Below are 88,811 nucleotides of genomic sequence, written 5' to 3'. Positions count from 1 at the left end.
CGCCCCATCAAAGGAAACATTCCATGACAGATATCCTGGTAATCTCATGTCAGCATGACAGAGCGAGATCATGACAGCCCAGGAGAGCATTAACAAGATAGGTTGCAGGACAAGGTGAGCTTAAGTAGCATAGTGTGGGTAGGTGCAAAGTTTTCATTTCTTTTCTCAGTAAGTATTGAATTCCTCCAGTTGTTCCTGAGACTTGGCACCTTCCAGTTATCAGATATCTTCTATAATACATTGGGAGGACTTTTTGGAGGTTTGATTTACTACATTGGATACAAAATGAAACACCGGAAAGGAAACTGAAAATAATAAAATCACACAGTAAAATAGCATATGAGTAAAAGAGGACAAAGAGATGAAAACTACGAAATCTACAACATTACTTATCATGGCCGCCGGTATCGGCAGCCGCTTTGGAACTGGCATCAAGCAACTGGAGCCCGTAGGGCTCCACAATGAAATCATCATGGATTATTCTATCCATGATGCAATCTCAGCCGGATTTAACAAAATTATTTTCGTAATCCGTAAGGACATAGAAGCAGATTTTAGGGAGCGCATTGGTAACCGTGTGGAAGCCATCTGTGCGTCTCTTAACGTGGAGATTGCCTATGCATTTCAGGATCTTTCTTCCATACCGACCGGTTACACTGTCCCAAATGGCCGTACCAAACCCTGGGGAACGGGACAAGCTGTACTCGCGGCGAAGAATCTGATTCATGAACCGTTTGCTGTGATCAATGCGTGTTTTTTGCAAGCACTTTTTCCTCAAAAATGCAGATTGACTTCCTCAAAGTTGCATGGGGAATTTCCCCAGTATTGCATTTCCCCCTCCGGCACTCTTTTAGGTGCCGGAGAGGAGCCGTTGCAGGCATACAAAGTTTATTAGTTACAGATATTGCTAACTTTGCATGCGAGTTACACTAAAGTTCTGTTTTGAATATAAAAAGTCACGCAAAGCCTTATTTTTCTGAACTTCCAAAAAAGTTGACACTCAATAAATTGGCACTCATTGGGGAAGCTGAAAAAAGCCCGTAAAATCAAGGAAAATCCCATTTTTCACTTGTATTTTTTGGAAAAATATGGCATAATACAAGAGAAGCAATTAACCCTCAAATATTAAACGGATGGAGTGCCATATGTACCTGGACTGTACGATAAAGATACCTGATTCAAACGGGAAAATCACGAAGAAGACAATCAAGGGAACGACGTATATCTATTATGAATACGCGCGGATTTATCTGAAAGATAAGAAGTATAACACACCGAGACGGATATGTATCGGCAAGCAGATTCCGGGCCAGCCTGCACTCATGTTGCCGAATGACAAGTTCTTAAAGATATTTCCACAGGAAATCCTGCCGGAAGAGAAACAGGGATACCGAAGTGGCTGCCTTCGTATTGGGGCTTATATTGTGATTCGGAAGGTCATATCTGACTACAGATTGGATCTGATGCTTGCAAGAATCGTTGGAAAGGATGCGGGGCTGTTTCTGGATCTGGCTGCCTATACAATCATTACCGAAGGAAATGCCGCCCAGTATTATCCGGATTATGCTTTCAACCATCCATTGATGACAGAGGATATGCGTATATACAGTGATTCGAAAGTGTCCGATTTTCTTAGCCGGACTACGACAGACCAACGGATTCTGTTTTTGAATGAATGGAACGAGAAGAGAGATCATAGGGAAAGGATCTATATTTCTTACGATTCCACAAACAAAAACAGCCAGGCCGGCGACATCGATCTGGTAGAGTTTGGCCATCCAAAAGATGACCAAGGGAAAGAAATCTTTAATTATTCCATTGCCTATGACCGGAATAATAGAGAGCCTTTGTTCTACGAGTCTTATCCCGGAAGCATTGTAGACATATCCCAGCTTCAGTATACGCTTGGCAAAGCGAAGGGATATGGGTACAGACGGGTTGGGTTTATTCTGGACCGGGGATATTTTAGCAAGGAAAATATCCGGTTCATGGATGATAATGGATATGATTTCGTTATCATGGCCAAGGGGATGAAAAAACTGGTCAGCGATATCATACTGGAGCGAAGAGGAAGTTTCGAGGATGATCGGAAAAACAGTATCCGCGCCTACAAAGTCAGTGGCACAACTGTTCGGCGGAAACTATATGCAGATGATGAAAAAGAGAGGTATTTCCATATTTATTATAGTGACAGCAAAAGGCAGTCTGAGCGGGAAAAATTTGAAGATAAAATTGACCAGATGGGAAAGAAACTAAAAGACTGTATGGGGCTGCCAGTTCGTCTGAGAGGAGATTTTATTAAATATTTCGATCTGGTGTACTGGCATGAAGGCCTGGAAGATGAGAAGTTCATGTCCGGAATCGAAAAGACAGAAATAATCAACCGGGAGATACAGCTTTGTGGTTATTTTGTGATTGTGACTTCGGATAAGATGACAGCAGAGGAAGCGCTGACGCTGTATAAGAGCAGGGATGGATCGGAGAAACTTTTCCTGGGAGATAAATCGTATCTCGGGGCGCGGAGTGAGCGGGTTTACTCTAATGAGTCAATGGATACAAAGATATTTATAGAGTTTGTAGCCACGATTATCCGAAGTAAGATATATACCTGTCTGAAAGACGAAATGGACCGACAGGAACACAGGAGAAATTTCATGACAGTGCCTGCAGCCATAAAGGAACTGGAAAAGATAGAGATGCTAAAAGGTGCTGATAATGAATACCGTTTGGATTATGCAGTTACTGCCAGACAAAAAGAGATCCTGAAAGCTTTCGGCCTTACAGCATCTAATGTACAGAAACAAGCGGCTGCAATCAGTTCAGATCTGGAAAGGATTGAGGTTGAGGAGTTTGAAAAAGCAGCAAACGAACAAATGAAAACACTGTGATATGGGAGGGCAGGAAGATGGCGAGACGGGTTGTGACATTAGAAGAAAAGATAGAGAAAGCTCAGATCAATGTGGCCGAAACAAAAGTGAAATACGATAAGGCAGTTGATGAATTGGAAAAGCTTCTGACGAAACGGAAGGAGCGGGATAACAAGCAGCTCCTGGAAGCATTCTCAAAAAGCGAGAAAACCCTTGCAGAAGTCATTGAATTCCTGCAAGGGAATAGGCCGTCAGAAGATTGAGTGTTACATAACAATTGGACAGGGGAAGAAAAAGCATGATGACACTAACGCAGTATAAAAAAGTAATTAAATCTTTAACCAGAGATGAATTAGAAGCGCATTTATTTGAAATGTTCAAATCTTCTAAAGTTTTCAAGGATATCGAAAGCAGTTGGTGGAGCGTGGAATCCAATGATGAATTGATAGCCAGTCTGCAGAAACGATTAGAAAAGGTTTTCTGGAAGGAACAGTTTTCTTTGAGTGAATGCAAAGGTGTGCTGAACGACTACCTAAGCAGAACTGTAGATGAAGGAACGAAGGCTCTGATGCACCTTGCTTTCGCTGCCGAAGCCGCAGAACTTAGTGCAGTATACGGTGACTATGGGGGAAGATTTTACAACAGCCTTGAATCCTCAGCTGAAAAATTTTTGAATTATGCGAAACTGCATCCGGATTTCTTCAGCCTCCACGAAACAGAATTCGAAAACCTCATATCTACTGCCGATCCTCTGGGGTATGGCGTATCAGATGATCTGGGATATATGATGGAAAACGTTCGCATAGAACTCGGGTATTATGATGATCCAGATGGGGACAAGTGATGACTGCAATTAGCGTTGAGGGTTAAAAAACTCAGGAAGTTAAGGTTGTAATGAACAGTGTGCAGTCTGGCTGATAAATAGGCGGAATTGAAATGATGAGTAGGTTTCGCCTAATTTTATCGCTCATAAAATAGATTGACATGGAAAATATAGGAATAAAATAGATAGATATGAAAAATAACAATTCTAACACGTCGCTAAAACGAGGACGACCTCCAAAGAAAGATTATGATCCGGAAGCCCTGATGCGGGAATTGATCGACACAGCGGCAGAGATTTATCAGGAGAAGAGAGAAATCAAAGCCACAGCCCTGGAGCTTGACCTTCCGCCGGGTAAGGTCAAAAAGCTCTTGATCACCGGCAACGTTTTGTCCTATCCAGAAACGAAGCAGATTCAGGACCTCTTGCGGCAGGGAAAAACCATGGTGGAGATCCAACATATTATGGGTCTCAGCTACTCTGCCCTTCACATATATCTGCCGTATAGTAAGGTGATCTATAAGATGTCTGAGATCAGCCAGAATGCAGAACGGGTTAAGGCATATAAGGCCCGGAAATCAGCTGTGGATACATTAATGGCAGCACCTACAGATGGACATCTATGGGACTGCATTGTTGCCTTTCAGAATTATCCGTTCCATACCGTTTCCGGCTTGCCTTTTTCTTATACACTGAAGAAGGGGAGGAATGGGGAATACACAAAGGAGCTGTTTATTGACCGCCGGGAAAACAGCAAATTTCTGGCATGGAGTTCTGTGCGGATGGCGTTTGAGAAAGCTATGGACCAGCAAGGCGCTATATTTACCCGCCCCAAAGAGTTGGCCGATGTACGGGGCGTGAGCTACACTTTTAGCCTGTTATGGCGTTTTGGGATGATCTCAGTGCCGGAGGAAGTAGAGAAAAAGTTGAAAGGGAACCGGAAGTAGGCGAAGTCATCTATCCGGAAGAATCATACAATCTCAAAAAGATTATCTGTGGCTATGTGCCAGATAGTGTGATAAGATGTTTCATGCATACAATTTTAGGAGGTATCAGCCGTTGGCGTTTTATATATTTCTTGGTTTTACAATTCTTTGGTTCCTGTTTATGACGTATCTGTCCCACCAGGACGGGGAACACACTGGAAGGACCAGCCGGGAACTGGCGGAGAAGCTGTCGGCTTTGGATTTCCTTGATTCCGACATTAATATCCTGAACGGCAGGCTACGCCGTATGGCCCATGTGGTGGTGTATGCAGTGTTGACTGTTCTGCTTGCTATTACATTGAAACTGGGCGGCTATTCCCCATGTCTGACAGCAGGTACCATCGTCTGGGCCTGGGCCGATGAAGCAACAAAGCCGCTGGTGCAAGGCCGCCATTTCTCCTGGCTTGATGTGGGTCTAAATGTGTTAGGAATTGTGATTGGAATACTTATTTTGCTGCTGATTCTTTGATCTTCAGTATCGCTGTTCCTCTTTCATTGTTATCCGTTGCGCCGTGTTATCCGCTGCTGCCAAAATGCGTATTCCACTTGCTATGTGCAAAATACAGAGGTACTATCGCCATAGCCTACAAGAGAAAGGTAATAAATATAGGAAGGACAGTGGTGACTATGGCACATATGGAACGTATCTGGGGAGCGAGAAGTGGACATTCAAGAGAAATTGTAGAGAACGTGGTTCAATATCTGAAGGAGTACCCAGCAAATTATCAGGGGCAGGTGGACACATTGCTGGAGCTGCTCTACCAGGCATTTACGGAATACAATTCGGACGAGACACCGGAATTCAGGAAACAGGTGGATCCTCTGGATGAGACGCTGCGAAGCCTGGTGGAAACAGATGAAGAAGCGGATGAGTATATGAACATTGTTTTCGGCCTGTGTACGACCTATGAGCGGCAGGGGTATATCGAAGGGATTAAGGTTGGCGCCAGGTTGATGATGGAGCTGATGGAGGAATAATCAGGAATTTTTACTGGATGACTGGGGCCTACGGATAACGAACGAAGTGCAAATAATTTGTGAACAGCTTTTCGGCTGCCTTGAAAATCCATGGCTTTAATGGTAAGATGAAATGGGGATATATTGCAGGAAATACTCTTTCTGACCGTAAGATGAAGAAGGTTCATTGAGGCCTGTCGGAATTGGCCCCTGAACAATACGAAAACAGGATGGAGGCGATGGCCGGCATGAATCAAGAGATAATGGATCATGAATTGGAAGCCCGCTATGAGAAATACAAGGGAATTTTAAAGAACCTGACCATAATGAGCGATGTGTTTATGCGGAACGTGTTTAAAGAGCGCAGATGCACGGAATACGTCCTGCAGGTGATTATGGGGAAGAAAGACTTGAAAGTTCTGGATCAGGTACTACAGAAAGACTATAAAAATCTGCAGGGCAGGATTTTGACGAATTGCCGGAAACCCATGTGATCTTTATCACCAGGGATGATGTGCTGGGATATGGTCTTCCCATTTATCACATAGGGAGAAAGATTGAGGAAGTCGGAACAGACTTTAAAGACGAAGCATACATCATTTATGTGAATTCCAGCCGTCAGGATGACACGGAACTGGGCCGGCTGATGAAGGATTTTCATTGTAAGAACGCGAAAGATATCCACAGTGAGGTTTTGGCGAGACGTGTGTACGAATTGAAAGAGACTCAGGAAGGAGTTGATCATATGTGCCGTGAAATGGATGAAATTTATAATGAAGGCGCGAAACTTGGTGAAGAGCGTGGCAGGATCCAGGGAATTGCAGAAGGACTTGCTGCGGGAGAGATGAAAGCTAAAAAAGAAACAGCCCTGACGCTTGCGGAAAAAGGTATGTCGGCATCCGATATTGCTGACATCGTAAAAGTCAGTGTGAAGCTGGTGCAGGAATGGCTGTCCGGAAACATGAGCCTGGTCAAATAAGATGAACGCCCTCTGCGGAAGCTGTGTAGTAGTTTCTGCAGAGGGTGTTTTATTTCTAATATACAAATGATTTATTCATCCTTCATATTTTAATCCCGGTTACAGCGGTAACCGCCAGTGGGACAAGTTTGTGTGTGATGGAGAGCCGGAGCTGGTTGACGTCCAGATCATAGATCCCGAACCTCACACGATCAAGGGCATCCGCGTCCTTTAGGATCTGATACAGAAGCCAGGTGCGTTTCCTGGCCCGGATTGTATCGGTTGATTTTAGATATTCCTCTGCCAATTTATCATCGAGACAATGATATTCAATGAGGAAGCAGACGGCAGGGGCTGCGGAGCTGTTTGCGTTATTTTCATAGACTTCCCGGCTGGCTTTCACATGGCTGTCGTCCACACCGTCATTCCTTCGCCCAATGTCATGGAAAACAATGGCGATTAAGAGCTGTGTTCGTTCCGTCAGATTCAGCTTTATCTTTCCAGCCTGGATGATCGCAAGGGCAAGAAATAAAACCCGCGCGCTGTGGAGTTGGCCGTGATCGGTTATGTCTTTTCGGTGGCGTTTATATAAACGCCGGATCTGCTCTATTCCTTTTACATACTCATCTAAATATCGGGGCGGCATGACCAAAGGAGAATCGGGACCGATCAGACGCTCGACAGTCACTTCAAAGGGGATACCCGGAACTGCGAGGATTTCTTTTTCCTTGCATTCAAGATTAAATGCAATGACATCCTTTTTAAGGATTCTGGCCCGGATAATCCTGGCGTGGTTCTGGTCTCCATGCCTGCAGGCAAAGAAGAAGGCTGTGTTGATATCCAGAGACCAGCTGAAAGCCTGCCGGTAATCCGTACTTCCTTCCGCTTCCCCACGGTAAATGGGGAGTTCTTCCGGATAGTCAGCCAGAGCGGAGTTCATTCTGTCAATCTGCTCATCGGATCTCCCGGAAGCCAGCTTTTGAAGCAGATCTGCACCATATACACCGGCGCTGTAATCGGTAATCGTGTACAGTCTCAGAAACAGGTCATAAAGATCCGGGCTTGGGGCGCTCCTCCGTATGTACTCAGCCAGAAGTTCTGAGCGTATGCCATCATCCTGATTAAACAAATATGAGAATATTTTATCCTTATCAGGGTTTTGCAGACTTGCAGCAAAGTCCAGAATGTATTTGCAGAATTGATTTGGATCTTTGATGATAGGAAGTCGTTTTGTGCCATAAATATTCAGTTAAAGGGCGATTGGGATGACCCTGTTGTCCGGGTCATAATAATATGTGGATGGGATCAGATGCCTGCTGTAGTAAATTTTGTCGGCAGGAAGCGGGTACGGCCATTCCGAAACCGTATAGCCGGGGTTATAACCCTGGGATAAAAGCTTCTTTTTGTCAGACGCAGTTTTCACTTTGGTAAGCGGGTAGAAGTCCCCCAGAAGGGCAGTCCCATTCTTTAAAAGGATGTCTGATACCGTTAATGGCGTTGATGGATTATGTGTTTATGATACACTAAATTTACCGAAAAAAGCGTCAGAATTCCCTGAAAAAGCAAGGGAAATTCCCTAAATAAAGCGGGACATATTGAATCCCCTTTACATTATATTTATCCTTTATCTAAGAACCACCAAAGATAGAGGAGGAAAGGAAGATGCTCACTATGTCCCAAATCAATCATATCAAAGACTTGAGTAATTGTGGATACCGGATCAGTGAAATTTCTAAAAAAACAGGTGCTGATCCCAAAACGATACGCAAGTATCTTGCACAGGATGACTTCTCACCGCAACCATCCGTTATCCAGGAGAAGCCATCCAGACTGAGAAAGCAAACCTGGAACTGATCTGGGATCCCGGACCTGTACAAGTTGATTTTGGGGAAGCTGACTTTTATGAGACCGGGAAGCTCTGCCGCAAGAAATATCTGACTGTGTCGTTCCCTTACAGCAATGCAGCTGGTGTTGGGCGGCGGATTGGCGATGCGATCCATGAATCCGAACTTTTCTTCTGTTTCCGAGCCCATTATCACTTCCGGGGGCGCTTCTGCAACCCCTATTCCGGCTAGGAAAAAGGGAATGTGGAGCGCAAGGTTGATTATAACCGTGCGAACCTGTTTGTTCCGGTCCCGCATTTCAATGAGATAGAGAAGTATAACCAGAAGCTGCTTGCCCGCCATGAAAAGAAAGCTTCCGAACTCCATTATAAGAAACAGATCCCTATCCGGGAATTGTTTGAAGAAGACAGGAAAGCCCTCCTGATGCTGCCGCCAAAACGGTTCGATGTCTGCCGGTATGAATGGCTGAAAGCGGATGGTTACGGAAAAGTCTGTATGAATGGAAAGCATTTCTATTCTACCAGGCCGGAAAACGCAAACAAACAGGTGCTGGTGGGAATTCGTGCCCATACCGTTGACATTCTTACGGAAGGCGAACAGATTGTCACGACTCACCGGCGCGCTTACGGAGATAACCGCACGGATATCAGCGATTACAGTATCACGCTGGCTGTCCTAATGAAAAACTCTGGAGAGCATTAGACAGCATTAACATCTGTGACGCTTCCGTGCTTGCCGCAAGGATCACCGGATATGGAATTTATACACCGCCGGAGACCGGTCCATCCCTTGCAGTATATGATGATATGTTCCTGAAGGAAGGAGGCACTGTTTCATGATGACACCAAAGATGAAAGAGGATTTCTGCACACAGATCCTTGAAGCAAGCCGGCAGCTCTTCCTTTCGGGCAGGATCTCAGAGATCTGCCAGGAAAAAGGGACGCAGAAACAGCTGGAGTTTCTTCTGGAACTGCTGCAGGTGGAACGGACTCTCCGGGATGAAAACCGCCGGAAGCGTCTGATCAAGCGGGCCGGATTCCCGACCTATAAGACCTTTGAGGGATACAGTTATCACTGCGTAAAGTTTCTCTCTCCCCCCCGCATGGCAATCGCGGCTGGTGTAAAAGCCTGCAATCTGGGTTACAAGACGAAGTTTTATACCGTAACAGAACTTGTGCTGAAGCTTGCAGAAACTCGGAAAAACGGGACACTGGAGCGCCTTCTGTGGGATCTTCGCAGCCTTGACCTGCTCATACTGGATGAATGGGGATATATACCTGTGGATAAGGATGGTTCCCAGCTGCTGTTCCGTGTCATATCTGACAGTTATGAGAGCAAGAGCCTGATCCTGACAACCAATGACGATCGCCGGATGTTGGGGCCATTGATATCTCCGGGTATTTCTCAGGGATGGAGAAGTCCCCATAGATAATAACGCATCCGAAAGGGACATCCGTGGTTTTTGTATCGGGAAGAAGAATTGGCAGATGATCGATACGATCAATGGAGCCAAGACTTCCGCGATCATATATAGCATTGTAGAAACCGCAAAAGCAAATCATCTGAAACCATTTGCTTATGTGCAGTATCTTCTGGAAGAAATCCCCAAACATATGGAGGATAAGGATCGTTCATTTTTGGAAGATCTTCTGCCATGGTCAGAAAAACTTCCGGCAGAGATCCGCAAAGGTTAAATGCAGGTGGCTGCGAATGGCGCGGGCTGAATTGTTACTTGCGTTTTCTTTAATCCAGCATTCCCCCTGTACATTCCCCTCCCCTTGTTCTATAATAAATATACAGGATTCCTCTTCTGGATAAAGTTTTCGTTAGAAAACTTTGGAATGCAGGAGGGATAAAAGAGTAATGAGCAAATCCTTTAAAGACCTGACGATCAAAGATGCATTTATGTTTGCCGCCGTGATGGTGGACCCGGATCAGTGCCGCCTATTCTTAGAAATGGTGTTGGGCATGGATATTGTGGATCTTCATGTGGTCACGGAAAAGACCATGGTCTACCATCCCCAGTATCATGGCATACGCCTGGATGTTCTTGCTGAGGAAGAAAGAAGGACAGCTATGAAGCGTCAGTAGAGCGTCAGGTTCAGAGGATTAAGCGTGACCGGGAAATGGAGGCGCAGTATATGATGTTGGAGGAAATGCTCAAAGACGAGCGGGAGGCCGGCAGGAATGAAGGGCTTAAAATCGGACGCCTGGAAGGCAAAAATCAGTCTCTGGAGTTAGCCAATGCGTTGGTAAGCCAGGGCAGATATGAGGATCTGAAGCGCTGCCTGGAGGATGAAGCGTTCATGGAAGGACTGCTGGAAGAATTTGGGATTAAATAGTGTATATGTTGTATAGCTTGTAAACAGAGGAATCCTGTTTACAAAAGATCAAAGGATATACAATGTACCAATGAACGGGAGCTGCGCCTGACCTGGCGCGGCTCCTGATGTTGATTTGACGGAAGTTTGACAGAATAACACAGGGAGTTTTATATGATCACTATACTTACTAAGATTTTTACGAATATTGTCACGACAATTTATCAGTATATATGGTTTGCCCTTTTGGCGGCGGTTCTGTTTATGTTTTTATATTTATTTGCAGGGGAACACGGATGGAAGGAATCCTTTAAGGTCTGGCTGGGAAGTTTTCGGAGACGGTCTGCCTTCAGAAGAGTCTTTCTGTTGGCGCTTTACATGATTTTAGTATTGTTCCGGACGCTGCTTAACCGTGAACTGTGGTTAAATCCGCTGTCGGATATTTTTGGCGGATGGGGGCTGTACACGGAGAATGGAGTATTTACTACGGAGGCGATTGAAAATTTTCTCCTCCTGCTTCCATTTATTTTGCTGCTTTTCTGGGCTAAGGGCTCATATGTCTATGGAAAGAGAGACAGATGCCTTTCTATGGTGTGGGCCGGGATAAAGATCGCATTCTGTTTTTCACTTGCCATTGAATGTATTCAATTGTTTTTCCGCCTTGGAACGTTTCAGTTTTCTGATCTGTGCTATAACACTCTCGGCGGAGGCGTTGGGGCGCTTATTTATAATTTAGGGCGCCGGGGGATCAGAGCGCTGAAAAGTAAAAACACCTGAATGTGAACCGTTAGACAAATTGATTGCTGTCCGGATCGTATGCATAGTCGATGCCGGACAGCTTTTTTGTCACGGCGGCTTTGTCCAGATTAAGGGCGGCGCACATTTCATCCAGTGAGGGATAGTAATCTCTAAGTTTTAGATTGACATAACTCAACAATAAAAAAGGGTCTTGTGGAATATTTTCGTTCATAGCCATTCTCCTTTACAAAAATTGGGTAGCATTATTGTGAAAAATCTGATATGTTTATCAATAGGGTCAAATTCGTAACTGTTTGTTCCGGCCGTCATACATATCCGGCCGCATGGCTGATTAGTTACGCACAAATTCTTTTTTGATGCCTAGTGTATTGACACGATCATAATTATAATACAATGAAGGTGAGGGAGCAATATGATTTTAGTCACCGGTGGGTGCCGCAGCGGGAAAAGTGCCTTTGCCGAAAAGCTGGTCACAGGAGATGGCCATGGCCCCTGGCTTTATGTGGCCACGTCCCGGATTACCGATGAGGAGATGGCCCTGCGGGTTGAAAAACACCGCCAGCGCCGGGGAAAAGATTGGGAAACCTTTGAGGGTTACAGCGGCCTGGCCCAAAGTCTTTCTGAAAAAGACGGGAGAAAATACAGAGGAATCCTTGTGGACAGTGTGACGGCCATGGTGACCAACCTTCTTTTTGATTTTATAGGGGATGTGGACTGGGAAAGTTTTTCCTTTGAAACGGTGGATTACAGGGCGGCTCAGGATAAGATCCTTGATGAATTTAGAGCGCTTTGCCGCCGGGGGGAAGGAGCGCCCCTAGTGTTTGTGACCGATGAGATCGGCCTTGGTGTTGTGCCTGAAACTTCTCTTGGGCGCAATTTCAGGGATATTCTCGGAACTGTGAATCAATATCTGGCCGGCGTGTGCGGCAGCGTATATTTTGTCATCAGCGGCATACCGGTTCAGATCAAAGGGGGAACCGGGGAGGATAAGAGATGAATACATTTATACTAGCTCTCCAGCTTATGACCCGGCTGCCGGTGAATAAAGAGATTGAGGTGACGGACCAGCGGTTGGTCAGAGGGGTTGTGTATTGGCCTTTAGTTGGAGTGATCACAGGGATTATTGACTGTGCTGTCTTTGTCATCCTGTCCTTTTTTCTTCCTAAAAGCGTGGCTGTGGCCGGCGGGATTTTGTGCCAGCTTTTAGTCACCGGCGGGTTCCACCTGGACGGACTGTGCGATACGGCGGATGCCCTGTTTTCTGCACGGAGCAGGGAGCGTATGCTGGAAATTATGAAAGACAGCCGGGTGGGTACCAACGGCGTTATCGCCGCCATTTTTGATATCGGATTGAAAGTGATGATTCTAAGCCGCCTTGCTCATCCGGTGATGGCTTTTTTGCTGACGCCGGTGGCAGGAAAGTGTGTTCAGGGAGTGCTGATGTATAAAGCGGTCTATCCGAGAAAAAGCGGCCTTGGCGCTTCCTATATCGGGAAGATCGGATGGCCGGTGATGGCAGGATGCCTTTTTTGCGGCGTAGTTATTATAGAGTTTGGCCTTTTTCTGGAAGGGCATAGCTGGCTCATGATGTGCCCTGTTGTGTTTACAGTTTTGGCTTTAGCCTACCGTTTTTATGTGGAAAAAAAGATTGGCGGTATGACCGGAGATACGATGGGCGCGGGAAATGAAATTACAGAGGTAGTTTTTCTTCTGTGTCTAATCATTGGCCAGCGCTTCGGAATTTAATAAAAAAGTCCAAAGAGGCGGATTTATATGGATATTTATTTAGTGCGCCACGGGGAGACTTCCCTGAACGCAGCCGGGGCTTACTACGGCGCTATGGATGTGGAACTGACGCCTAAAGGTGTGGTTCAGGCCGGGGAAGTTGGCCGGTATTTGAGACATATATCCTTTGATAAGATTTACATAAGTGATAAGAAAAGGACAAGACAGACGGCCTGGGAAATTTTAAAAAGTAATGATTTTCCGAAGGACAAGACTTTGTGTTCCCTTCCGGATCTTGGGGAGATGAATTTTGGCCATTGGGAGGGACTTAACTATGTTCAGGTGGAAAAGGCGTTTCTAAAAGATTACCAGGCGTGGTGCCGGGACTGGATCTATGTTCCGCCCACAGGCGGAGAGCGTTTTATAGATTTCTTTGTCCGGGTCAGGGAATGTTTTGACCGTCTGTTGGAGAAACTGGAGAAATGCTGTGCCCGCAATATTTTAATTTGCGGCCACAATGGGACGCTGCGGGTGATTTTGGCTCATATGTGCGGTCTCGGACCGGAGGGCACCTGGCATTTTAATTTTGCCCAGGACGCATATTCCCTTGTCCGGTATCAATGGGGAAATTTTACCCTGGAAAAGATAAACAGTAAAGAGGTGTGTTAAAAATGGAATATACACAAAATGCTTTGGCGGAAGTGATCCGCCAGATCCCTTCGCCGGACAAAGAGATTATGGATGAAATTTACCGGCAGTGGGATAAAAAGGCGAAGCCTCTGGGAAGCCTTGGACGGCTGGAAGACATAGTGGCAGCTCTGGGAGGAATATACGGGACTGTCCATCCCTCCACTGGGAAAAAGGGCGTGATTGTCATGGCTGCGGATAACGGTGTTGTGGCCGAGGGCGTGGCCCAGTCAGATTACCATGTGACGACCCAGGTCACATGTAATATGACATGCCAGGACGCCACGGTCAGTATTTTGGCTCATATGAACGGCGCTCAGGTTTTCCCTGTGGATATCGGTATGTATGAGGATGTAACCTGTCCGGGGATCATTGATCGAAAGATCCGCCACGGCACCGCCAATATGGCTAAAGAACCGGCCATGACACGGGAGGAGACCCTGGCTGCTATATGCACAGGGATCGAGATAGTGGCGGAGCTTAAAGAAAAAGGTTTTTGTTTTTTTGCTACCGGGGAAATGGGGATTGGAAATACGACCACCAGCAGCGCGGTGGCCTCGGTTTTGCTGGACTGTCCTCCTGAGACAGTCACCGGGCGGGGAGCAGGCCTTTCTTCTGAGGGATTGTCTAAAAAAATCCGCACTATAAAAAATGCCATACATGACCGAAAGCCGGATCCGAAAGACATTGTTGACGTTTTGGGAAAAGTGGGCGGTCTGGATATTGCCGGCCTTGCCGGCTGTTTTATCGGAGCGGCCCGGTGGCGTGTTCCTATAGTGATCGATGGTTTTATTTCTTCTGTGGCCGCTCTGGCTGCGGTTCGTCTGGCTCCGACGTGCCGGCCTTATATATTTCCCTCCCACTGTTCCGCTGAACCGGCGGGAAAAATGGTGCTGGAGGCTTTGGGGATGGAACCTTATATTTACGCCGGCATGTATCTGGGGGAGGGAACCGGAGCGGTTATGGCCTTTCACCTGTTTGATACGGCCCTGGAGGCTTATAATAAAATTCCGGAATTTGAGGACGTTCATATTGAAGCCTATGAACATTTAAAATAAGTACCTCTTAAACTTATTATACAAGGAGAACATATGATGATAAAAGCGTGTATTTTTGATCTTGACGGCACTTTGGCGGATACTCTGGAGTCTATGGCGGTCGCCTGCAATGAAGCTTTGATTCAGGCGGGCTTTAAGGCTCTGCCTGTGGATAATTATAAATACTATGCCGGGGACGGCGCGAAAACTCTTGTGGAGAGGGCCCTGAAAGACGCGGGAGACGTAAATCTTGAAAAATTTGCGCCGGTTTATCAGAGCTATTCGGACAAATTTAAAGTAGACTGCACCTATAAAGTGAAAGTCTATGACGGCATTTTTTTCATGCTGGAGGCCCTTAAAAAAAGAGGGATAAAGACAGCGGTTTTGTCCAATAAACCCCACGAGAGGGTGCTGGATGTGATTGGTAAGCTGTTTGGCCAGGAAATTTTTGACCATGTCCAGGGACAGCAGGATTCCATCCCTAAAAAGCCGGATCCGGCAGGGGCTTTAATGACGGCGAAAATTCTGGGAGTGACGCCCCAGGAGTGTATGTATTTTGGTGACACCAATGTGGATATGCAGACAGGAAACCGGGCGGGCATGTATACTGTAGGTGTGCTGTGGGGATTTCGGACCCAAAAGGAGCTGGAGGAGAACCGGGCTCATCATATATTATCAGCGCCGTCCCAGATTCCCGAACTTGTGGATATGAAAAATAACGGTATGCCGGCGGACCCTAAAGTCCGGCTGGTGGTCAGCGATGTGGACGGCACTCTCCTGAAGAATGGCATGCAGTATCTGGAGGATGGTTTTCTTGAGACTGTGGATGCCCTCATGGATAAGGGAATCGTTTTTGCTGTGGCCAGCGGCCGTCAGATCAACAGTGTTCAGGCTTTGTTTGGAGAGAGTAAAAAGCCTTTATATGTGATCTGCGAAAATGGTGGGAAAGTCTGGTATCGGGGAGAAGATCTGGCCTTTTACAGTTTTTCTGGGGAAGAATATAAAAAAATCGTGGAGGGCGTAAGAGAGCATCTTCCCGGTGCCCTTTTTGCCATGGCCGCGCCGGACGCCTACTATACCGAAGAGGGTCATGAGGAATTTATTGAGGCGCTAAAGAATCAATATTTTTTCCAGGTGGCCCAGATTGATGATATTGCCCTGCTGGACAAGCCGGTGTGCAAAATCGCCGTATATGTGTCCGAGGACGTTCAGGCCCAGTCCCTCTATTTTCAAAAACTCTGGGGGGATCATATGGAGATTACCGCCTCAGGTGATCACTGGATTGACATCACCCCAAAGGGCGTGGGAAAAGGTGCGGCGGTAAAGATGCTTCAGGAGCGCCTTGGCATTTCTCCTGAGGAGACGATGGTTTTTGGCGATAATGAAAATGATGTGTCCATGCTGAAAATGGCCCGGTATAGCTGCGCGGTGTCCAATGCCTTTCCGTCGGCGAAGCGGGCGGCTGCCTATGAGACAGACAGTGTGCTGAAGGAGTTAAAGAAACTTTTAAATGCTATAGATTAAAGGGATGAGAATAATGAAAATAGATCCTCAATTACTGAGACTTTATGCTGTCACTGACCGGGGGCATTTAAACGGACGGAGTCTTCCCGATGTGGTGGATGAGATCCTTGCCGGGGGCGTGACTATTGTTCAGCTTAGGGAGAAAGATATGCTTTTGGAAGATTTCATCCGGGAAGCGTTGGCGGTAAAAAAAGTGACGGACCGATGGGGAGTGCCGCTGATCATTAATGATAATATCCAGGTTTGCCAGGCGGTGAGTGCCGCCGGTGTTCATGTGGGCCAGTCGGATATGGAAGCCGGACAGGTCCGGCGCCTCCTTGGGCCGGAAAAAATTATCGGTGTCACGGCAAAGACGGTGGAACAGGCGCTGGCGGCCCAGGCGGCCGGCGCCGATTATCTCGGATGCGGCGCTGTCTTTGGCTCAGCCACAAAGCTGGATACAAAAAAGATGGAACTGGATACGCTGGATGATATCTGCCGTCATGTGTCTATACCGGTTGTGGCTATCGGCGGTATCAGCTTTGAAAATATCAGCCAACTTTCCGGCCGTCTCATGGACGGCGTGGCTGCAGTATCGGCTTTGTTTTCTGCCGGGAACCCGAAAAAGGCCGCGCAGGATTTGAGAGAAAAGATTGACTCTATGTACAGTTCAGCCGGGTCTGCGAAGTAAATGGTCAGGGTGTGAGAAAGTGATTCAGGGGGCAAAAATAAGTTGACTTTTGTGTCGGGCTGCGTTATATTCTTAATGAAACTTGGTTTCAATAAGAATATGACGCTTTTTTTGTTTCCGCGCCCAGCGCGGCATATGAGTATAGAAAGGAGTCCCATCTGTGAAAAAAAGAACAGGCAGTCTTGGAGGACGGCGCGGTATTTCCCTGATGTTTGCCATTGTGGGCCTGTGTTTTGTTATTTTTATAGCGGGATGCCATGGGACGGCGGGCAATGGCGCCGGAGATGGCATTGAGGCTGAGGATGATGGCGCGGCGGCAGATGACGGAAAGCTTTCAGTAATCTGTACTCTGTTTCCCCAGTATGATTTTGCCAGGTATATCGGCAAAGGTCAGGCGGACGTGACTCTGCTTTTATCCCCCGGACAGGAGGCCCATATGTATGATCCCACGCCGGCGGATATGGAGGCCATATCTGATTGTGATGTGTTTATTTATACAGGAGACGCTATGGAGGGCTGGGCTGCTCAGATCGTGGACAGTCTGGATGACAGCGTGTATGTCCTTGATTTGTCCCAATATGTTACATTGAGGGAAGAGGAAGAGGACGGTCATGACCATGAGGAGGAGCATCATCACCACGGTGCCTATGACCCTCATTACTGGCTGGATATGACCAACGCCGCCGCCATGGCCCAGGCTATTGGGGATGTGCTGTCGAATCTGGATGAAGGCCACAGCCGGGAATACGCAGAGCGGACCGGCGAGTATGTGGGACGGTTGCTGGATCTGGACCAGGCGTTTATGGATACGGTCCATAACAGTCCGAGAAAGGACATTGTCTTTGGCGGGCGTTTTGCCTACAGTTATTTTATCAACCGTTACGGTCTGGAATATGAGACGGTCTATCACACCTGTTCTGCGGAGTCAGATCCGGGGGTGACGGATATGATCCGTGTCATTGACTATATTGACCAGCATGATAATTCCTGTATTTTTTATGAGGAACTGTCCAGTGGAAATGTGGCCAAAACTATCGCACGGGATGCCAATATTGATACGGCTGTATTTACTACCGGCCATAATGTGACGAAAGATGAGTTTGACCGTGGCATTACTTTTATTGATTTGATGAACGATAATCTTGAACTATTGAAACATGTGCTGGCACAGTAATATTGCAATAGTTCAACCATCAGGGATGGAAAGGCTGAACTGATATGTAATATTGTGCGGAAACGGAGTGGAAAATGGAATTACTGACCATTGATCATGTATCAATCGCATATGAAAATGAGAGAAATTTTGCCGTGGAGAACGTAAGTTTTTCCGTATCCGGGGGAGAGTATATCTGTCTGATCGGAAGCAATGGCTCCGGGAAAAGTACGCTGCTCAAAGGCATTACCGGTCTTGTCCATGTGACACGGGGCAATATTGAACGCCATGTGAAGCCGGATGAGGTTGCCTATCTGTCCCAAAACCATGGCATCGGGCAAAATTTTCCGGCTACAGTCTATGAGGTGGTGCTGTCCGGAACCCAGCGCCGGGATAAATGGCGGCCCTTCTATACAAGGGAGGACAAAAAGACAGCCCGTCAGGCTATGGAACTGTTTGGCGTGACCGAATTTAAAAATCGCCGGATCGGAAATCTTTCCGGAGGACAGCAGCAGAGAGCTTTGCTTGCCCGGGCGTTTTGCCGCCGGCCAAAGCTTCTTTTGCTGGACGAGCCCTGCGCCGGACTGGATCCGGTGATTACAAAAGAATTTTATGAAATTTTATACCGGTTGAATAAAGATGAGAAGATTGCCATTTTAATGGCCAGCCATGATATGGAGCAGGTGGAAAATTACGCCGGACGGGTCATTGTCATGGATCAGACCGTGGAGTTTGACGGGACAATCCAGCAGTGGCGGGAAAAAATCAGTGAAGGGGGCGGCGTTCATGTCTGATCTGTTGAATATGTTTTCTTACAGTTTTATCCAGAGGGCTCTTATTGTAGGGCTGCTTATCTCCCTGTGCGCTGCCCTTCTCGGTGTGATCCTTGTGCAGAAGCGCTACTCACTCATCGGCCATGGGCTGGGGGATGTGGGCTTTGCGTCCACCGCTTTGGCTGTGGCTCTTGGACTGCCGGTGCTGGCCGTCTCGGCTCCCGTGGTGGTAGTGGCGGCCTGCGCTATTATGTTTTACAGTCAGAGGGTGAAGAGCAGTGGGGATGTGGCCATCGGCATGGTTGCCACAGGTTCTTTGGCTGCAGGCGTAGTCATTACGGCCGTGTCCGGCGGTTTTAATGTGGATGTCAGCGATTATATGTTCGGAAGCATTCTTGCCATAAGCGATGGGGATGTGATCTTGTCCCTGATTTTGTCAGCGGTGATCATTGTCCTGTTTGCGGTCTGCTATAATCGTCTCTTTCTTGTCACCTGCGATGAGACTTTTGCCCGGGCCAGCGGCGTCCGCGTGGGATTTTATCAGTTTGTCATTGCTCTTTTGACCGCCCTTACAGTGGTTCTCGGCATGCGGATGATGGGAAGCCTCCTCATCTCCAGTCTGATCATTTTCCCGGCGGTGACGGCGGGAAAACTGGTAAAAAGTTTTAAAGCGGTGGTGATCCTGTCCGTCATTTTATCTATGGCATGTTTCATTATGGGGATTTTACTGTCCTTTAAAATCAACCTTCCTACTGGGGCAAGCATTGTCATTGTCAACATTGTAATCCTTGTAGCTGTGTCTGTTATCCGGTGGGCCGCAAATCTTAAAAAACATTAAAGACAGTTCCTTTTTCCTTGTATTTCCCAAAGTTTTGGGATATGATAAGAAATAGAGAACTTTGAAAGGAAACAAAGACAATGAAAATCATTACTTTTGCTGTTCCGTGCTATAATTCGGAAAGCTATATGCGGAAATGTATTGATTCCCTTCTGGTGGCCGGGGACGACGCGGAAATCCTCATTGTGGATGACGGCTCTACCAAGGACAATACACCTCAGATCGCCGATGAATATGAACAGAAATATCCAGGAATCTGCCGGGCCATTCATCAGGAGAACGGCGGCCACGGCGAGGGGGTGAATACAGGACTTCGCAATGCCACAGGCATGTATTACAAAGTGGTGGATTCCGATGACTGGTTGGATAAGGACAGCCTGATCAAGGTCATTGACAAGCTGAAAAGCTTTCGCCGGGAGCGCCGCCGGGTGGATATGATGATCTGCAATTATGTCTATGAGCATGTGGAGGACGGGACATCCCACACTGTGAAGTATGGCAATGTGCTTCCGACAGATCAGGTGTTTGGCTGGAGCAGAGTGGGACGTTTTCGGGTGGATCAGAATCTTCTCATGCATTCAGTAATCTACCGGACAAAGGTACTGCGCAGGAGCGGTCTGGTGCTTCCTAAACATACCTTTTACGTGGACAATCTTTTTGTCTATGTTCCGCTGCCCTATGTGAAGACCATGTATTATATGGATGTGGATCTTTACCGCTATTATATCGGGCGGGCGGACCAGTCGGTTAACGAGCAGGTGATGATCAGCCGTATTGACCAGCAGATTTATGTAAATAATCTTATGATTAACGCCTACAGCCTTCCCAAGGATGTAAATAACCGCCGGCTGTCCAGATATATGCTCAAGTATCTGGCCATGAGCAGCCTTGTTACGTCGGTCATGCTGATTATTTCCGGCACAGAGGAAAACCGGAGAAAGTTAAAGAAGTTCTGGCGGGATTTTAAGGCAAGAGATCCGAAGATGTACTGGCGCATCCGCATTGGAGCCCGTGGTTTGGCCAGCAATCCTCCGGGACGGTGGGCGGAGCCTATTGTTATTAAAGGATATCATATTACTCAGAAAATGTTTAAATTTAACTAAGACATACCAGTGACCGTGTGCGAAAAACGGAAGTTTTTTGCGCCGGTCATGTTGTTTATCAGATGTGGGAAGACTCCCGCCTCTGCAGGCGGCGAGTATAACAAACTTGTATCAGCGGCGGGAGTCAATCCCCCATCTGATAAACGCTCCGCGGGGATGCGCAGGGATTCAGTAAGGAAGATGTCAGCTGAAGCTGACCCGAATCCCGCGCCAAGACCCGCGAGCGGGTCTTGAACAGATGGGAGATGCCATGAAAAATAAAAAAGTTTATCGGGTTCGCGCCAAATCTCTGGACAGCCAGGGACGGGGCGTTGTTAGTTTTAATCATTCCATGATACCTGTTCCCGGTTTGCTGCCCGGGGAACTGGCCCAGATCGTTTTGTACAGAAAAGGGGATGAAACCCTGGGGCGTATCCTGTCTATTGTTGAAAAGTCCGGGGAGCGGGCGGAGGCCGTCTGTTCCTGGTCTCAAAAGTGCGGAGGCTGTCAGCTTTGGTCTTTGAATTACGAGGCTCAGTTAAAGTTTAAGCAGGAGCAGGTGGCCCGCCTTTTTAATACGGTGAAAAATGTAGGGTCCGTTCTTGGAATGGATGATTTTGCGGGGTACCGCCATAAAGTCCACGCAAGCTTTGGGCGGGACGGAAAGGGGCGGATCATCGCGGGAATTTATGAGGAACATTCTCACCGCATTTTACCGGTCACTGATTGCAGGATACAAGATCCCAGGGCCAACGCTATTATTGAGGAAATTTGCCGGGAAATGGAAGAATACAAGATCCAGCCCTACGATGAAGATACCGGGCGGGGGATGCTGCGTCATGTGCTGATCCGCAGCGGCTATAAGACAGGACAGATCATGGTTGTTTTTGTGGTGGCCACTCTGAATTTTCCCAAAGGGGCGGTCCTTGGGAAAAATCTTCGGAAGAAATTTCCAGACATCAGAACTATTGTATACAATCAAAATAATAAAAAGACAAGTATGGTTCTGGGTAAAGATCAGGAGACTATTTTTGGTCCGGGGTATATCGAGGATGAACTGTGTGGCATGACTTTTCAGATCTCTCCCAAGTCTTTTTACCAGGTGAATCCAAAACAGGCGGAAGTTTTGTATACAAAAGCGATGGAAATGGCGAAGCTTACAAAACAGGACCGGGTTTTGGACACGTACTGCGGCACAGGGACTATCACCCTAATTGCTGCGAAATATGCCGGGGAAGTGACAGGCGTGGAGTTAAACCGCAGCGCGGTAGAGGATGCCAGGATTAATGCCGGGAAAAATCATATGGATCACGTCACTTTTGTCTGTGCCGATGCTGCCCGCTATATGGAGCAGGCACAGGCAGTCTCCAGCCGTTACTCCGTGGTTATTATGGACCCGCCCAGGAGTGGGAGCAACCCTGTATTTTTAAATGCTCTGGGGAAAATGAAGCCAGATCGTATAATCTATATTTCATGTAATCCGGCAACACAGAAAAGAGATGTGGATTTTTTAAAGAGATACGGTTACCGTATCGACGCTCTCCAGCCGGTAGACATGTTCCCAGTGACGGCGGAGATTGAAAATATTGCCCTTTTGCGGCGGGGAAGGGAGAAGCATAAATGAAAAAAATGTTATTCATTTCCAATTTGAGAGCCGGGAAAAATCAGATCCGCCCTCATTTCGCGGCGATTATTGACATGTTTGTGTCGGCCGGATATGAAGTGACCGTACATACGACCCAGGCAGCAAAAGATGCCAGCCAGGTGGCGGCCAGCCGTGGCGGTGATTATGACCTTGTGGTATGCAGCGGCGGCGATGGCACTCTGGATGAGGTTGTATCCGGGCTTCTCACCCTGGAATCAAGGCCTCCAGTGGGCTATATCCCTGCGGGGACGACCAATGATTTTGCTAAAAGTCTGGGAATTTCATCCAATATGACAGCGGCGGCGGCCAATGTTTTAAAGGGAGAACCTTTTGCCGTGGATGTAGGAGTATTTAATGAGCGGCATTTCGCCTATATCGCCGCCTTTGGCGCCTTTACCGATGTGTCCTGGCAGACACCCCAGCAGCTTAAAAACACTCTGGGCCATCTGGCCTATTTAATCGAGGGACTTAAAAGTCTTCCCACAACCATCATCCCTCACCGCATGACGGTGGCGTTTGACGATGAGGTGATTACCGACAGTTTTGCCTACGGCATGGTGACTAATTCAGTGTCTGTGGGTGGATTTAAAAGTATCGGTATTAAAGAGATGGAGCTGGATGACGGTCTTTTTGAGATGCTTCTTGTCCGTATGCCAAAAAATATTTTTGAACTTCAGTCTATTCTAAGCGCCCTTCTCATGCAGAAAGTGGATGAAAGATATATGTTTTTTGCCAGAGTCAGTCATGTCCGTTTTTACTGTGAGGAAAATCTTTCCTGGACTTTGGATGGAGAGTCGGGAGGCAATTTTAAAGAAGTGGAGATTTCCAATCTCCGCCAGGCTATACAGATCATCCGGCCTCAGGATAAGGCCGAGCGCCAGAAGGTGAAGGAGGAGTATGAGGCTTTAGACGGGGATATTCCCCAGGATGATTCCGTCCGGGAATGAAAATATACAACATTTTTTAGTAAAGCCTGCGAAACCGCGGGCTTTCATCTTTTGCAAACTATTTTTCAATTTTTGATGTGCCATTTTTCATCCGACCTTATTATACTATTAATTGTAAGGCGTTGCCTTTTTACTAAACCAGCTCAATGTTGGATAGTTATTATAATAATCAAAAAGGAGAGGATTTTATGCCAGAGTTTGGGACAAGTATTGTGTGTGACCAGGGCTTTAAAAATGTCTTTGAAAATGGCGAGCCTGTAGGTTTTCAGGTGCGTATCCGCATCAGCTATTACCGGGGAATACCGGTGAGTCTGCTGGAGGGATATGAGGTTGTTGTGGACGGAGAGGAGTTTACCAACAAAGATATTTCCTTCTCCCTGGACGGAGAAAAGTTTTACACCATGGAAGAACTGGGCTGCCAGACGAAGCTTCGGTGGGAATACGGGGATAAGGCATATCTCCATATTAAAAAGCCGGGAGGATTGAAGAGAGGTTTACATAATGTAAAAGTAACTCAGCACATTAACGTGCCTTACCTGCCTTTTGCCACAGGTTTTTATCAGGAACGGAAAATGACCATTGTTTAAATCGGGAGGTATGGACCATGAAGAGTAAAATTAAGTTTGGAGTTTCTTTATATAGTTATCAGGATGAGTTTTTCCGCCGGACAATGACCCTGGAAGAGTGTATCCAGGCGGTGGCGGATATGGGCGCCGACGGCATTGAGATCATTCCGGAGGAGATGATCCGGGATTTCCCAAATTTAAGCGATGAGTTTTTGGACAAATGGTTTGGGTGGATGGATAAATATGGCACAAAGCCGGTGGCTATTGACGCTTTTAACGATGAGCGGACCATCTATAAGCACATGGGAAAGGAGATGCCCTTTGATGAGGTGGTGGCTCTCCACAAAAGTTATATTGACGTATGCTACAAACTGGGCTGCAAATATATCCGCGGCATGGAGACAGATGAAAAGGTTTTGCGGGAGCTTGTGCCCTATGCTGAGGAGAAGGATGTGTATATCGGCCTGGAGGTTCACGCGCCCCATGGCATTATGACTGAGCGCACCCAGAATTTTCTCAATATTAAAGAAAAAATCGGTACAAAGCATATGGGCATCATCCCGGATTTCGGTATCTGGGAGAAACGGGGCGTGCCTGTGATCATTGAGCAGTGTATTCGTGACGGGGCGCCCAGGGAATCTGCCGAGTTTGCCGACGAGAAGCGCCGTGCCGGATGGACATGGGGGCAGATGCAGCAGTGGCTGGACGATAAAAACGCAACACCCATTGAGCGGGATGTAGTCCGCCGGGCCTTTTGCTTAACTCAGGACGATCCACAGCTTCTCCGCCAGGCCATGCCTCACATTCTCGGAATCCACGGAAAGTTCTGGGAGATGACCGATGAACTGGAGGAGGCCAGCGCGGATTATGAAAATCCTATGCGGATTCTCATTGAGGAAGGCTATGACGGCTATATTAATTCCGAGTATGAGGGCGGAAGACACATCCAGGATATTGAGGAAGTCCGGGGTGTGGAGCAGGTGCGCCGCCACCACGCCATGATGCGCAATATTGTAGACAAGATCGAACGGGAAGGATAACCATTTAACTGAGGCAGCTTTGTCCTGGCTATGCCTGATGCCTGAACTGCTGCGGTCAATTTTTCCTGGAGAGAATGTAAAGTTTGTGGGCCCGGACATCCAGAGAGGCAATCCTCTGTATGGCCGGGTCAGCCTCTTTTGGGACATGATCCCAGCTTTGGGGAGTGGTAAAAAACAGAGGCGTCCATGTGTGGCTGCGTATATAGTCGGCCAGATCATCCCCTCCCGGCCGGGCGCACAGTCCCCGGAAATAAAGGGAAAAGCCGTAGAGGCGGCAGATGGCGATATCTGATTTTCGCATATTTAAGATCATATTCAGCATATAGCGGCGGATATTGGCCTGGGATCGGGTTGGGGTTTTTAAGCGGGCGCAGAACGTGTCAAAGGAATCATAGCTTTCTCTGGCCTGAAGAATGCTTTGGGTCAGCATGGAAGTTCCACCGTAAATTTCATCCATGTTTTTGGGACCGTAAAAAAGTGCATATTTAAGCAGGGAGGAGAGATAAGCCGAAGGTTTGTGCCAGATATTTTCTCTGCTTTTTGGGGAGAGATCCGGGGCCTGGATCAGCCGCGGGACGATCTGGCTGTAAAGGCGTTTGAGGGCTCTGAGATATTCGGCGGCAAAAATGTTTACCGGATTTTGTAAAATTTCCCCGCCGCCTTGGATGGACATACCTACGGCCCTGGCTTGGGCGTCATAAAAAGACATGCCCGCTATTCTAAAGTTCCGGAGCCGGAGCTGATAGTCCCGATTTTCCATAAAAAGAAAACGGGCTGCGTCAAATAATAGATCTGTGTAGGATGTGTCGCAGGGTATGTAAACTTCATCCACGCACCGAAGGCTGTCCAGCATGGAGACTGCGGCGTAGGCGTAGGTGTCCGGGCTGGAGAGGACGCCAAAGACCGGAAGCTCAATGACCAAATCCACACCGGACAAAACCGCCCTTTTTGCCCGGTCATATTTATTTTCCAGGGCAGGGATGCCCTGCTGTATAAAATCTCCGCTCATAATGGCGATTACATAGTCGGCCTGGCTTATTTCACGGACCTGACGTATAAAATTCTGATGTTTTGTTCCAAAACCATTAAATTCTTCAATGATTGCTGCAATTTTCATAATTACAATCCTTTCCCTGAATTATAAGCGTAGAAATACTTTTTGAGCTGTTATTCCCGCGGGCATTGAGCCAAGCGGCTTCGTTGCTTCCAGCGGGGAAATTGACTAAATGATCTCCATTTAAGTTTAAAGGATTTTATAACAAAATTCCAGTGCCCTTTTATTTTATCGAAGGGGAGGATGGACAGCGGTATTTTCCCTGTGTTTCCCCGCTTCTTTAGGGTTGACAGGGGGAAGGGACCGGGGTATAGTTGAATTAACATCATTAAAAGAATCAGGAGGGACTCAAAATGAAAAGATTGTTAGCGCTGCTGTGCGCCTGCCTGTGTGTGATAGGCATTGTAAGCGGATGCTCGGCGTCTGCCAAGGAGTTTGACACCGGGGTGGGCATGACAATGACACTGCCCGGAAGTTTCAAAGAACAGGACGCATCTCAGGCCAACGGAGCTACAGCTTATTATCTGTCCAACACTGCCGGCGTTGTCGCATTAAAGGAAGATTTTTCAACACTTGAGAATGCGGGACTTTCCGCAGATATGACTTTGGATGAGTACGGACAGACCGTTATTGACGCCAACAGCCTGAGTGTCCAGCTTCAGGAGGCTGACGGGATCAAGTATTTTGTATATGAAAACAGTGTGGACAGTCAGGATTTTACCTATTACGCCACAGTTTTTGAGGGCAGCGACGCCTTCTGGCTGATTCAGTTTTTCTGTGAAACGAAAAACTATGACCAGCTTCAGAGCGACTTCTTGGAGTGGGCTAAAACAGTGAAGGTGTCTTAAAATATGTCCAGGGAAAAAGAGGTCAAGACCAATGCCATGCGTTTTCTGGATAAAAAGAAGATCCCCTATAAAGTTGTCCAGTATGAATGCGATGAGTTTACAGACGGCATGGCGGTGGCGGATAAAACAGGAATAGAGATAGAGCGGTCCTTTAAAACACTGGTCACCCATGGTCGGAAGGGCGAATACTATGTTTTTGTCATTCCGGTAGCTATGGAGCTGGATTTGAAAGCCGCCGCGAAGGCTGTGGGTGAGAAGTCCGTGGAGATGCTTCATGTCCGGGATCTTCTGGCGGTGACCGGTTATGTTAGGGGCGGCTGCAGCCCTTTAGGCATGAAGAAGCACTATAAAACAGTGATGGACAGCCGGATTTTAAATTTTAGAGAGGTGGCTGTCAGCGGAGGCCGCATCGGTTCCACTCTGCTTATGGCCCCGGAAGATCTTTTGGGGGCTGCCCAGGCTATGACAGGGGATATTGCCAGAAATGAAGATGAATAATTTAAGACCCGCTTGCGGGTCTTGGCGCAGGAAACGTCATAATAAAAATTATTATGACGTTTCCTATAATTTTTAAAGAATCCGGCTTTGCCGGTTTTTTTAATATATAAAATGGATCTTGCCGGCCTCGCACCAGATGTGGATATCCGTCTGAGGGCGGTAAGTCTCCCCGTCTGTATGTACAGGGTAGGGCCTTTCCAGGGATACATGTATATCTTTGCCCCTAAGTATTTTTACGCCGTGGAATATGGGATGTATTCCCAAAAAAGCTGTGGGGAGAAGTACAGGGATAATCCCTTTGAAGAAATTATAGATCACACATATATCCAGCTTTCCATCACAGGGGGAAGCTTTTGGGGTGAATTTAAAGCCGCCGCCTTCATAGGGAAGATTGTGGGAAGAAGCAAAGTAGAAACGCTTAAAATCCATGGTTTTCCCGTCCACGGTTATGGAAGCTTTTTGAAGACGGATGCGGAATAACTGCTTTAAAGAGATGACCGCATAGGTCAGTTTCCCAAGATGGAAAGCGTTGAGAACATTTTTTATGGGAGAGTGGAGAGCATCATCGGTAACGTAGGCGTCAAAACCGATACCGCTGCTGACAATGAAGCGCTGTTCCTTTGTTCCTGGCGCCTTGACAACGCCGTAATCCAGCCAAACCTCATGCTTTTTACGTAAAATATTGTGAAGGGTCTGTGCCGGATCGGCCCCTTTTTGTTCCATGCCCCTGGAAAAGTCGTTACTGGAACCCAGAGGAATATAGCCTAAAGACACCCGGCTAAAGTCCTTGATGCCATTGACCGCTTCATTGAGGGTGCCGTCGCCGCCCAGAATGACAATAGTCACGGGAGAGCCGCCCGGACGAGTAAGCTGCTCCACGATCTGAGTACAGTGTCCGGGGAAATGGGTGTAAAAGACTTTCCATGGGCGGCGGGAAGCACGAAGAGCGGGCAAAAGCTTATCTTTCCAGATCTTTTGGCCTTTGCCCGTCCGGGCATTGGGATTAAGGATAAAATAATATTTCATCATATCCCTTTTTCTCTTTAGCGGGAATAGTCAAAAAGCTCAATGCGCTCGCCGGCTGGCCCTCTGAAGAAAATGTTCTTTACGCCGTTGGGATAAAAGTCCGGCATCTTAGTGATCTCTTCGGTCTCAAAGGTGATTCCCTCGGATTTCAGCTTTTCAACAAGGGCTTCGATTCCCTGAACCTCAAGGGCGATGTGGTCTACGGTGCCGGTATGGCCGCAGCCTTCGTTCTCCACAAATTCGATAATACAGCGACCGCATTCCACAAATTCCAGGTGAAGACCATTGGCCTCATAGCTGTAGTAGGGGCGGAAGCCCAGATGTTTTTCATAAAACTGGGCGCACTTTTTGGCGTCTGTTGTGAATACGCCGATGTGGGCAAGACCGCTGATGAGATAATTTTCCATAATAGATTCTCCTTTTCGTTAATTGAATGCCGACCGTAGACGGCATACTCAGGTTACTGTTTATTCTGTGAAAAGTAAACTGTTTGCAGTAATTACAGTATATCAGATAAAAAGAGGGCTGGCAATAGACGGATAATGTTTGTATATTAAATGGTAGGATGGCCATGAACGATGAGAACAGAGGAATCCGCACCAGACACTGCGCTGCGTTTAAGTGATGAACTATTACAAAATTAACATAAATCTCTGGCTGTGGCGTTGACAAAAATCATAAAAGGCAGTATGATATGAGACAGACATTTGACAGCGGAGGACAGACATAATTCAAAATAAATGAAAAAAGTCAGCCGATATTTCCGGCTAAAGGAGGAATTTGAGGATGAAAAGAAAGTTTTTATGTGCCGGCCTTACTGCGGCGATGGTGTTGTCTTTAGCAGCATGCGGGGAAAGTGCGGGTTCAGACAGTCAGGCTGCGGCTTCCGGAAGTGAAAGCCAGGCTGGGGCAGCAGGCGCTACAGCAGAGTTTATTGTAGGTGGTATGGGGCCCCTGACCGGGTCTGCAGCGTCTTATGGTATTTCTGTGCGCCAGGGCATTGAAGTGGCAGTGAACGAGATCAACGCCGCAGGCGGTGTGACCGCCGGAGATACAACGTATTCTCTGAAAATGGTTTTTGCCGATGACGAAGCTACTGAGGACAAAGCGGTGAGTGCTTACAACAGCCTTATGGATCAGAATATTAACGCGTTGGTGGGTGCCACAACAACAGGGTGCTGCATGGCTATCGCCGATATTTCCAACCAGGATAACCTTCTCGTAGTCACACCATCCGGCTCCGGTGTAGACTGCGTAAAGAACCCCAATGCATTCCGTATCTGCTTTACAGATACACTTCAGGGCGAGACACTGGCAGATTTCGCTGTTAATGAGATGGGCGCTCAGAACATTGCCGTTTTATACAGCAATTCCAGCGATTATGGTACAGGTATCCGGGATGGTCTTGTGTCTAAAGCTGAAGAACTTGGGGCAACGATTGTAGCTAATGAGGCTTTTGCCGATGCTGATGTGGATTTTAATACACAGCTTACAAAGATTAAGGGCACAAACGCCGATGTGATCGTTGTGTGCGGTTACTATCAGGCTGCCACATATATTACAAAGCAGGCTGCGGATATGGGACTGGAGATTCCTTTTCTTGGAAGCGATGGCTGGGACGGCGTACTTGAAACAGTGACCGATCCGGCGACTGTGGAGGGCGCAGTATTTTTAAGCTCTTTCTTCTCAGCGGCCACCGATGAAATGACATCCGGTTTTGTCAGCACTTATGAAGAAAATTACGGCTCCACTCCGGATCAGTTTGCTGCGGACGCCTACGACGCTGTTTATGTGATTAAAGCTGCCATGGAGCAGGCCGGAAGTATTGACAGCGACGCTCTGATTTCGGCAATGCACCAGGTACAGATCGACGGACTGACAGGTGCAGGGCTTTCCTTCGATGAGAACGGTGAACCTAATAAAGATGCCAAGTTTATCCAGATTTCGGACGGCGCTTACACTATTTACGGTGAAAACGGCGGGGAAGAGACAACTGCGGAATAACTTTTGATATACACAAGTCCAGAGGGCGGCGCCGCTTGGCGCCGCCTTTTTGTTACAGAGAAAACAGGGCTTCTTAATGCTTAAATAACACTCCATGAATAGTAAAGACGGCCGAAGTAATATAACAAAAATAGTTGCTTTTTTATGGTATTTATCCGATAATATCAATATCAGACGTGAGATGTCTGCGATCGCGGTCCAAAATCCCGCGCCAAGACTTGCGAGAGAGTCTTGAAATGTCAGCAAAAGCTGAACAAAGGCCCGCGCCGGCGCGCGGGCGCTTCTAAAACTAACAGTCTGTAGAATACAAAGAAAGGCGGAGGGCGATGGATTTAGTTATTAACATTGTCGAACAATTGATCAACGGTCTTCGTACCGGAAGTATTTACGCGCTGATCGCCCTTGGCTATACGATGGTGTATGGTATTGCCAAGATGATCAATTTTGCCCACGGGGATATTATTATGGTCGGCGCGTATTCTTTGTATGTCTTTTACGGTATCCTTGGTCTGCCTGCGGCGGTAGCGGTTATTTTGTCCATTATCGTGTGTGCGGTACTTGGTGTGGTTATCGAAAAAGTGGCATACAAACCTTTGCGCAACGCGCAGCCTTTAGCTGTGCTGATCACAGCCATTGGCGTCAGCTTCCTTTTGCAAAACCTGGCGCTGCTGATCTTTAAGGCAACACCTATACCTTTTGGCTCTATTATTCGGGTGCCGTCGGTACAGATTGCCGGAATCCACATTTCGGGGATCACTATTGTTACTTTAGTGGTGACAACCATTTCCATGATCTTATTAACGTTATTTATTAATAAGACAAAGGCAGGCCGTGCCATGCGGGCCGTGTCTGAAGATAAAGGCGCTGCGGAGCTTATGGGCATCAGCGTCAACGGGACCATTTCCCTGACATTTGCCATCGGTTCTGCCCTGGCGGCAGTAGCCGGACTTCTGTTTATCTGCCAGTACGAGTCTCTTCAGCCCACCCTGGGGGCTCTTCCCGGTATTAAGGCGTTTGTGGCGGCGGTGCTTGGCGGTATCGGAAGCGTTCCGGGAGCGATGCTTGGCGGTATTGTCCTTGGCATCATTGAAAGTCTTTCCAAAGCGTACATTTCAACACAGCTCTCAGACGCTATTGTATTCGGCGTGCTGGTTGTTGTTCTTCTTGTAAAGCCGTCCGGTCTGCTGGGTAAGATCCGGATCGAGAAAGTGTAGGTGATCGCGGTGAAGAAATATCAGAAATTATTGATCAATATCGGGATCGCTGTTGTTATCTACGTTCTGGTGATGCTGGCCATCCAGTTTGGATGGGTAGGGCGTCAGCTATTGTCCATGATCGTTCCTGTATGCACCAATGTGATGATGGCGGTTTCCCTGTGCCTTATTGTCGGGTTTTTAGGTGAGCTGACCCTGGGCCATGCGGCATTTATGTCTGTGGGGGCCTACTCAGGGGCTCTGGTATCTATGAACCTTCCCCTGCCGGGGTGGCTTTCCCTGGCTGTCGGCCTTGTTGTGGGCGGCGTTGTGGCGGCTCTCGCCGGCGTGATCATTGGTGTGCCGGTATTGCGCCTTCGCGGTGACTATCTGGCCATTGTGACCCTTGGTTTCGGTGAGATCATCAAGTCTGTTTTTAATACTCTGGGGATCACGGGAGGAGCCAGCGGCCTTTCAGGTATTCCGCTGATGACTTCTTACCGGAATTTCACCCTTGTGTTTATCCTGACGCTTATTGTCGTTGTGGTGGTTTCCAATCTGGTGAAGTCCAGACAGGGCCGGGCAATCTGTGCTATCCGGGATAATTACATTGCTGCCGAGGCTGCGGGGATCAAGGTGAGCAAATATAAGGTTATGGCTTTTGTCATTTCAGCCTTTTTCGCCGGCGTGGCCGGTGTGGTCTACGCTCATAATATCAGTATTTTAAAGCCGGGCAATTTTGATTATAACACATCCATTGAGATCCTTGTTATGGTTGTCCTCGGCGGCATGGGAAGCATCCGCGGTTCCATTATCGCTGCGGTGATTCTGACACTTCTGCCGGAGTTGCTCAGAGGCGTGGCGGATTACCGTATGCTTGTATACTCTATTGTGCTGATCGTTATGATGCTGTTTAACAATTCAAAATTTAAAGAAAAACTGATGGCCCGGCGTCAGGCGGCCAAAGTTTCAAAGGAGGCTTAAATTATGGCATTGTTGGAAGTTCGTAATCTGGGCATTTCCTTTGGCGGCCTCAGGGCTGTGGACAGCCTGGATATGACTATTGACCAGGGCCAGCTTTATGGCCTCATCGGCCCAAATGGTGCCGGAAAAACTACGGTGTTCAATCTTCTCACCGGGGTGTACCGTCCAACAGAGGGGATTATTACCCTGGATGGCCAGAATCTTGTGGGAAAAAAGACGGTGGAGATCAATAAGGCGGGCATCGCCCGTACCTTTCAGAACATCCGTCTCTTTAAAAATATGTCTGTTATGGATAATGTAAAGATTGGCCTTCATAATCATTTTAAATATAATCTTTTTACCGGAATACTGCGCCTGCCCGGATACCGGAAGGTGGAAAAATCCATGGATGAGCGGGCTATGGAGCTTTTAAAGGTGTTTGACCTGGATAAAGAAGCCGGGAACATGGCTGCCAATCTGCCCTATGGAAAGCAGAGAAAACTGGAAATCGCCAGAGCCCTGGCCACAGAACCGAAACTTTTGCTTTTGGATGAGCCCGCAGCGGGCATGAATCCCAACGAGACGGAGGAACTGATGAAGACCATCCAGTTTGTTCGGGAAAAGTTTAAAATGACTATTCTTCTCATCGAACATGATATGAAGCTTGTGTCAGGGATCTGTGAGGAAGTGACGGTATTAAATTTCGGCACAGTACTTGCCCAGGGAAAGACCGGGGATGTTTTAAATGACCCTAGAGTGGTCAAAGCTTATCTTGGCGAATAGGAGGGAAAACGTATGGCAATGCTTGAAATCAAAGATCTGGAAGTGTTTTACGGGGTCATTCAGGCCATTAAAGGCGTTTCCTTTGAAGTAGGCGAGGGGGAGGTTATTGCCCTTATCGGAGCCAACGGCGCCGGAAAGACGACCATTCTCCACACCATCACCGGCCTGATCCAGGCCAAAAGCGGACATGTATTTTTTGAGGGACAGGAGATCACAAAACTTCCCGGACACAAGATCGTGTCCAAAGGGATCGCCCATGTACCGGAAGGCCGCCGGGTATTTGCTGATCTGACGGTGCTTGAGAACCTGAAACTTGGTGCCTACACCCGCAAAGATAAAAAGGAAATCGAGGAATCCCTGGAGATGATCTACAAGCGCTTTCCCAGACTGAAAGAGCGCAGAGGCCAGCTTGCCGGTACTTTAAGCGGCGGCGAGCAGCAGATGCTTGCCATGGGGCGGGCTCTTATGAGCCGTCCAAGGATTATTCTCATGGACGAGCCGTCTATGGGGCTCTCGCCGATTTTTGTCAATGAGATTTTTGATATTATCCAGGAGGTCAGCAAAGGAGGAACCACGGTGCTTTTAGTAGAGCAGAACGCGAAAAAAGCACTCTCCATTGCGGACCGTGCCTATGTCCTGGAAACAGGGAAGATCACTTTAAGTGGTGACGCCAAAGAACTTATGAACGATGAATCTGTGAAAAAAGCTTATCTTGGAGAGTAACAAGGGGGATCTGTCATGGAAAAACGTAATATAGTGATCACCATTGCCCGCCAGTACGGAAGCGGCGGAAAGACGGTGGGACGTATGCTGGCAAAGGATCTTGGCTTTAACTGTTATGGCTATGAACTGATCCGAATGGCCTCTGAGGACAGCGGAATTAACGAGAAGCTTTTCGGCCAGGTGGATGAGAGTGTGCGCCGGACTTTTTTGCAGAAGCTGGCCAACGTGAGAAATATTTATGATGGCGGCCTTCTGACGCCGGAGAGCGATGATTTTGTCTCAGACGATAATCTTTTTAATTACCAGGCTAAGATTATTAAAGAGCTGGCGGAGCAGGAAAACTGTGTCATCATCGGACGATGCGCGGATTTTGTGCTTAAAGACTACGACAATTGCCTGAGCATTTTTGTCCATGGTTCCAAAGAGTTTTGTCTGGCGAGAGCCATGGAGCGCAACAGCATGACCCTCAGGGAGATGGAGAAATTTATCGAAAAGACAGATAAATACCGAGGGGATTATTATAAATATCACACAGGTCATAACTGGTATGACGCGAGAAATTATGATCTGTGCTTAGACAGCAGCAAGCTGGGCTTTGACGGCTGTGTGGCCGCTATAAAAGCCCATATGGCAGTGCGTTTCAAAGATTACGGGCTGTCGCTGTGAGACGGATCGGGGCAGGCGGAAAGGACTAAAAGCAGTCTTTTCCGCCTCTGCTGTGAAACGGATTTTCATATATAAGCAAGCAGGAGAGAGAAAAAATGCAGAGCGCGTTTAAAGAGGGCTTAAAGGGCGGCCTGCCTATCGGTATCGGTTATTTTCCCGTGTCGTTTACTTTCGGATTTTTGGCAGTGGCCGGCGGGCTTGACGTGTGGGTGGGGATTTTTATATCCCTGACCAATCTCACTAGTGCCGGTCAGTTTGCGGGAATGAATCTGATGATTGCCGGGGCAGGTTATGGAGAGATTGCCTTGACCACTTTTGTCATTAATTTAAGATATATGCTTATGTCTCTGGCATTGTCTCAAAAGATCGAGAAGGCCATTCCATTGTGGAAGCGCCTTATTTTTGCTTTTGGTATTACCGATGAGACCTTTGTCATAGCTTCCATGAAAAAAGGCCCCATAAAAGCCGGCTATATGTTTGGATTGATCCTTCTCCCCATTGTGGGATGGAATCTGGGAACAATATGTGGATGCTGTATTTCAAACCTTTTGCCGGAGGCTTTGCAAAATGCCATGGGCATCGCCCTTTATGCCATGTTTATTGCCCTGATCGTGCCGGCGGCCAGGGATTCTTTTAAAATACTTCTGATCATTGTCATGGCGGTGACCATTACATGTATGTTTAAATATGTGCCGCTGCTTTCCTTTATTTCATCGGGATTTCGCATAATCATCGCCACTGTGACTGCTGCGGCGATAGGCGCGTGGCTGTTCCCAAAGGAGGAGGCGGACTATGAGTACTGAGAGGATCATGATTTGTATCGCCGTGATGGCGCTGGTTACTTATATTCCAAGAGTGCTTCCTGTTACAGTGTTCAGGAAAAAAATTAAGTCCCGCTTTTGGCGGTCATTCCTTGATTATACCCCCTACGCGGTGCTGGGAGCCTTGACTTTCCCCGATATTTTTTATTCCACTGGTCATACGGTATCGGCGGCAGTGGGAGCCATTGTGGCCATATGCCTGGGATATTTCAGGAAAAGTCTTGTGGTTGTAGCTGTGGCGGCCATTGCTGCTGTATACATTGTTGAAATGTTTCTGTAAATATTTATCAGATATTGGAAGACTCCCAGGAGTCTTAAACAGGAGGGATCATTATGAGTAAAATGCTTGTGGTCGTAGATATGCAGAACGATTTTATTGACGGGGCGCTGGGGACTAAGGAGGCTGCGGCTATTGTCCCTAAAGTGTTGGAAAAAATTAAAAAATTTAAAGGTCAGGTGTTTTACACAAGAGACACCCATCAGGAAAACTATCTGGAGACGCTGGAAGGGAAAAAACTCCCTGTAAAACACTGTATTGCAGGCACAAAAGGTTGGGAACTTCACAGAGATATCCAGGCTCTTGTCCAGGAAAATCACAGTATGATCTTTGATAAGCCCACATTTGGATCCATGGCACTGGCCGGATTTTTAAACGGTATACAGAAAGTGGCACCCATTGACGCTATTGAACTGGTGGGCCTGTGTACAGATATCTGTGTCATATCCAACGCCCTTTTACTCAAGTCTGTCCTTCCGGATACAAAGATTCTTGTTGACGGAAGCTGCTGCGCGGGGGTCACGCCCCAGAGCCATGAGACTGCCCTCAAAGCCATGGCCATGTGCCAGGTTGAGATCCTGTGATGGAAAAAGGAGGCGTATCCAGCCGCAGAGTATCGGATTTTGTTACAGATGACAAAGGGAGGATTGATTTTGATATTGTTCGTTCATCTCGGAAAACTCTTGGCATACATATCGGCGAAGGCGGACAGGTTCTGGTCAAAGCTCCGGCCTGGGTTTCAAGAAGTCAGATTCGGGAGGCTGTGCTGGGAAAATCCCCATGGATCCGGGAAAAGGCAGATCTGGCCCGCAGAGGAGACGCTTTAAAGATTACCCACCGATTTGCCCAGGGAGAACCATTTCTATATCTGGGACGGACTTACCCTTTGTATATCCGCTATGATCCTGCCATGAAAAATGTTTGTGTTGATCTTACAGAAGATGAGTTTGTCATTGAGACTCCTGCAATCCACGGGGCAGTCCTGGAAATGGCGGTGCTTAAATGGTACAGGGAGAACGCTCTAAAACTTATGGAACAGCGGGTACAGTATTACGGACAGATTTTTGGGGCGCTGCCATCAAAGGTTATAGTCCGGGAGCAGAAAAGCCGATGGGGGAGCTGCAACAGCAAGGGCGAGCTGAGGCTTAACTGGAAATTGATTATGGCTCCGCCGGGAATTTTGGATTATGTCGTTGTCCATGAGCTGTGCCATCTTAAAGAAATGAACCATTCACCAAGGTTTTGGAACCTGGTGGAAACTCTGTGCCCCCAGTACCGGCAGTGCCGGCAATGGTTGAAAGATTACGGGGCGGCCCTGTCGTGGAACTGCCTGGAGACCGGCGCAGAAGTATGAACCTGCGAAAAGGAGGAAAAATAATGGACATGTATAAAACCCTTAACAATGGAGTGAAAATGCCAATTTTGGGCCTTGGGGTCTATAAATCCGGCGAGGATACCAAACAGGCGGTTCTGGACGCCCTGGAAGCCGGGTACCGGCATATTGACACCGCAGCTTTGTATAAAAATGAAGCCCAGGTAGGAGAAGCTATCCGGGAAAGCGGTATTCCCAGAGAGGAGATTTTTATTACAACGAAATTGTGGAACGACGATATGAAAAACGGGACCCAGATGGAAGCCTTTGAGCGCAGCTTGAAAAATCTGGGGACAGATTATGTGGATTTATACCTCCTCCACTGGCCGGTGTCCCAGGCTCTGGAGCAGTCCTGGAAGATTCTTGAACAAATTTATAAAGAGGGGCGGGTTCGGGCTATCGGCGTGAGCAACTGCCATATGTCTCACCTTATGCGGGTCATGGCGGCGGCAACTGTGGTGCCGGCAGTCAATCAGGTAGAGTGCCATCCCTATTTAAGCCAGAAGCCGCTGCGGACTTTCTGTAATAATTTAAGTATTGCCATGGAGGCATGGTCTCCTTTGGGGCGCGGCCGGGTGCTGAATGATCCGGTCATCGGGCAGCTTGCTCAAAAATACAATAAGACGCCGGCTCAGATCATCCTTCGCTGGGAGCTTCAGGAAAACTGGATCGTGATTCCTAAATCTGTCCACAGGGAGCGGATCATAGAAAACAGCAGCATATTCGATTTTGAACTGGATTCTGCCGACATGGCTCAGATGGACGGACTGAATAAAGATATGCGTTTTGGCACAGACCCGGATCATTTTGAAAATAAACAGTGGTAAAAAAATATATATTATTCACGGTAGTCGGAAACACTTGCTGTTTCCGGCGTAAGAATGTGATTCAGGGGTGCGCTTAAACCATTCGCGCAGCGAATTTTGCATGGTTTAAGCGCATATTACTGTTCACGAAATAAACAGTAACACCGATAGGATTTTCTGATAACCCTATCGGTTATTTTTTATTTTAAAATAAATATGATTAATGATATACTATAAACAACAATTAAGTAAATTATGTGGGAGGTGAAAGTATGCCGCCGATTATTGATAAACAGAAATGCAATCAGTGTGGCTACTGCGCTCAGATCTGTCCCCTGGACGTGATCAAAGTGATCAAGAACGATGATAAAAAAGCTGTTATTGTAAAATATCCTGATGAATGCTGGCATTGCCGTGCCTGTGAAAAAGACTGCAGGCAGCATGCGATCCGGATGCGCTATCCGCTGTCACATTTAATGCTTCATATGGATGTACAAAAGGAGGGGTAAAAGATGCCGGTAAGAATCAGAGAGGGTATTGTAAAAACCGATTTTTTAATTGCAGGTGGAGGCATCAGCGGCCTGCAGGCAGCGTATACGGCTGCGCAAAAAGGAATAAAAGTAGTTGTGGCTGAAAAGGCGGATACCCGACGTTCTGGCTGCGGGGCCAACGGAAACGACCATTTTGCCTGCTACATTCCCGAATGTCACGGGGATGATTTTGAACTTGTTGTCCGCCAGATGAATCAGACCATTGACGGCGGTCCATGGCAGGATCCCACCATGCTGCGTCTGTGGCTGTCAAGGACTTATGAGGTTGTTCAGCTCTGGGAATCTTTAGGCATTAATATGCGTCCCACCGGTAAATGGAATTTTGAGGGACATTCCATGCCGGGCAATCAGAAATATCATTTGAAATTTGACGGGCATAATCAAAAGCCTGCCCTGACGGCGGCCGCAAAGAAGAACGGTGCTGTCATTATGAATAAAACTCTTCTCACAGATGTTCTTGTCAATAGTGAGGGGAGGGTGATTGGAGCCATCGGCGTAGATATTTCTGAGGATGAACCGGAAATGGTGATCTTCCAGGCAAAGGCTGTCCTTATCGCTGCCGGATCGGCCACCCGCCTTTATCCGGGAATTACACCTGCCTATATGTTTAATGATTCCGGATGTCCGGCCAATACCGGTGACGGACACGCCATGGCTTACCGGGCCGGCGCACGTCTGGCAAACCTTGAGATGGCAGGAGGCCACGCGGGGCCAAGATATTTTGCCAGAGGCGGCAAAGGCACATGGATTGGGCTGACCAGCGATATTAACGGCCAGTGCATCACTCCTTATCAGGATAAACCTTCCAGAGAAAACGGCGATATCGCGTCGGATATATGGCCGGGATCTTACCGTGACCGCATGCAGGCCGGTACAGGCCCTACATATATGAACTGTACACGGACAAGCGATGCGGATCTTGATTATATGCTTCACGATGGTTTTGTCAGCGAAGGTATTGACTCTATTACGGATAATTTGGAACAGAATAATATTGATCTGCGCAAATCTATGATCGAGTTTGGTTCCTATAATATTGGCCTTTCAACCCAGGGTATTGATATTGATGTCCACGCTATGTCCTCTGTCCCTGGGCTGTACGCCGCAGGAAATGTTGTTGGCAATGTGAAGGGCAATCTGGCCGGAGCAGCCGTTATGGGTATGGTTGCCGCCGAGAGCGCTGCGGAGTATGTAAAAACTGTGGCAGATGAAGACGTGAGCGATCATCCTCTGATCAGAGAACGGCAGGAATTGTATTCCGCTATTATGGACAGAAACGAGGGCGCTTACTGGAAAGAGGCGGCTTCCACACTTCAAAATATTATGAATGATTACTGCGGACTGAATATCCGTTCGGAGGCGATGCTTACCGCCGGTCTGACTTATCTGCGACAACTTAAAAAGTCTGCCTATGACCAGCTTTACGCTGAAAATTCCCATGAATTTATGCGTGTCCTTGAGGTTTTGGATCTCATGGATGTTGGAGAGCCGATGTTCCTCATGGCCCTGAACCGGAAAGAAACACGTCCTCCACATAAAAGGGCGGATTATACTTACACAAATATGCTTCTTAATGACAAGTTCCAGACCATTGAAAAGCACGGCGATCAGGTGACTTTAGACTTCAGAAAGAGATTTTAAAATATCCTCCTGTTTTACACAAAAGTGCCCTGGGAAAATTTTCCCAGGGTGCTTTCGTCTTTTAATTTCCTTTACTGCTCAGAGGGTTGGCGCCGTCTTCCCAGAAAGGGTTGTTGTTGGGAGCGCATTTACCGCCGGAAACATAGCTGGAGTTTTCTTTGATCAGTTCTTCGGGTTCGTCTTCAAGGTTAAATTCCGGGCGGGGCCACGGCTCCTTTCCCGGACAATGTTTCTGCTCTTTCAAAGGGAAATCCTCCTTAATGATTTTTCGTAACAGTTCAGCCATCAGGGATAGGCGTGCTGAACTGTTAGATTTTTTCACTAAGAAGGATTTCCATGAAAATATATTTTATGCGTAAACTTTAAGACCAGGTGGGAAATAACATTCAGTTATCGCCGCAGAGTTATCGCTCCCAGCGGCCGCTGGCCCCACATGGAAGGATCAGCCCGCTCTCAGTTACGGGAAGTCCGACTTCGTCGGAAATAACCCGGCCTTTATATTGGGGGAGAAGGACAGATGAGAGCATGTAGGTCAGCACTGCCGGCTGAAGCCCGGTAGTGTAGGAGTTTACAAGGAAAAACAGGGGGTTTGGACATAAAAGATGACTGCATTGCTGGATAAATGGATAAATGGAATCTTCAATTTTCCAGATTTCCCCTTTGGGCCCCCGGCCGTAAGAGGGCGGGTCCATAATAATACCGTCGTATGTATTGCCCCTTCGTATTTCACGTTCCACAAACTTCATACAATCGTCCACGATCCAACGGATGGATGTATCGGGAATGTTGGATGAGCGGGCGTTTTCTTTGGCCCAGGAGACCATGCCTTTTGAGGCATCCACGTGGGTGACAAAGGCGCCGGCAGCAGCGGCGGCGCAGGAAGCTCCGCCGGTATAGGCAAAGAGATTTAAAACTTTGACCGGGCGGGCTGCGTTTTTGATCTTTTTATAAAACCACTCCCAGTTGGCGGCCTGCTCCGGGAAAAGACCGGTATGTTTAAAGCTGAAAGGCTTTAAATGAAAAGTCAGGCCCAGATTTTCATACTGGATGGACCACTGTTGGGGCAGTTTGTGAAATTCCCACTGGCCTCCGCCGCGGCTGCTGCGGTGATAGTGGCCGTTCATGTGTGTCCATCCGGGATGTTTTTTTTGTGTATTCCAAATAACCTGAGGGTCCGGGCGGACAAGGAGGTATGTGCCCCAACGCTCCAATTTTTCTTTCTCCGATGTGTCAATCACTTCATAGTCTTTCCATTGATCGGCGATCCACATAAATATACCTCGTTTCTGTTAAAGATTAATTGTACGGATATTATCCGTCTCTGAAATTTCCGGAATCTGAAGATGGGAAAAAATATACTGCAAGAGCTTTAACGGCTCGGAAATCGCTTTCTTTTTGGGATAGACAAGGTTAATAGGCATATTCCAACCACTGTCGATACTCATATAAATATGAACGATTCCCTGGGCAGCCTCCTGGGAAAAAGACCGCACTGATGTAAGTGACAGACAGTTGTGGTTCAGAACGGCGGCCTTGATAAAATCCATATTGGATGATTCCCAGAAACTTTTGTACTCAATATGGCTGTTATGTGTCAGCGTGTCAAGAGCGTGCCTTGAAAAATCTCCCTTTTGGGTCAGAGCAAAACGCTGTCCGTTTAAATCTTCAGGAACAAGACATTGTTTTTCAAAGAGCGGATGCCCCGATGGACATACAATAGCAAGGTAATCGTTAATGAGAGGAATATTGATCAGATCATTGCTTTTGGTAGGTCCGGCCATGATTCCAGCGTCAAGATCAAAGGACAGCAGGAGATCTTCGATTTCCGTGTCACTGATAAAACGGACAGAAAAATCGCTGTCCGGACTGCGAAAATGCAGACTGTCCATGACTTCAGAAAAAAGCTCTACATCAATAACATGACTTATTCCAATACGAAAAAGAGCTTTTTGGTTTAAGCGGGACATGTTTTTTTCAAGAGCATCAAAGTCTGCCACGATTTTCCGGGCATTATTTAAAAGCGTCTGTCCGTTGGGGGTGATATACAGTTTTTGTGAAATACGTTCAAACAGACGAGTGTGATAATGCTCCTCCAGTTCACGGATAATCTGACTGACCGTAGGCTGAGAAATATAGAATTTAGACGCCGCAATACTCATCTTTCCGCTGTCCGCGACTTCAATAAAAATTTTTAAATGACGGATAGTCATAAATTCTTCTCCCCCTCTATCCTTGCTGCCGCAGTATAAGTAAATTCACAGTTCTTTGGATAAACTATCTCAGGATATCTTATCATTTTACTTTCAATGTTTCAAGAGATATATTATAATAGTTATTGTTTGGAGTAACAGTTCAGCGGGATGAACGGTTACTGATTTGGCAATACCCCGCTGCAGGCAGCAGGGTGTCAGGCTGGCAGCGCCCTGCGGGGCGGACTTCCAGCAATAATAAAAGAGGAAGGGAGCGGCGCTATGCAGGTAAAAAGACGGATTCAGACAGATTTTCTTGTAATTGGCGGCGGTGTTGGCGGTATGCAGGCAGCCATTGAGGCGGCGGCTCTGGGACTGAGAGTTGTTGTCGCAGAGAAGGCGGATACACGGCGTTCAGGCTGTGCCGGAAGCGGCAATGACCATTTTGCCTGTTATATTCCCGAATATCACGGGACAAATTTTGAATTTGTACTTCGGGAGATTGCTGGAACCCTGGAAAGCGACCAATGGCAGGATATTTCTCTGTTGAGAGTATGGATGGGCCGAAGTTTTGAGATCGTGCAGAAATGGGAAGAGTGGGGGATCAATATGCGTCCCAGCGGTACATGGTGCTTTGAAGGCCACACATATCCCGGACAGAAAAAATATTATTTAAAAATTAAAGGTGATAATATTAAGTCGGCTTTGACAAAAAAGGCGTTAAACTGTGGCGTGGAAATTATGAATAAAATGACAGTGACGGATATACTAAAAAACGCCAACGGACAAGTCTGTGGAGCCCTTGGACTGGATATTTCAAAGGATGTGCCGGAGGCTGTCGTTTTTGACGCGCCCACGGTGCTTATTGCTACAGGGCTTATTTCGCGTATGTATCCAGGGGTGAATCCGGGATTCCTTTTTAATACCTCTTGCTGTCCTGCCGCTACCGGCGGTGGCCATGCCATGGCTTTCCGCGCCGGGGCCCGGCTGATTAATATGGAAATCCCAGCGCCTTATGTGGGACCAAAGTATTTTCAGCGGGGCGGCCGTGGAAGCTGGATCGGACTGGTTTCAGATATTAATGGCAGCCCCATTGGCCCATATATGGATAAACCGTCCAGGGAGTATGGCGATATTCTTGTGGATGTGTGGCCGGAAATTTTTAGGGATAAATATCAGGACGGTTCAGGGCCGGTGTATATGAACTGCACACGCACAGACGATGAAGATCTGGAATATATGCTGGATTCATTTCCTTCCGAAGGACTGGCTTCGGTGGTTGATTATATTGATCAATATAATGTTGATCTGAAAAGACAAATGATTGAATTTTATTCTTATAATAATGATCTTAATGCCCGCGGCATTGAAATATCCACAGATGCGTCAACGAATATCCCAGGGTTGTTTGCCACTGGAAACGCGGTAGGCAATACCCGTGGAAGTTCTACGGCGGCGGCTGTTTTTGGCATGGTTGCCGCCCGCAGTGCTGCGGACTACATTAAAAAGATGTCAGGCGGAGAACAGTTTACGTCCGGGGATGATGCGAGTAATGCATGTATATGTCAGCGTCTGGAGTTGGTTGACGGTATTTTAAAAAGGGGCAGCGGCGGAGCCGGATGGCGGGAGGCTAACGGCACGCTTCAGAGCATTATGCATGACTATGCGGGCTATGATGTGCGTTCGGACCGCATTCTCAGGGCCGGACTTCACTATCTGGGACTTTTAAGAGACTGTTCTCTGTCAGAGCTTGGCGCTTCTAATGCCCATGAACTTTGCCGCGTGCTGGAAGTGCTTGAAATGATGGAAACGGCCCGGATTGTGTTTATCACTTCGATCAATCGCAGAGAGAGCCGGGGGCTGTTTAAGCGCCAGGATTATCCAGAGCAGGATCATCGGCTGGATCATAAATATCAGACGATCGGGGAAGTTGATGGAAAGATTATTGTAGATTTTCGGGATCGCCGGTAAAGCATGGCGAAATTTGCGTTTGTTTTTTTGAATAAGACCCATTGGAAAATATGATTTTACAGACACCCCCGTGCTAAGTTAAAGAAGTTATCTTATAGTTTTTTCCGATACCTTTATTGAGTATTCCTATTTTACGGTCAGCGGCGCAGATGGTATGATAAATACATAACAAAGCTGCGGCCGCTGCTTAAAACAAACAGGAATAACGGGAGGTTATTTGTGATGAAAGGAAGAGTAACAGCATTATTAATGGCAGCCTGTCTGGCAATGTCCATGGCAGCCTGTGGAAACAATGAATCCGCTTCCGGCGCAGGTAATGGGGGAAATGAGACAACCGCGGCATCTGACAGCGGGGCTGTGAGCGAGAGCGGAAGTGAGGCCGCTGCCGCAGATAACGGGGAGGCCGATGAGCCACTGGAGGATATGGCCGAGATTAAGGTGACAATTTTGTCTATGGGGCCGATTCCGCAGGGGCTTCAGGATGTTGAAGACGCGGTCAATGAGATCACGGAACCGGAGATTAACACACATGTTACACTGGAAATGCTTGAGCCCGGCAACTATGCTCAGCAGATTAATTTGAAAATGTCCTCATCAGAGCCTTTTGACTTAATGGTAACGATGCCTTCCGGAACCGCAGGATTTACTACAATGGTATCCCAGAATCAGTTTATGGATATCAGTGAACTGCTCCAGGAGTATGGCCAGGGAATTATTGATACTCTCGGTGAAGAACTGCTTCAGGCGACAACGATTAATGGGAAGATTTACGGCGTAACGACGTACCGTTCTCTTGTGACAAGCAATTATATCGTTATGCGGACAGATGTTCTTGAAGACCTTGGACTTCTTGAAAAAGCTCAGAACATGACAACTCTGGAAGAGTATGAAGAGATTCTCCAGGCGGTAAAAGAAAGCGACAAGTGGAATTATCTGGCCGGTATTGTTGCCTCTGACCTTGTCGGCACATGTTTGCCCCTGGGCGGAACCTATGTAGGAGAAAATAATTTTGCCGATGATACATGCTATGATCAGCTTGGCGATACAAACAAGTTTATTGCTATTAATCCTGACGGAAGCGATCCGACAATTGTTAATAACTTTGCTACAGAAGAATACCATAAGATGTATGAAGTTATGCATGACTGGTATGAAAAAGGATATGTTTACGGCGATGTTACAACTCAGACAGACAAAGCTGAGGAAATGGTAAAATCCAACGCTGCATTTTCCTATTTTTCCCAGAGCGAAATTGGTGTTGAAGTGAGCAAATCCGCTACATGCGGTATGCCGATGACCTGTGTAAAGATGGTAACGATGCCGATTTCAACATCAACAACATCTAAATTCGTGTGGACCGTTCCGACGACTTCTCAGGAACCGGAAGCAGCTATTAAGTTCCTGAACATGATGTACACCGATGCACGTATTTGCAACCTTCTCGCATGGGGTGTTGAGGGCGTGCATTATCAGGTCAAAGACGGCGTGGCATATTTCATGGACGGACAGGATGCCAACAACTGCGCTTACCACACCTGTGATTTTATTTACGGCAATCAGTTCCTTGTACTTCCTTGGGACGGACAGTCCGCAGACTTCCGTGACATTGCCCTGGAAGAAATGGAAAATGCACAGACAAGCGCTTACTTAGGTTTTATCTGTGATACAAATGCTATTTCCAATGAAATTTCAGCCGTTGCCAATGTTATCGCCGAGTATCTTCCGGCTATTGACTCCGGTGTGGCTGAGCAGGATCATTATGACGCATTCTTGAAGAAACTGGATGAATCCGGTCTTCCAAAAATTATTGAAGAATATCAGAATCAGTTAAATGACTGGCTTGCTCAGCAGCAATAAGTTTTTCTCCTTTTTACCGCGAAGAAGGGGCGCCGCGAATGTGGCGCCCCTTCTTCGTGAACGAATACTTTTTCAGATCATCTGGGTGTCTTCAGAAGCCATGATCCTGGAAGCTGCAGTGACAGGCACCACAAGGAGTGCGGCAAATACTGGAAGCAGAATGGAGCCGCCGATAAAGATTTTTTTCAACAGTTTCAAATGTCTCATTTTCATAACGATTCACCTCATGCATTTTCGATTATTATATAGAAACTTCTTTTGCTTTGTTGTCAGCCAGGATAAAGAAAACAAAGCCGATGGCGAACATCACTGACAGGGCGCCCACCCCCAGATTGACATTGCCAGTGGCCTGGCTTACGAAAGACACAAGGGTCGTGCCGGCGAAGGAGGCGCCTTTTCCGCAGATGTCGTAGACGCCGAAATACTCTCCTGACTGATTTGCCGGGATGATCTTGGCAAAGTAAGAGCGGGACATGGACTGGATAGCTCCCTGGAAAATGCCCACGCATACGGCCAAAATCCAGAACTGGTACTGCTCATTAAGGCCCATACCGTAAAGGGCGATGATAAAGTAGGCGGCGATACAGATCATAATGATCCGGCCAATGGCCATTTTTCTTGAAAGGCGTCCGAAGATCAGGGCCGCCGGAAATGCCACGATCTGGGTCAGCAAAAGAGCCAGCAAAAGTCCGGTGGTATCCAGGCCCAGGGCAGTTCCGTAGGCTGTGGCCATATCAATGATGGTGTAGACACCATCAATATAGAAGAAAAAGGCAATAAGGAAAAACAGTATTTTTTTATTATTGCCCAGTTCACGAAAGATATGTCCCAGACGGGAGAAGGATGAGCGCACCGGATGACTCTGAGCTGACACATAGTATTTCTGCTCGTAAGAACGAAGTAAAGGAACGGCAAGAAACAGCCACCACAAAGCGATGAGAAGGAAAGCGATACTCATGGCAGCGGACATGGTCAGTCCTATATTTTCGTAAAATAAGACAAGGAGCAGACTTAAAATAAAAGGGATACAGCTTCCGATATACCCCCAGGCGTAGCCGTGAGCGGACACCTCGTCCATACGATCTTTGGTGGTCACGTCGGTCAGCATAGAGTCATAGACAACCAGACTTAGAGAGTAAGCGGATTTTGCGATGACAAAGATCAGAAGAAACCACAGCCAGGAGGACATAAATCCCAGGAAGATGCATCCAATGGCACCGACGAGCAGCGCTGCCATGAAAATCTTTTTCTTAAAGCCTTTAAGGTCGGATACAGTTCCAAGGGTGGGCCCTAAAATGGCCACGATGACTGTGGAGATGGATGTGGCGTATCCCCAGTAAGCCAGGTAGTCCACATCAGAGATCCCGGCGTTTCCTGCCAGATAGTTGAAATAAATAGGCATGATCGTTGATATGAGCAGAGTAAATGCCGAGTTTCCTACGTCGTAGAGTACCCATTTTAACTCTAAACGTTTTAACTTAAATTTCATAGGTGAGTTCCTCCTGATATGAATATACCGGAATAGACTGCCAGTTCATCTCAGGACCGAAGGTCCGGATAAAATATTTGTCTATCGGTTCATTATTTATAATATAATCCCAGTAGTTTTTTAGAAGAGTCAGTCCAAGTTCAATGGCCTTTGTAAAAAGTTTTTCGAGGCGCAGGCAGCTATCGCTGCATGTTTCAACAGGTTGCCGGCTGACAATGAGTCCATGCATTTCCCTGTAATTCCCGGTAAGTTTTAAAAGGGCCAAGATGAGACTGCGCTTGATCTTTCCGGGGGCTACCAAAAGATCGTTGTACCAGATCATAGATTTTAAACTTTTATAAATCTGGCGGACCGTCAATTCGTCAAAAAAATGGTGGATGATCAAAACATTTTCTGGAGTTGGATGAATGTGATCGGTAAGATGATGGCTCAATGGGTTTAAATGGTCTTTTATCATAAGATGCCGGTCAAACTCTGTTTCGATCGTAGTGTGGGAAAGGCCGGATACACGGATCTTATTTTCAATATAGCCATGGCATGTGCTGTCCAGAACAAAATGACAGATAAAGCCCATCAAGTAAGATAGGGAGGCTTTATATTCCGGGGATCCTTTTTTAAAGTCTTCCAGCACGTCGGCCGCATAGAGAAAAAAATCTGAAGCCGGCTGGTTGTGCATACGAAAACCAAGGGTATTGACAGGATTGTTAGTCAGAGGTTTATAATAAAAAAAGATGTCCGGGCCGTGGAGACCAATATTAAAAAGCTGTGGCTGCTCCCCCACTATATTTTTGATGGCAGCGGGGAGACGTTTGTAGATTTCCCTGCCAAAACAAAAATGGGCGTATGTGGATGGCATAAAATGTTCCTCCTTTTTTGTCATATGAGGATATCATCTGAAGCTATTATATCAGATTTATAGCAAAGTGTTATCAACTACATATTAAACTTGTGTAAAGATTTTGCGATGAAAGCACAGAATGATAAGGCAGCACATAGATAGGCGTATAAAGGGACAGTGCGGGAAAAACTGGTACTATTAGATAAAAACGAAAAGATAATACGGTAAATTTTGTTGAAAAATATTTCCATGAAAATGTAAAAAAATCCTTGAAATGAGAGAAGCTTTCGTGTATAATATCTGATGTTGTGACATTGATAGCGATGAAGCGTGAGGTTGCTGCAGGATTTTGCAGGTGTTCCGTGGAGCGAATGTCAAGTTAAGAAAACTGGCGACAAGTCACTGTACCAAGTAAACAATCTGCCTGAGAGCAGAAGCGCGTGTGAGAGTGTTAAGGATACACACGGGCGAGTGTACAGTCACCGCTTGTCGTACTGCAATGAAGTGCGAAAAGGAGGCGGCTTTTTTTATGGCAAGTCAAGTAATGAGAATCACTCTCAAGGCATATGATCACAAACTCATTGATCAGAGTGCTGGAAAAATTATTGAAACTGTTAAAAAGACTGGATCTAAGGTGAGCGGACCGGTGCCATTACCTACAAAGAAGGAAGTTGTTACAATTCTGAGAGCTGTTCACAAATATAAAGATTCCAGAGAACAGTTTGAACAGAGAACTCACAAGAGACTCATTGATATCATTACACCGACTCAGAAGACTGTTGACGCATTATCCAGACTGGAGATGCCGGCAGGCGTTTACATCGACATCAAGATGAAGACAAAATAATTGATTTAAGTTGACGATCCTTAGGGTTTATATAGATGAATCGGGATACACCGAATACTCATAGTAGACCGTCTAGGATGAGCGCGAGAGCGCTCCGCTGTAGATTAAAACAGGAGGTGCATTCTTAGAATGAAGAAAGCAATTTTAACAACAAAAGTTGGAATGACTCAGATTTTTAATGAAGATGGAGTTTTAACTCCGGTAACTGTCCTTCAGGCAGGGCCATGCGTGGTAACACAGGTTAAGACTGTTGAGAATGACGGTTACAGCGCAATCCAGGTTGGATTTGGCGACATCAGAGAAAAACTGGTAAACAAACCGAAAAAAGGCCACTTTGCAAAAGCTGGCGTATCTGCGAAGAGATTTGTCAAAGAGTTTAAACTTGAAGACGCAGAAAGCTACACATTAGGCCAGGAAATCAAAGCGGATATTTTCGCTGTTGGTGATAAAATCGATGCCACTGCAAAATCCAAAGGTAAAGGATTCCAGGGCGCTATCAAGAGACACGGACAGTCCAGAGGACCTATGGCTCACGGTTCCAAGTACCACAGACATGCAGGTTCCAACGGTTCTGCAACAACTCCAGGCCGCGTATTCAAAGGCAAACACATGCCGGGACATATGGGCGCTGTGAAAGTAACTGTTCAGAATCTGGAAGTTGTCAGAGTTGACGCTGATCAGAACCTGATCCTTGTAAAGGGTTCCGTTCCAGGACCAAAGAAATCTCTGGTAATGCTTAAAGAATCAGTAAAAGCGTAATTGCTTTTAAGGAAGGAGGACATACAGATGGCAAAAGTATCTGTTTACAATATTGAAGGCAATCAGGTTGGCGAAATGGAACTGAATGATGCGATCTTCGGTGTGGAAGTTAACGAGCATTTAGTTCACATGGCAGTAGTCAATCATCTTGCTGCTAAACGTCAGGGCACACAGAGTGCCAGAAATCGTTCCGAAGTTTCCGGCGGTGGAAAGAAACCTTGGAGACAGAAAGGAACAGGCCACGCAAGACAGGGTTCAACAAGAGCGCCTCAGTGGACAGGCGGCGGCGTAGTATTCGCTCCAAAGCCAAGAAATTACGAGTTTAAGATCAACAAGAAAGAAAGAAGACTGGCTCTCAAGTCTGTTCTTACTTCTAAAGTGAATGAAAATAAATTCATCGTTCTTGATTCCTTTAACATGGACGAGATCAAGACAAAGAAATTCCAGGCTGTTATGAATAACCTGAAGGTGACAAAAGCATTAGTAGTCCTTAACGAAAAGAACGACAATGTATTTTTATCCGCGAGAAATATTCCTACTGTAAAGACAGCTCTGACAAACACAATCAATGTATATGACATCTTAAAATACGACACAGTAGTCGTTACAAAAGATGCTGTTGATACGATCCAGGAGGTGTACGCATAATGGCAGATTTAAAATATTATGATGTAATCCTTAGACCGGTTATTACAGAAAAAAGCATGAACGCCATGGCTGAGAAGAAGTACACATTCTTCGTTCATCCGGACGCGACAAAAGCTCAGATCAAAGAAGCTGTTGAAAAAATGTTCGAGGGAACAAAAGTTGCTTCTGTAAATACAATGAACAACGACGGTAAAGTAAAGAGAAGAGGCATGACCTTCGGACGCACAGCCAAGACAAAGAAAGCGATCGTTAAACTGACAGACGAGAGCAAAGATATCGAAATCTTCCAAGGTCTGTAACTGTGACAACTTGCTAAGTCCAGGCGGTAGCGATGGACGAAGCTGGTTGGAACATACCCGTCTTATCCATAGACAGTAACCATATAAAGAAACGCCCGGAAGCGTTTCGCCTAAACGCAATAAAAGCGTGATATTAAATTGACATTTGAAAGGAGTGAATATAATGGGTATCAAAACATATAACCCATATACACCTTCCAGAAGACATATGACCGGCTCCGATTTTTCCGAAATTACAAAATCCACTCCGGAGAAATCACTTGTAGTAGCCCTTAAAAAGCATGCCGGACGTAATAGTCAGGGAAAAATCACAGTAAGACATCACGGCGGCGGCGCCAAGAAAAAATATAGAATCATTGATTTCAAGAGAAATCACAAGGATGGTATTCCGGCTACAGTTAAATCCATCGAGTACGATCCTAACAGAACAGCAAACATCGCTCTGATCTGCTATGCAGACGGCGAGAAAGCATATATCCTTGCACCTAACGGATTAAAAGTAGGCATGAAGGTTATGAATGGACCTGAGGCTGAAATCAGAGTGGGCAACTGCTTACCTCTTTCTGAGATTCCTGTTGGTACAGAACTTCACAACATTGAGCTTCATCCTGGCAAAGGCGGACAGCTTGTTCGTTCCGCTGGTAACTCCGCTCAGTTAATGGCTAAAGAAGGCAAATATGCAACCCTTAGATTACCTTCCGGCGAGATGAGAATGGTGCCTATCGCAGGCAGAGCAACCATCGGTGTTGTTGGCAATGGCGACCATGAGCTGATCAATATCGGTAAGGCTGGACGTAAACGTCACATGGGTATCCGTCCTACAGTTCGCGGTTCTGTTATGAACCCTAACGACCATCCACACGGTGGTGGTGAAGGTAGAGCGCCGATCGGACGTTCCGGCCCGATGACTCCATGGGGCAAACCGGCACTGGGTCTCAAGACTCGTAAGAAAAACAAAAAGTCTAACAAAATGATCGTAAGAAGACGTGACGGAAGTATTATTAAATAATTAATCTAAGGAGGTTTATTCAATGGCCAGATCACTTAAAAAAGGACCATTTGCAGATGCTCATTTACTTAAAAAAGTAGATGCCATGAACGCAGCCGGGGACAAGAGCGTAATCAAAACCTGGTCCCGCCGTTCCACTATCTTCCCACAAATGGTTGGACATACAATCGCGGTACATGACGGAAGAAAACATGTGCCTGTATATATTACAGAAGATATGGTTGGACATAAATTAGGCGAGTTCGTTGCTACCAGAACCTACAGAGGTCATGGCAAAGACGAAAAGAAAGCAAGACGTTAAGGATAGGTTAGTTTGAAAGGAGGCTGTATCCCATGGCAAAAGGACATAGATCCCAGATTAAGAGAGAGAGAAATGCCAATAAAGATACAAGACCAAGCGCAAAATTATCATACGCGAGAGTATCTGTACAGAAGGCGTGCTTTGTTCTTGACGCGATCAGAGGCAAAGACGTACAGACCGCATTAGCTATTTTAGCATACAATCCAAGATATGCATCCAGCATTATCAAAAAGTTATTGGAATCTGCCATCGCAAACGCAGAGAACAATAACGGTATGAACAGAGACAATCTTTATATTGAAGAGTGCTACGCAAACAAAGGACCGACGATGAAACGTGTTCATCCGAGAGCCCAGGGCAGAGCGTACAGAATTGAGAAGAGAACGAGCCATATCACAGTTGTGCTCAATGAAAGATAAGGAGGAGAATCATGGGACAGAAAGTTAATCCTCACGGATTGAGAGTCGGAATTATTAAAGATTGGGACTCCAAATGGTATGCGGAAGCTGACTTCGCAGATAATCTTGTTGAAGACTATAACATCCGTAAATACCTTAAAAAGAGATTATATAACGCTGGCATTGCCAGAATCGAGATCGAAAGAGCATCTGATCGCTTAAAAGTGATTGTTCATACAGCAAAACCTGGTGTTGTTATCGGTAAGGGCGGTTCCGAGATCGAGAAAGTTAAAGGTGAAGTTTCCAAACTTACAAATAAAAAACTTCTCATCGACATCAAGGAAGTTAAGAGACCGGATAAAGACGCTCAGCTTGTTGCTGAAAATATCGCGACACAGCTTGAAAACCGTGTATCCTTCAGACGTGCTATGAAATCTGCAATGCAGAGAAGTATGCGCGCCGGCTGCAAAGGTATTAAGACTTCTGTTTCTGGTCGTCTCGGCGGAGCAGATATGGCCCGTACAGAATTTTACAGCGAAGGTACTATTCCACTTCAGACACTTAGAGCTGACATTGACTATGGATTTGCTGAAGCCGACACAACATATGGAAAGATCGGTGTTAAGACATGGATCTACCATGGCGAAGTACTTCCAGTGAAGGGCAACAAGGAAGGGAGCGATAAATAATGTTAATGCCAAAAAGAGTAAAACGTCGTAAACAGTTCCGCGGCAGCATGAGAGGAACTGCACAGCGTGGTAATAAAATCACTTACGGTGAATATGGTATTGTGGCACTTGAGCCGGCATGGATCAAATCCAATCAGATCGAGGCTGCCCGTATCGCTATGACACGTTACATCAAACGTGGCGGTAAAGTTTGGATCAAAATTTTCCCTGATAAACCAGTAACTACAAAACCAGCTGAAACACGTATGGGTTCCGGTAAAGGAACATTGGAATACTGGGTAGCTGTTGTTAAGCCAGGCCGTGTAATGTTTGAAATTTCCGGCGTTTCTGAAGAAGTTGCCAGAGAGGCTCTTCGTCTTGCAACACATAAGCTTCCGGTGAAATGCAAAGTTGTTTCTCGCGCAGACTTAGAAGGCGGTGATAACAGTGAAAACTAATACTTATGTTAAAGAATTAAAAGCAAAAACTGTTGCAGAGTTAAATGCAGAGTTAGCAAGCGCAAAAAAGGAACTTTTTAATTTAAGATTCCAGAATGCAACAAACCAGTTAGACAACACAAGCAGAATCAAGGAAGTTCGCAAAAATATTGCGAGAATCCAGACCGTCATCACTGAAAAGGCAAACGTTGCTGAATAATTGAAAGCCTGGGAAATGGCTGAAAACGGCAGTGCGCGAGACGCACAGGCCATCATCCTTTTTGATGGCGCATGAGAAAGGAGCATTGTTGTGGAAAGAAATCTTAGAAAAGTAAGAACCGGTATCGTTGTCAGCAATAAGATGGAAAAAACAATCGTTGTTGCCGTACAGGACCGTGTAAGACATCCACTTTACAAAAAAATCGTCGATAGAACTTATAAGTTAAAAGCACACGATGAAAATAATGATTGTAACATTGGCGACAGAGTAAGAGTTATGGAAACAAGACCTTTATCTAAAGATAAAAGATGGAGACTTGTGGAAATTATCGAAAAAGCGAAATAATTTGTGCTTGGCATGATTAGGAGGTAAAGTCATGATTCAACAGGAGACCAGACTTCGTGTGGCCGACAATACCGGTGCTAAAGAACTCCTTTGCATTCGTGTTTTAGGCGGTTCCACAAGAAGATATGCGAATATTGGTGACATCATCGTTGCTTCGGTCAAAGATGCAACACCAGGCGGAGTTGTTAAAAAGGGCGACGTTGTTAAGGCCGTTGTTGTTCGTACTGTAAAAGGTGCGCGCCGTAAAGACGGTTCATATATCCGGTTTGACGAAAATGCTGCAGTTATCATCAAAGATGACTTAAATCCGAGAGGAACACGTATTTTTGGGCCGGTAGCCCGGGAATTAAGAGAGAAACAGTTCATGAAGATTGTTTCCCTGGCGCCGGAAGTACTGTAAGGAGGTATCGGCTGTGTCCAGTATTAAGATTAAAAAAGGCGACCTTGTCAGAGTAATCGCCGGTAAAGATAAAGGTAAAGATGGTAAAGTGATCGCAGTCAACCACAAGAATAATACAGTTCTGGTTGAGGGCGTAAATATGATTACAAAGCACACAAAACCTTCCGCTGCGAATCAGCAGGGCGGTATCATCCATCAGGAGGGCCCGCTTCATGTTTCCAATGTAATGTATCTTTACAAGGGACAACCTGCAAGAATCCAGTACCAGATCAAGGACGGAAAGAAAGTCCGCGCTGCCAAAGTTAAAGACGCTCAGGCAGTGATCATCGACTAATCGCAGGAAGGAGGAAGCAAAACGTGAGTAGATTAAAAGAAACTTACAATAATGAGATTGTTGCAGCAATGACTGCAAAATTCGGATATAAAAACGTTATGCAGGTTCCTAAGCTGGCCAAGATCGTTATCAATATCGGTGTTGGTGAGGCTAAAGACAATGCAAAGACATTAGATGCGGCTGTTAAGGATCTTGAGACCATCGCCGGACAGAAAGCTGTTGTCACAAGAGCAAAGAAATCTGTGGCTAACTTCAAAATCCGTGAAGGTATGGCTATCGGCTGCAAAGTTACATTAAGAGGCGAAAAAATGTATGAATTTGCGGATCGCCTGATCAATCTGGCACTCCCACGAGTACGTGACTTCAGAGGTGTCAGCGCAGATTCTTTCGATGGCAGAGGAAACTATGCTTTAGGTATTAAAGAGCAGTTGATCTTCCCTGAGATCGAGTACGATAAAGTAGACAAAGTAAGAGGTATGGACGTTATTTTTGTTACTACCGCTCATACAGATGAAGAAGCCCGTGAACTGTTAAGATTGTTTGGCATGCCATTCAGAAAGTAATAAGGAGGGAAATTTCATGGCTAAGACAGCAATGAAAGTTAAACAGCAGCGTCCTGCTAAATTCTCCACAAGAGAATACAATCGCTGCAGAATCTGTGGTCGTCCGCACGCTTACTTGAGAAAATACGGTATCTGCAGAATCTGCTTCCGTGAGTTAGCTTACAAAGGCCAGATCCCTGGTGTAACAAAAGCAAGCTGGTAATCACGAAACGCCCGGTAGAGTTTTCCATTACCGGTGTGGAGTCGTTCTTCGGGCAGAGCGCGAAGAACTTCAGATGAAGTGACTAACGCCTGCACCAAAGAAGGCGTTTCAGATGTTGAAAAGGAGGAACAAATTCCATGATGAGCGATCCTATTGCAGATATGCTTACAAGAATTCGTAATGCGAATACTGCAAAACATGATACAGTAGATATCCCTGCATCTAAAATGAAAGAATCCATTGCAAAGATTCTTTTTGACGAAGGATATATTAAAAGCTATGAGATCACTGGCGAAGGTGTAAACCGCACCATCAAAGTGACATTAAAATATGGTCAGGACAAAAACCAGAAGACAATCTCCGGAATTAAGAGAATTTCCAAACCAGGTCTTCGTGTTTATGCAAATGCTGAAAATATGCCGAAGGTACTTGGCGGTCTTGGCGTAGCCATTGTTTCCACAAACAAAGGTGTGATCACAGACAAAGAAGCAAGAGCCCTTAATGTTGGCGGCGAAGTATTAGCATTTGTATGGTGACCGAAAGCACTTAGCGAGGCAAGCCTGAAAGGCGTAGCCGAGGTTAGTGCGAGGTCGTTCGCGAGCATTGGCATTGAGGCCTTAGTGAATCCGAGCGTAAGCGAAGGATGAACTTAGTCCGAAAGCCGTTCTGTGAGCCACGCGAACAGAACATCCTTATTTGAATCTATTAAATTTATCATATACATTATGGAGGTACGGGCATGTCACGTATAGGAAGAATGCCAATCGCTATTCCTGCAGGCGTAACTGTAGATGTAGCAGAAAATAATAAAGTGACTGTAAAGGGTCCTAAAGGAACACTTGAGAGAGTGCTTCCCGCTGAAATGGACATTAAAATTGAAGACGGACACGTAGTGGTTACAAGACCGAACGACTTAAAGAGAATGAAATCTTTACACGGTCTTACAAGAACACTTATCAATAATATGGTTGTCGGTGTTACCGATGGCTACAAAAAAGATCTGGAAATCAACGGTGTTGGTTACAGAGCCCAGAAGCAGGGCAACAAATTAATCTTATCATTAGGATATTCACATCCGGTTGAGATGGTAGATCCGGAAGGTGTGACTACCACTCTTGATGGTCAGACCAAAATCACAGTTTCTGGTATTGACAAGGAAAAAGTAGGCCAGTATGCGGCTGAGATCAGAGACAAGAGAAGACCTGAACCTTACAAGGGTAAAGGTATCAAGTACGCTGACGAAGTTATCCGGCGTAAAGTTGGTAAGACTGGTAAGAAATAAGTAAAGGAGTGAATATTAATGATTAGCAAAGAGTCAAGAAGCAAAGTTCGCGAAAAGAAACACAGACGTCTGCGCCATCATCTTGCTGGTACACCGCAGCGTCCTCGTTTAGCTGTATTCAGAAGTAATAATCATATTTACGCTCAGATCATTGATGACACTGTTGGTAATACACTGGTAGCTGCTTCCACAATGGAAAAAGAGATCAAAGCAAGCGTTGAAAAGACAAACAACGTTGAAGCCGCAGCCGCTGTGGGCACAGCAATTGCTAAAAAAGCTCTTGAAAAGGGTATTACACAGGTTGTATTTGACAGAGGCGGATTTATCTATCAGGGTAAAGTTCAGGCATTAGCTGATGCAGCTAGAGAAGCTGGATTACAATTCTAGCAAGGAGGAAAACACATGAAACGTACAATCATTGATGCTAGTCAATTAGAATTAACCGAAAAAGTAGTATCAATCAAACGTGTAACTAAGGTTGTAAAAGGTGGTCGTAACTTCCGGTTCGCAGCATTAGTTGTCGTTGGTGATGGCAACGGACATGTCGGCGCAGGCTTGGGAAAAGCTACTGAAATTCCTGAAGCTATCCGCAAAGGCAAAGAAGACGCTATCAAAAAGCTTATCGAAGTGCCAGTTGATGAAAATGGCAGTGTAACACATGACAATTTAGGTAAATTCGGAAGTGCAACTGTTTTACTTAAACAGTCTCCTCTGGGTACCGGTATCATCGCCGGCGGCCCGGCCCGTGCGGTTCTCGAACTTGCCGGCTATAAAAATATCCGTACAAAATCTCTTGGTTCCAGTAACAAACAGAATGTTGTACTTGCGACTCTCGATGGTCTTTCAAATCTGACAACCATTGAAGAAGTTGCCAAAAAGCGCGGCAAATCTGTTGAAGAGATCCGCGGGTAATTAAGGAGGCATAAAAAATGGCAGATAAATTAAAGATTACTTTAGTTAAATCTACAATTGGTGCAGTTCCTAAGCATAAGAAAACTGTAGAAGCTCTGGGTCTGAGAAAGCTTCATCACACAGTAGAATTGCCAAACAACGCAGCAGTAAAAGGCATGGTAAACCAGGTTAAACATCTTGTAAAAGTTGAAGAAATCTGATTTCCCTGTAAAAATGTAAGGAGGTGCAAAGATGAATTTATCAGAATTAAAACCAGCCGTTGGTTCAAAACATAACGATAATTTCAGAAGAGGCCGTGGACATGGTTCAGGAAACGGTAAAACAGCAGGTAAAGGCCATAAAGGTCAGAAAGCGCGTTCCGGCGCACCAAGACCAGGTTTTGAAGGTGGACAGATGCCTTTATACAGACGTATTCCTAAAAGAGGCTTCCACAATATCAACACGAAAGATATCGTAGCGATCAATGTTGACGTATTAAATCGTTTTGAAGATGGCGCTGAAGTTAATATCGAAACTCTTCTTGAGTCCGGCGCGATCACAAATCCTAAAGACGGCGTAAAGATTCTTGGCAACGGCGAGTTGACTAAGAAATTAACGGTTAAAGCCAATGCTTTCAGCGCAGGCGCTGTAGAAAAAATTCAGGCTCTTGGTGGAACAGTAGAGGTGATCTAATGCTGACAACACTTAAAAATGCATTCAAAATTAAAGATGTACGTTCCCGTATCTTATTTACTTTTGTAATGCTTATCATTGTCAGACTGGGCGCCGCTATCCCGACACCCGGAGTCAACAGTGAGGTTTTTTCCGCCTGGTTTGCAAATCAGACTGCAAACACAGGCGGCGCACTGGATTTCTTTAATGCCATGACTGGCGGCTCTTTTACTCAGATGTCTATTTTGGCTCTGAATATTACGCCGTACATTACATCTTCCATTATCATGCAGCTTTTGACTATAGCTATTCCTAAGCTGGAAGAAATGCAGCGTGACGGTGAAGACGGCAGAAAGAAGATCCGGGAGATCACACGTTATGTGACCATTGCGCTGGCATTGATCGAAGGTCTTGCTATGGGAATCTCTTTCTCCAGAGCCGGCTATCTCACACAGAACAATATTTTTGGTATCCTTGTTGTTGTTCTTTCTCTGACAGCAGGATCCTCCCTTGTTATGTGGCTGGGCGAGCAGATCACGGAAAAAGGTGTGGGCAACGGTATTTCCGTTATTCTTTTGATCAACATTGTATCAAGAATCCCTGAAGATTTCCGGACACTTTTTGAACAGTTTGTTTTTAACTCCAGCAATATTGTGACTGGCGGCCTTGCGGCGCTGATCATTATTGCTGTTGTCGTGCTTACAGTTGTTCTTGTTGTTTATCTTCAGGGCGGTGAGCGCAGAATCCCTGTCCAGTATTCCAAAAAAGTTGTTGGGCGCAGAATGGTCGGCGGACAGTCTACCAATATTCCATTGAAGGTAAACACAGCCGGCGTTATCCCTATTATCTTTGCTTCATCCATTATGTCTCTCCCTGCGATTATCGTGAATTTTATTGGAGTGACACCCAGTGGTATCTGGGGACATATTATCAATGGATTAAACAGTAATAACTGGTGTGTGCCTGCAACTCCATGGTATAGTATTGGCCTGATCATTTATATTGTACTGGTAATCTTTTTCGCTTATTTCTACACAGCGATTACCTTCAATCCCATGGAAATCGCTGACAATATGAAGAAGCAGGGTGGCTTTATTCCCGGTATACGTCCCGGAAAGCCTACAGTAGATTACCTGACAAAAATTCTTAATAATATTATCTTTATCGGTGCCTGCGGTCTTGTGATCGTCGCCTTCATTCCAATTTTCTTTAATGGTGTATTCGGAGCTAATGTATCCTTCGGCGGTACATCTTTGATCATTATAGTAGGCGTTGTACTGGAAACAATGAAGCAGGTAGAGTCCATGATGCTTGTACGGCATTATAAAGGCTTCCTCAATGAAGATTAAGATTAAATGAAAGCCATTTTGTTTCAAAGAGTTTTTGAAACAGATGGCTTTTTTATTCCCGTGGGCGGTGAGTTTTGCGGATGCGCCTGCCCAGCACCCACAGGAGTGGATGTACGATAGATCGGGCTGAGCTGTTATTTAAAATAAATGTTGCGTATTTAGTTGTTTTAGGATATTATATAGTGGTGTTGCGGACAAGCATTCCGCACGAGAGAGGAGAATCGTTATGAAAACAATGATGAGAAGAACGATGGCTTTAGTATGTTCCTTTGCGCTGACTTTTGCGCTGACTGCCTGCGGCGGTTCAAATAACAGCTCCACAGCAGCCGCAGATACCCAACCGGCTGCCGAATCTGTTGTGGAAACTGAGACTGTGGCTCAGACTGATGTTCAGACAGAAGCTCAGACAGAAGCTCAGACAGAAGCGAGTGTAGCTGAGGCGGACACCTCCCAGGTTAGTGATACCCAGGGTTCTGCTGACACAACATCATTCGCCCTTTACAGTTCTCTTGATGAGTTTGTAAATTCCAGCGAGATGCAGGATCAGATTGCCACTCAGCAGGAGAGTCTGGCAGGTTCCGGAATGAGTGTGGACATTACAGCGGACGGGGATCGCCTTGTATACACATTTACTCTGGATGATACAGTGGCAGCCAGCGTTACTCCGGAATCCCTTGAGGAAGGTATGGAAGCCCAGGCATCAACTTTCGAGAGCATCGCCTCAACATTAAAGCTGGCCGTTGATGTGGAAAACCCTGTAGTTGTTGTGGAATATGTGGACAGCCAGGGCAATGTTATCTACTCTGGTGAATTTTCAGCAACAGATCAGCAATGAGAAACGTCGGGCTGAATTATTGCAATTTTCTGCCAACCTTTCAGGATTGGGGAAAGGGCGCCGTTTTGCCATCTGTATAGATGGACGCGGCGCTTTTTTTGCAAAGAATAAAATATTTAGGTATTGTTTTAAATCAATTTTTGTATTATACTAAAAGCAGCGCCTTGTCAGGAGTTTGAGGCAGAAAGGGTTGTATAACCTGCAGGTGGCAACGCTCTGACCCTGCTGTCTGTGCTGTACTGACCTGGCAGTTACTGTAAGTTCCTGCGGTATGCAGGCAGTTTGCCCTAAATGGGGCGGGAAATTGTTGGACATATGAATGGAGGATAATTATGAAGATAATTATGCTGGGTGCGCCTGGTGCCGGCAAAGGTACACAGGCCAAGAAAATTGCAGAAGTATGCAATGTTCCTCATATATCAACCGGAGATATTTTCAGAGCAAATATCAAGAACGGTACAGAGCTTGGGGCTAAGGCCAAAGAGTATATGGACAAAGGTCTGCTCGTTCCGGATGAACTGGTCTGTGATCTCGTCGTTGATAGAATTCAACAATCCGACTGTGAGCAAGGGTATATTTTGGACGGTTTTCCGAGGACCATTCCTCAGGCTCAGGCCCTGACAAATGCCCTTAATGCCATCGGCCAGAAGATGGAATATGCGATTAATATTGAAGTCCCTGACGAAAATATTATTCGGAGAATGTCCGGCCGCCGTGCATGTGTTGGATGCGGAGCAACATACCATGTGGTTTATAACCCGACCAAGGTTGAAGGTGTCTGCGATGTGTGCGGTGAAGCCCTGATTCTCCGGGATGATGATAAACCGGAAACTGTTAAAAACCGCTTAAACGTGTATCATGAGCAGACACAGCCTCTCATCGACTACTATAAGAATGAAGGTATTCTTGTGGAAGTGGATGGGACTAAGAATATGGATGAAGTATTTGCGGACATCTGCAAAGTGATAGGAGTTCACTGATATGTCTGTAAGTATAAAATCACCCAGGCAGATTGAAAATATGCGCGAGGCCGGCCGTCTGCTGGCCATCGTGCATAAGGAACTGCACAAAGCACTGAAGCCGGGCATGTCCACATGGGATATTGACCGGCTTGGAGAGACGATCATCCGAGATTTTGGCTGTATTCCCAATTTTAAAAATTATAACGGATACCCTGCATCAATCTGTGTTTCCGTCAATGATGAAGTTGTTCACGGGATTCCCTCTAAGGAGCATATTATTCAGGAGGGGGATATTGTCAGTCTGGATGGGGGCCTGATCTATAACGGCATGCATTCAGACGCGGCCCGCACATGGGGGGGTAGGCGAAGTTTCCCTGGAAGCGGCCCGCCTGATGGAAGTAACGAGGCAAAGTTTTTTTGAAGGTATAAAACTGGCAAAAGAAGGCAATCATTTATTTGAGATTTCCGCTGCAATCCAGGATTATGTTGAGTCTTTTGGCTACAGCGTTGTCCGTGACCTTGTGGGACACGGAATTGGCACTCACCTTCATGAAGACCCTCAGATCCCCAACTTCAGACAGAAAGGCAGGGGCCTAAAACTTCAGGCTGGAATGACGCTGGCTGTAGAACCTATGGTCAATGCCGGAAGTTATGACGTGGAATGGCTTGATGATGACTGGACAGTTGTTACAGAAGACGGCTCTCTCTCTGCCCACTATGAAAATACGATCCTCATAACAAAAGACGGCTGCGAGATTTTAACGCTGCTCCCTGAAGAACAGAAAACAGGAGTGTCGGATGCCGAAAAATGATCATTATAATAAAGAGTGGGTTCCCGGACAATTGGCCCTGTCGCTAATGGGCCATGATAAAGGAAGAGTTTACGTTGTTTTGCAAAGTGAGGGCGAACGGTTATATGTGGCGGATGGCATGCGCCGCACATTGGAGCGGCCCAAACTAAAAAGTTTTAAACATGTTCAGAAAATTCCCATATCCCTTGAGAGACTGTTAGAAAACGTCCAGATGGGCAGTCTCACAGACGGGGATATTAAAAAGGCCATAAAAACTTATAAATTGATGATGAAAGATCAGGAGGAATAAGAATGTCGAAGGCGGATGTTATTGAAGTCGAAGGTGTTGTTGTAGAAAAACTGCCCAATGCCATGTTTCAGGTAGAATTGGAGAACGGTCACAGAGTTCTCGCTCATATCAGCGGTAAATTGAGAATGAATTTTATCAAGATTTTGCCGGGAGATAAAGTGACCATCGAATTGTCTCCCTACGATCTGACAAAAGGCAGAATTATTTGGAGAGATAAATAATTTATTGCTTGACATGTGCCAAATTATGGTGTTATAATATGAAATGGACGTTTTGAAAGGAGAGATTGAAGTGAAGGTAAGATCATCCGTAAAGCCTATCTGCGAGAAGTGCAAAATCATCAAAAGAAAAGGCAGTATTCGCGTTATCTGCGAAAATCCAAAACACAAACAGAGACAAGGCTGATATTCAGGCTTGGCTTTTGTGTTGTTATCCCCTTTTTGACATTTGTCATTAAGGTCATTTATGCGGCTGCAGTGAGAAACACCAGGGGGTGTTGTATCACTTTTTTATATACGTGAATGGCGCGCCTTATGCGCTGCATTGGCGTGCGTCGCGAGTGTTCCGCAAATTCCGTCAGATTTGCGGAATTTGTCTGCCTGTCTGCGGACATGGACAGACCTGACATAAAGAGTTAGCATTTATGTCGAAGCTATATCCAGGTTACATACCAGTTATAGCACTTTATTAATAAGAAACGAAATGAACAGAGTATGGGTTGGCGTCATATAAGCATTTCACCGTGTGCATTCTATGTACATGTTATATGGAACAGACTCATACGGAATAACCAGTGGAGGTGTAATTACATGGCTCGTATCAGTGGTGTAGATTTACCAAGAGAAAAGCGTGTTGAAATCGGACTTACTTACGTTTATGGTATCGGTAGAGTAAGCTCAAATCGTATCCTTAAAGAAGCAGGTGTTAATCCCGACACACGTGTCAGAGACTTAACTGACGAAGAAGTGGCCAGAATCCGTGATATTATTGATGCGTCTCAGGTAGTTGAAGGTGATTTACGTCGTGAAATCGCAATGAATATTAAGAGACTTCAGGAAATCGGATGTTATAGAGGAATCAGACACAGAAAAGGACTTCCTGTGCGTGGTCAGAAGACAAAGACTAATGCCAGAACAAGAAAAGGTCCTAAGAGAACAGTTGCAAATAAGAAGAAGTAATATAATATCCTAACAGGAGGTTTTCGTCAATGGCTAAGAAAGTGACAAAAAAAGTGACTAAGAGACGTGTTAAAAAGAACATTGAACGCGGTCAGGCACATATTCAGTCATCTTTTAACAATACAATTGTTACACTTACAGATTCAGAAGGCAATGCTATTTCATGGGCAAGTGCCGGTGGACTTGGTTTCCGTGGTTCCAGAAAGTCCACTCCTTATGCTGCACAGATGGCTGCAGAGACAGCGGCAAAAGCAGCGTTACCACATGGTTTAAAATCCGTCGAGGTTATGGTTAAAGGTCCTGGTTCAGGACGTGAAGCCGCGATCCGGGCTCTTCAGGCCTGCGGTATTGAAGTTACAAGTATCAGAGACGTGACTCCGGTTCCACATAACGGATGCCGCCCACCGAAACGCAGAAGAGTCTAATAGGAGGTTAGTTAGATATGGCAAGAGATATGGTCCCAGTATTAAAAAGATGCAGAAGTCTTGGACTTGATCCGATTTATCTGGGTGTAGATAAAAAATCCAATAGACAGTTGATCCGCGGAACTCGTAAAAAAAGCGAGTATGGTCAGCAGCTTCAGGAAAAACAGAAAGCTAAATTCATCTACGGCGTATTAGAGAAACCTTTCAGAAACTATTATGAGAAAGCCAGCCGTATGAAAGGCCAGTCTGGTGAGAACCTTATGATCATGCTTGAGAGCAGACTGGACAACGTTGTTTTCAGACTTGGCTTCGCGAGAACACGTAAAGAGGCCAGACAGATCGTTGGTCATAAACATATCAGTGTGAATGGAAAAACTGTAAACATTCCTTCTTACTTAGTTAAGGCCGGAGATGTTATTGAGATCCGTGAAAAATACAAAACATCTCAGCGGTATAAAGACATTCTTGAAGTAGCAGGCGCAAGACTTGTTCCGGAATGGCTTGAAGCTAATCAGGAAGCGCTTTCCGGTACCGTTAAAGAACTGCCTACAAGAGAGCAGATCGACGTTCCAGTAAACGAAATGCTTATCGTCGAGTTATATTCTAAATAATATGCGCATAGGGCATGAGCAGTGCAGGGATGTACATAAGATGCTGTTGGGATTCTTTCCTATAAGGCAGCTTATGTGCAGACGTGCAGGGCAGAATCTGTCACTGTACGGCCCGATGGCGGCATAGTGACACTGAGCTTTTTGGTGGGGCGCGGCCTCATGAGAAAGTTGTCATGCCAAAGTTTATATTACCCTCAATCAACAATTAACCCAAAGAAGGAGGGCCCTAGAGTGTTTGACTTTGAAAAACCGAAAATCGAGATTGCACAGATTTCAGATGATAATAGATACGGCCGTTTTGTCGTTGAGCCTCTGGAGAGAGGTTATGGAATAACACTTGGTAATTCTTTAAGAAGGATCATGCTTTCTTCTTTGCCGGGTGCGGCAGTCAGCCATGTCAAAATTGACGGGGTTGTTCATGAGTTCAGTTCTATTCCCGGTGTCAAGGAAGATGTGACAGAGATTATCATGAACATTAAGAGCCTGGCAATTAAGAATACAAGCGAGACGTCTGAGCCGAAAGTTGCCTACATTGAGTTTGAAGGCGAAGGTGTGGTTACTGCGGCTGATATCCAGACAGACCCGGATATTGAGATCCTCAACCCGGATCAGGTGATCGCTACATTAAGCGGAGCCGACAGCAGACTTTACATGGAACTGACCATCACAAAGGGCAGAGGCTATGTAAGTTCTGATAAAAATAAAAAAGAAGATTTGCCGATCGGTGTGATTCCGGTAGATTCCATCTATACACCAGTAGAAAGAGTAAATCTTACAGTGCAAAATACTCGTGTGGGTCAAATCACTGATTTTGATAAGCTGACATTAGACGTTTACACAAATGGTACTTTAGCGCCGGATGAAGCTGTCAGTCTGGCAGCGAAGGTGTTAAGCGAGCATTTGAATCTGTTCATTGATCTTTCCGAAAATGCCAAGACCGCGGAAGTCATGGTAGAAAAAGAGGACAATGAAAAAGAGAAAGTTCTGGAAATGAATATTGATGAACTGGAATTGTCTGTTCGTTCTTACAATTGTCTCAAGAGAGCAGGTATCAATACAGTTGAAGAATTGACCAACAGAACTGCTGAAGATATGATGAAAGTCAGAAATCTTGGACGTAAGTCATTAGAGGAAGTCCTGGCAAAACTGAAAGAACTGGGACTTCAGTTAAATCCAAGCGACGAATAAAGGTGAAGAAGGAGGATACACCATGGCAGGCTATAGAAAACTTGGAAGAACTTCCAATCAGAGAAAAGCTTTGCTTAGAAATCAGGTGACAAATCTTTTATATCATGGAAAGATTCGTACAACTGAGGCTAAAGCCAAAGAGATCAGAAGAATTACTGAAGGCCTTATTGCCCTTGCTGTGAAAGAAAAAGATAACTACGAAACAGTAACAGTACAGGCAAAGGTTGCTCGTAAAGATAAAGACGGCAAGAGAGTAAAAGAGGTTGTTGACGGCAAGAAAGTGACAGTATTCGATACTGTTGAGAAGCAGATCCAGAAGGACAACGCTTCCAGACTTCATGCAAGAAGACAGATGCTGAAAGTTCTCTACCCTGTGACAGATGTTCCAAAGGAAGCTGCCCAGAAGAAAGCCAACACAAAATCTGTTGACCTTACAAAGAAACTCTTTGATGAGATCGCTCCTAAGTACGCAGACCGTAAAGGCGGATATACACGTATCGTGAAGATTGGCCAGCGTAAAGGCGACGCTGCAATGGAAGTACTCATTGAGTTAGTATAATTATCGGTTATAATAAAAGAACCATGGCTGTAAAGGCTGTGGTTCTTTTTTAGTTCGCCCGCCATGGGCGGGCTCTAACGGGTGAAAGTCCCGAGTGCGCGTAGGCAACGACGAAGCACATAGCTGAACAGCAAGGGTGTCCATCGTGAGGTGGAATCTGGAGGAAGCTGTAGGCAAACCTCTGACCTGACGGACAGAAACAGAGGAATTTTCTCCTATTCGATTATCACAGGAAAACATATTTCCGGCAATATAAAAAACGATCATCTTTAGCAATCACTGCATGGGGTGGAAAAGAAAGACCATCCAGCGTTGGAGAAATCTGCAAAATGAATTCTATTTTAAAAGAGTGTTTACGTGGAAAGCTATTTCCATTATAATAGTTTTAAGATCCCCTGAAGATCTTTCAATATCTCAGGGGTACAGAGGAGGTATATGTCATGACAGAAAAAGAGAAAGTTCTGGCCATGCTGGCCGGTGAGCCTGTGGAGGGTCTGGTACGGGCATGGGAGCCTTTTGCTATGCTCTGGGATCCCATCAGCGCTTTTATTACCCCGGCGCGCCAGGGAGCCACAGTGAAAGACGCCTGGGGCGTAACATTGTCCTGGAAAGAAGATCAGCCGGGAATTATGCCCCTTGAGGGGGAGGAATATTTAGTGTGCCCGGATATTACCCAGTGGCGGGAAAAAGTTATCGCGCCGGATATTGAGGGACAGGCTTTTGATTATACAGGGGTGCTGAAACAGAAAGAGGAGATCCATGCCCAGGGTAAAATCGCGCTGGGATTTTCGCCCATCGGTATTTTTGAACTGCTCCATAATCTTCTGGGCTTTGAGAATGCTCTCATGGACTTTCTGCTGGAGCCGGAAGAGATGCATGATCTTATCGACTACCTGACTGATTTCAGGCTGAGGCATTTTAAAATGCTTGTGGAAAATGTCCGTCCGGATATGATGCTTTTCCACGACGACTGGGGAGCAAAAAATAATCTGTTTATGAGTCCGGAAATCTGGCGGGAATTTATTAAGCCGGCCTATGAAAAACTCTACGGTTACCTCCATGATCAGGGGGTATTTGTGATGCATCATGCGGACAGTCATCTGGAAAAGGTTGCCTCTGACCTGGAGGACATCCACATTGATATCTGGCAGGGGGCGCTGCCGCAGAATAATATTCCCAAGATCCAGAAGGAGATTCGAGGAAACATGATTCTCATGGGCGGCATTGACGCCTCTGTAGTAGACCATAAAGATCCCGATGAAAAGGTGATCCGGAAGGAAGTGGACCGGGCCTGCAGGGAATACCTTCCCGGCGGACATTTTATTCCATGCCTCACCTACGGTGGTCCGGGTGCGATTTTTGAGGGAGTTGATCCCATTATTGACGATGAATTGGATAAGATCAACAGTCAGTTGATCCAGGGAACCTATTGGAATTAAATCCAGAAATAAGGGTATGATATAAGGCCGTGAGAGAAACAGTTTTTCTCTGTTTCCCTCACGGTCTTTAATTATTTTTAAAGGCCCGGATCTGTTCCAGCTTTTTGGCCGTATTGTCCTCCTGGCCTTCATGGGTGGGACGGTAATACTGCCTGTGGGCGAGCCTGTCTGGAAGGCAGGTCATTTTTGTCAGCTTTTCTTTGGTGTCATGGGCGTATTGGTAACCTTCGCCGTAATGGAGATTTTTCATCAGCTTTGTGGGAGCGTTGTGAATGTGAAGGGGAACCGGCTCCGCCGGCATTTTCTTTATATCTTTTTTGGCCTCCTCACAGGCGACGTAAAGGGCATTGGATTTTGGGGCCATGGATAGGTAGACCACGGCCTGGGTCAGGTTGATGTCACACTCAGGCATACCGTTGAAATGGCATGCCTGATAGGCGGCCACGGCCACAGACAGGGCCTGGGGATCTGCCATCCCCACGTCCTCACTGGCAAAACGAATCAGACGCCGGGCAATGTAAAGGGGATCTTCCCCGCCGTCAAGCATGCGGCACATCCAGTATACGGCAGCGTCCGGGTCACTGTTGCGCATGGACTTGTGGAGGGCGGAGATCATATTATAATGTTCTTCGCCTGTTTTATCGTAGAGAAGGGAACGGCGGCTGGTACACTGGGCCAGGACTTCATCGGTGACTGTGATTTTTTCCGGGGAAAGTTCACCGTTTAAAACCGCCATCTCCAGCGTATTTAAGGCTGTTCTGGCATCCCCGTTGGCAAAGCGGGCGATGACCGCCATCTGATCCTGAGTAATCTCAACATTCTGGCTGGCAAAGCCCTCCGGACTTTTTATGGCGTGTTCCAGGAGCTTCATCAGATCCTTTTCTTCCAGAGCTTTTAACACAAAGACTTTGCACCGGGAGAGCAGAGCAGCGTTAATTTCAAAAGAGGGATTTTCTGTGGTTGCGCCCACAAGAATAATGCTTCCTTTTTCCACATATGGAAGAAAGGCGTCCTGTTGGGCCTTATTAAAGCGGTGGATCTCATCCACAAAAAGAAGGGTTCGCTGGCCCATATAGCGGCTGTTTTGCGCCCTTTGCATCACTTCGCGTATCTCTTTAATTCCGCTGGTCACGGCGCTGAAATCAACAAAATCCGCCTGGGTCTGGTGAGCGATGATCCGTGCCAGAGTTGTTTTTCCAACCCCTGGCGGCCCCCAGAAAATCATGGAGGAAATTTCATCCCGCTCAATAAGACGGCGCAAAATACATCCGGGTCCCACTAGATGAGTCTGCCCCACGAAATCGTCCAGAGTTTTCGGGCGCAGCCGGTCTGCCAGAGGGGCTATGGATGGGTGGTTATCATAATCAAAAATAGACATTTGTTCCATGAAATTAAGCCTCCCAAAGGTTTTTTCTTAATTTTAAGCCCCAGATCTGACGGCTGTCAAGTAAAGCCTGCAAAGCAGGCGGGATTGCGAATGCAGCGTGGAGGGGACTGTGAATAGTAACAGTCTGCGCGGTGCTTGTTACTGTTTACGGAGCGAACAGTAACGGTGATTTCCAACCTCTATTCACAGAGTGAACAGCAATGATTTACCCTGGCCAGGAACAAAAAAATGGAACTGCCCGTTGCCTGAAAAGTTGGGATAGTGTATAATTGTGCAATGAACTATGATAGAAGGACTGATATTTTGTGAATATAGTAAAAGCCGCTCATTTAATCTATGATTATATTACTCAGGATGATGAGACCGGCGAGGAGACTGTCAGCAGAGCCATCGACGACGTGGATCTGGATATTTCCGCCGGTGATTTCATCGCCATTTTAGGCCACAACGGCTCCGGGAAGTCGACTCTGGCAAAGCATATGAACGCCCTTCTGCTGCCTACAGGGGGAGCAGTGTGGATCAAAAATATGGATACCAGGGATGAGTCCCAGGTCTGGGATATCCGCCAGACCGCCGGTATGGTCTTTCAGAATCCGGACAATCAGATCATCGGAAGTATTGTGGAAGAGGACGTGGGGTTCGGTCCGGAAAATATCGGCGTGCCTACCGATGAGATCTGGCAGCGGGTCAATGAAAGCCTGGAGGCTGTAGGGATGACGGAGTACCGTCAGCATTCCCCCAATAAGCTGTCCGGTGGGCAGAAGCAGCGCGTGGCCATTGCCGGAGTGATGGCCATGCGGCCGGAATGTATTGTTCTGGACGAGCCTACTGCTATGTTGGACCCTAACGGGCGCAAAGAAGTTTTAAAAACGGTGCGGAAGCTGAACAAAGAGTCGGGAGTTACGGTGATACTGATCACCCACTATATGGATGAAGTGATCCTGGCGGATAAAGTTTTTGTTATGGACGATGGGAAGATTGTCATGGATGGAATGCCGAGGGAGATTTTTTCCCAGGTGGAGATGTTAAAGTCCCTCAGGCTGGACGTTCCCCAGGTGACAGAGCTGGCCTATGAACTAAAAAAGGCCGGTGTGCCATTGCCGGACGGCATACTGACCATTGACGAATTTGTTCAGGCTCTGGAGAATGTCAAAAGACCTGAGATCAGCAACGCACAGAAGAAAGAAGGGGATGCCCATGTCGATCCGTCTTGAAAATGTGAATTATGTATACAGCCCTGACAGTGCTTTTTGCAAGCAGGCTTTAAAGGATATAAATCTGGAAATTAAAGATGGGGAATTTATCGGTCTGATCGGCCATACCGGTTCGGGAAAGTCCACACTTATCCAGCATCTTAACGGTCTGATCCGGGCAACAAGTGGACGTATTTATTATAATGAGCAGGATATTTATGAATCTCAGTTTAATCTCCGGGGACTGAGAGCATTAGTGGGACTTGTCTTTCAGTATCCGGAACATCAGCTTTTTGAAGTGACTGTGTTTAAAGATGTATGTTTCGGCCCTAATAATCTGGGCCTTTCCAAAGATGAGTGCGAGGCCAGAGCCAGGGAGGCCCTCAGGCTTGTGGGGCTGAAGAAAAAGCACTGGCAGAAGTCACCATTTGAACTTTCCGGTGGACAGAAACGCCGGGTTGCCATCGCCGGAGTGCTGGCTATGAAGCCGGAAGTGCTGATCCTCGATGAACCGACGGCAGGGTTAGACCCTAAGGGGCGCAATGATATTTTGGAGCAGATTTCCAAACTTCACAGGGAAGAACATATGACGGTGATCTTAGTATCCCACAGTATGGAAGATGTGGCCCAATATGTGGACCGCCTGGTTGTTATGAACCGGGGAAGTGTTTTTATGGAAGGGACGCCGGCCCAGGTGTTTAAACATTATGTGGAGCTGGAGCGGATTGGGCTGGCGGCGCCTCAGGTGACTTATGTGATGCACCGTCTGGCTCAGGAGGGTTATAAAGTAGATCCGGACGCTACAACGATCAGGGAGGCTGTGTCGGAGATACTTTCAGCTCTGGGAAAGAAAAATGAGGGAAGCGAGGTGATACAGCCATGATGCGTGATATAACTATTGGCCAGTATTACCCGGCGCCGTCGGTAATCCACCGCCTGGATCCGAGAGTGAAACTGGTAGGGACTGTGGTTTTTATCATTATGATTTTTTGTATCGGCAATCTGGCCGGCTATGTGCTGGCAACTCTGTGCCTGGCCGGGCTGATTCGTTTATCTAAAGTTCCCATAAAGTTTATGCTCAAAGGTCTGAAAGCCATCTTTTTTATTTTAATATTTACAGCAGTGCTGAATCTGTTTTTGACGCCTGGAACAGCGGTATTCCAGTGGCAGTTTATCCGTATTACCCAGGAAGGTATTGTTATGGCCCTGAAAATGGCCATACGTCTGACCTATCTTATCCTCGGTTCATCCATTATGACGCTGACCACTACGCCCAACCATCTCACAGACGGCATGGAAAAAGGTCTGGGGCCTTTAAAGAAAATTCATGTGCCTGTCCATGAAATCGCCATGATCATGTCCATTGCGCTCAGGTTTATTCCTATATTAATGGAAGAGACTGATAAGATTATGAAAGCTCAGCAGGCCCGCTGTGCTGACTTTGAAAGCGGAAATATTTTTCAACGCGCCAAAAGTCTTGTGCCTGTCCTTGTTCCCCTGTTTATATCATCGTTCCGCCGGGCCAACGATCTGGCTATGGCCATGGAAGCCAGGTGTTATCACGGCGGTGAGGGGCGGACAAAGATGAAGCCTTTAAAATATTACAGCCGGGATTATGTGGCTTATATAGTGATACTGATTTACATTATTGCCATAATTTTGCTGAATATCTTTTTTGATCCGATTCAGACCATGATCTTTGCCCGCCTGGGGCTTTAAACGTTTCGGCAAGATGTCCGGCCAGTTATAGGCGGGCTTATCAGAGGTTCGTATCTGTAAGTGGTTTGGGCCAGAGATAGTGATCTGAGCCTGAAAATGAAAGGAAGAAGAAAATTTTATGAAGAACAGACAACCAACAGATGCGCCGGTTCTACGGCGCATTTTGCTGGTCATTGCCTATGACGGGAGCAACTACTGCGGATGGCAGGTTCAGCCCAACGGCGTCAGTATCCAGTCCGTCCTGCAGAGGGCCATTGAAGACCTTGTGGGAGAGCCGGTCATGCTCACTGGGGCCAGCCGTACAGATTCCGGAGTCCACGCTCTGGGGCAGGTGGCCGTCTTTGATACCCATATGTCCATTCCGGAAGATCGTTTTGCCATGGCTTTGAATCAGCGGCTGCCAAAAGATATTGTTATTCAGAAATCGGTGGAGGTGGCGCTGAATTTTCATCCCAGATATCAGAAGGTGTCCAAAACCTATGAATACAAAATACTCAATCGGAGGATTCCTCTGCCCTGTCAGCGGCTTTACAGTTATTTTGTTCCCCAGCGACTGGACCTTGAGGCAATGAGGCAGGGAGCCGCTTATATTTGCGGCACTCACGATTTTAAAAACTTTGCCTCCACAAAAACAAGTGTGAAGGATACAGTGCGCACAGTGTATGATCTCAAGCTTGAAAAAGAGGGGGATATGATCACTCTGACGATCAGAGGGGATGGATTTCTCTACAATATGGTGCGGATCATTGCGGGAGCCCTCCTTAAAGTGGGATTCAGGCAAAAATCACCAGAATATATCCGGGAAGTTCTTGAGAGCAGCCAGCGCCTGATCCCCGGACCTACAGCTCCGGCTCACGGACTGACTCTTGTAGAGATATGTTACAAAGAAGGTTTAAAAAAGCCATGAGTAAAATAACTGGGTCTGATGGCTGTGTCCTGTGTCCAAGGGGCTGTCAGGCAGACCGAAAAAATGGATTGGGATTTTGTCAGATGCCTGACCAGCCGGTGATCGCCAGGGCGGCACTCCATATGTGGGAGGAACCCTGCCTTAGCGGCAAGAATGGCTCCGGGGCCGTGTTTTTTTCCGGATGTACGCTGCGGTGTGTTTTCTGCCAGAATTATCATATTTCTACTGAGAAAAAGGGCTGGCAGGTATCTGTAGAGCGGTTGGCGGAGATTTTTCTTGATCTCCAGGCTCAGGGAGCGTGGAATATTAATCTTGTGACACCAACACATTTTGTCCCTCAGATCCTTGAAGCTCTGGACATAGCTAAAGATCAGGGGTTAAATCTTCCGGTTGTTTACAACACCAGCGGCTATGAGACAGTGGAGACGCTAAAAATGCTGGAAGGCTATGTGGATATTTACCTGCCGGATTTTAAATATGTGGACGAATCTCTGTCGGCCAGATACTCCAAAGCACCGGACTATTTTAAGAGGGCGAAGGATGCTTTGGCGGAGATGGTGCGCCAGGTACCGGAAGCTGTTTTTGACGGGGAGCGTATGGTAAAGGGGGTCATTGTCCGGCATTTGCTCCTTCCGGGCTGCCTGCTGGATTCCCGCAGAGTTGTCCGGTATTTATATGAGACGTGGAAAGATCAGATTTATATCAGTCTCATGAACCAGTATACCCCGCTGCCCACACTGGACAGCCGTTACCCGGAGCTTGGCCGTAAAGTCCGGAAGAAGTCTTATGATAAGCTGATCCGCTTTGCTCTTGATCTTGGGGTGACCAATGCTTTTATCCAGGAGGGGGAGACTGCCACAGAAAGTTTTATCCCGGATTTTGACGGGGCCGGGGTTTTTAGAGCAGGGAATCCCTGATGGTCGAACTGAAATGTTACTATTTACAGTCCCCTCCACGCTGTATTCTCAATCCTGCCTGCTTTGCAGGCTTTAACGCTGCTGCCCCAGATTATGATTGCTCATCTGGTGGAGGTTCCTGCTTCAAATCGACTGTGAATAGTAAACTAAAATGTAAAAATTTGATAAATTTTTCTTGACACACACGGGACAATACCATATAATAATTAATTGTGACGATATGTTTATGGGTACTGCGTACCAAAGCCCCGGAGGCAGTATTTCAATCATATAAGATACAATTAACACAAAGTTTATGTCAGAGAATGGATTTACCACGAGGAGGTTCAATCATGAAAAGTTATGTGGCAACCGCATCTTCAATTGAGAGAAAATGGTATGTAGTAGACGCTACCGGACATACATTAGGACGTTTAGCTTCTGAAGTTGCTAAAGTATTAAGAGGAAAAAACAAACCAACATATACACCGAGCATGGACACCGGTGATTATGTGATCGTTATAAATGCTGAGAAGATCAAAGTTACAGGTAAAAAGCTGGATCAGAAGGTTTATTACAGACATTCCGATTATGTTGGCGGTATGAAAGAAATGACCTTAAGAGAGAAAATGGCTAAAAAACCGGAAGACGTTATTTATCTTGCCGTTAAAGGAATGCTTCCAAAAGGACCTTTAGGCCGTCAGATGTTCACAAAGCTTCATGTATACGCCGGAGCAGAACACGGACATGAGGCTCAGAAACCGGAAGTCCTTGAAATCAACTATTAATTAAGAGCAGCGGTGAAACAGAACTTTTGAAAGTTTGGACATATCACCCTGTTACAACACTTAAAGGGCCAGAGAGAACGTGAAGGCCAGAAAAGTTTTAATTAGAAGGAGAGAATAACCGTGGCAGCAGTAAAATATTACGGAACCGGAAGAAGAAAGAAAAGTATTGCCAGAGTATACCTGACACCAGGTACAGGTAACATTACCATTAATAAAAGAGATATTGATAACTATTTCGGTCTTGAGACACTGAAAGTTATCGTTCGTCAGCCTCTTGAGGCTACAAGCACAACTGACAAATTTGACGTATTAGTTAATGTTCACGGCGGCGGTTTTACAGGCCAGGCCGGAGCTATCCGTCATGGTATTTCCAGAGCTTTGTTAAAAGCAGACGCTGACTACAGACCGACATTAAAGAAAGCCGGATACTTAACACGTGATCCGCGTATGAAAGAGAGAAAGAAATACGGCCTCAAAGCCGCTCGTCGTGCTCCGCAGTTCAGCAAGCGCTAAACTTTATCAAACTCGGTCAAAAAGCTCGGAAAATCGCGGTTTTCCGGGCTTTTTCCTTTGATATGGTTTGATACGGTTTGATGAAACTTGACCCATTTTCATCCAATTTATAGTGGTTACCAAGTGGATAACCGGCAAAAATCAGGCCAAAAAGAGGGCCAAGTGGTTACCAAATAGGATAACCGAAGGCCGATTTTGGGCCTTTGGAGATGTGCCCTTTCCGCGCCTTCAAAGCCTGTTTTTTATCTGATGGGTTTGGCAGAGTTTGACCAAATCTGAACAAATGAATATGATTTTATTGCGAAAGCGCTCAGTGTACCTGCTGGGCGCTTTTTGCATTTCCGGGGACTTACGTTCCGGGATCAGAAAAAGCCGTCACTCTTTTTTCAAGAAAGTAGTGGCGGCTTTTTCTATTTCCAGAACCAAACACAACAAACAGAAACGAGGTGAAATACGATGAACCCACAAATCATCGCCGTTGCCAACCAGAAGGGCGGCGTTGGCAAAACGACCACCTGCGCCAACTTAGGGATAGGGCTGGCCCAGGCCGGAAAGAAGGTGCTGTTGATGGATGCTGACCCGCAGGCCAGCCTCACCATCAGCCTGGGCAACCCCCAGCCGGACAAGTTGCCTTTCACCCTATCGGATGCGATGGGCCGCATCCTCATGGACGAGCCGCTGCGTCCCGGCGAGGGCATCCTGCACCACCCGGAGGGCGTGGACCTGATGCCCGCCGACATTCAGCTCTCCGGCATGGAGGTATCGCTGGTGAACGCCATGAGCCGCGAGACCATCCTGCGGCAGTATCTGGACACCGTGAAGGGACAGTATTCCCATATCCTGATTGACTGTCAGCCTTCCCTTGGGATGCTCACGGTCAACGCGCTGGCCGCCGCCAACAGGATCATAGTCCCTGTCCAGGCGGAGTATCTGCCAGCCAAGGGCCTGGAGCAGCTGCTGTCCACCATCAACAAGGTCAAGCGGCAGTTGAACCCCAAGCTCCAGATCGACGGCATCCTGCTGACGATGGTGGACAACCGCACCAACTTTGCCAAAGAGATCGCCGCCCTGCTGCGGGAGACCTACGGCAGCAAGATCAAGGTGTTCGGCACTGAGATACCCCACTCCGTTCGGGCCAAGGAGATCAGCGCCGAGGGCAAGAGCATCTTCGCCCACGACCCAGGCGGCAAGGTGGCGGAAGCCTACAAAAATCTGACGCGGGAGGTGATAAAACTTGAAAAGCAGCGCGAAAAAAGTAGAGCTGGCATCGGTCGATGACCTGTTTTCCACCGAGGAAAGCCGCGCCGACGCCAAGCGGGAGAAGATTCTGGAAATTCCCTTGTCCGAGCTGCACCCGTTCAAGGATCACCCCTTCAAGGTCAAGGATGACGAGGCCATGATGGAGACCGCCGACAGTATTCGGCAGTATGGCGTGTTGGTCCCGGCCATCGCCCGACCAGACCCGAACGGCGGCTATGAGCTGGTGGCCGGGCACCGGCGACACCGGGCCAGCGAACTGGCTGGCAAGGATACCATGCCGGTCATTGTTCGAGACCTGGACGACGACCAGGCCACCATCATCATGGTTGACAGCAATTTGCAGCGGGAAAGCCTGCTCCCCAGCGAGAGGGCTTTTGCTTATAAGATGAAGCTGGAGGCCATGCGCCATCAGGGTGAACGTATGGATTTAACTTCCGCCCAAGTTGGGCGGAAGTTGGCCGGTAAGGAGTCTAGAGAAATTCTGGCCGAACAGGTTGGGCAAAGCCGCAACCAGATTTCCCGTTACATCCGCCTCACCGAGTTGATTCCCGAACTGCTGGACATGGTGGATGAGAAGAAAATCGCCTTCAATCCGGCCTATGAGCTGTCCTTCCTCAAAAAAGAGGAACAGGTGGATTTGTTGGATGCGATGGACAGCGAACAGGCCACGCCGTCGCTCTCCCAGGCCCAGCGGCTGAAAAAGTACAGCCAGGAGGGCCACCTGACCCTCGACATGATGCGGGTCATCATGGGGGAGGAAAAGAAAAGCGACTTGGACAAGATCACCTTCACCAGCGACACCCTGCGCAAGTATTTTCCAAAGAGCTACACCCCCGCCCGGATGCAGGAGACCATCATCAAGCTGCTGGAACAGTGGCAGCGCAAGCGCCAGCAACAGCACGAACGCTGAGAAAGGAGCCGCCTATGAGGGATATTTCAGCCAGAGAGCTGAAAGGACATAACATTTTGGCTGTGGAGCGGTTTCAGGACAGCACCCGCTGGATGGTGGAGTTTGCGGTCCGCAAGCCCCGTACTCCCTACGGCAGCCCCGGCGACGAGGTTCGCCTGTTTCTCACCGAAGACGGCTACCGGCAGGCCCTGGATGCCCAGCGCAGCCAGCAGATCAAAATTAAGCGCCATGCCCACGTTGTCGAGGGGCACATCATCGACTTCAAGCCGAAGAAAAAGCGCCGCCACCCGTAAACCAACCACTTGCCAAGAAAGGAATGAACTATGTGTACCGTTAGAGACATTGAAGAAGCCATCCGCGAACACTGCCAATCCCAGCATGACATGGAAAGCACCGAGATCGACCGGGTGATGCAGCGCCTGCCCTTTGGCACCGCGCAGGACACCTTTACCCGGCCCCCTGTGCCGAAGCCGCCGTATTCCTGGCGAAGCCGGAAATACCGTACCTGACCGCCGCAGTCTTTTTGAAGATTGCGGCTTTTTTCATGCCATGAACACTGGAAGGAGTGAAGCAAATGGCCGTTTTTCGCATTGAACGGACCCGTGATTATACCGTGATGAGCAACCATCACCTGCGCGACAAGGCGCTGTCACTGAAATCCAAGGGACTTTTGTCCATGATGCTGTCCCTGCCGGAGGATTGGAACTACACCACCAGAGGACTTGCGAAAATCTGCAAGGAGGGTGTGGACGCCATCGGCGGGGCGCTGCGGGAGCTGGAAGCTGCCGGGTACATCGTCCGGCACCAGATGCGGGACCGGCAGGGCCGCATCAGCGACACCGAGTATGTCATCTACGAGCAGCCCCAGCCCAAAGCGCCGGATACGCCCCTGCCGGATACGGCTTCACCAGATACGGAAAACCCGTATCTGGATGGCCCAGATACGGAAAAGCCCGCAGAATTAAATATAGAGAAATCAAAGACCCAAAAACAAACAACGGATGTACCAAGTACGGTGGAAAACAAACAGAAATTCATCAGCCAGATCATGACCTCCAAATCGCCGGTGCGAAGCTGCGACGATGTGGACGAAACGGCGCTGTCCTTTGCCGAGATCAAGGCGCTGTGCGCCGGGGACCCGCGCATCAAGGAACGCATGGACCTGGATGTGGACGTGGCGCGGTTAAAGCTGATGAAGGCCGACCACCAGAGCAAACAGTACCGCCTGGAGGACCAGCTACTGAAAACCTTCCCGGAGGAGATCGAGAAAAACAAGGGGTTTATCGCCGGACTGGAAGCCGATATGGCGACCTTGGCCGCCCATCCCCACCCGGAGGACGGCTTTGCCGGGATGGAAGTCCGTGGCGACACCCTCACCGACAAGGAAAACGCTGGGGCCGCGCTGCTGGACGCCTGCAAGGAGGTCAAAGGGACCGACCCGGTGCCAGTGGGCAGTTACCGGGGCTTCGCCATGTCGGTGTCGTTTGACGCTTTCCGGCAGGAGTATATGCTCCTGCTGAAAGGCCAGATGACCCACCGGGCGACCCTCGGCACCGACCCTCGCGGAAACCTCACCCGCATCGACAATGCACTCGGTCAGATGCCCCAGCGGCTGGAGGCGGTGAAGAACCAGTTGGACAATCTCTACCAGCAACAGGCCGCCGCCAAGGCCGAAGTGGGCAAACCCTTCCCCCAGGAACAGGAGCTGCGGGACAAATCCGCCCGGCTGGCCGAGCTGGATGTACTGCTGAACATGGACGGCCGGGGCCGCCCTGCGCCGGAAGCGGTTCTTGCCAAGAGCAGCCGCCCCTCGGTGCTGGAAGGGCTGAAACGCCCGGTGCCGCCGCGCAGCCCCGAAAAGAAACCCAAACACCACGAACAGGAGGCGAGATGATATGAATACCGATAAAAATACGGCCCTCTATGAGAAGATGGCCGCCGAACAGGACAAGTTCCGGGACTGGCTGAAAAGCCAGCCCCCGGAGGAAATTCTAAAGCATACCTATGAGTACACGGTCCGGGAGGATATTTTGATGGCGATGGAGGAGCTGGACCTGCCCCAAAGCCGGGCCGCCGCGCTGCTGGCGTCGCCGTCCCCGCTGGCCGACGTCTACCAGGAGTTTTCTGACCGGGAGACTTCCTACATGGATGTGGTGCGGGACAGCATCGAGCAGCGGGCCGAGGCGGCGCTGGACACCCAGCGGGAACTGCCGCTCTACCGGCACGACGCCGCCTATGCCCGCGAACAGGGCGACCTGGATTTGTACCGGGCGTCCCGCCGCGCCAACATCGCCTGCAAGGAGGCCATCGAGGCGTCCATTTCGGAACATTACCGGGACAACCGGCTGGACAAGGACGCGGTACCCCAGGTGATCGAGCAGTTCGGCTACACCCGCACTCTCTATGTGCTGGCAAACACCGTGCAGCAGAAAGAGTGGGATGAGCGTTTCAGCCCGGCCAACAAGACGTGGGCCAAGACGGTGGACATCCCATCCAACCCGGACGGCTTTGGCGGCGAACGCAACCTGGACTTTGTGGTGGACAGCCACTCCGGCCTGGTCGATTTGTTCTTAAGCCAGGCGCGGCAGGACTATCTGCGGCTCCAGCCGCTGACGCCGGAGGAAATCCACGCCGAGGCCGCCCGGCTCTTGCAGGAGCTTCGTGCGCCGGATACGCCCAACAGCCCCCACGGCACCCACTACATGGCCCGCGTTTCGCCGGACTTTCTGGCCCGCGCAGGCACCCAGGCCCACGACCAGCTGATGGCGCTGCTGCCGTTTCGCAGTTTGGCGATCACCGGCATGAAGGACCTGCCCGGCACCTATGTCACCATCCTGGCCAGCGAGGACCGCTCCAAGGAGCTGCGCCAGCGACGCCCCTCGGTCCGCCGCCAGCTGAAACAGGAGCCGCGCCCTGCTGAAAAGCCGGAGAAAAAATCCCCCATCCATAAGAAAAAGGAGCCGGAACGGTGAGCGCCCCCAAGCGCAAGCGGGAGGTGCAGCTGAACTTCCGGGTCTCGCCGGAAGAACTGGCGCTGATCGAACAGAAGATGGCCCAGCTGGGGACAAAGAACCGGGAAGCCTATCTGCGCAAGATGGCCCTGGACGGTTATGTGGTGCGCCTGGAACTGCCGGAGCTGAAGGAGCTGGTCTCCCTGATGCGCTATTCCAGCAACAACTTAAACCAGCTGGCCCGCCGTGCGCATGAAACCGGGCGCATTTACGACGCCGACCTGGAGGATATAACCCGGCGGCAGGAGGCTTTGTGGGATGGGGTGCATCAGGTATTGACCCAGCTGGCAAAACTGTCCTGACAGGGGCATACGTCCCAGCTGTGAGGGAGGTCCGGCGTGTGCGTGCAGCTGCGCCGGGCCTCCCTCTTTTTTCTTTGCCCGTATCGTTGCAGACTCTGCTGAAAAGCGGGTAGAATAGATACAGAGATAAGGAGATACACACAAGGAGCTGAGTTGTATGTTGACAAACGAAATGGTGCTGAAAATTTTTGCTGACTATTTGGCAAAAGATCAGGCGATAGAAGCTGTACCAACCCGTCACGGCTATGCGGTCATGCTTTGGGATCATGCGGGGCAGGATTGGTCCGAGGTAACGTGTTGTCCTACGCCGGAGAAATTGTTTGATAAACTTCTGGACGCAGCTACCGGCTATCAGGAATATCTGATTTTAAGAAAAGCTGAAATGGATGATCTGGATGATAAAGGCAGGCAAAAGGTAGAACAGGTGCGTCAGGAATACCTGAAACAGAAGGAGGCGTTGAAATGAGATTTTTATTGAAACTGTTGGCCGCACCTGTTGTGCTGGCGCTGACCTTGTTCGTATGGCTCTGCATGGGAGTTCTGTACCTGTCCAGTCTCGTGCTGGGGATCGTCAGTACCATTGTGGGATTGCTGGGGCTGGCAGTCTTGGTTACATATTCCGTACAAAACGGCGTGATCCTGCTTGTAATCGCCTTCCTGGTCAACCCGCTGGGCCTTCCGATGGCCGCCGCTTGGCTGGTGGGCAAGGTGCAGGACCTTCGCTTTGCGATCCAGGATGCGGTGTATGGCTGAATCAAAAAAGCAAATTGCCGGGAGAGAATGCCCGGCAATTTTTTGACTTTACTTTTGTGCTGATTTCGCGTATAATATTAGCATGAAAGGAAGGTGAAGAACATGAGCCAATTTCAACAGCTGGACCAGCTGATGGAACGCCAGGACGGGATGCTGCGCACCGGGCAGGTTCTCGCGGCCGGGATTTCAAAGCCTGTTTTTTATCAATTCGTGCAGTCTCGTGGACTGGAACAGGCGGCGCATGGAATTTATCTTTCCAAGGACGCCTGGGTGGACGCCATGTATCTGCTGCATCTTCGCTGTCCGCAGGCGGTTTTTTCCCATGAAACGGCGCTTTTTTTCCACAATCTGACTGACCGGGAGCCGCTGGCCTATTCCATCACGGTCAAGACGGGCTACAACCCGACCCGGCTTAAAAGTGAAGGCGTCCAGGTCTTTACCATCAAGGCGGAGCTGCACGAGGTCGGCTTGACAACCGCGCAGACCCCCTTCGGTCACGATGTGCCTGTCTATGACAAGGAGAGGACGATCTGTGACGTGCTGCGCAGCCGGAGCCACATCGAGATGCAGACATTCCAGGACGCGCTGAAAGCGTATGTCCGCCGGAAAGACAAGGACCTGCGGACACTGACGCGCTACGCCAAGCTGTTCCGGGTCGAGAGGATTTTACGCCAGTATTTGGAGGTACTGCTATGATAAAGACAGCCAGACAGCTGAAAGACTTGATCCGCAACCTTTCAAAGAAAAATGCTGCGGATGCGCAGATTTTGATGCGCAACTACATGATGGAGCGTTTTCTGGAACGCATTTCCCTCTCGTCCTACCGGGACAAATTTATCCTCAAAGGCGGGATGCTGGTGGCCGCGATGGTCGGTCTGGACGCCCGCTCTACGATGGACCTGGACGCAACGGTCAAGGGGGCCAACGTCAGCGTGGAGGATGTGGAGAACATGATGGCCGAGATCATCGCTGTTCCCATCGATGACGGCGTTACCTTCCAGGTGAAAAGCATTTCCGAAATCATGGATGAAGCGGAATATCCCGGCATCCGGGTGACGATGACAACGCTCTTTGACGGGGTGCGTACCCCGCTGAAAATCGACATTTCCACCGGCGACGCCATAACCCCCAAAGAGGTGCGGTACAGCTTCAAGCTCATGCTGGAGGACCGCTCCATCGACGTTTGGGCCTATACCCTGGAGACCGTGCTGGCTGAAAAACTGGAGACTATCATCACCCGGACTACGACCAACACCCGTATGAGAGATTTTTACGACATCGCCATTCTGCAACAACTCTACGGCAACACCTTGGACCCGCACATTCTCCATGACGCGCTGCTGGCGACATCCCACAAGCGCGGCACCGAGCGCCATCTGGCCGAGGCCGCCGAGGTTTTTGATGAAGTGGAGAACAGCCCGGTCATGCAGGATTTGTGGGCGGCCTACCAAAAGAAATTTTCCTATGCGTCTGACCTTGGCTGGGATACGATCATGGCTGCGGTGCGACAGCTGTTTGCCCGTTTCAGTTAAAACCGACACTGCCATAAGCCCCCTTCCTGGAATTTGAACCGGGGAGGGGGCTTCTATAAAGGCAAAAAGAAAACCTTCGGCCAAAAATGCCGAAGGTTTTAGGGATCAAGGCTTTCTTCTTGAAACAGGGGCGAATCAAAAAAGGCATCTAAACCAATGCCAAGCCCCTGGCACATTTCATGGATGATCCGTAGCTTTACGGAATCGTAAGAGCAGTTGATGATGTTACCGATGGTGGACTTGGGGACGCCGCTTTTCATATACAGCTGATACTGCGTCATCTTCCGCTCATCCAGCAATTCTGAAAGGCGTCTGCTGACCGCTTGATTTAGCTTCAATTTCGCTCACCGTCCCTGTCCCTGTACTAAAAGTATTATAGGGGCAGGTGCGCGAAAATTAGTCCCTGTACCTGTACCAACCGGCGTATTTGCAGTATGATGGGTACAGGGGTGTTTTTATGAACGTAACCTTTTGCGGTCATGCGCAAGTCGTGCAGATCGAACAAGTGACAGAATGGCTCTACACAATAACACAGGTGCTTATCGAGCAAGGTGCGACCACATTTTATCTTGGCGGCTATGGAGCCTTTGACAATTTGGCGGCGTCTGTTTTGAGAGCGCAGAAAAAACGGTATCCGCAAATCGAGATGATCCTTGTTTTGGCTTATCTTGAGACCACAAAGGACACTTCCGGCTATGATAGCACCGTGTATCCGCCTCTGGAAACTGTGCCGCGCCGTTTTGCGATTTCCCACAGAAACCGCTGGATGGTAGAGTCCGCCGATGTGGTGGTGGCCTATGTTCTCCATGACTGGGGCGGCGCTGCCACAACGCTGCGGTATGCCAGCCGGAAAAAGAAAAAAATCATTTCATATTGTGATCGGGTGGGCAGCTGAGGCTGCCCACTTTTTGGAAGGAGGGAAAATCATGGCTACCACCCGCATCATGCCGCTGCACGTCGGCAAGGGCCGGACAGAGAGCCGTGCCATCAGCGAAATCATCGACTATGTGGCCAATCCGCAAAAAACTGACCACGGCAGGCTTATTACCGGCTATGAGTGCGACAGTCGCGTGGCCGATGCTGAGTTCATGCTGACCAAGCGCCAGTATATCGCCGCCACCGGACGGGTCCGGGGCGCAGATGATGTAATCGCCTACCATGTCCGCCAATCTTTCTGCCCTGGGGAGATCATCCCGGAGGAAGCCAACCGGCTCGGTGTAGAATTTGCCAAGCGGTTCACCAAGGGCAAACACGCCTTTATCGTTTGTACCCACATTGACAAGGCCCATGTCCATAATCATATCATTTGGAGTTCGGTCAACCTGGACTGTGACCGGAAGTTCCGCAACTTTTGGGGCAGCACCCGTGCCGTCCACCGCCTGAGCGACACCATCTGCATCGAGAACGGCTACTCCATTGTGGAGGCCCCCAAGCGGCGCGGCCAGAGCTACAACAAGTGGCTGGGCGATGCGGCAAAGCTCTCTCACAAGGAGCAGCTGCGCCAGGCCATCGACCGGGCACTGGCACAGAAACCGGGCAACCTGGAGGAACTGCTGCGCCTGCTGGAACAGGACGGTTTTACCGTTCACCGGCGCGGCAAGACCATCTCCATCAGCGCGGAGGGCTGGGGCAATAACGTCCGCTTTGACCGGCTGGGGGACGGCTACACGCTGGACGATCTACTGGCATTTCTCTCCGGCCAAAAAGAGCATACGCCCCGTAAGAAAACCGCTGTGCAGGCCGCCACGCCCAGGGTCAACCTGCTGGTGGACATCCAGGCAAAACTCCAGGCCGGGAAAGGTGCCGGGTATGCCCGCTGGGCCAAGGTGTTCAACCTCAAACAGATGGCGCAGACCCTCAACTACCTGTCCGAACACGGACTGCTGGATTATGCCGATCTGGAAGCCAAAACAGCAGAGGCGACGGTTCGTTACAACGCGCTGTCCGACCAGATCAAGGCCGCCGAGAAGCGTATGGCCGAGATCGCCGTTCTGCGCACCCACATCGTCAACTATGCCAAGACCCGCGAGACCTATGTGGCTTACCGCAAGGCCGGGTATTCAAAGAAATTCCGGCAGGAACACGAGGAAGAAATCCTGCTGCACCAGACCGCCAAGGAAGCCTTTAACGAACTGAACGTGAAGAAACTGCCCACCGTCAAGGAGCTTCAGGCCGAGTATGCCCAGCTGCTGGCAGACAAGAAAACGGCTTACGGCGAGTACCGGCAGGCCCGCACCGCCATGCGGGAGCTGCTGACGGTCAAGAACAATGTGGATCGGGTCCTGACGATGGAGCAGACCGAACCACAACAGAAAGAAAAAGACCACGGCCAGCGGTGAGCCGGTCGCGGTCAAAAGCGTTCGCACACTCTCCGCAGAGAGCGTTTCGGAGGCCAACCGCCGAAGGCGGCTCTTAGGCCGGAGATGAACGCGCAGCCACAGATTGAAAATCTGTGTTCCAAAGGGGGCTTGGGGGACTTCCCACAACAAGCGCGTGGGGCTATTTGGATAGCCACAGGCATCGCTTGCCATCTTGCTTTTGTTCGTTTTTACGTATATAATAACCTATATAGCTAAAACTAAGAGGTTTTGTATGTTTGAATACATCTCAGTAAAGGATGCAGCTTCAAAATGGAATATATCGGAAAGGCGCGTTCAAAAATTATGTGAAAGTAGCAGGATAAACGGTGTTATGCGTTTTGGACATTCCTGGATGATTCCCAAAAGCGCAGAAAAGCCTTCCGATTTGAGAAAAAAACGCAAGGAAAGGAGCGAGAACCCTCATGTATAACCCCCAATTAGAAACTTTCCTGTGCGTCGTGGAATGCGGCAGCTTCAATAAAGCTGCGGAAAAGCTATATATTTCCCCTCCGGCGGTAATTAAGCAGATCAATCTCCTGGAAGAAAGCCTGGACTTACAGTTATTTATCCGTACACACCGCGGATTACAAATCACAGAAGCGGGGAAATCTTTGGCACAGGACGCAAAATACATTATCCAGTATTGCAAGGACTCGGTAACACGGGCGAAAAACGCCATGAAACAGAGCGAGGACATCATCCGCATCGGCACTTCCCCTATGACACCGGCCCAGGTGCTGGTGGATCTGTGGCCCAAGTTGCAGGAGGATTGCCCTGGTACCAAGTTCCAGCTTGTGCCCTTTGACAACACACCCGAGAACGCCAGAGAAATCTTATGCAACCTGGGACAGAACATCGATGTGGTGGCGGGTATTTTTGATGAGACAATGCTGAACCTACGCCAGTGCGACGGGCTGGAAATTTCCAGAGAACCTATCTGTGCGGCGGTGTCCATCCATCACCGCCTGGCGACCAAAGACCGTCTGACGGTACAGGACCTCTACGGGGAGAAATTCATGCTGATGCGCCGGGATTGGAGCCACTATGTAGATCTTCTGCGGGACGATTTGTGGAAGAACCATCCGCAAATCCAGATTGTGGATTTTGACTTCTACGATGTAAACGCATTTAACCAATGCGAAAACAACAACTGTGTGCTGATGGCAGTGCCCAAGTGGCAATATGTCCACCCACTTTTGAAGATCCTCCCGGTGGATTGGAACTATACCATCCCCTATGGCCTACTCCATTCCCCATCACCATCCCCTGTGGTGAAGCAGTTCCTACGGGCGGTGCAAAAGGCGACGGAGCACGGCAAGTGATAACCCAAAGGTAAATAGTGCATAACGAATCGAGACTTCTGATGAGGTCTCGTTTTTTTTATAATGAAATCAGAAAAGAAAGAGAGGAAGGTGACACGATGAAGGCGCAGGGAATTCTGGCCATTGCAGTTTGCATTCTGCTTTGCCTGATGGGATGTGCAGCCCATGGACAGACACAGACAACCTCTTCCGGGGAATCGCCTCCTGCCGGGGGTGCCGACCTTTTGGATGAGTCGGATTCCCAGCAGGAGCTGAACAGCTTTGCGTCCACAAATCAAATGGCAGGACCATTTACAACATCTACTTCTATCCAGGATGTGATCAACAATTCGGTTTTCGCAGGATATGGACGATTGCTCTTTCCGGTAGATGATTGGTATATGAGCGGCGACACTTTGGGCAATTTGCAGCTGACCTGGTACAACAACATCGATCCGGAGGAAACCGTGGAGATCGTCAATACCCTGTGGCAGAGGGCCAACGCGGGGGAAACGGTATTCTACGACATCTATACGGAGGAAGAAAAGGCTGAAGACCCTGCAAAAGAGGATACCGGATTATTCTTTTTCCGCGGTGCCCCTGAAGCCAGATTTGCCGTGTGCAACGCGGGCGGAGGGTTTGCCTATGTGGGAGCCATGCAGGATAGCTTTCCCCATGCGTTGGAACTCTCCAAACAAGGCTACAACGCCTTCGCTTTGATTTACCGTCCTGGTGCTCAAACTGCCTGTGAGGACTTGGCGCGGGCAATCAGCTTTATTTTTGAGCACGCGGAGGAATTGCAGGTGGACACCGACTGTTATTCTCTTTGGGGCGGTTCAGCCGGAGGCCGTATGGCGGCTTGGCTGGGGTCCTATGGCCCGGCGGCCTTTGGCGGGAATGACCTGCCGCAGCCTGGAGCTGTTATCATGCAGTACACCGGCCACAGTGACTATACGGAAAACGACCCGCCCACCTTCGCCTGTGTGGGAGAAAGCGATGGCATCGCAAACTGGCGCACCATGCAGCGCCGCCTGGACGCCATGAGCGCCCTGGGTATCCCCACCGAGTTTCACCACTATCCCGGACTGCCCCACGGGTTTGGGCTGGGAACCGGCACGGTGGCGGAAGGATGGCTGAATGAAGCGATTGCCTTCTGGGAAGCACAAATGTAAACATCCTATTGACATATAATGATATTGGGGTCAAAAGCCTGTCTATAGCACCTTGAAAAGTTCATATATTTTGTAGTAAATACAAGCCGAAATGCTTCTCTTGCTGTATAATA

The 88,811-nt window shown here is 47.7% G+C and carries 113 protein-coding genes and 5 pseudogenes; 105 read left to right on the top strand and 13 right to left on the bottom strand.

Annotated features, from left to right (window positions below; genetic code table 11):
* Window positions 1-114 precede the first annotated feature (114 nt).
* The 10 genes and pseudogenes from HNP82_RS18710 to HNP82_RS14960 all read left to right on the top strand — a co-directional run bounded on the left by HNP82_RS18710 (window position 115) and on the right by HNP82_RS14960 (window position 6,612).
* A complete protein-coding gene (locus tag HNP82_RS18710) occupies window positions 115-309 on the top strand; it encodes a VanZ family protein (RefSeq protein ID WP_334298292.1) in 195 nt (64 codons plus the stop codon).
* A 52-nt stretch (window positions 310-361) separates the two neighbouring features.
* Window positions 362-751 (top strand): annotated as a pseudogene (locus tag HNP82_RS14995) (sugar phosphate nucleotidyltransferase); the annotation flags it as partial.
* 394 nt (window positions 752-1,145) lie between these two features.
* Complete coding sequence (locus HNP82_RS14990; protein WP_183776031.1) at window positions 1,146-2,888, top strand: IS1634 family transposase; 1,743 nt, start codon at window positions 1,146-1,148, stop codon at window positions 2,886-2,888.
* A gap of 17 nt (window positions 2,889-2,905) precedes the next feature.
* Window positions 2,906-3,130 (top strand): hypothetical protein, encoded by a 225-nt coding sequence (locus tag HNP82_RS14985; RefSeq protein WP_162611184.1) that lies wholly within the window; start codon window positions 2,906-2,908, stop codon window positions 3,128-3,130.
* Window positions 3,131-3,165: 35 nt separating this feature from the next.
* A complete protein-coding gene (locus HNP82_RS14980) occupies window positions 3,166-3,711 on the top strand; it encodes a hypothetical protein (RefSeq protein WP_183776026.1) in 546 nt (181 codons plus the stop codon).
* A 170-nt stretch (window positions 3,712-3,881) separates the two neighbouring features.
* Window positions 3,882-4,637, top strand: coding sequence for a hypothetical protein (locus HNP82_RS18125; protein ID WP_243164790.1), 756 nt, complete (start codon window positions 3,882-3,884; stop codon window positions 4,635-4,637).
* A gap of 112 nt (window positions 4,638-4,749) precedes the next feature.
* The gene (locus tag HNP82_RS14970) at window positions 4,750-5,145 is read left to right on the top strand and encodes a VanZ family protein (protein WP_183776023.1); all 396 of its coding nucleotides are present in this window, start codon (window positions 4,750-4,752) and stop codon (window positions 5,143-5,145) included.
* A gap of 158 nt (window positions 5,146-5,303) precedes the next feature.
* The gene (locus HNP82_RS14965) at window positions 5,304-5,654 is read left to right on the top strand and encodes a hypothetical protein (RefSeq protein ID WP_183776021.1); all 351 of its coding nucleotides are present in this window, start codon (window positions 5,304-5,306) and stop codon (window positions 5,652-5,654) included.
* A 227-nt stretch (window positions 5,655-5,881) separates the two neighbouring features.
* Window positions 5,882-6,127: a hypothetical protein gene (locus HNP82_RS18490; RefSeq protein WP_330599640.1), complete on the top strand. Its 246-nt coding sequence runs from the start codon at window positions 5,882-5,884 to the stop codon at window positions 6,125-6,127.
* Complete coding sequence (locus HNP82_RS14960) at window positions 6,109-6,612, top strand: hypothetical protein (RefSeq protein WP_330599639.1); 504 nt, start codon at window positions 6,109-6,111, stop codon at window positions 6,610-6,612. Before HNP82_RS18490 ends, HNP82_RS14960 begins: the two co-directional genes overlap by 19 nt.
* An 82-nt stretch (window positions 6,613-6,694) precedes the next feature.
* Here HNP82_RS14960 and HNP82_RS14955 read toward each other — a convergent pair whose 3' ends face one another.
* Window positions 6,695-7,720, bottom strand: a complete 1,026-nt coding sequence (locus HNP82_RS14955) for an HD domain-containing protein (protein ID WP_183776019.1) — start codon at window positions 7,718-7,720, stop codon at window positions 6,695-6,697.
* Between the two features lie 958 nt (window positions 7,721-8,678).
* Here HNP82_RS14955 and HNP82_RS14950 point away from each other — a divergent pair.
* The 6 genes and pseudogenes from HNP82_RS14950 to HNP82_RS14925 all read left to right on the top strand — a co-directional run bounded on the left by HNP82_RS14950 (window position 8,679) and on the right by HNP82_RS14925 (window position 11,533).
* Window positions 8,679-9,137 carry a Mu transposase domain-containing protein gene (locus HNP82_RS14950; RefSeq protein WP_183776017.1) on the top strand — a complete coding sequence of 153 codons (459 nt, stop codon included), beginning with the start codon at window positions 8,679-8,681 and terminating at the stop codon, window positions 9,135-9,137.
* Between the two features lie 133 nt (window positions 9,138-9,270).
* The gene (locus HNP82_RS14945) at window positions 9,271-9,867 is read left to right on the top strand and encodes an ATP-binding protein (RefSeq protein WP_243164789.1); all 597 of its coding nucleotides are present in this window, start codon (window positions 9,271-9,273) and stop codon (window positions 9,865-9,867) included.
* Window positions 9,824-10,129: pseudogene (locus tag HNP82_RS14940) on the top strand (transposase domain-containing protein); the annotation flags it as partial. The gene HNP82_RS14945 and the pseudogene HNP82_RS14940, both read left to right, overlap by 44 nt.
* 169 nt (window positions 10,130-10,298) lie before the next feature.
* On the top strand, window positions 10,299-10,526 hold the full coding sequence (locus tag HNP82_RS14935) for a hypothetical protein (RefSeq protein ID WP_183776015.1): 228 nt from the start codon (window positions 10,299-10,301) through the stop codon (window positions 10,524-10,526).
* A gap of 50 nt (window positions 10,527-10,576) precedes the next feature.
* A complete protein-coding gene (locus tag HNP82_RS14930) occupies window positions 10,577-10,777 on the top strand; it encodes a hypothetical protein (protein WP_183776013.1) in 201 nt (66 codons plus the stop codon).
* A 153-nt stretch (window positions 10,778-10,930) separates the two neighbouring features.
* A complete protein-coding gene (locus HNP82_RS14925) occupies window positions 10,931-11,533 on the top strand; it encodes a VanZ family protein (protein WP_183776011.1) in 603 nt (200 codons plus the stop codon).
* Window positions 11,534-11,543: 10 nt separating this feature from the next.
* On the opposite strand, the gene HNP82_RS14920 is transcribed toward HNP82_RS14925, so the two are convergent.
* Window positions 11,544-11,726, bottom strand: coding sequence for a DUF4250 domain-containing protein (locus HNP82_RS14920; protein ID WP_183776009.1), 183 nt, complete (start codon window positions 11,724-11,726; stop codon window positions 11,544-11,546).
* A 201-nt stretch (window positions 11,727-11,927) separates the two neighbouring features.
* Between HNP82_RS14920 and cobU the strand changes: the two genes are divergently transcribed.
* The 14 genes from cobU to HNP82_RS14850 all read left to right on the top strand — a co-directional run bounded on the left by cobU (window position 11,928) and on the right by HNP82_RS14850 (window position 25,202).
* Entirely contained in the window at window positions 11,928-12,512 is a 585-nt protein-coding gene (gene cobU, locus HNP82_RS14915) for a bifunctional adenosylcobinamide kinase/adenosylcobinamide-phosphate guanylyltransferase (RefSeq protein WP_183776007.1), read from the top strand.
* Window positions 12,509-13,261, top strand: a complete 753-nt coding sequence (gene cobS, locus HNP82_RS14910; RefSeq protein ID WP_183776005.1) for an adenosylcobinamide-GDP ribazoletransferase — start codon at window positions 12,509-12,511, stop codon at window positions 13,259-13,261. Before cobU ends, cobS begins: the two co-directional genes overlap by 4 nt.
* Before the next feature lie 27 nt (window positions 13,262-13,288).
* Window positions 13,289-13,909 (top strand): histidine phosphatase family protein, encoded by a 621-nt coding sequence (locus HNP82_RS14905; protein ID WP_183776003.1) that lies wholly within the window; start codon window positions 13,289-13,291, stop codon window positions 13,907-13,909.
* Window positions 13,910-13,911: 2 nt separating this feature from the next.
* Window positions 13,912-14,985 (top strand): nicotinate-nucleotide--dimethylbenzimidazole phosphoribosyltransferase, encoded by a 1,074-nt coding sequence (gene cobT, locus HNP82_RS14900; protein WP_183776001.1) that lies wholly within the window; start codon window positions 13,912-13,914, stop codon window positions 14,983-14,985.
* Window positions 14,986-15,018: 33 nt separating this feature from the next.
* Window positions 15,019-16,488 carry a Cof-type HAD-IIB family hydrolase gene (locus HNP82_RS14895; RefSeq protein ID WP_183775998.1) on the top strand — a complete coding sequence of 490 codons (1,470 nt, stop codon included), beginning with the start codon at window positions 15,019-15,021 and terminating at the stop codon, window positions 16,486-16,488.
* A gap of 13 nt (window positions 16,489-16,501) precedes the next feature.
* A complete protein-coding gene (thiE, locus tag HNP82_RS14890) occupies window positions 16,502-17,158 on the top strand; it encodes a thiamine phosphate synthase (protein ID WP_183775996.1) in 657 nt (218 codons plus the stop codon).
* A gap of 160 nt (window positions 17,159-17,318) precedes the next feature.
* Entirely contained in the window at window positions 17,319-18,332 is a 1,014-nt protein-coding gene (locus tag HNP82_RS14885; protein WP_183775994.1) for a metal ABC transporter substrate-binding protein, read from the top strand.
* A 74-nt stretch (window positions 18,333-18,406) separates the two neighbouring features.
* Entirely contained in the window at window positions 18,407-19,105 is a 699-nt protein-coding gene (locus HNP82_RS14880; RefSeq protein ID WP_183775992.1) for a metal ABC transporter ATP-binding protein, read from the top strand.
* Window positions 19,098-19,922 (top strand): metal ABC transporter permease, encoded by an 825-nt coding sequence (locus HNP82_RS14875; protein WP_183775990.1) that lies wholly within the window; start codon window positions 19,098-19,100, stop codon window positions 19,920-19,922. Before HNP82_RS14880 ends, HNP82_RS14875 begins: the two co-directional genes overlap by 8 nt.
* 80 nt (window positions 19,923-20,002) lie before the next feature.
* On the top strand, window positions 20,003-21,025 hold the full coding sequence (locus tag HNP82_RS14870) for a glycosyltransferase family 2 protein (protein ID WP_183775988.1): 1,023 nt from the start codon (window positions 20,003-20,005) through the stop codon (window positions 21,023-21,025).
* 250 nt (window positions 21,026-21,275) lie between these two features.
* Window positions 21,276-22,628 carry a 23S rRNA (uracil(1939)-C(5))-methyltransferase RlmD gene (gene rlmD, locus HNP82_RS14865; RefSeq protein ID WP_183775986.1) on the top strand — a complete coding sequence of 451 codons (1,353 nt, stop codon included), beginning with the start codon at window positions 21,276-21,278 and terminating at the stop codon, window positions 22,626-22,628.
* The gene (locus HNP82_RS14860) at window positions 22,625-23,596 is read left to right on the top strand and encodes a diacylglycerol/lipid kinase family protein (protein ID WP_183775984.1); all 972 of its coding nucleotides are present in this window, start codon (window positions 22,625-22,627) and stop codon (window positions 23,594-23,596) included. Before rlmD ends, HNP82_RS14860 begins: the two co-directional genes overlap by 4 nt.
* A 188-nt stretch (window positions 23,597-23,784) precedes the next feature.
* On the top strand, window positions 23,785-24,183 hold the full coding sequence (locus tag HNP82_RS14855; protein WP_183775980.1) for a C-glycoside deglycosidase beta subunit domain-containing protein: 399 nt from the start codon (window positions 23,785-23,787) through the stop codon (window positions 24,181-24,183).
* 17 nt (window positions 24,184-24,200) lie between these two features.
* On the top strand, window positions 24,201-25,202 hold the full coding sequence (locus tag HNP82_RS14850; RefSeq protein WP_183775979.1) for a sugar phosphate isomerase/epimerase family protein: 1,002 nt from the start codon (window positions 24,201-24,203) through the stop codon (window positions 25,200-25,202).
* A gap of 55 nt (window positions 25,203-25,257) precedes the next feature.
* Here HNP82_RS14850 and HNP82_RS14845 read toward each other — a convergent pair whose 3' ends face one another.
* The gene (locus HNP82_RS14845) at window positions 25,258-26,319 is read right to left on the bottom strand and encodes a nucleotidyltransferase family protein (RefSeq protein WP_183775978.1); all 1,062 of its coding nucleotides are present in this window, start codon (window positions 26,317-26,319) and stop codon (window positions 25,258-25,260) included.
* Between the two features lie 290 nt (window positions 26,320-26,609).
* Here HNP82_RS14845 and HNP82_RS14840 point away from each other — a divergent pair, with 290 nt between their 5' ends.
* Both HNP82_RS14840 and ybaK read left to right on the top strand, forming a co-directional pair.
* Window positions 26,610-27,104, top strand: coding sequence for a hypothetical protein (locus tag HNP82_RS14840; RefSeq protein ID WP_183775977.1), 495 nt, complete (start codon window positions 26,610-26,612; stop codon window positions 27,102-27,104).
* A gap of 3 nt (window positions 27,105-27,107) precedes the next feature.
* A complete protein-coding gene (ybaK, locus tag HNP82_RS14835; RefSeq protein ID WP_183775976.1) occupies window positions 27,108-27,602 on the top strand; it encodes a Cys-tRNA(Pro) deacylase in 495 nt (164 codons plus the stop codon).
* A gap of 99 nt (window positions 27,603-27,701) precedes the next feature.
* Here the strand turns inward: ybaK and HNP82_RS14830 are convergent, their stop codons facing one another.
* Together HNP82_RS14830 and HNP82_RS14825 are read right to left on the bottom strand one after the other, a co-directional pair.
* Window positions 27,702-28,631: a diacylglycerol/lipid kinase family protein gene (locus HNP82_RS14830; RefSeq protein WP_183775974.1), complete on the bottom strand. Its 930-nt coding sequence runs from the start codon at window positions 28,629-28,631 to the stop codon at window positions 27,702-27,704.
* 14 nt (window positions 28,632-28,645) lie between these two features.
* Window positions 28,646-29,035 (bottom strand): VOC family protein, encoded by a 390-nt coding sequence (locus HNP82_RS14825; protein ID WP_183775972.1) that lies wholly within the window; start codon window positions 29,033-29,035, stop codon window positions 28,646-28,648.
* A gap of 379 nt (window positions 29,036-29,414) precedes the next feature.
* Here HNP82_RS14825 and HNP82_RS14820 point away from each other — a divergent pair, with 379 nt between their 5' ends.
* The 13 genes from HNP82_RS14820 (at window position 29,415) to HNP82_RS14760 (ending at window position 40,428) form a co-directional block, all read left to right on the top strand.
* Window positions 29,415-30,632 carry an ABC transporter substrate-binding protein gene (locus HNP82_RS14820; RefSeq protein WP_183775970.1) on the top strand — a complete coding sequence of 406 codons (1,218 nt, stop codon included), beginning with the start codon at window positions 29,415-29,417 and terminating at the stop codon, window positions 30,630-30,632.
* 326 nt (window positions 30,633-30,958) lie between these two features.
* A complete protein-coding gene (locus tag HNP82_RS14815) occupies window positions 30,959-31,846 on the top strand; it encodes a branched-chain amino acid ABC transporter permease (RefSeq protein WP_183775968.1) in 888 nt (295 codons plus the stop codon).
* A 72-nt stretch (window positions 31,847-31,918) separates the two neighbouring features.
* Window positions 31,919-32,809, top strand: a complete 891-nt coding sequence (locus HNP82_RS14810) for a branched-chain amino acid ABC transporter permease (protein WP_183776041.1) — start codon at window positions 31,919-31,921, stop codon at window positions 32,807-32,809.
* A 3-nt stretch (window positions 32,810-32,812) separates the two neighbouring features.
* Entirely contained in the window at window positions 32,813-33,571 is a 759-nt protein-coding gene (locus HNP82_RS14805) for an ABC transporter ATP-binding protein (RefSeq protein ID WP_183775966.1), read from the top strand.
* A gap of 12 nt (window positions 33,572-33,583) precedes the next feature.
* On the top strand, window positions 33,584-34,294 hold the full coding sequence (locus HNP82_RS14800) for an ABC transporter ATP-binding protein (protein WP_183775964.1): 711 nt from the start codon (window positions 33,584-33,586) through the stop codon (window positions 34,292-34,294).
* Between the two features lie 15 nt (window positions 34,295-34,309).
* Window positions 34,310-34,960 (top strand): cytidylate kinase-like family protein, encoded by a 651-nt coding sequence (locus HNP82_RS14795; protein WP_183775962.1) that lies wholly within the window; start codon window positions 34,310-34,312, stop codon window positions 34,958-34,960.
* Window positions 34,961-35,055: 95 nt separating this feature from the next.
* Complete coding sequence (locus tag HNP82_RS14790; RefSeq protein ID WP_183775960.1) at window positions 35,056-35,763, top strand: AzlC family ABC transporter permease; 708 nt, start codon at window positions 35,056-35,058, stop codon at window positions 35,761-35,763.
* On the top strand, window positions 35,753-36,061 hold the full coding sequence (locus HNP82_RS14785; RefSeq protein ID WP_183775958.1) for an AzlD domain-containing protein: 309 nt from the start codon (window positions 35,753-35,755) through the stop codon (window positions 36,059-36,061). The genes HNP82_RS14790 and HNP82_RS14785 overlap by 11 nt, the downstream gene beginning before the upstream one ends.
* A gap of 53 nt (window positions 36,062-36,114) precedes the next feature.
* The gene (locus HNP82_RS14780; RefSeq protein WP_183775957.1) at window positions 36,115-36,642 is read left to right on the top strand and encodes a cysteine hydrolase family protein; all 528 of its coding nucleotides are present in this window, start codon (window positions 36,115-36,117) and stop codon (window positions 36,640-36,642) included.
* On the top strand, window positions 36,642-37,412 hold the full coding sequence (locus HNP82_RS14775) for a M48 family metallopeptidase (protein ID WP_243164792.1): 771 nt from the start codon (window positions 36,642-36,644) through the stop codon (window positions 37,410-37,412). Before HNP82_RS14780 ends, HNP82_RS14775 begins: the two co-directional genes overlap by 1 nt.
* Window positions 37,413-37,435: 23 nt before the next feature.
* On the top strand, window positions 37,436-38,257 hold the full coding sequence (locus tag HNP82_RS14770; protein WP_183775953.1) for an aldo/keto reductase: 822 nt from the start codon (window positions 37,436-37,438) through the stop codon (window positions 38,255-38,257).
* A 251-nt stretch (window positions 38,258-38,508) separates the two neighbouring features.
* On the top strand, window positions 38,509-38,745 hold the full coding sequence (locus HNP82_RS14765) for a 4Fe-4S dicluster domain-containing protein (protein WP_183775951.1): 237 nt from the start codon (window positions 38,509-38,511) through the stop codon (window positions 38,743-38,745).
* Between the two features lie 3 nt (window positions 38,746-38,748).
* Entirely contained in the window at window positions 38,749-40,428 is a 1,680-nt protein-coding gene (locus HNP82_RS14760) for an FAD-binding protein (RefSeq protein WP_183775950.1), read from the top strand.
* A gap of 61 nt (window positions 40,429-40,489) precedes the next feature.
* Here HNP82_RS14760 and HNP82_RS14755 read toward each other — a convergent pair whose 3' ends face one another.
* From HNP82_RS14755 to HNP82_RS14745, 3 genes are all read right to left on the bottom strand, one after another.
* Complete coding sequence (locus HNP82_RS14755; RefSeq protein WP_183775948.1) at window positions 40,490-40,672, bottom strand: hypothetical protein; 183 nt, start codon at window positions 40,670-40,672, stop codon at window positions 40,490-40,492.
* Between the two features lie 160 nt (window positions 40,673-40,832).
* On the bottom strand, window positions 40,833-41,699 hold the full coding sequence (locus tag HNP82_RS14750) for a class I SAM-dependent methyltransferase (RefSeq protein ID WP_183775946.1): 867 nt from the start codon (window positions 41,697-41,699) through the stop codon (window positions 40,833-40,835).
* Window positions 41,700-41,717: 18 nt separating this feature from the next.
* Entirely contained in the window at window positions 41,718-42,638 is a 921-nt protein-coding gene (locus HNP82_RS14745; protein WP_183775944.1) for a LysR family transcriptional regulator, read from the bottom strand.
* 261 nt (window positions 42,639-42,899) lie between these two features.
* Between HNP82_RS14745 and HNP82_RS14740 the strand changes: the two genes are divergently transcribed.
* Window positions 42,900-44,588 (top strand): FAD-binding protein, encoded by a 1,689-nt coding sequence (locus tag HNP82_RS14740; protein WP_183775942.1) that lies wholly within the window; start codon window positions 42,900-42,902, stop codon window positions 44,586-44,588.
* A gap of 222 nt (window positions 44,589-44,810) precedes the next feature.
* The gene (locus HNP82_RS14735; protein ID WP_183775940.1) at window positions 44,811-46,445 is read left to right on the top strand and encodes an extracellular solute-binding protein; all 1,635 of its coding nucleotides are present in this window, start codon (window positions 44,811-44,813) and stop codon (window positions 46,443-46,445) included.
* 72 nt (window positions 46,446-46,517) lie between these two features.
* On the opposite strand, the gene HNP82_RS14730 is transcribed toward HNP82_RS14735, so the two are convergent.
* Genes HNP82_RS14730 through HNP82_RS14720 form a run of 3 tightly spaced genes read right to left on the bottom strand, consistent with a single transcriptional unit; the run spans window position 46,518 to window position 48,790 of the window.
* Complete coding sequence (locus HNP82_RS14730) at window positions 46,518-46,658, bottom strand: hypothetical protein (protein ID WP_183775938.1); 141 nt, start codon at window positions 46,656-46,658, stop codon at window positions 46,518-46,520.
* A gap of 28 nt (window positions 46,659-46,686) precedes the next feature.
* Window positions 46,687-47,934 carry an MFS transporter gene (locus HNP82_RS14725; RefSeq protein WP_183775936.1) on the bottom strand — a complete coding sequence of 416 codons (1,248 nt, stop codon included), beginning with the start codon at window positions 47,932-47,934 and terminating at the stop codon, window positions 46,687-46,689.
* Window positions 47,924-48,790 (bottom strand): zinc dependent phospholipase C family protein, encoded by an 867-nt coding sequence (locus HNP82_RS14720; RefSeq protein WP_183775934.1) that lies wholly within the window; start codon window positions 48,788-48,790, stop codon window positions 47,924-47,926. The genes HNP82_RS14725 and HNP82_RS14720 overlap by 11 nt, the downstream gene beginning before the upstream one ends.
* A gap of 511 nt (window positions 48,791-49,301) precedes the next feature.
* Here HNP82_RS14720 and rpsJ point away from each other — a divergent pair.
* From rpsJ to HNP82_RS14550, 34 genes and pseudogenes are all read left to right on the top strand, one after another.
* Entirely contained in the window at window positions 49,302-49,619 is a 318-nt protein-coding gene (gene rpsJ, locus HNP82_RS14715; RefSeq protein WP_132091730.1) for a 30S ribosomal protein S10, read from the top strand.
* A 129-nt stretch (window positions 49,620-49,748) separates the two neighbouring features.
* Complete coding sequence (gene rplC, locus HNP82_RS14710) at window positions 49,749-50,378, top strand: 50S ribosomal protein L3 (protein WP_183775932.1); 630 nt, start codon at window positions 49,749-49,751, stop codon at window positions 50,376-50,378.
* 27 nt (window positions 50,379-50,405) lie between these two features.
* Window positions 50,406-51,026, top strand: coding sequence for a 50S ribosomal protein L4 (rplD, locus tag HNP82_RS14705; RefSeq protein WP_183775931.1), 621 nt, complete (start codon window positions 50,406-50,408; stop codon window positions 51,024-51,026).
* Window positions 51,026-51,325, top strand: coding sequence for a 50S ribosomal protein L23 (rplW, locus tag HNP82_RS14700; RefSeq protein ID WP_183775929.1), 300 nt, complete (start codon window positions 51,026-51,028; stop codon window positions 51,323-51,325). Before rplD ends, rplW begins: the two co-directional genes overlap by 1 nt.
* A 163-nt stretch (window positions 51,326-51,488) precedes the next feature.
* Entirely contained in the window at window positions 51,489-52,334 is an 846-nt protein-coding gene (rplB, locus tag HNP82_RS14695) for a 50S ribosomal protein L2 (protein ID WP_183775927.1), read from the top strand.
* Between the two features lie 22 nt (window positions 52,335-52,356).
* Window positions 52,357-52,635: a 30S ribosomal protein S19 gene (gene rpsS, locus HNP82_RS14690; protein ID WP_183775925.1), complete on the top strand. Its 279-nt coding sequence runs from the start codon at window positions 52,357-52,359 to the stop codon at window positions 52,633-52,635.
* A 32-nt stretch (window positions 52,636-52,667) separates the two neighbouring features.
* Complete coding sequence (gene rplV / locus HNP82_RS14685) at window positions 52,668-53,054, top strand: 50S ribosomal protein L22 (RefSeq protein WP_183775923.1); 387 nt, start codon at window positions 52,668-52,670, stop codon at window positions 53,052-53,054.
* 11 nt (window positions 53,055-53,065) lie between these two features.
* On the top strand, window positions 53,066-53,722 hold the full coding sequence (gene rpsC, locus HNP82_RS14680) for a 30S ribosomal protein S3 (RefSeq protein WP_183775916.1): 657 nt from the start codon (window positions 53,066-53,068) through the stop codon (window positions 53,720-53,722).
* A complete protein-coding gene (gene rplP, locus HNP82_RS14675; RefSeq protein WP_183775914.1) occupies window positions 53,722-54,159 on the top strand; it encodes a 50S ribosomal protein L16 in 438 nt (145 codons plus the stop codon). The genes rpsC and rplP overlap by 1 nt, the downstream gene beginning before the upstream one ends.
* The gene (rpmC, locus tag HNP82_RS14670) at window positions 54,149-54,358 is read left to right on the top strand and encodes a 50S ribosomal protein L29 (RefSeq protein WP_183775912.1); all 210 of its coding nucleotides are present in this window, start codon (window positions 54,149-54,151) and stop codon (window positions 54,356-54,358) included. The genes rplP and rpmC overlap by 11 nt, the downstream gene beginning before the upstream one ends.
* 90 nt (window positions 54,359-54,448) lie before the next feature.
* A complete protein-coding gene (gene rpsQ / locus HNP82_RS14665) occupies window positions 54,449-54,703 on the top strand; it encodes a 30S ribosomal protein S17 (protein WP_334298291.1) in 255 nt (84 codons plus the stop codon).
* 31 nt (window positions 54,704-54,734) lie between these two features.
* Window positions 54,735-55,103 carry a 50S ribosomal protein L14 gene (gene rplN, locus HNP82_RS14660; protein WP_183775910.1) on the top strand — a complete coding sequence of 123 codons (369 nt, stop codon included), beginning with the start codon at window positions 54,735-54,737 and terminating at the stop codon, window positions 55,101-55,103.
* A 13-nt stretch (window positions 55,104-55,116) separates the two neighbouring features.
* Window positions 55,117-55,437, top strand: a complete 321-nt coding sequence (gene rplX / locus HNP82_RS14655) for a 50S ribosomal protein L24 (RefSeq protein WP_334298290.1) — start codon at window positions 55,117-55,119, stop codon at window positions 55,435-55,437.
* A 23-nt stretch (window positions 55,438-55,460) separates the two neighbouring features.
* A complete protein-coding gene (gene rplE / locus HNP82_RS14650; protein ID WP_183775908.1) occupies window positions 55,461-56,000 on the top strand; it encodes a 50S ribosomal protein L5 in 540 nt (179 codons plus the stop codon).
* A gap of 16 nt (window positions 56,001-56,016) precedes the next feature.
* Complete coding sequence (locus HNP82_RS14645; protein WP_183775906.1) at window positions 56,017-56,202, top strand: type Z 30S ribosomal protein S14; 186 nt, start codon at window positions 56,017-56,019, stop codon at window positions 56,200-56,202.
* Between the two features lie 140 nt (window positions 56,203-56,342).
* Complete coding sequence (gene rpsH, locus HNP82_RS14640) at window positions 56,343-56,738, top strand: 30S ribosomal protein S8 (RefSeq protein WP_183776035.1); 396 nt, start codon at window positions 56,343-56,345, stop codon at window positions 56,736-56,738.
* 203 nt (window positions 56,739-56,941) lie between these two features.
* On the top strand, window positions 56,942-57,484 hold the full coding sequence (rplF, locus tag HNP82_RS14635; RefSeq protein WP_183775899.1) for a 50S ribosomal protein L6: 543 nt from the start codon (window positions 56,942-56,944) through the stop codon (window positions 57,482-57,484).
* Between the two features lie 18 nt (window positions 57,485-57,502).
* Window positions 57,503-57,871 (top strand): 50S ribosomal protein L18, encoded by a 369-nt coding sequence (gene rplR / locus HNP82_RS14630; RefSeq protein ID WP_183775897.1) that lies wholly within the window; start codon window positions 57,503-57,505, stop codon window positions 57,869-57,871.
* A gap of 15 nt (window positions 57,872-57,886) precedes the next feature.
* The gene (gene rpsE, locus HNP82_RS14625) at window positions 57,887-58,396 is read left to right on the top strand and encodes a 30S ribosomal protein S5 (protein WP_183775895.1); all 510 of its coding nucleotides are present in this window, start codon (window positions 57,887-57,889) and stop codon (window positions 58,394-58,396) included.
* Between the two features lie 17 nt (window positions 58,397-58,413).
* The gene (rpmD, locus tag HNP82_RS14620; RefSeq protein WP_183775893.1) at window positions 58,414-58,596 is read left to right on the top strand and encodes a 50S ribosomal protein L30; all 183 of its coding nucleotides are present in this window, start codon (window positions 58,414-58,416) and stop codon (window positions 58,594-58,596) included.
* Between the two features lie 31 nt (window positions 58,597-58,627).
* Window positions 58,628-59,068, top strand: a complete 441-nt coding sequence (gene rplO, locus HNP82_RS14615) for a 50S ribosomal protein L15 (RefSeq protein WP_183775891.1) — start codon at window positions 58,628-58,630, stop codon at window positions 59,066-59,068.
* Complete coding sequence (secY, locus tag HNP82_RS14610) at window positions 59,068-60,396, top strand: preprotein translocase subunit SecY (RefSeq protein WP_183775889.1); 1,329 nt, start codon at window positions 59,068-59,070, stop codon at window positions 60,394-60,396. Before rplO ends, secY begins: the two co-directional genes overlap by 1 nt.
* Window positions 60,397-60,622: 226 nt before the next feature.
* Complete coding sequence (locus HNP82_RS14605) at window positions 60,623-61,231, top strand: DUF4854 domain-containing protein (protein WP_183775887.1); 609 nt, start codon at window positions 60,623-60,625, stop codon at window positions 61,229-61,231.
* Between the two features lie 332 nt (window positions 61,232-61,563).
* Window positions 61,564-62,211 (top strand): adenylate kinase, encoded by a 648-nt coding sequence (locus HNP82_RS14600; protein WP_183775885.1) that lies wholly within the window; start codon window positions 61,564-61,566, stop codon window positions 62,209-62,211.
* A gap of 1 nt (window position 62,212) precedes the next feature.
* Window positions 62,213-63,005 (top strand): annotated as a pseudogene (gene map, locus HNP82_RS18705) (type I methionyl aminopeptidase).
* Window positions 62,992-63,294 carry a KOW domain-containing RNA-binding protein gene (locus tag HNP82_RS14590; protein ID WP_183775883.1) on the top strand — a complete coding sequence of 101 codons (303 nt, stop codon included), beginning with the start codon at window positions 62,992-62,994 and terminating at the stop codon, window positions 63,292-63,294. The pseudogene map and the gene HNP82_RS14590 overlap by 14 nt, the downstream one beginning before the upstream one ends.
* Before the next feature lie 2 nt (window positions 63,295-63,296).
* On the top strand, window positions 63,297-63,515 hold the full coding sequence (gene infA, locus HNP82_RS14585) for a translation initiation factor IF-1 (protein WP_183775881.1): 219 nt from the start codon (window positions 63,297-63,299) through the stop codon (window positions 63,513-63,515).
* Between the two features lie 70 nt (window positions 63,516-63,585).
* Entirely contained in the window at window positions 63,586-63,699 is a 114-nt protein-coding gene (rpmJ, locus tag HNP82_RS14580; RefSeq protein WP_003497809.1) for a 50S ribosomal protein L36, read from the top strand.
* 404 nt (window positions 63,700-64,103) lie between these two features.
* Window positions 64,104-64,472, top strand: coding sequence for a 30S ribosomal protein S13 (gene rpsM, locus HNP82_RS14575; protein ID WP_183775879.1), 369 nt, complete (start codon window positions 64,104-64,106; stop codon window positions 64,470-64,472).
* A 29-nt stretch (window positions 64,473-64,501) separates the two neighbouring features.
* Window positions 64,502-64,897: a 30S ribosomal protein S11 gene (gene rpsK / locus HNP82_RS14570; protein WP_183775877.1), complete on the top strand. Its 396-nt coding sequence runs from the start codon at window positions 64,502-64,504 to the stop codon at window positions 64,895-64,897.
* A gap of 17 nt (window positions 64,898-64,914) precedes the next feature.
* Window positions 64,915-65,508: a 30S ribosomal protein S4 gene (gene rpsD / locus HNP82_RS14565; protein ID WP_183775868.1), complete on the top strand. Its 594-nt coding sequence runs from the start codon at window positions 64,915-64,917 to the stop codon at window positions 65,506-65,508.
* Window positions 65,509-65,739: 231 nt separating this feature from the next.
* Window positions 65,740-66,696: a DNA-directed RNA polymerase subunit alpha gene (locus HNP82_RS14560; RefSeq protein WP_183775860.1), complete on the top strand. Its 957-nt coding sequence runs from the start codon at window positions 65,740-65,742 to the stop codon at window positions 66,694-66,696.
* A gap of 22 nt (window positions 66,697-66,718) precedes the next feature.
* Window positions 66,719-67,255, top strand: a complete 537-nt coding sequence (locus tag HNP82_RS14555; RefSeq protein WP_183775858.1) for a bL17 family ribosomal protein — start codon at window positions 66,719-66,721, stop codon at window positions 67,253-67,255.
* 440 nt (window positions 67,256-67,695) lie between these two features.
* Window positions 67,696-68,694, top strand: coding sequence for a uroporphyrinogen decarboxylase family protein (locus HNP82_RS14550; RefSeq protein WP_183775856.1), 999 nt, complete (start codon window positions 67,696-67,698; stop codon window positions 68,692-68,694).
* Between the two features lie 67 nt (window positions 68,695-68,761).
* On the opposite strand, the gene HNP82_RS14545 is transcribed toward HNP82_RS14550, so the two are convergent.
* Window positions 68,762-70,081: a replication-associated recombination protein A gene (locus HNP82_RS14545; protein ID WP_183775854.1), complete on the bottom strand. Its 1,320-nt coding sequence runs from the start codon at window positions 70,079-70,081 to the stop codon at window positions 68,762-68,764.
* Window positions 70,082-70,386: 305 nt separating this feature from the next.
* On the opposite strand from HNP82_RS14545, the gene HNP82_RS14540 reads away from it, so the two are divergent.
* The 19 genes and pseudogenes from HNP82_RS14540 to HNP82_RS14455 all read left to right on the top strand — a co-directional run bounded on the left by HNP82_RS14540 (window position 70,387) and on the right by HNP82_RS14455 (window position 83,865).
* On the top strand, window positions 70,387-71,295 hold the full coding sequence (locus tag HNP82_RS14540; protein ID WP_183775852.1) for an energy-coupling factor transporter ATPase: 909 nt from the start codon (window positions 70,387-70,389) through the stop codon (window positions 71,293-71,295).
* Entirely contained in the window at window positions 71,279-72,157 is an 879-nt protein-coding gene (locus HNP82_RS14535; protein ID WP_183775850.1) for an energy-coupling factor transporter ATPase, read from the top strand. Before HNP82_RS14540 ends, HNP82_RS14535 begins: the two co-directional genes overlap by 17 nt.
* Entirely contained in the window at window positions 72,154-72,993 is an 840-nt protein-coding gene (locus HNP82_RS14530) for an energy-coupling factor transporter transmembrane component T family protein (RefSeq protein WP_183775848.1), read from the top strand. Before HNP82_RS14535 ends, HNP82_RS14530 begins: the two co-directional genes overlap by 4 nt.
* A 118-nt stretch (window positions 72,994-73,111) precedes the next feature.
* The gene (gene truA / locus HNP82_RS14525; protein ID WP_183775846.1) at window positions 73,112-73,900 is read left to right on the top strand and encodes a tRNA pseudouridine(38-40) synthase TruA; all 789 of its coding nucleotides are present in this window, start codon (window positions 73,112-73,114) and stop codon (window positions 73,898-73,900) included.
* Window positions 73,897-74,817: a radical SAM protein gene (locus HNP82_RS14520; protein ID WP_183775844.1), complete on the top strand. Its 921-nt coding sequence runs from the start codon at window positions 73,897-73,899 to the stop codon at window positions 74,815-74,817. Before truA ends, HNP82_RS14520 begins: the two co-directional genes overlap by 4 nt.
* Window positions 74,818-75,149: 332 nt before the next feature.
* Complete coding sequence (gene rplM / locus HNP82_RS14515) at window positions 75,150-75,584, top strand: 50S ribosomal protein L13 (protein WP_183775842.1); 435 nt, start codon at window positions 75,150-75,152, stop codon at window positions 75,582-75,584.
* Between the two features lie 120 nt (window positions 75,585-75,704).
* On the top strand, window positions 75,705-76,097 hold the full coding sequence (rpsI, locus tag HNP82_RS14510; protein WP_183775840.1) for a 30S ribosomal protein S9: 393 nt from the start codon (window positions 75,705-75,707) through the stop codon (window positions 76,095-76,097).
* Window positions 76,098-76,553: 456 nt separating this feature from the next.
* Window positions 76,554-77,375, top strand: a complete 822-nt coding sequence (locus HNP82_RS14505) for a ParA family protein (protein ID WP_183775838.1) — start codon at window positions 76,554-76,556, stop codon at window positions 77,373-77,375.
* A complete protein-coding gene (locus HNP82_RS14500) occupies window positions 77,332-78,267 on the top strand; it encodes a ParB/RepB/Spo0J family partition protein (protein ID WP_183775836.1) in 936 nt (311 codons plus the stop codon). The genes HNP82_RS14505 and HNP82_RS14500 overlap by 44 nt, the downstream gene beginning before the upstream one ends.
* Window positions 78,268-78,281: 14 nt before the next feature.
* Window positions 78,282-78,560, top strand: coding sequence for a DUF5720 family protein (locus HNP82_RS14495; protein ID WP_007045875.1), 279 nt, complete (start codon window positions 78,282-78,284; stop codon window positions 78,558-78,560).
* A 30-nt stretch (window positions 78,561-78,590) separates the two neighbouring features.
* Window positions 78,591-78,776 carry a hypothetical protein gene (locus tag HNP82_RS14490; protein WP_183775834.1) on the top strand — a complete coding sequence of 62 codons (186 nt, stop codon included), beginning with the start codon at window positions 78,591-78,593 and terminating at the stop codon, window positions 78,774-78,776.
* Window positions 78,777-78,841: 65 nt separating this feature from the next.
* Window positions 78,842-79,282 (top strand): annotated as a pseudogene (locus tag HNP82_RS18475) (helix-turn-helix domain-containing protein); the annotation flags it as partial.
* Window positions 79,280-80,161 (top strand): annotated as a pseudogene (locus HNP82_RS18700) (SNF2-related protein); the annotation flags it as partial. The pseudogenes HNP82_RS18475 and HNP82_RS18700, both read left to right, overlap by 3 nt.
* 1 nt (window position 80,162) lies before the next feature.
* Window positions 80,163-81,239, top strand: a complete 1,077-nt coding sequence (locus HNP82_RS14480; RefSeq protein WP_183775832.1) for a DUF3849 domain-containing protein — start codon at window positions 80,163-80,165, stop codon at window positions 81,237-81,239.
* The gene (locus tag HNP82_RS14475; protein WP_183775830.1) at window positions 81,236-81,580 is read left to right on the top strand and encodes a plasmid mobilization protein; all 345 of its coding nucleotides are present in this window, start codon (window positions 81,236-81,238) and stop codon (window positions 81,578-81,580) included. Before HNP82_RS14480 ends, HNP82_RS14475 begins: the two co-directional genes overlap by 4 nt.
* A gap of 157 nt (window positions 81,581-81,737) precedes the next feature.
* Window positions 81,738-82,046 (top strand): hypothetical protein, encoded by a 309-nt coding sequence (locus tag HNP82_RS14470; protein ID WP_183775828.1) that lies wholly within the window; start codon window positions 81,738-81,740, stop codon window positions 82,044-82,046.
* Entirely contained in the window at window positions 82,043-82,333 is a 291-nt protein-coding gene (locus tag HNP82_RS14465; protein ID WP_183775826.1) for a CD1845 family protein, read from the top strand. The genes HNP82_RS14470 and HNP82_RS14465 overlap by 4 nt, the downstream gene beginning before the upstream one ends.
* A gap of 102 nt (window positions 82,334-82,435) precedes the next feature.
* On the top strand, window positions 82,436-83,029 hold the full coding sequence (locus tag HNP82_RS14460; RefSeq protein WP_183775824.1) for a type IV toxin-antitoxin system AbiEi family antitoxin domain-containing protein: 594 nt from the start codon (window positions 82,436-82,438) through the stop codon (window positions 83,027-83,029).
* Window positions 83,026-83,865, top strand: a complete 840-nt coding sequence (locus tag HNP82_RS14455) for a nucleotidyl transferase AbiEii/AbiGii toxin family protein (protein ID WP_183775822.1) — start codon at window positions 83,026-83,028, stop codon at window positions 83,863-83,865. The genes HNP82_RS14460 and HNP82_RS14455 overlap by 4 nt, the downstream gene beginning before the upstream one ends.
* Before the next feature lie 98 nt (window positions 83,866-83,963).
* On the opposite strand, the gene HNP82_RS14450 is transcribed toward HNP82_RS14455, so the two are convergent.
* The gene (locus HNP82_RS14450; RefSeq protein WP_279288929.1) at window positions 83,964-84,164 is read right to left on the bottom strand and encodes a helix-turn-helix transcriptional regulator; all 201 of its coding nucleotides are present in this window, start codon (window positions 84,162-84,164) and stop codon (window positions 83,964-83,966) included.
* Between the two features lie 158 nt (window positions 84,165-84,322).
* Between HNP82_RS14450 and HNP82_RS14445 the strand changes: the two genes are divergently transcribed.
* The 5 genes from HNP82_RS14445 (at window position 84,323) to HNP82_RS14425 (ending at window position 88,698) form a co-directional block, all read left to right on the top strand.
* Complete coding sequence (locus HNP82_RS14445) at window positions 84,323-84,760, top strand: hypothetical protein (RefSeq protein ID WP_183775818.1); 438 nt, start codon at window positions 84,323-84,325, stop codon at window positions 84,758-84,760.
* Between the two features lie 31 nt (window positions 84,761-84,791).
* A complete protein-coding gene (locus HNP82_RS14440) occupies window positions 84,792-86,204 on the top strand; it encodes a relaxase/mobilization nuclease domain-containing protein (RefSeq protein ID WP_183775816.1) in 1,413 nt (470 codons plus the stop codon).
* A 253-nt stretch (window positions 86,205-86,457) separates the two neighbouring features.
* Window positions 86,458-86,655: a MerR family transcriptional regulator gene (locus HNP82_RS14435; protein ID WP_183775814.1), complete on the top strand. Its 198-nt coding sequence runs from the start codon at window positions 86,458-86,460 to the stop codon at window positions 86,653-86,655.
* A complete protein-coding gene (locus HNP82_RS14430; protein ID WP_183775812.1) occupies window positions 86,648-87,547 on the top strand; it encodes a LysR family transcriptional regulator in 900 nt (299 codons plus the stop codon). The genes HNP82_RS14435 and HNP82_RS14430 overlap by 8 nt, the downstream gene beginning before the upstream one ends.
* A gap of 98 nt (window positions 87,548-87,645) precedes the next feature.
* Window positions 87,646-88,698, top strand: coding sequence for an alpha/beta hydrolase (locus HNP82_RS14425; protein ID WP_183775810.1), 1,053 nt, complete (start codon window positions 87,646-87,648; stop codon window positions 88,696-88,698).
* Window positions 88,699-88,811: the final 113 nt, after the last annotated feature.

The organism is Catenibacillus scindens, from assembly GCF_014202115.1.
Lineage (GTDB): Bacteria > Bacillota > Clostridia > Lachnospirales > Lachnospiraceae > Catenibacillus > Catenibacillus scindens.
This window is presented reverse-complemented; position numbering and strand designations above follow the sequence as displayed.

Excerpts from the sequence above, each read along its gene's own strand:
- HNP82_RS14730 (WP_183775938.1), bottom strand. The coding sequence starts at position 46,658 with ATGAAAATGAGACATTTGAAACTGTTGAAAAAAATCTTTATCGGCGGC.
- HNP82_RS14600 (WP_183775885.1), top strand. The coding sequence starts at position 61,564 with ATGAAGATAATTATGCTGGGTGCGCCTGGTGCCGGCAAAGGTACACAG.
- HNP82_RS14455 (WP_183775822.1), top strand. The coding sequence starts at position 83,026 with ATGATAAAGACAGCCAGACAGCTGAAAGACTTGATCCGCAACCTTTCA.
- HNP82_RS14460 (WP_183775824.1), top strand. The coding sequence starts at position 82,436 with ATGAGCCAATTTCAACAGCTGGACCAGCTGATGGAACGCCAGGACGGG.
- HNP82_RS14440 (WP_183775816.1), top strand. The coding sequence starts at position 84,792 with ATGGCTACCACCCGCATCATGCCGCTGCACGTCGGCAAGGGCCGGACA.
- rplR (WP_183775897.1), top strand. The coding sequence starts at position 57,503 with ATGATTAGCAAAGAGTCAAGAAGCAAAGTTCGCGAAAAGAAACACAGA.
- HNP82_RS14495 (WP_007045875.1), top strand. The coding sequence starts at position 78,282 with ATGAGGGATATTTCAGCCAGAGAGCTGAAAGGACATAACATTTTGGCT.
- HNP82_RS14935 (WP_183776015.1), top strand. The coding sequence starts at position 10,299 with ATGAGCAAATCCTTTAAAGACCTGACGATCAAAGATGCATTTATGTTT.
- HNP82_RS14550 (WP_183775856.1), top strand. The coding sequence starts at position 67,696 with ATGACAGAAAAAGAGAAAGTTCTGGCCATGCTGGCCGGTGAGCCTGTG.
- infA (WP_183775881.1), top strand. The coding sequence starts at position 63,297 with ATGTCGAAGGCGGATGTTATTGAAGTCGAAGGTGTTGTTGTAGAAAAA.
- rlmD (WP_183775986.1), top strand. The coding sequence starts at position 21,276 with ATGAAAAATAAAAAAGTTTATCGGGTTCGCGCCAAATCTCTGGACAGC.
- rpsM (WP_183775879.1), top strand. The coding sequence starts at position 64,104 with ATGGCTCGTATCAGTGGTGTAGATTTACCAAGAGAAAAGCGTGTTGAA.
- HNP82_RS14735 (WP_183775940.1), top strand. The coding sequence starts at position 44,811 with ATGAAAGGAAGAGTAACAGCATTATTAATGGCAGCCTGTCTGGCAATG.
- rplV (WP_183775923.1), top strand. The coding sequence starts at position 52,668 with ATGGCAAAAGGACATAGATCCCAGATTAAGAGAGAGAGAAATGCCAAT.
- HNP82_RS14965 (WP_183776021.1), top strand. The coding sequence starts at position 5,304 with ATGGCACATATGGAACGTATCTGGGGAGCGAGAAGTGGACATTCAAGA.
- rpsE (WP_183775895.1), top strand. The coding sequence starts at position 57,887 with ATGAAACGTACAATCATTGATGCTAGTCAATTAGAATTAACCGAAAAA.
- HNP82_RS14875 (WP_183775990.1), top strand. The coding sequence starts at position 19,098 with ATGTCTGATCTGTTGAATATGTTTTCTTACAGTTTTATCCAGAGGGCT.
- rpmD (WP_183775893.1), top strand. The coding sequence starts at position 58,414 with ATGGCAGATAAATTAAAGATTACTTTAGTTAAATCTACAATTGGTGCA.
- cobS (WP_183776005.1), top strand. The coding sequence starts at position 12,509 with ATGAATACATTTATACTAGCTCTCCAGCTTATGACCCGGCTGCCGGTG.
- HNP82_RS14545 (WP_183775854.1), bottom strand. The coding sequence starts at position 70,081 with ATGGAACAAATGTCTATTTTTGATTATGATAACCACCCATCCATAGCC.
- rplB (WP_183775927.1), top strand. The coding sequence starts at position 51,489 with ATGGGTATCAAAACATATAACCCATATACACCTTCCAGAAGACATATG.
- rplF (WP_183775899.1), top strand. The coding sequence starts at position 56,942 with ATGTCACGTATAGGAAGAATGCCAATCGCTATTCCTGCAGGCGTAACT.
- HNP82_RS14765 (WP_183775951.1), top strand. The coding sequence starts at position 38,509 with ATGCCGCCGATTATTGATAAACAGAAATGCAATCAGTGTGGCTACTGC.
- rpsJ (WP_132091730.1), top strand. The coding sequence starts at position 49,302 with ATGGCAAGTCAAGTAATGAGAATCACTCTCAAGGCATATGATCACAAA.
- HNP82_RS14810 (WP_183776041.1), top strand. The coding sequence starts at position 31,919 with ATGCTGGCCATCCAGTTTGGATGGGTAGGGCGTCAGCTATTGTCCATG.
- HNP82_RS14845 (WP_183775978.1), bottom strand. The coding sequence starts at position 26,319 with ATGAAAATTGCAGCAATCATTGAAGAATTTAATGGTTTTGGAACAAAA.
- thiE (WP_183775996.1), top strand. The coding sequence starts at position 16,502 with ATGAAAATAGATCCTCAATTACTGAGACTTTATGCTGTCACTGACCGG.
- HNP82_RS14800 (WP_183775964.1), top strand. The coding sequence starts at position 33,584 with ATGGCAATGCTTGAAATCAAAGATCTGGAAGTGTTTTACGGGGTCATT.
- rplN (WP_183775910.1), top strand. The coding sequence starts at position 54,735 with ATGATTCAACAGGAGACCAGACTTCGTGTGGCCGACAATACCGGTGCT.
- rpsC (WP_183775916.1), top strand. The coding sequence starts at position 53,066 with ATGGGACAGAAAGTTAATCCTCACGGATTGAGAGTCGGAATTATTAAA.
- secY (WP_183775889.1), top strand. The coding sequence starts at position 59,068 with ATGCTGACAACACTTAAAAATGCATTCAAAATTAAAGATGTACGTTCC.
- rpsS (WP_183775925.1), top strand. The coding sequence starts at position 52,357 with ATGGCCAGATCACTTAAAAAAGGACCATTTGCAGATGCTCATTTACTT.
- cobT (WP_183776001.1), top strand. The coding sequence starts at position 13,912 with ATGGAATATACACAAAATGCTTTGGCGGAAGTGATCCGCCAGATCCCT.
- HNP82_RS14530 (WP_183775848.1), top strand. The coding sequence starts at position 72,154 with ATGATGCGTGATATAACTATTGGCCAGTATTACCCGGCGCCGTCGGTA.
- HNP82_RS14985 (WP_162611184.1), top strand. The coding sequence starts at position 2,906 with ATGGCGAGACGGGTTGTGACATTAGAAGAAAAGATAGAGAAAGCTCAG.
- HNP82_RS14780 (WP_183775957.1), top strand. The coding sequence starts at position 36,115 with ATGAGTAAAATGCTTGTGGTCGTAGATATGCAGAACGATTTTATTGAC.
- cobU (WP_183776007.1), top strand. The coding sequence starts at position 11,928 with ATGATTTTAGTCACCGGTGGGTGCCGCAGCGGGAAAAGTGCCTTTGCC.
- HNP82_RS14905 (WP_183776003.1), top strand. The coding sequence starts at position 13,289 with ATGGATATTTATTTAGTGCGCCACGGGGAGACTTCCCTGAACGCAGCC.
- HNP82_RS14425 (WP_183775810.1), top strand. The coding sequence starts at position 87,646 with ATGAAGGCGCAGGGAATTCTGGCCATTGCAGTTTGCATTCTGCTTTGC.
- HNP82_RS14725 (WP_183775936.1), bottom strand. The coding sequence starts at position 47,934 with ATGAAATTTAAGTTAAAACGTTTAGAGTTAAAATGGGTACTCTACGAC.
- HNP82_RS14535 (WP_183775850.1), top strand. The coding sequence starts at position 71,279 with ATGTCGATCCGTCTTGAAAATGTGAATTATGTATACAGCCCTGACAGT.
- HNP82_RS14555 (WP_183775858.1), top strand. The coding sequence starts at position 66,719 with ATGGCAGGCTATAGAAAACTTGGAAGAACTTCCAATCAGAGAAAAGCT.
- HNP82_RS14645 (WP_183775906.1), top strand. The coding sequence starts at position 56,017 with ATGGCTAAGACAGCAATGAAAGTTAAACAGCAGCGTCCTGCTAAATTC.
- HNP82_RS14980 (WP_183776026.1), top strand. The coding sequence starts at position 3,166 with ATGATGACACTAACGCAGTATAAAAAAGTAATTAAATCTTTAACCAGA.
- HNP82_RS14825 (WP_183775972.1), bottom strand. The coding sequence starts at position 29,035 with ATGGAAAATTATCTCATCAGCGGTCTTGCCCACATCGGCGTATTCACA.
- HNP82_RS14445 (WP_183775818.1), top strand. The coding sequence starts at position 84,323 with ATGAACGTAACCTTTTGCGGTCATGCGCAAGTCGTGCAGATCGAACAA.
- HNP82_RS14760 (WP_183775950.1), top strand. The coding sequence starts at position 38,749 with ATGCCGGTAAGAATCAGAGAGGGTATTGTAAAAACCGATTTTTTAATT.
- HNP82_RS14820 (WP_183775970.1), top strand. The coding sequence starts at position 29,415 with ATGAAAAGAAAGTTTTTATGTGCCGGCCTTACTGCGGCGATGGTGTTG.
- HNP82_RS14480 (WP_183775832.1), top strand. The coding sequence starts at position 80,163 with ATGAATACCGATAAAAATACGGCCCTCTATGAGAAGATGGCCGCCGAA.
- HNP82_RS14870 (WP_183775988.1), top strand. The coding sequence starts at position 20,003 with ATGAAAATCATTACTTTTGCTGTTCCGTGCTATAATTCGGAAAGCTAT.
- HNP82_RS14785 (WP_183775958.1), top strand. The coding sequence starts at position 35,753 with ATGAGTACTGAGAGGATCATGATTTGTATCGCCGTGATGGCGCTGGTT.
- HNP82_RS14790 (WP_183775960.1), top strand. The coding sequence starts at position 35,056 with ATGCAGAGCGCGTTTAAAGAGGGCTTAAAGGGCGGCCTGCCTATCGGT.
- HNP82_RS14795 (WP_183775962.1), top strand. The coding sequence starts at position 34,310 with ATGGAAAAACGTAATATAGTGATCACCATTGCCCGCCAGTACGGAAGC.
- HNP82_RS14490 (WP_183775834.1), top strand. The coding sequence starts at position 78,591 with ATGTGTACCGTTAGAGACATTGAAGAAGCCATCCGCGAACACTGCCAA.
- rpsD (WP_183775868.1), top strand. The coding sequence starts at position 64,915 with ATGGCAAGAGATATGGTCCCAGTATTAAAAAGATGCAGAAGTCTTGGA.
- HNP82_RS14465 (WP_183775826.1), top strand. The coding sequence starts at position 82,043 with ATGAGATTTTTATTGAAACTGTTGGCCGCACCTGTTGTGCTGGCGCTG.
- rplC (WP_183775932.1), top strand. The coding sequence starts at position 49,749 with ATGAAGAAAGCAATTTTAACAACAAAAGTTGGAATGACTCAGATTTTT.
- rpsH (WP_183776035.1), top strand. The coding sequence starts at position 56,343 with ATGAGCGATCCTATTGCAGATATGCTTACAAGAATTCGTAATGCGAAT.
- HNP82_RS14750 (WP_183775946.1), bottom strand. The coding sequence starts at position 41,699 with ATGTGGATCGCCGATCAATGGAAAGACTATGAAGTGATTGACACATCG.
- HNP82_RS14720 (WP_183775934.1), bottom strand. The coding sequence starts at position 48,790 with ATGCCATCCACATACGCCCATTTTTGTTTTGGCAGGGAAATCTACAAA.
- HNP82_RS18125 (WP_243164790.1), top strand. The coding sequence starts at position 3,882 with ATGAAAAATAACAATTCTAACACGTCGCTAAAACGAGGACGACCTCCA.
- rplW (WP_183775929.1), top strand. The coding sequence starts at position 51,026 with ATGGCAGATTTAAAATATTATGATGTAATCCTTAGACCGGTTATTACA.
- HNP82_RS18490 (WP_330599640.1), top strand. The coding sequence starts at position 5,882 with ATGAATCAAGAGATAATGGATCATGAATTGGAAGCCCGCTATGAGAAA.
- HNP82_RS14815 (WP_183775968.1), top strand. The coding sequence starts at position 30,959 with ATGGATTTAGTTATTAACATTGTCGAACAATTGATCAACGGTCTTCGT.
- HNP82_RS14775 (WP_243164792.1), top strand. The coding sequence starts at position 36,642 with ATGGAAAAAGGAGGCGTATCCAGCCGCAGAGTATCGGATTTTGTTACA.
- HNP82_RS14840 (WP_183775977.1), top strand. The coding sequence starts at position 26,610 with ATGAAAAGATTGTTAGCGCTGCTGTGCGCCTGCCTGTGTGTGATAGGC.
- HNP82_RS14945 (WP_243164789.1), top strand. The coding sequence starts at position 9,271 with ATGATGACACCAAAGATGAAAGAGGATTTCTGCACACAGATCCTTGAA.
- HNP82_RS14880 (WP_183775992.1), top strand. The coding sequence starts at position 18,407 with ATGGAATTACTGACCATTGATCATGTATCAATCGCATATGAAAATGAG.
- HNP82_RS14520 (WP_183775844.1), top strand. The coding sequence starts at position 73,897 with ATGAGTAAAATAACTGGGTCTGATGGCTGTGTCCTGTGTCCAAGGGGC.
- HNP82_RS14745 (WP_183775944.1), bottom strand. The coding sequence starts at position 42,638 with ATGACTATCCGTCATTTAAAAATTTTTATTGAAGTCGCGGACAGCGGA.
- HNP82_RS14740 (WP_183775942.1), top strand. The coding sequence starts at position 42,900 with ATGCAGGTAAAAAGACGGATTCAGACAGATTTTCTTGTAATTGGCGGC.
- HNP82_RS14850 (WP_183775979.1), top strand. The coding sequence starts at position 24,201 with ATGAAGAGTAAAATTAAGTTTGGAGTTTCTTTATATAGTTATCAGGAT.
- HNP82_RS14830 (WP_183775974.1), bottom strand. The coding sequence starts at position 28,631 with ATGATGAAATATTATTTTATCCTTAATCCCAATGCCCGGACGGGCAAA.
- HNP82_RS14920 (WP_183776009.1), bottom strand. The coding sequence starts at position 11,726 with ATGAACGAAAATATTCCACAAGACCCTTTTTTATTGTTGAGTTATGTC.
- rplO (WP_183775891.1), top strand. The coding sequence starts at position 58,628 with ATGAATTTATCAGAATTAAAACCAGCCGTTGGTTCAAAACATAACGAT.
- HNP82_RS14430 (WP_183775812.1), top strand. The coding sequence starts at position 86,648 with ATGTATAACCCCCAATTAGAAACTTTCCTGTGCGTCGTGGAATGCGGC.
- rpsK (WP_183775877.1), top strand. The coding sequence starts at position 64,502 with ATGGCTAAGAAAGTGACAAAAAAAGTGACTAAGAGACGTGTTAAAAAG.
- HNP82_RS14590 (WP_183775883.1), top strand. The coding sequence starts at position 62,992 with ATGCCGAAAAATGATCATTATAATAAAGAGTGGGTTCCCGGACAATTG.
- rplM (WP_183775842.1), top strand. The coding sequence starts at position 75,150 with ATGAAAAGTTATGTGGCAACCGCATCTTCAATTGAGAGAAAATGGTAT.
- HNP82_RS14770 (WP_183775953.1), top strand. The coding sequence starts at position 37,436 with ATGGACATGTATAAAACCCTTAACAATGGAGTGAAAATGCCAATTTTG.
- HNP82_RS14470 (WP_183775828.1), top strand. The coding sequence starts at position 81,738 with ATGTTGACAAACGAAATGGTGCTGAAAATTTTTGCTGACTATTTGGCA.
- HNP82_RS14855 (WP_183775980.1), top strand. The coding sequence starts at position 23,785 with ATGCCAGAGTTTGGGACAAGTATTGTGTGTGACCAGGGCTTTAAAAAT.
- HNP82_RS14805 (WP_183775966.1), top strand. The coding sequence starts at position 32,813 with ATGGCATTGTTGGAAGTTCGTAATCTGGGCATTTCCTTTGGCGGCCTC.
- truA (WP_183775846.1), top strand. The coding sequence starts at position 73,112 with ATGAAGAACAGACAACCAACAGATGCGCCGGTTCTACGGCGCATTTTG.
- HNP82_RS14860 (WP_183775984.1), top strand. The coding sequence starts at position 22,625 with ATGAAAAAAATGTTATTCATTTCCAATTTGAGAGCCGGGAAAAATCAG.
- HNP82_RS14930 (WP_183776013.1), top strand. The coding sequence starts at position 10,577 with ATGATGTTGGAGGAAATGCTCAAAGACGAGCGGGAGGCCGGCAGGAAT.
- rplP (WP_183775914.1), top strand. The coding sequence starts at position 53,722 with ATGTTAATGCCAAAAAGAGTAAAACGTCGTAAACAGTTCCGCGGCAGC.
- HNP82_RS14925 (WP_183776011.1), top strand. The coding sequence starts at position 10,931 with ATGATCACTATACTTACTAAGATTTTTACGAATATTGTCACGACAATT.
- ybaK (WP_183775976.1), top strand. The coding sequence starts at position 27,108 with ATGTCCAGGGAAAAAGAGGTCAAGACCAATGCCATGCGTTTTCTGGAT.
- HNP82_RS14605 (WP_183775887.1), top strand. The coding sequence starts at position 60,623 with ATGAAAACAATGATGAGAAGAACGATGGCTTTAGTATGTTCCTTTGCG.
- HNP82_RS14435 (WP_183775814.1), top strand. The coding sequence starts at position 86,458 with ATGTTTGAATACATCTCAGTAAAGGATGCAGCTTCAAAATGGAATATA.
- HNP82_RS14505 (WP_183775838.1), top strand. The coding sequence starts at position 76,554 with ATGAACCCACAAATCATCGCCGTTGCCAACCAGAAGGGCGGCGTTGGC.
- HNP82_RS14895 (WP_183775998.1), top strand. The coding sequence starts at position 15,019 with ATGATGATAAAAGCGTGTATTTTTGATCTTGACGGCACTTTGGCGGAT.
- HNP82_RS14990 (WP_183776031.1), top strand. The coding sequence starts at position 1,146 with ATGTACCTGGACTGTACGATAAAGATACCTGATTCAAACGGGAAAATC.
- rplD (WP_183775931.1), top strand. The coding sequence starts at position 50,406 with ATGGCAAAAGTATCTGTTTACAATATTGAAGGCAATCAGGTTGGCGAA.